The sequence below is a fragment of the Microbacterium luteolum genome (genome assembly GCF_039533965.1).
Taxonomy (GTDB): domain Bacteria; phylum Actinomycetota; class Actinomycetes; order Actinomycetales; family Microbacteriaceae; genus Microbacterium; species Microbacterium luteolum.
In genome coordinates this window covers 2,655,865-2,766,808 of sequence record NZ_BAAAUN010000001.1, presented here as the reverse complement: position 1 = coordinate 2,766,808, position 110,944 = coordinate 2,655,865, and the positions used below count along the sequence as shown (strand labels likewise).

The following is a 110,944-nucleotide window of genomic DNA, read 5'->3' as shown; positions in this document are numbered from 1 at the left end:
GCCCGATCTCCGACGAGACCAGGGCGAAGGTCCTCGCCGCGGCCGCGAAGCTCGACTGGGTGCCCAGCCAGAGCGCCAGGGCTCTCGCCACCCGCCGCGCCAACGCGATCGCCGTGGTGCTGGCCCGCGATCCCGAGGTCATCGCGAACGACTCCTTCTTCCCGGCATTCATCGCCGGCGTCGAATCCGTGCTCGCCGAGTCCGAGACCGCACTCCTGCTCCAGGTCGTGCCGGACCGCGACGCCGAGGAGCGCGCGTACCGCACCCTCAGCCACGGCCGCGCCGACGGCGCGCTCCTGCTCGACCTCCGCGCCGACGACTGGCGCGTCCCGCTGCTCGACGAGCTGAACCTGCCCACCGTGCTCGTCGGCGCCTACGAGCAGCCGACCGACTTCTCCTGCGTCCGCACCGACGACGCTGCTCCCGTGCGCGAGATCCTCGCCCACCTCCGTGCCGGCGGACACGAGCGCATCGCCCACGTCTCCGGTCCGCTCGACTACGTGCACTCCCGTGCGCGCGCCGACGCGTATCTCGCCGAGATCGGCAGCGACGAGCTGCTCCGCGAAGGCGACTTCACCGCAGCCAGCGGACGTGACCTGACCGAAGAGCTGCTCGCCCTGCCGGAGCGTCCGACGGCGATCCTGTACTCGAACGACACCATGGCGATAGCGGGGCTCTCGTACGCCCGCTCGCAGGGTCTCTCGATCCCCCGTGACCTCGCGATCTCGGGATTCGACGACGACCACCTGTCGGCTCACCTCTCTCCGGCGCTGACCAGCGTCTCGTCGGATCCCGCGGCGCGTGGTCGCGCCGCCGCCCGCATCCTGCGGGAGGTCATCCTCGGCGCGCAGCCGCGCACCGAGTTCGTCGACTGCAACGTCGTGCACTTCCGCGACAGCACCAGTTAGTCGGCATCCGCATCACCGCACCAGATCCACTCGTGTCGAGGAGGACACCATGAAGAAGATCCGCGCACTCGCGCTCATCGGCGCCACCGCACTCATCGCCACCGGATGCTCCGCCGGAGGCGGCGGCGGGGGCGAAGGCGGCGCTGACGCCACCGGGCCCATCGACGTCTGGCTCTCGAACAACGAGCAGGAGGTCGAGTGGGGCAAGGCGGTCGTCGAGGCCTGGAACGCCGAGCATCCGGATGAGAAGGTCACGGCGCAGGAGATTCCCGCCGGCTCTTCGTCGGAAGAGGCCATCACGGCCGCGATCACCGCCGGCACCGCGCCGTGCCTCGTCTACAACGTGGCGCCCGCGGCCGTATCCGGGTGGGTCAAGCAGGGCGGCCTCGTCGACCTGAGCACCATCGACGGCGGCAGCGACTACATCACCGAGCGGGGCGGCGACGTCGAGTCGTACTCCACCGACGGCAGCTACTACCAGCTGCCGTGGAAGTCGAACCCCGTCATGGTCATGTACAACAAGGCGCTGTTCACGGCTGCGGGCATCGATGCGGAGAACCCGCAGATGAACACGTACGACGCGTTCCTCGAGGGCGCACAGAAGATCGTCGACTCGGGCGTGCAGAGCGCGATCTGGCCCGCTCCGACCAGCGAGTTCTACCAGCCGTGGTTCGACTACTACCCGCTCTACCTCGCCGAGACCGACGGCACCATGCTCGTCGAAGACGGCAAGGCGACGATCGATTCGGATGCCGGACGCACCGTCGCCGAGTTCTGGGCGACGATCTACAAGGACAAGCTGGCGCCGAACGAGGCCGCGACCGATGACGCGATGTCGGCGGGAACGACCGCCATGCAGCTCGCCGGGCCCTGGGCGATCCCGTCCTACGCTGAGACCGTCGACGTCGGCTTCATGCCGGTGCCGACGAGCGACGGCCGCGAGAACCCGGTCACCTTCGCCGACTCGAAGAGCGTGTCGATGTTCACGGCCTGCGAGAACCAGGGCACCGCGTGGGAGTTCCTGAAGTTCTCCACCAGCGTCGAGAGCGACGGGCAGTTCCTCGAGGCCACCGGCCAGATGCCGATGCGCACCGACCTGACCGGGACCTTCGCGGACTACTTCGAGGCGAACCCGAACTACGTCGCATTCGCCGAGCAGGCCGAGGCCACGGCCGACGTGCCCAGCATCCCGAACTCGGTGGAGGCCTGGCAGGCGTTCCGCGACGCGTACTCCCCCGCGGTGATCTTCGGCAAGGACTCGATCGACGACTTCCTGAAGAACGCCTCGTCCAAGATCGACGAGCTCGTCGCCGAGTGATCCGATGACCGACAACCGGCGGTTGCGCACCCGATGGCTGGGTGCGCAACCGATCGGCGGCCTCTTCGCGCTGCCGTACTTCGTGTTCGTGATCGCGATCTTCGCGTATCCGCTCGCGTTCGCTGTCTACATCGCCTTCCACGACTACTTCTTCACCGCCCCGGGCACCGAGCCCGACCGCCCGTTCGTCGGGTTCGAGAACTTCGTCACCGTGCTCACCGATCCGCGTGTGCTCGGCTCGTTCCGCAACACGCTGGCCTTCCTGGTGATCAACGTGCCGCTGACCGCGGTGCTCTCGCTCGTGCTCGCCGCAGCGCTCAACACCGGCATCCGCTGGGTGGCCGCGTATCGGGTCGCGTTCTACGTGCCGTACCTAACGGCGAGCGTGTCGCTGGTCGGCGTGTGGATGCTGCTGTTCTCGGGCAACGGACTGATCAACTCGATCCTCGGCCCGCTCGCGCCCGATCCGTCGTGGCTCGTGAACAGCGGGCTCGCGATGCCGATGATCGCGCTCTACGTGACCTGGAAGCAGCTGGGCTTCTACATCCTGCTGTATCTCGCGGCGCTCCAGAACGTGCCGAAGGAGCTCTACGAATCGGCGGAGACCGACGGCGCCGGCGCCTTCAAGCGCTTCCTGCACGTCACGGTCCCCGGCGTCCGCAGCGCCACCACGCTCGTGCTGATCCTGTCGATCATCACCGGCGCCAACCTCTTCACCGAGCCGTATCTGCTCACCAACGGCGGAGGGCCGGACGGCGCCTCCTCCACCCCGGTGCTGCTCATCTACCAGCTGGGCATCCAGCAGCAGAACCCCGACACGGCCGCAGCGATCGGCATGATCCTCGTGATCCTCGTCGGGATGCTGTCGCTGGCGGCGAACCGCGCGACCAGGGAGCGATGATGAAACGCAGAAGCAAGGCCCCCCGCATCCTGAGCATCGTCCTGCTCACGGTGGCGGCGATCGGATTCGCCTTCCCGTTCTACTTCATGCTCGTCGGGGCGTTCCAGGAGAGTCCGACGAACGCGCCGAACGAGCTCTTCCCGACCAGCGGATGGACCGTCGACAACTTCGTCGCGATCGACTCGCGGATCGACCTCGCGGGCTCTCTGCTGAACTCGCTGATCTTCACGGCCGGCGTGCTGCTCGGCACCGTGGTGTTCGGGCTGCTCGCCGGGTATGCGATCGCCCGTCTCGACTTCCGCGGACGCGGCGTCGTCTGGGTGCTCATGCTGCTCGTGCAGATGGTGCCGTTCCAGCTGCTGATGATCCCGCTGTACGTGCAGATCACCCGCAGTTACGGACTCGGGGACTCGTACCTCGGCATGATCCTGCCGTTCCTCATCAACACGACCGCCGTGTTCATCTTCGTGCAGTTCTTCAAGGCGCTGCCCGTGGAGATCTTCGAGGCGGCGCGCATCGACGGGGCCGGCGAGATCCGCCTGCTGACCTCGGTCGCGATCCCGCTCATCCGGCCCGTGCTGGTGACCGTCGTGCTCGTCACGTTCATCGGTCCGTGGAACGAGTTCCTCTGGCCGTTCCTCATCACGAAGGATGCGACGCTGCAGCCGCTCGCCGTGTCTCTCGCGAACTACATCTCGAACGTGGCGCAGTCCACCGCGAACCCCAACGGGGCGATCCTCGCCGGCGCGACCGCGCTCGCCTTCCCCGTCGTCATCCTGTTCATCGTCTTCCAGCGGTTCTTCCGCGCCACCGACCTCGGCGCAGCCGTCAAGGGCTGATCACTCGCTGTCCAGCCAGAAAGGGCATCCATGTTCTCCGGAGCCTCCTTCCCCCTCGGTCCGTTCACCCCGTACGAGGGCAACCCGATCCTGCGCCCGCGCGGCGACAGCTGGGAGTCGGCGAACCTCTACAACCCGGCGGCGATCGTCGACGGCGACGAGGTCGTGCTGCTCTACCGGGCGCACGCCGACGACATCATCTCCCACATCGGCATCGCCCGCTCGAGCGACGGCGTGACCTTCACCCGCGAGGATGCGCCGATCCTGTCGCCGTCCGAGGACTACGAGACCTACGGCTGCGAGGACCCGCGCATCGCACTGATCGACGGCACCTACTACCTCACCTACACGGGGTGGGATCGCCGCAGCGCGCAGCTGTGCCTCGCGACCTCGACGGACCTCCGCACCTGGACCAAGCACGGCCCATTGTTCGACGACTTCGACACCTTCAAGACCATGGACCCCCGCGGGTTCAACTGGTCGAAGGCCGGGGTCATCGTGCCGCAGCGGATGCACGGTAAGTGGTGGATGTACTTCGGCGAGGGGGCGATCTACTGGGCGACCAGCGACGACCTCATCCACTGGACCCCCGGCACGGCCGACACCGATCCGATGTACTCGCCGACGCCCGGCACCTGGGACGAGGCGCTCGTCGAGATCGGCACCTCTCCGGTCGTGACCGACAACGGCCTGCTGCTGTTCCTGACGAACGGCGCCACCCGCGTCGTGAACGACGACGGCTCCGTCGACGTCGACTACCGCTGCGGTCAGATCGCGATCGACCCGGATGAGCCGACGAAGGTGATCGCGCGCCTGCAGGAGCCGTGGCTGCGTCCGCAGACCTTCGAGGACAGGCACGGGCTCGTCTCGAACGTGACCTTCGTCGAGGGCCTCGTGAAGTTCCAGGAGAAGTGGTTCGCGTACTACGGCCAGTCCGACACGACGCTCGCGGTCGCGATCCACGACCCGGCAGAGCCGTGGGGCCGTGCGCTGCGGGAGTGAGCCGGAGCTGACCGACACGTCACGCCGCCTGTTCCGGACGTCCGCGAACCGTGCGTCGCCACCAATACGCTGGCGGTGTGCCGACAGCCCAGAGAGCGATGAGCCTGCGATGATCACCGTCGGACGACGTACTCGCATCCGTCCGGGCCGAGAGGCGGACTACGCGCGCATACACGCGCAGATCCCGGATGCCGTCCACGCCGCGATCCGCCGCGCCGGAGTCGAACGATGGCACATCTGGATCGACGGTTCGACTCTGTTCCACAGCATCGACACGATCGTCGGCTACGCCCGTTTCCTGGAGGAGATCGGTGGGCTCGGACCGATCGACCCGGCATGGGATGACATCATCGCCGATCTCCTCGACGATGCTCCGGACGCGGACCGCATCCTCGACCTGGTGTGGGCGATGGACGAGTCGGGTCAGCACGGCGGCAGGTAGGCCCCGGGCTAAGCGACCCCGCTCTCGGCGAGCTCCGACCAGAACGCGTCGGGAATATCCGCCGATGCTCTGGCCGCGCTGCTCTGCACGTGTGCTGCTGTGCGGGTGCCGACGACCACCGAGGCCACCGCGGGATGCCGCAGCGGAAACTGCACCGCGGCGTCTGGAAGCCGGATGCCGTGAGCCTCCGCGAGGGCGGCGATCGCGCGAGCGCGCTCGATCAGCGGTCTCGGCGCCGGGGCGTAGTCGAAGTGAGCGTCGTCGGCGACGACCGCAGCACTCAGCAGTCCGGAGTTGTAGACGCCGGCCGCGACCACGTCGACCCCGCGTTCCTCCGCAAGAGGCAGCAGATCTTCCTGCGCCGAAAGGTCGAGCAGCGTGTAGCGACCAGCGACCATCACCACGTCGACGTCGGTGCGTCGTATGAACTCCGTGAGCATGGCCGACTGGTTCATCCCCGCGCCGATCGCGCCCACCACTCCCTGTTCACGCAGCTCGACGAGGGTATCCATCCCTGTCGTCGATGCCTCCTCCCAATGCGCATCCGGGTCGTGCAGGTACAGGATGTCGAGGCGGTCGAGTCCGAGCCGGTCGAGGCTGCCCTCGACCGAACGGAGGATGCCGTCGCGGCTGAAGTCCCAACGGCGCCGAACGTCGGCGTGCACCACGAAGCCCTCGGGGTCGAGTTGGTCTGCGGTCTCGGGGCTCGGCTCGAGGAGACGCCCGACCTTCGTCGAGACGGCGAAGTCGCCGCGGCCATAGGCCTGCAGCGCACGCCCCAGCCGCCGTTCGGAGAGGCCGAGTCCGTAATGGGGAGCGGTGTCGAAGTAGCGGATCCCCGCGTTCCACGCCGCGATGACGGCACCCTCGGACTCTTCGTCGGTCGTCACGCGGTGCATGTTGCCGAACTGCGCCGCTCCGAGGCCGATGCGCGTCACGGGCATCGCAGACGGAATCATGCGTCGCCCACCGGCGGTCTGCCATCCCGCTCCCACGCCTCGTATTCGGCGAGACCGACGTCGTCGAGCGGGTAGTACCGCCTCAGCGCTCCTCCCTGCGCGAGCTTCGCGCGGGAGAAGTCCTCCCAGGCCTCGTGCGTGCGACTGGACTCGACCACTTCCCAGGCCTTCGCGATCGGCACTACGACCGCACCGTCGTCGTCGGCGACGATCAGGTCTCCCGGAAGGACGAGCGCACCCCCGACGGCGACGGGCACGTGATAGCCCCACGGGAGCAGCGTGCCCTGCGAGGCGTAGTGCGGCGTGGCTCCGTTGGCCCAGATCGGCAGATCGATCTCTGCCAGGCGACCCGAGTCCCGGATGCCGCCGTCGACGACCAGGCCCACCCCACCGCGGTTGTGCAGGTGGTGGGCGAGCATCTCTCCCACGACACCGGAGCGGAGCGAACCGTACGCCTGCGCGACGAGCACATCACCGGGCTCGATGAAGTCGAGCACGGCCCACAGCGCGGTCGCGCGCTCGACGTACTCCTGCGTGACGCCGGCATCCGAATAGATGTCCTCGCGCATCGGCATGAACTGCAGAGTGACGGCGCGGCCCACCACGTGCCGGCCCGACTTCGTGGGCCTCGGCCCTTCGATGAAGGTTCGGGTGATGCCCATCTGGTGCAGCTTCGCCGAGGCGGTGGCGGAGGAGACCTCTCGGAACGCCTCCACGAGCTCCGGATCCACGGGGGCGATCGTCGGGCCCTTCACAGGAAGCGACCATGCCCCCTCGATGCGGTATTCGGGGATGCCGTCCGGCCCGATCGCGATGGGCGCGATGGCTCCCTCAGGCTGCGTGCTCACGGCGGAACACCTCCACGGCGTAGTGGCCCTCGATGTACGGGAAGCGCGTCTCGAGGTCGTTGATCAGTGCGACGCCGAACCCGGCCGCCTCACCGAGATCGATGCGCCCTGCGTCCACTCGCGAGCCGCCGACGAGCGAGCTCCACTTGAGCGGACCCTGCACCATGCATTCCTCGAGCATCGAGGCGTTCGGGAGGGCAGCGACCGCGTGAGCGTTCGCCATGGCCATCAGCCCGTTGTGCCAGGAATGCGGGACGAGCTCGAGCCCCGCGCGGTCCGCGAAGCGTCCAATCTTCAGCAGCTCCGTGATTCCGCAGACGCCCGCGTCGGGCTGCACGATGTCGAAGGCGCCGCGCTCGATCCAGGGCCGGAACTGCTCCAGGGTCGTGAACGATTCACCACCGGTGATCTTCAGCCCCACGCTGCGGTTGAGCTCGACGTAGCCGTCCAGGTCGTCCTTCGCGATCGGCTCCTCGAACCAGAGCGCGCCGCGCTCGTCGAGTCCACGGGCGACGGTCAGCGCCTCCGCGCGAGTCAGTCGACTGTTCCCATCGACGGCGATCCCGAGGTCCGGGCCGACCTCGCGGCGGACATCATCGAACAGCCGGAGGAATCGTTCCGGGGTGACCGCGTCCCACCCCCAATACGTGCCCAGGCGAATCTTGACCGCCGAGTAGCCAGCCGCAACATGGCCGACCACCTCATCGATGAGGGTGCGCGGGTCGGCGCGCCAGTCGTAGCGGACCCCACCGGAGGCGTAGACGTCGACCGACGAGTCTGCCGCAGCATCGATCAGCCGGCTGACGGAGACGCCGGACTGCTTGCCGCGGAGATCCCACAATGCGCAGTCGATGCCCGCGACCGCGAAGTCATGGGCGGAACCGACAGCGTGCACGATCGCGCTGCCTGTCGGCGAAGGAACGATTCCGAGGTCATCGACGTCGGCTCCGATGAGCGACGGCGCGTACCACTCGACCCAGTCGGCGATCTGCAGCGGGTTTCCGTACGCGCACGCCTCGCCGATGCCGGCGAGGCCCCCATCGGTCTCGATGATGACGACGGCGATGTCCGCTTTCACACTGCGGTAGCGGTCGGTGATCCACTGGTCCTCCCGCTCGTGCAGCCGGGTGCCGACGAGGGTCGTCGCCTTGGTGATCTTCACTGGGTTGTGCCTTTCGGTGGTGCGATCCTCAGCCCTTCTCGGCGCCGGCGGTCTGGCCGGCCACGAGGTGGCGCTGAGCGAAGAGGAAGATGAGGAGGATGGGCGAGACCGAGACGATCGCGGCGAGAGCGATCTCCGGTTCGCGGATCGGAATGCCGGTGAAGTTGGCTCCGCCGAGCGCGTTGGTGTTGCGCATCAGCAGTTGGAGTCCTGTCTGCAGATTCGCGAGGTCCGAGTCGGTGAGCATGATGTACGGCAGGAAGAACGCATTCCAGGCGTTCACGAACGCGAAGAACGCGACCATCACGATCACGGGGACTGCGAGCGGCAGGAAGATCCGCATCATGATCCCCCATTCGGACAGCCCGTCCAGCCGCGCGGCCTCGATCACCGAGTCGGGGATCGTCGTCGCGGCGAACAGGTACACCAGGTACACGCCGAAGGGGTAGAACGCCAACGGAAGGATCACCGACCACGGAGTGTTCGTGAGTCCGACCGCGGACATCTGCAGGTACAGCGGCAGGATCAACGCGGCCGATGGCACGACCATCGTGACCAGGGTGAGGAAGAGCACGACACCGCGTCCGCGGAAGCGGAACTTCGCCAGGCCGTAGCCGGCCGGGACGCAGGCGAGGAGCGCGATCACCATGCTGCCCAGCGTGTACAGAATCGAGTTCAGCGTCCAGGTGGCGATGATCCCGTCGTTGTAGCCGATCAGGTGCGACCAGGCGATCCCGATCTGCTCGAAGCTCCCGAATGACATCGGTGCATCGTTCCGCAGCTGATCGCTCGTCTTCGTCGTGGCGAGAAACAGCCAGAGCACCGGCACCCCGAAGAACAGCAGCGCGGACAGCAGGAGGATGTTGCGGCCCAGTCGACCGCTCAGTCGGGCGATCATGAGCGGCCGTCAATCGAGTAGAACTTGGTCTTGCGGATGATGATCACCGCAGCCGTCACGGTGATGATCAGCAGGAGAACCGAGAGCGCGGACGCTCGTCCGTAGTTGGACTCCCCGGATGCGTAGGAGTACACGAGTTGATTCACCGACCACGTTGAGCTCACCTGTCCGCGGGCGCCGGTGCCCAGCACCTGCGGTTCGACGAACACCTGGAATCCGGCGGCGAACGAGACGATCAGGATGAACGCGACGTAGCTGCGGATCAGCGGCAGCTTGATGTGCAGGGCCTGCTGCCAGACGTTCGCCCCGTCGATACGCGCCGCCTCGATCAGCTCGGGCGGAATCGCGGTGAGCGCACCGTAGAGCATCACGATCCAGCCACCGGCTCCGATCGCGACTCCCATGACGGCGAGGATCATCGGTAGCGAGCTGTCGGAGATGATGATGCCGTTCGCCCCGACGAGCGGAGCGAGGAGCGGACCGATCGGGCTGACCGCCGGCGAGAACATGAACAGCCACAGCAGCGCGGCAGCCGATCCGGTCACGGCGCCGGGCACGTAGGAGATGAACCGGGTCAGTGCGCCGAGCCGTGTGCGCTTCGCGTCGAGCACCAGCGCGATCACGAAGACCACGACCAGCAGCAGCGGCAGCCAGATCAGCAGATACATCGCGACGTTGACGGCGGCGACCGGGAGACGGTAGTCGGCGAGAACGGCGGCGAAATTGTCGAGGAGGCTGAAGTACGTGGGGCCGACCACCGGAGTGACGAAGAAGGCGGTGACGATGGCATAGATGACCGGAACGACACCGAACGCCACCAGCAGCACGACGTAGAGGGCGACGAAGCTCCAGCCGGTGGCACGGCGTCTCGGACGCCGTGCCACCATTTTCACTGAGGTCATGAGATCACTTGTTGACCGTGTATCCCGCGGCCTTGGCGGCGGCGAGCGCCTGCTCGCCGAACGTGGCCCATGCGGCATCGATGTCTCCGCCGGCATCGGCGATCACCGTGGCGTTGAAGTTGTCCAACAGCTGCGTGTTGTATCGGACATATCCCTGGGTGGGGCTGAGCTGCCCTGCGGCCTCGCTGAGCACCGCGCTGGGGTCTTCCGCGTACCACGGGTCGGCCGACACCTTCTCGAGCCACTTCTCCGCACTCGCCGTGTCGGCCGGGTAGGTCGGTGCCGCCGACTGGATCTCCGGGTCGGTGCTCAGCGCGGTGGCGAACTCGATCGCCGCCTTCTGATTCGCGGACTTCGCGGAAACGACCCAGACGCCGCCGCCGACCGCTCCGGAGACGTGCTCGTCTGTCCCGCCCCACGACGGGGTCAGGGCGACAGCCCACTGTCCTTCGGTCGGAGAATTCGGCTTGATGCCGTACTCCCCCATCCAGGACGGCGAGATCGTGGCCAGCATCTTGCCGTCGGTGACCAGCGGGACGAAGGCCGGGTCGAACGGGTCGAGGGTGGAAAGCGTGCCGTTGGCCAGAAGCGGTCCGACGACCGCGTTGACTCGCGTGCATTCCTCGGCCGTCGGGTCCAAGGTCACGGTGGTCGGATCGTCCGAGTCGGTCAGCTCGCACTGGCTGGAGGCGTAGTAGGCGTCCAGTCCGTAGCGGGCGTTCACCGTACCGAGCGAGTATCCGGGGTGCTCGACGGCGAGCTTCTCCCCCAGGGCAAGCCACTCGTCGAAGGTCGTCGGAACCGTGTAGCCGAACTGCTCGAAAAGCGGCTTGTTGTAGTAGACGACGGTCTGGGCGATGTCGTTGGGCAGGCAGTAGACAGTGCCGCCGAAGGTGCAAGCACCGGTCGATCCTTCCGCGAAACCGTCGAGCACACCCTGATCGATGTCCCCATCGAGCCCGAGCGGGAAGTTCACGGGATTCGCCAGGAGCGACGAGAGCTCGTCCGGCGTGGACAGGAAGACGACGTCGGGAAGGTCGTCTCCCGCCTTCGTCGCCAAGGCGATGCGCGAGGAGATCGCTCCCTGGGTGTTGTCGACAGGCTCGATCTTCACCTTCAGTTCGGGGTGCGCGGCAGCATACTCTTCGGCCGGCGCGGTGCGGGTGTCGTCGACCCAGACGGTGATCGAGGCATCGGCATCCTGCTCGGGAGCATCGGACGCCGCGCCGGAGCAACCGGCCAGCACGATGGCCCCCACGGCGGCGATGCCGAGCATCGCCAGGTTTCTGCTCTTCATTGAGGCTCTCTTCTTCGAGTTGCGCTCGGCGATCCACTACAGTTGGCGGACGGATTGCTCGAGTGATGGGATGAGTCGGAGTGAAGTTCTCCTACCTCTCCGACGATGCAATGATAGACACGCGCACCGCCGGTGGTCAAGGCGGCAAAGTTCTCGGATAACTTGACTGCCGTTCCGACAATGCGCCGGTACAGCGGCATCGCGCAGGCCGCTGAGTGAGAAAAGCCCGAGGAGGCAGAAGATGGCCGTGATCGACGATGCTGTCGACAGGATCCGCAGTCTGATCATCGACGGGCACCTCCAGCCTGGAGACCGCCTGCCACAGGAGGGACAACTCGCCGAGACGCTCGGCATCTCCCGCAACTCGCTGAGGGAAGCGATACGGGTCCTCGAGCAGATGCGCGTCCTGACCGTGCGTCACGGTTCCGGCACATACGTCTCGAGCCTCGAGCCGGCGCAGCTGCTCGAAGGCATCGCCTTCGCGGTCGAGATGATGCGAGACGACACGGTGCGCCAGGTGCTCGAGGTGCGTGAACTGCTCGAGCCCGCCGCCGTGCGCCTTGCCGTGCAACGGATGACTCCCGCCAAACTCGCAGACATCCGCGCAGCCTACGAGCGCAACAGCGCGCAGACCGAGATCGAGGATCTCGTCCGCACCGACCTGGAGTTCCATGCCGCGATCGTGCGCGCGGCCGAGAACGAATCGCTGAACAGCATCCTCGACGGTCTCACCAGCAAGACCGTGCGGATGCGGATCTGGGGAGGCATCGTCAGCGATGACGCCGTGCACCTCACCATCGACTTCCACCGGAAGATCCTCGAAGCCATCGAAGCGGGAGACGCACACCTGGCCGAGGCCACCGCGCTGCTCCACGTCGGCGCCGCCCGCGCATGGCTCGACGCCTACCTCGTCGAGCACGAGCGTCCACGAGCCGACCCACCGACGTCGCGGCGCGCCGCTTCCACAGTGTGACGCCGTCGGCTCGAATCCTCCGAGCCGACGGCGTCATCTGACCGTGGACTGAATCAGTCCCGCACGAGATCCCACCGCTGGTTGGCACTCGAGCTGCAGGAGTACTGGATGACAGCGGCGTTCTCCGCCTGGCTCGAGCCACCCACGTCGAGGCACTTCTGGCTGTGCTGGGCCACCAACTGGTAGCCGTCTCCTCCATCGCTCAGAGTGAAGCGCTGATTCGTCGCCGTCGAGCAGCCCCATTGCACCGCCGTCACGCTGTTGGTGGTGCTCGCTCCGGGGATGTCGACACAGCTGTTGCTGTGCTGAGCCACGAGCGTGAAGCTCCCGCCGCCGGCATCCGTCAGGGCGAACTTCTGGTTCCCTGCATCCGCGCAGGTGGCCTGTTGCACCTGGGCGCCGTTGGACGTGCCGGCTCCCGCGATCGTCATGCACTTGTCGCTGTGCTGAGCGACGAGCTCCACGGTCACCGGTTGCGCGGCAATCTGCTCCTTGGCGTTGAACTCTCCACAGGAGATCCACGGTCCCACGTGCGAGGACAGTCCTGTCATCCGCACGTATCGGGCCGGAGTGCCGTTGAGGCCCAACCACTGCGGTGCGGTCGAGTTGGCGAACGTTCCCTCGACGGACTGCGTCCAGTTGGCGCCGTCGAGACTGGTCTCGACGCGCACGTCCTTGATGCGTCCGTTCACGACGGTCCGCGCCGTGCAGCCCGCGGAGAGCAGCTTCCGCTCCTTTCCGAGGTCCACCACGACCCAGTGCGGCGGCGGCATCGAGTTCGAACTCCACTGACTCGTCCACCCCGGATCTGACGCGCAGTCGACGAGGTTGGACGCGGGCCGACTCTCAGCCGCGGTCTCCTGGGTACTGAACGCGGTCACCGTCATCTCCGTGCACGGGACCGATCCAGGATCGGTGACGGTGACAGTGCTGCCCACCGAGGCCGCAGTGCTGTTGCCGGTGGTCATTGCGGCCTCCAGGGTGCCTTGTCCGTCGAAGTTCATCGGCGCACGCACCTGGAAGACGGCGGTCGTCGAGCCACCGACACCCGTGGCCCCCACGGCGCGGGACGAGGGGAACACGACCCACCCCTGCGGTGCACTCAGCTGCAATGTTCCTGCGGGAACCGTCCCGCCTGCGGACGTGACGGCGACCGTCACATCGGTGGGCGTTCCGCCGACGATCGACGCGGGGGCGCTGATCGAGACGGATCCCGTGATCTCGAAGGAGTACTGTCCTCCTGCCACCACGGAGAGCGTGACGGTGCCGTCGTTGTTGACGGTATGGGGCGTCGATGCTCCTGCCGCGTCTGTGATTCGGAACTGGGAGTTGAAGAGCGTACTGCGCATCGTCACCGCACCGGATGTAGCGGCGGCGAGACTCGCCGACGTCACGGCACCGTTCGCCCACGTGAGGCGCATCTCGTGTCCGCCGCGCACCTTGACACCATCGATCGTGCCGGTGGTCCACGCCGAGGGGAGGGCCGGAAGCAGGTCGATCACTCCGGTGTGGCTCTGCACGAGCAGTTCGGGAGTCGAGGCACCCAGTGGACCCCACTGATTGACCCACTGTTGATTCGAGAAGACCGCCTGCGCCGCCACGGACTTATCGCCCGCACCGAGGCGTGCCCACATGAACGACTTGTCCGGGTGGTATCCACCCGAGCCTCGAAGGTCGAGAGACACCTTGTGCGCCTCGAAGAGCTCCGGAGTCGTCTGCTCCGAGATCACATCGCGGAGGCTCGCGCCCAACAGGTGCGAGACATGCCGGTGCGAAGGATCAGCCGGCGCGTAGTCGTTGTTGAACTCCTTCACCTCGCCCTGCGCTCCGATCGTGATGGGAAGCAGCTTGGCGTTCGCCGCCGTGACGCGATCTACGAAGTCCTGGTCTGCCGGACTGTCGAGCCCCAGGATCTCCGTGGCTTCGAGGACATCGTGGAAGAGCTGACGGATCAGTACCGTGTCTCCGGTAGCACCCCGGCCCACGGCGACGGTTGTGCCGTCAGACAGGCGGTAGCGATGCTCGGGAGAGGTCGACGGAGAGGTCACCAGATTGCCGTTCTTGTCGGCGACGAGCAGGTCGAGTGCGAACTCGGCAGCTCCCTTGAGCATCGGGTAGGCGTCGTTCTCAAGGAAGTCGGTGTCCCGGGTGAAGAGGTAGTGGTCGTAGACGACCGACATCATCCACACCCCGCCCATGGGCCACAGCGCCCACTCGTTGTTCGCGTTCGCAAGCTCGGTCGGCGCCCAGATGTCGGTGAAGTGCGACGCCGTCCAGCCATCGAATCCCCAGTCCTTGTCCGCGGTGAGAGCGCCACTCTGGGCAAGGTTCTTCAAGAACTTCCACAGCGGATCGCCGGATTCGGAGAGGTTGCCCGTCTCGATCAGTGCGTAGTACTTCTCGAGGTTCTCGTTCAGGAAGTGCGACGACTCGTTGACCGCTGTCCACTCCGGGTTCCACAGACCTTGCTGATTGTGGGGCCTGTCCGTGGTGTTCGCGCGGGAGGAGGAGATCATCTCGTAGCGCGTGTACTGGTAGGTCTTGACGTTCTCGATGCCCGCACCGGTGTTGCCGTTGACGTCCAACCACAGCCTGCGGAACAGGTTCCGGTAGTCAGCCAGATGGGCATCCTTCAACTGCGTATAGGTCTTGGACGCGGCCGCATCCATCGTCGCATCGACGATCGGTGCGGGATCGTTGCCACCCTGGCTGGGGTTCGGCGGTGTGAAGGGATCCTTGTAACTGGTCGCGCTGGAGTAGATCAAGACGATCTCACTCGCATTCGTGATCGCCAGGTTGCCGGAAGAGGGCACGACCGTTCCGCCCACGGTCTGCACGCGCAGGCGCGCGTCGAATGTCATCCCCTTGCCCGCAGCCCAGACTGATGCCGTTCCGGGCTTGTGCGGTGCCGTTCCCGTCATGATGATCTCGTTGCCGCTCGCCTGTACCGACGAGTGACCGGCCATCTCCGGCGGAGCTGCCAGCTTGGCCGTCACGCTCATCGGCTGATTCTTGTCGTTGGAGATCCGCATCACGATCACGTTGTCCGGGTGGTTCGCGAACACCTCGCGCGTGTACCGCGTCGAACCCACGGAGTAACTGGTGGTCACGGTGGCCTGATCCAGATCGAGCACACGGGAGTAACCCGTATAGCCGGATGTTCCCGACACGTCGAGCAGCAGCTTTCCCACCGGCAGGAAACGCGAACCGTTCGACGACCGGCCCCACATCCCCTGGGCCGCTGTCTCAGCCTGCTTCAGCAGCGTTTCTCGCTGCGCGACGGTCGTCGCCGCGTCGGCATCTGCCAGCAACTGTCGAGTCTGGGCCAGCGCCGTGCGCCGATTCGTGTTGTTGTCGTCTGTCGGTTCCCCCGACCAGAAGGTGGAGTCGTTCAGCTGGAGCGTGTCGGCAGCGACACCACCAGCGACCCTGGCTCCGACTCGGCCGTTGCCGACGATGGTGCCGGAGTAGTCGTTCCCGTTTGCCGGGGTTGTCCAGGAGTACTTCAGTTGCTCCCAATTCCCCGTCTTCTGTGCCGCCGTCGACTGCGTCGCGGTGTGTTCGACCGCCGAGGGGGAGGCAACTGCCGCCGGCTGCATGCCGGCACCGATCAGGGTTCCTGCCACGAGTGTGGCGAGGATCATCCTCGTCCGTTTGATCATCTGCTTCCGCTGCTTTCTCGCTCTTCATTGAGACCCCGGTCCAGGTCTGAACCGGATGGGCAGGGAGAACAAACAGCGAATTCGATCAGAGTTCTCCTATGAATCCCGGGTCATCATATGACTGGGCGTGCGAAAAGATCAACTATGGGCGCAAGTTGTAGGACCTCGTTTCGATCCGCGCGCGGGGTACGGTTGCGATGTGCCCACGAACGATCCCCTGCCTGACCGCCCCACTCCCGACAACCCCACCGGGAAGCTGGTGCTCCTGCGCCACGGCGAGACGGAGTGGTCGAAGGCGGGCCTGCACACCGGGCTGACCGACATCCCGCTCACCGCACGCGGGGAGGATCTCGCCCGCGGGGCCGGTGAGCTCGTCGCCGACTACGACTTCTCGCTCATCCTCACCTCGCCGCTGCAACGCGCACGGCGCACTGCTGAGCTCGCGGGACTGCACGCCGAGGTCGATCCGCTGCTCGTCGAGTGGGACTACGGCGGATACGAAGGTCGCACGACGAAGGACATCCGCGAAGAGCTCGGCTACAACTGGACCGCCTTCACGCACGGCGTCATCCGGGGCGACACTCCCGGCGAGACCGTCGAGGAGGTCGCCGCCCGCGCCTCGCGCGTGCTCACCCGCGTGCTCCCGGCGATGGCGCACGGCGATGTCGCCCTGGTCGCGCACGGGCACTTCCTGCGCATCCTGACCGCCGTCTACCTGCGTCAGGCCCCGCGCTTCGGCGCCCAGATCAGCCTGGATGCCGGATCGGTGTCGGTCCTGAGCTTCTATCGCGAGCAGCCGGCGATCCTGTCGTGGAACTACGGACGCGAACTGCCCCTGGCCCCCTCGGAGTCCTGACGTTCACCCGATGGACACCCGATATGCCGGCATCCTTCTTTTGAATGACTCAAAAGAACGTGTAGGGTCGAAGACATGGAGACAACGCTCGACTCGGCACTTCGCGGTGCCGGGCTGCGTGCGACCGCGGGCCGCGTCGCCGTCCTCGAGGCGCTGGACTCCATGGCCCATACGGATGCGGAGCGGGTCTACCGCGCCGTGTCCGACGTGCTCCCGACGACGTCGATCCAGTCGGTGCACAACATCCTCGCGGACCTGACGACGGCGGGCCTCGTCCGTCGGATCGAACCGGCAGGCTCCGCAGCCCTCTATGAGCGGCGCATCGGCGACAACCACCACCACATCGTCTGCACCGCCTGCGGTGCCGTCGGCGACGTGGACTGCGTCACCGGTGATGCGCCGTGCCTCACGCCGTCATCCGCGGGGGGATTCACCGTCCAGACAGCCGAAGTCACCTTCTGGGGCCTCTGTCCCAGCTGCCAGAACGTCGCGCAGTAGTCCGACGCGCCCGCCTGCCCGCCCGGGCAGGGGTACTCGTCGCGCCTGCGCGCAGAAGGAGAAGAAAATGACGAATCCGCACGACCCGGCGAAGCCCGCCACCACCACCCAGACCGGCACCCCGGCTCCGAGCGATGCTCACTCGCTGACCGTCGGCGCCGACGGACCCACGGTCCTGCACGATCGCTACCTCGTCGAGAAGCTCGCCTCCTTCAACCGCGAGCGCGTGCCGGAGCGCAACCCGCACGCCAAGGGCGGCGGCGCGTTCGGCGAGTTCGTCGTGACCGAAGACGTCTCGGCCTACACCCGCGCGGCAGCCTTCCAGCCCGGCGCGACCAGCGAGGCGCTGCTGCGTTTCTCCTCCGTCGCCGGCGAGCAGGGCTCCCCCGACACCTGGCGCGATGTGCGCGGCTTCGCGCTGCGCTTCTACACGACCGAGGGCAACCTCGACATCGTCGGCAACAACACCCCGACGTTCTTCCTGCGCGACGCCATGAAGTTCCCTGACTTCATCCACTCGCAGAAGCGCCTCGGCGACTCGGGTCTGCGCAACGCCGACATGCAGTGGGACTTCTGGACGCTCTCCCCCGAGACCGCCCACCAGGTCACCTACCTCATGGGCGACCGCGGACTCCCCCGGAGCTGGCGCCACATGAACGGCTACGGCTCGCACACCTACCAGTGGGTCAACGCCGCAGGCGAGCGCTTCTGGGTGCAGTACCACTTCCTGTCGAACCAGGGTGTCGAGGCCATGGGCGCCGCCGAGGCCCAGGAGCTCGCCGGATCGGATGCCGACTTCTACCGCCGCGACCTCTTCGACGCGATCAACACCGGCGAGTTCCCCTCGTGGGACGTCTACGTGCAGGTCATGCCCTACGAGGAGGCGAAGGAGTACCGCTTCAACCCGTTCGACCTCACCAAGACCTGGTCGAAGAAGGACTACCCGCGCATCAAGGTCGGCACGTTCACGCTGACCCGGAACCCGCAGAACTTCTTCGCCGAGATCGAGCAGGCCGCGTTCTCGCCGGGCAACCAGGTGCCCGGCACCGGCATCTCGCCCGACAAGATGCTCATGGCCCGCGTCTTCGCCTACTCCGACGCGCAGCGGTACCGCATCGGCGCGAACTACAACCAGCTGCCGGTCAACCAGCCGCACGCGGCCGAGGTGCGCAACTACATGCACGAGGGCCAGATGCAGTTCACGCCGAACCCGGCCGAGCACCGCACCTACACGCCGAACTCCTTCGGTGCGGCCGGTGGCCCCGAGGCCGACCCGCAGGCAGGCGTCGAGGCGAGCTGGGAGTCCGACGGCGAGCTGATGCGCACCGCCGCGACCCTGCACCTCGACGACGACGACTTCGGTCAGGCCGGCACCCTGTACCGCACCGTCTTCGACGACGAGCAGCGCGCCCGGTTCCTCGAGACCCTGACGGGTCAGGGCCAGGGCATCACGATCGACGAGATCCGCGAGCGCTTCTTCCAGTACTGGACGAACGTGGATGCCGCGCTCGGCGAGGCGCTGCGCCGCGCAGTCTGAGTCCACGGATGCTGCGCGGCAGGGTTCGGCCCTGCCGCGCAGCATCCGCATCTCTTCGCGCGCCGTGAAGGAGATCTCGCGTTCTGCAGGACCCCATCCCACGGATGCTCCTTCAGAACGTGAGATCTCCTTCGCTGCGTGTGGCTCGTGGATGCTCCGGATCAGCCCGTCACGGTCGCGAACAGCAGTTCACTCGAGGAGGCGAGCACCGCCGTCTCACCGCGCACGTCCACGAGCGCGAATCCGGCGGCTCCCCGGATCAGCGGGACCTCGTGGAGTGCGCCGTCGGCGAGCGAGAGCATCCGCTGCCGCCCCTTCCACTCGCCGGACGAGAAGACCGGCGACAGGATCACGGACGCCTGGTCTGACGTGAACCGCGCACGGATGCCGTGCTTGCCGGGCTGCTTCTTCCATCCGCTCTCCTCGAACACGCGGCGGGTCACACGTCCCACGCCGTCGAGCTCCGCGAGCGTGAAGAAGTCGGAGCCGTACTTGTTGACGCTCATCGTGTCGCTACCCTGCGCCGCCACGAAGCGGATGCCGTCGACGTCGAGCACATCGCCGACGATCGGTGCCTTCACGCCGCCAGGGGCGGAGCTCGTTCGACCGCCCGCCATCGGGTAGTCGGAGCCGTCGAGCAGGTCCATGCGCACCCAGGACACGGCATCGGCCTCTATGCGGAGGCGCGCGATCGTGCGGGCGTTCTGGAACGCGATCGGGTCGGTGAGCACGGCGAGCCAATCACCGTCCGCCGTCGCCCGGGCGATCCCGCCGGCGGGCAGGCGCGGTCCGCGGTCCGCGGCATCCGACCCATCGACGATCTCCCGGATCCTCGACGCACCAAGGTACGCGTCGAAGACCACGCAGGTGCGGTCGTCCACCAGCACGACGATGCCGTCGTCGCCGCGATCGACGATCACCGGCTGCGCTCCGAACTCCCCCTCGGGCAGCAGCACTCTCGCCCGTTCGCCGGAGGAGTCGGCGAGCACGACCTCGGTGCCCCAGCCGTCTTCCGCCCGCTGCGCGACCACCGCGAGCGCCGAGCCGTCGCCACGCAGGCACGCGGTGGGAGGATGCGGGAACGCCAGCGCTCCCTCACCGAGATCGACGCGGGAGACCGGGAGCAGCTTCACGCCCCGACCCTACCGGTCAGACGGAGACTGCACGCGTGTAGAGCGAGCGGTGGCCGAACACGACGACCGCGACGGTGAGTACCGCCGCGAGCATCAGCGGCACGGCCACGCCGAAGCGCAGGAGCAGCGCGCCGACGAGCGCCCCACCGAAGATGATCGCGATCGCGGCGAAACGACGGTTCCACACGCCCTTCACCCCGCCGGCGACCAGGGACTCGCTGGCGAGAGAGGTGAGGGTGGATGTCACGACGACGGTCGTCACATCGGCGACGGCGAGACTGCGCGCCACCGCCGCCTGCATGCCCATCGCGGCGGCCGTGGTCGAGGAGGCGATGAGCTCCAGCACGTCGGACTCCGCCCAATCGGGGAGGAGATACGCCACCCCGAGCAGGGCGAGGACCAGTGCCCCCGTGAGCAGCAGGAGCGACACCCCGCCGCTCCACTCCTTGCGACGCCGACGAAGGACCATCCCACCGATGTATGCCCCGATGGTGAAGGTCGCCAGCGCGATCGCGGGCCCGAGCACCGGCAGATCGTCCGCGCCGGCGACGGCCATGCCGAGGATCACGATGTTCCCGGTCATGTTGCCCACGAACACTCGATCGAGCCCGAGGAACCCGACCGCGTCGACGAGTCCGGTGACGAACGTCAGCACCATCATCATCCAGAGCGTGACAGTGGGCGCGCGCTCCCCCGATCGCGGGGCGATCACCGGTGTCGCCATCAACGGATCCTCTCGAGACTCGTCCGGGACTCGGCGCCGAGCCGCAGCACGGCTTCGGCGAGAGCACGGATGCCGTGTGCGACATCTCCCGCACTCACGCTCTCATGCGGTGATGGCTGACGCCATCCGGGTTACGGCGGAAGACCATCCCGACGCCGGTGGGGCCAGAATGGATGCCGTGGCCGTCCCTCTCTCCGACCTGACCAGCATGCCCGAACCGCAGCAGGTGTACGCGGCCGACGGCACGCGCCTCGCGACGTACACCTGGGGCGACCTGGATGCTCCGGTCGTCGTGGCCGTGCACGGCTTCGCGTCGAACGCGCGCGACAACTGGGTGCTCACCGGCTGGGTGCGCGAGCTGACGCGTGCCGGCTACCGGGTGCTCGCCCTCGACCAGCGCGGGCACGGGCACAGCGCCAAGCCGCATCAGCCGGAGGACTACGGCATCCGCACCCTCGCGACCGACGTCGAGTCCGTCATGGACGCGTATCTCGTCGACGACGCGTTCTACGTCGGGTACTCGCTGGGGGCGCGGGTGGGCTGGGAGGTCGTGCGCGATCTCCCGCAGCGCATCGAGCGCGCGGTGCTCGGCGGCGTGCCCGACGGCATCCCCCTCGCCCGGCTGGATCTGGACCAGGTGCGGGCGTACATCGCCGACGGCACGCCGGTCGCCGACCAGACGACGCAGAACTACATCGCCCTCACCGAGCGGGTGCCGGGCAACGACCTGCAGGCGCTCGTCGCGCTGGCGGAGGGCATGCGCGCATCCGGCACGATCGATCCGGATCCCGCGGATGCTCCGACCCGGCCGATCCTCTTCGCCACGGGCTCGAAGGACGCGATCATCGAGGGGTCCCGCGCCCTGGCATCCGCTGCGCACGACGGGCGCTTCTTCGAGATCCCGAACCGCAACCACTTCAACGCTCCGGGCTCGCGGGACTTCAAGGAAGCGGCGCTCGCCTTCCTCGCGGAGGGCTGAGGGGCCCGGCCCTTCGACAAGCTCAGGGACCCCAGACCTGGGTTGCTGAGCTTGTCGAAGCACCACCGAGGGTCAGACCGCGGCGTCGGCCCTCTTCGGCAGCACCCATCCCGCACGCGGGAAGTGGCAGGTGTAGCCGTTCGGGTACTTGATCAGGTAGTCCTGGTGCTCCTCCTCGGCCTGCCAGAACGGGCCCTCGGGCTCGATCGTGGTGACGGCCTTCGCGGGCCAGAGACCGGAGGCGTCGACGTCGGCGATCGTGTCGCGCGCGACGGTCTCCTGCTCGGGGCTGAGCGGGAAGATCGCCGAGCGGTAGCTCGATCCGATGTCGTTGCCCTGACGATCCTTGGTCGACGGGTCGTGGATCTGGAAGAAGAACGCGAGGATGTCGCGGTACGTCGTCTTCGACGGGTCGAACACGATCTCGACCGCCTCGGCGTGACCCGGGTGGTTGCGGTAGGTGGCGTGGTCGTTCGACCCGCCGGTGTAGCCGACGCGCGTGTCGAGCACGCCCGGCTGGCGTCGGATCAGGTCTTCCATGCCCCAGAAACAGCCGCCCGCGAGGACGGCGGTCTCGGTCCCGGGGGTGCGGGTGATGGTTCCGGTGTCGGTCATGACTGCTCCTCAGAAGTGTGTGCGGTGGTGGTGTCGAAGAGGCGGCTGTAGCGACCGTACCCCTCTTCCGCGAGCCTGTCAGCGGGGATGAACCGGAGAGCGGCGGAGTTCATGCAGTAACGCAATCCTCCCGCGTCGCGCGGTCCGTCGTCGAAGACGTGGCCCAGGTGGCTGTCGGCGCCGGCCGAGCGCGCCTCGGTGCGCTTCATGAACAGCTTCCGGTCGGTGCGCGTGGTCACGGCATCCGCGTCGATGGGCTTGGTGAAGCTCGGCCAGCCGGTGCCGCTGTCGAACTTGTCCGTCGACGAGAACAGGGGCTCGCCGGAGACGACGTCGACGTAGATCCCGTCGTCGTGGGTGTTCCAGTAGGCGTTGCGGAACGGCGGCTCCGTCGCATCCTGCTGAGTCACCTCGTACTGGAGATTCGTGAGGGCACTGACCGCCTCGGGGGTCCTGCCGTAGTCGTTCGACATGATCTGACTCCTTGTCCGACGTCGCTGGCTGCGCCGTCACTAGAGGAGAACGGATGCCGGTCCCGTTTTGGTCCCGCGGGACTGGGAGCGGGCTGTGAGTTTCGCGCGACTCGATAGAGTTGGCCCCCGGAACCACAGACCCTGGGGGAACACATGTCCGTTGGACTTCTCGCCGTCGTCGACGACATCCTGAGCGCCGCGATGAAGGCGTCGGCGAAGGCGGCGGGCGTCGTGATCGACGACGCCGCGGTCACGCCGCAGTACGTGCAGGGCATCACTCCTGCCCGCGAACTGCCTGTCGTCGGCAAGATCGCTCTCGGCTCGCTCGCCAACAAGTTCCTCATCATCATCCCGGCGGCTCTGCTGCTCACCGCCTTCGCACCATGGGTGCTGCCGTACCTGCTGATCCTCGGCGGCGCGTACCTGTGCTTCGAGGGTGCCGAGAAGGTGCTGGAGTGGTTCGGCGTGCAGCACGGCCACGCCGACGAGGGCGACCGCGACGAGAAGAAGCTCGTGCTCGGGGCCGTGCGCACCGACCTCATCCTCTCCACCGAGATCATGCTCATCTCGCTCGCGAACCTGGAGGCCGGCCTCGACATCTGGACGACGCTGGCGATCCTCGCCGTGATCGCCCTGCTGATGACCGGCGTCGTCTACGGCGCTGTCGCGCTGCTGGTGAAGATCGACGACATCGGCCTGAAGATGGCGAAGAACCCCGTACAGCGCGTGCGCCACACCGGCACTCGGATCGTGCGCTCGATGCCCGCGGTCTTCCGCTTCATCAGCATCCTCGGAACCGTCGCCATGCTGTGGGTCGGCGGTCACCTCGTGCTGGTGAACCTCGGCGAGGTCGGCTGGCACTTCCCGGTCGACATCCTGCACGCCGTCGAACACGCGCTCGAGTCCGCGGGCGCCGTCATCGTCTGGATCGTCGACACGATCATCTCGGCGATCGCCGGCCTCGCGCTCGGCCTGCTGATCGTGGGCATCGTGCTCGGCATCGGACGGATGCTGGGCAAGAAGCCGAGCTTCCACGAGGGCGAGGAATCTCCCGCCGACGTGCACGTCTGACCCGCGAGTAGTCTCGTCGCATGTCCGCATCCCCGAGCAGCCGGAACGCGAAGCGCGATGCCGATCGCTGGTTCCGCGAGCAGGGGCTTCCCACCTTCGTGCCGCTGCGGCGCTGGTTCACCGACCTCCCCCGCCGCGTCGCACCGCTGATCGCGGGAGTGGCGATCCTCGTCTACCTGGTCGGGGACGGGATCGAGCTGACCGTCGATCTCGCCGAGGACTCGACCGCCGGTGAAGCGGCGTGGCTGACTCTCGTGGTGGTCGGCGTCCTCGCGCTCGCCGTCGTCGCACCCTGGGGCGGCTACGTCGCGGTCCGCGCCATCCTGCGACGGCTCTCGGTCGGCATCGGGACGCTCGTCGCGCTCGCGCTCGTCATCGCGTGCCTCGCCGGGCTCGTCGTCTTCGGCTACCAGAACAATCCGCAGGCGACCGTCGGCCCGGTCTTCTGGGCTCTGCTCGTCCTGATCCTCTGCGTGCTCGTGACCGGGATGGGCGGTGGCGCGCTGATCTCCTGGGCCTCTCGCCTCGCCGTGCACAACGCCTCGGCGATCGGTCACATGGCGTCGATCGCGCTGCCCGTGATCCTGATGCTCGTCGTCTTCGCGTTCTTCTCGGCGGAGGTGTGGCAGATGGCGTCCGCGCTGAACTGGGGATCGATCGCCCTGGTCGGACTGGTCGTCGCGATCCTGGCGGGCATCGTCGTGCTCCGGGTCAGCGCCTCCGAGATCGACGACGACGCCCAAGCGCCGACCGAGGTGCAGCGGAGGGCGATGCTCGCCGACACCCCGGCCGAGCACCTTCCCGCACCGGCGGAGCACCAGCGGCTCCGTGCACCGCAGCGCTTCAACATCCTGATCGCGATGACCATCGCCCAGCTGCTGCAGGCGCTGTTCTTCGCCCTGCTGCTCGCCGCACTCCTCATCATCATCGGGAGCATCGCGATCCCGATCGGCGTGGTGGAGATCTGGCTCGGGCCGGGCAGCGAATCCCAGCCGCTGATCACCGAGCCGCTCATCGTGGCGGGGGTGGAGCTGCCGCTCACGGTGAACCTGTTGAAGGCCGCGATGCTGCTCTCGCTGATCGCCTCGCTGCCGTTCGTGTTCTCCGCCGTGAGCGAGGCCCGCTACCGCGAACGGTTCTTCGATCCGATCATGGTCGACATGCGCCGCGCGATCCTCGTGCGGGATGTGCTGCATGCGAAGGCGCCGCGCTCGCGCGACGTCTGACCCCCGGCATCCTGCTAGCGTCGGCGATGCGCACCCGAAGCGCAGAAGATGAGAGACCCCGATGACAGCCGTGCAGATCAGGGATGCCGATGACTCGGACCTCCCCGCGATCACAGAGATCCACAACCACGCCGTCGTGCACACCACCGCGATCTGGAACGAGGACGCGGTCGACGTCGCCGATCGCGCCGCCTGGCTCGCCGACCGGACGGCCCGCGGCTATCCGGTCATCGTCGCCGTCGACGACAGCGGCCTGGTCGGATACGCGTCCTACGCGCAGTGGCGACCGCACAGCGGCTACAAGCACACGGTCGAGCATTCGGTGTATGTCCGCGGCGATCAGCGCGGTCGCGGCATCGGCAAGACGCTGATGGCCGAGCTCATCGAGCGGGCGCGCGCCGCCGGCATCCACGTCATGATCGGCGGGATCGAGAGCGGGAACGTCGCCTCGATCGTGCTCCACGAGAGGCTCGGCTTCGCCGAGGTCGGGCGGATGCCGCAGGTCGGGGCCAAGTTCGGGCGATGGCTCGACCTCAGCATGCTCCAGCTCATGCTGGACGACAGGCCCGCGCCCGACGCGGCATCCTGACGCCGATGGACCTGCTGCGCTGGCTCGCCGAGGCCTTCAACTCGCAATGGGTGCTGCCCGGCGGGCAGACGCTGCTCATCCGCGAGGTCGTGGGCAACGCCTTCGGCCTCGCGAGCGCGATCGGCGGCATGCGGCGGAAGATCTGGGCCTGGCCGGTCGGGATCATCGGCAACGTGCTGCTGCTCACGGTGTTCCTCGGTTCGATTCTCAGCCCGGACCACTCGCTTCCGCATCTGCTCGGCCAGGCGGGCCGACAGGTCATGTTCATCGCGGTCGCGATCTACGGGTGGGTGCGCTGGCGGAACGCCGAGGGCGGGCGGGTGAGCCCGCGGTGGGCGCCGACGAGTGCGCGCATCGGGCTGGTGCTCGGAATGGTCATCGGCACGGTGGCGCTGACCCCGCTGTTCCGCGCGCTCGGGTCGTGGGAGCCGGTGTGGGCCGACGCCTGGACCTTCGTCGGCTCGCTGCTGGCGACGTACGGCATGGCCAAGGGCTGGACGGAGTTCTGGCTCATCTGGATCGCGGTCGACGTCGTGGGCGTGCCCCTGCTGTTCAGCTCGGGCTATTACGCGACCGGGCTCATGTACGTCTTCTACGGCGCCTTCACCGCCGTCGGGTTCGTGGTGTGGTGGCGAGCGCAGGTGAGGGCCGCGCATCCGATCGAGATCATCCCGCCCGACCCCAGTCCACGACGCGCGGACGAGTCGGCCTGACCCGGTCGCGCACGCCGTCCCTCGGGTACAGCTGTCGGACGACACGCCAGATGTCGGACCGATTCGGCGAATACGCCCGACAAGTGGCCCATCACCCGACATCTGTACCCGCGCCGAATGTTTCTGCGGATGTCGGGCACCCTGGCCACACGGCGACCTGTCCCGTTTCATGGTCTCCATGACTCGTCAGATCCGCTTCAACGCCTTCGACATGAACTGCGTCGCCCACCAGTCGTCCGGTCTGTGGCGGCATCCGGACGATCGTTCGCGGCAGTACAACACCATCAGCTACTGGACGGATCTCGCGAAGCTGCTCGAGAGCGCGACGTTCGACGGCATCTTCATCGCCGACGTGCTCGGCACCTACGACGTCTACGGCGGCACGAACGAGGCCGCGATCCGCAACGGCGCACAGGTTCCCGTGAATGACCCGATCCTGCTGGTGAGCGCGATGGCCGCGGTCACCGAGCACCTCGGCTTCGGCATCACGGCCGGCACCGCGTTCGAGCACCCCTACCCGTTCGCCCGTCGTCTGAGCACGCTCGACCACCTCACGCAGGGCCGCATCGGCTGGAACGTCGTGACCGGCTACCTGCCCAGCGCCGCGCGCAACATGGGCCAGGAGGACCAGCTCGCCCACGACGACCGCTACGACCACGCCGACGAGTACGTCGAGGTGCTCTACAAGCTCTGGGAGGGTTCCTGGGAGGACGACGCCGTCATCGAGGACCGCGAGCGCGGCATCTTCACGGACCACACGAAGGTGCATCCGATCAGGCATGAGGGCAAGCACTTCAGCGTTCCCGGCATCCACATCTCCGAGCCGTCGCCGCAGCGCACCCCGGTCATCTACCAGGCCGGCGCGAGCCCGCGCGGCGTGCGCTTCGCAGCCGAGAACGCGGAGGCGATCTTCGTCGCCGCCCCCTCGAAGGAGGTGCTCGCCGGAACCGTCAAGCGCATCCGCGACGCCCTCGAGGCCGCCGGTCGCGACCGGTACGACGCGCGCATCTACACGCTGCTCACCGTCATCACGGCGGCGACGAGCGAGGGGGCGACCGCGAAGCACGCCGAGTACCTCACTTACGCGAGCCCGGAGGGCGCCCTGACCTTCATGTCGGGCTGGATGGGCGTCGACCTGTCGCAGTACGAAGAGGACGAGCCGGTCGGCAACGTCGAGTCGAACGCCATCCAGTCGGTGCTGCAGCACCTGAAGGAAGAGGCGGATCTCGGCCGCGAGTGGACCGTGGGCGACTTCGGTCGGCACAACGCGATCGGCGGCCTCGGCCCCACGGTGGTCGGCTCGGGCGAGGAGATCGCCGACGAACTGCAGTCCTGGGTCGACGAGACCGACATCGACGGCTTCAACCTCGCGTATGCGGTCACGCCCGGCACCTGGCAGGACATCATCGAGCACGTCATCCCGGTGCTGCGCGCCCGCGGCGCCTACCCCGAGGAGTACACGCCGGGCACGCTCCGGCACAAGCTGCAGGGCAAGGGCGACCGCGTGCAGGACACGCACCGCGCGGCGAAGTACCGCATCGGGGCGAAGGCCCGGGTCTGAGGATCGCCGGTTCCGGTCGCAGTTCCTGCCGCCCGCCGGCGCTCCGGTCGCGATTCCTGCCGCCCCCGCGCTGGAGAAGCGGCAGAATGTGCGACCGGAGCGGCCGGGCTCAGGCAGCCAGCGGTTCGCGCTCGCGCCTTTCGGGGATCAGCAGCAGCACGCCGAGCAGCAGGCTCACCCCCAGCGCGACCATCTCGCCGATCGCCGACTCGAGAGTCATGTGCTCGAGGTGCAGCGCGTGGTACAGGAAGTGCAGCGTTCCGAACACCGTCCAGGCGATGCCGAGCACCCGGAACACGGCCTGATTTCGCAACAGCAGCCCGCCGATACTGGCTGCGGCGAGCGCGAGGTACATCGCACCGACGTCGCGGATCAGATGCTCGTTGAAGGGACCGTCGACCGAGACCCACGAGCCCAGCACCCCGGGGAATGAGTCGTAGAAGCTCTGCGGTGCGGAGTACGCCCATCCGCCGACGAAGAGGCCCAGCAAGGCGGAGAACGCGAGGGCGAAGATGTGGAGTCGTCTCATACCCCTACGACGACGCAGAGCGGGTGAGTGTGAGTTCAGTCGTCGGCGCGGCTGAAGACGCTCCGGATCACGACGAAGACCAGGACGGCGACCACCGCGACGATCGCCAGCTTGGCGATGAACCACAGCACGGAGAACAGCGCGCTCACGATCCACCAGGCGATCACGACGGCCAGGATCACGCCGAGGATGGTCCAGATGTTCTTGGTCATGGGTACAGCCTACGGATACACCTCACATCTCCGGACGCTGCGTCGTCGGATCTCTTGGGGCGCAGACGCGCCCGAACAGAAGGAGAGACCACGTGTCCCATGTGAACATCGGCAAGATCTACTCGGCTCCGTACCAGGCGATGCTGGAGTTCGCCGCGAAGGCCGCAGAGGCAGGAGCGGATGCCGGGCTGTCGCCGCTGCTCGTCGAACTCGTCAAGGTCCGCGCCTCGCAGCTCAACGGATGCGCGTTCTGCCTGAGGATGCACGCGGCCGACGCGGTCAAACAGGGCGAGACGGCCGACCGGCTCGCGGTTCTGGCGGGCTGGTGGGAGTCGCAGTATTTCACCCCCGAGGAGCAGGCCGCCCTGCAGATCGCCGAGCGCGTGACGCTCATCGGAGACCACGGTCGACTCCACGATCGCGGGATCGACGTCGACGGCATCCTCACCGAGAAGCAGATCGCCGCCGTGACCTGGCTGACCGTCGTGATCAACAGCTGGAACCGCATCGCGATCACCAGCCACTATCCCGTGGCGCCCTGAGCTCAGGGTTCGTCCCCCGGCGGGGCGTCGCGCAGAAGGTCGTGCAGGGCACCGGCGGCCCCGAGGAGCGCGACGCTCCGGCGGGTCAGGTCGGCGAGCCGGTCCGTGAGGATGCGCTGCGCGTCGGCGGTCAGCGCGTGCCCGCGCAGCTGCTCGAGGATGCGGGCGATCGGCGGGATGCCGTAGCCGCCCGCGCGGAGGGCCGCGACGACCCTCGCCTCGGTGATGGCTCTCGCCCCATAGGAGCGGGTGCCGGATGACGCGGTGCGGAGCGGGTGGATGAGGCCCTCCCGCTCCCAATGGCGCAGGGCCGAGCTGCGCACGTCGAGCGCTTGGGCGACCTCGCCGATCGTCATCACATCCTCATCGCCGAAGACCTCGGCGGATTCGGCGACGGCGACGTCCAGACCGCGGAGCGCCTCGCGGACGCGGGACCGTTCACCGGCCAGCGACGCATGGAGGTCGTCGATCCGCTCCGCCGCGCGCTCCACCGTGTCCTCGATCAGCACGGGCATCAGCTGCCGCGCCGGCACCGGGCCGATGGCGGCAGCGAGCGCGCGATACGCCCGGAGCGCCACGAGGTGCCGCTCCTGATAGCGGCGGTACCCGTTGGCGCCGCGGTCCGCTGCCGGGATGACGCCGAGGCGCTCGAGGTCGCGGACCTGCTGCGTCGAATAGCCGACCCGGCTCCCGATCTGTGCGGTCGTGAAGGATGCCTCTTGAGGGTTGGGCACGATGAACCCCTGTCTTCCGGCGCCGAAGTCCACATAAGCACGTCAACCTCATCATTGAAGCATGAAGATGCAGCAGATCATCGAGAAGGTCCGCGGTTTCGACGGCGCCCTGGTCGTCGCACCCGAAGCCGGCAGTGCATTCCCCGAGCTCTCGTGGGGCGACGCCTACTTCTATTACGCCCCCGACGGACGGATGCCGGAACGCACCCAGCCCTACGGGACGATCATCACGAAGGACTACCCCGACGACACGTCGTCCGGCCTCGACGCCCCTGGGCGCTTCCGCGTGAACATCCACGTCGGACAGGAACGCGCGGCAGGGCTCGTCTCGACGGAGGCCGAACCCGCGGAAGCCGACGTCTTCCGCCGGCATCCGCTCTACGGCGACGCCGGCTGGGTCTGCGTGATCGACCCGGCGGAGAAGACGACGGATGCCGTTCTCGCTCTGCTCCGCGAGGCTCACGAGGCGGCGCGCTCGCGTGCCGCGCGTCGGAAGAGGTGAGGGCGACATGGCCGGAACAGTGTCTCCCCAGGCGCTGAGCGACGCCGAGCGACGGATCGTCGCGCTCTGGGCGGCCGACTGCGCGGAGCGGGTGCTGCCGCTCTTCGAGGCGGAGGCGCCGGAGGACGACCGCGCCAGGGATGCGATCGCCCGTGCGCGGGCCTTCGCCCGCGGCGAGCTCGACGCGGCTGGTGAGATCCGGCGCCGCTTCGTCGCCGGTCGAGCTACGGCCAGCGCGCGTACGCCGGCAGGGGCGGCCTCAGCGCGGGCTGCCGCCCAAGCCGCCGGCGTCGCGCACATGGGCGCCCACGCGCTCGGAGCCGCGGCCTACGCGGCCAAGGCTGTGGAACTCGCGCACCCGGACGACCCCGACGCCCGCGACACCGAGGTGCGGTGGCAACTGGCTCACCTCTCCCCCGAGGCCGCCGCGGCGCTCCGGCTCCTGCCGCTCCTGGGCGAGGATCACGCCGGACCGCTCGGCCCGGGCCTCCTCGCGTCCGGCGTGCTCGGCGCCGTCATCCGCGAAATCCAGAGTCGCCTCAGACCTTCTCCATGAATTCGCGCACCAGGCCGCGCGCCGCGATTCCGAACAGCGGCCAGGTCTCACCGTCGACCTCGATCATGATGTGGGGCAGTCCCTCGAGCGTCCGCACGGCGAAGCCGTCTCCCAGCGCGGCCATCGCCTCGGAGAACTGGCGGACCGTGTAGGGCTCTCGCATCCGATAGCCGTACTCGCTCATCAGATAGGAGTAGTAGTCGGCGAACTTCTCGATGGAGTCCCGGTGCCGTTCGCGACTGGCCTCCGTCAGCTCGGGCCACGAATCGGCCGTGGTTCGCAGCGCGAGCGTCACCAGGAACAACCGCGACGCGAAGGTCTCGAGCCCGATGTGCCCGAGCGCTCCCTGTCGGAGCACCTCGTCGAGCGGCGCCTTCTCGTCGATCAACGACTGCAGGCGGGAACGGGCCTGGTCGGTGGGATGATCCGCACGGTGCCGCACGACCGCGACGGCGACGTCCTTCTGGTACTCGGTCTGATCCGCCCACAGCCGGTAGGCGGCACCCGTCGTCAGCCCTGCGTGACGCAGCACTTCCTGCAGACGGATGTGCTGAACCCCGGCGGCCACTCCCTTCGTGACCAGCATCTTCATTCCGATGCGGATGAGGAGTGCTCGTGTTTCGTCAGCAGCACGACGAGGCACGACACTCACCTTCCTCTCGAAGACGCGGGATCAGCGGAGCGATCCCCGAGCGTAGGGGGCCGTTGTTCACACAGGTCAGGACTTTGTGAACAGGAATCGGCGCACGCGGTGACCCCGAACGGGGGTGTTTACGATCCGCCGCGCTGCTGTGAACGACGCATTGCTAGCTTCATCGCTGTCGGCGGCTCGTCTGCCTGGCCGACCGTCGCTGCTCACTGGGGTGAGGGCAGCGCGAACGGGGAACCGAGCGATGAGATCGCCTGCTCCCTGGCGCCCGGGCCCCGAGCATCAGCCCGATATCGGAGAGAAAGCGGTACGAACAGTGATCAACGGATTCAAGGAATTCATCCTCAGAGGCAATGTCATCGACCTTGCCGTCGCGGTCGTCATCGGTGCCGCTTTCACCAGCATCGTGAATGTGCTGGTCGACGCGCTCATCAACCCGCTGATCGGGTTGTTCTTCCAGGCCGGCAGCCTCGATGACGCGCTGCAGGTGACGGTGGCGAACCTCGGCGGCGGAGAGTCGACGTTCTCGTTCGGTCTCATCATCGGCGCGGTGATCAACTTCCTCGCCGTCGCCGCGGTCGTGTACTTCGCCTTCGTGCTCCCGATGAACAAGCTCAAGGAGCGCTCGCAGCCCGTCGACGCCGGCGACGAGGCCGGCCCGAGCGAGCAGGAGCTCCTCGTCCAGATCCGCGACCTGCTGCAGGCGAAGAACGGCATCTGACCGCCGTCCTCGCCCACGGCGGCATCGAACTGCTCCTCGGCCGGGGTCTTCGGTCGAGGAGCATCTGCGGGAGATCTCCTGCCCCGTCGGGTCGGGGCAGGAGAGCCACAAGACTCCTGCGCGTGCAGGGGCGGGCTTCGGGGTTCCGCTCCTGCACACTTCCCGCCCCTCGCTTCAGCCCCGATTCAGCGTCGGACCGCCACACTTGAGGGATGCGGATCCTGGTGGTCGATGACGAGGTGCGCCTGGCCGACGGCGTGCGCCGCGGGCTCGAGGCCGAGGGCTTCGCCGTCGACGTCGCGCACAACGGAGTCGACGGGCTGTGGCGGGCGCGCGAGACACGGTACGACGCGATCGTGCTCGACCTGATGATGCCGGGGATGAGCGGCTGGAAGGTCTGCGAGGCGCTGCGCGCCGAGGAGAACTGGACGCCGGTGCTCATGCTGACCGCGAAGGACGGCGAGTGGGATCAGGTCGAGGCACTCGAGACGGGCGCCGACGACTACGTCACGAAGCCGTTCTCGTTCGCGATCCTCGTCGCCCGGATCCGGGCCCTCGTCCGTCGCGGCGCTGTCGCGCGTCCGGCGATCCTGGAGGCGGGCGATCTGCGACTCGACCCCGCCGCCCACCGCGTCTGGCGCGGCGAGACGCCGGTGACGCTCACCGCGCGCGAGTTCTCGGTGCTCGAGTATCTGATGCGCCACCGTGGAGAGGTCGTGTCCAAGCGGGTGCTGATCGACGGCGTCTGGGACGACGACTTCGACGGCGACCCGAACATCGTCGAGGTGTACGTCGGGCACCTGCGCCGCAAGCTCGACAAGCCGTTCGGTCGCGAGGCGATCGAGACCATCCGCGGTGCCGGCTACCGGTTGGCGGCCGACGGTGGCTAGCCGTTGGTGGCGCTCCGTGCGGGCCCGCACGACGCTCGGCGCGACCCTCATCGTCGCCGTGGCCCTCGTCATCGGCGCAGTCTCCTTCTACGCCGTGCTTAACAGCAGCGTCAGTGGCAGCACCGCGCAGGCCGCGCAGCAGCGCCTCGAGCAGCTCGGCGATCGCGAGGGCGGGCCCGACGTTCGCGGCATCGACGCGCTCGAGGACGAATTCGTGCAGCTCCTCGGCGCGGACGGCGCCGTGCGCGCAGCCAGCGAGGACGCCCGCGAGACGCTCGGATCGACACCGCTCCCTGTCGCCGACGACGCGGTGACGATGACGATCGACGGCGAGCCGATGCTCATCGTGTCGGACGATATCGACGATGACCAGACGATCGTGCTCGCGGTGTCCGTCGAGGACGACGCGGAGACGCTGGCGACCGTTGCGACGCTGCTGGCCGTCGCGGTCCCCCTGGTCCTTCTGCTCGTGGCCGGTACGACGTGGTTCGTGACCGGTCGCGCGCTCCGTCCCGTCACGCGCATCCGCCAGGAAGTCGACGGCATCACCGCCGAGCGGCTCCACCAGCGCGTCGCGGTACCCGACTCCGCCGACGAGGTCGCCGCGCTCGCGACGACCATGAACGGCATGCTCGACCGACTGGATGCCGCGGCGACGGCGCAGCGACGATTCGTGTCCGACGCCTCTCACGAGCTGCGCTCCCCTCTCGCCACGATCCGCCAGCATGCCGAACTGGCGCAGGCGCATCCGGCGGTGACGAGCATCGGCGAGCTGGCGGAGGTCGTCTCCGAGGAGGGCGTCCGGTTGCAAGGCATCGTGGAGTCGCTGCTGCTCCTCGCCCGCCTGGACGAGGGCGTCACCCTGCACGACGAACCGGTGGATCTCGACGATGTGGCGCTCGGCGAGGTGCGCCGGCTCCGCGCGGCGGGCCATGAGGTCGACGGCTCCGGCATCCGCGCCGCCCGCGTCTCGGGCGATCCGCGCCTGCTGGGTCAGCTCGTGCGCAACCTGGCCGACAACGCCGCACGCCACGCGCGCGGACGCATCGCCATCGGCGTGACGCCCTCCGACCAGCACGTGTTCGTCACGATCGAGGACGACGGCGACGGCGTGCCGATCGAGGAGCGCGAGCACATCTTCGAGCGCTTCGTCCGGCTCGACGAGGCGCGCAGTCGCGACGCGGGCGGCAGCGGCCTCGGCCTCGCGATCGCCCGGGGAATCGCCGCAGCCGAACGCGGAACAGTCGTCGTCGACGAGTCGCGCTGGGGCGGCGCGCGGTTCGTCATCACCCTTCCGCTGAGCTCCTGACGGTTCCTGAAGACGGCTTCAGGACGCTTCAGGAAGGCTTCAGTGCCGGCGCGGGACCATCGACACATGGACGACAAGAACCTCACTCCCGACCAGACTCCCGACCACAGCGCCGACCAGCCCACCGTGCCCGTCACGCCGGCAGCGGATGCCGCACCGCACGCTCCGGCAGCGGATCAGCACCCGGCGGCAGCGCCCGTCGCATCCGCTCCCGTCGAGGCCAAGCCGCGGCGCCGGCGTGCGCTCCTGATCGGCGGCGGGATCGCCGCGGCCGTCGTGCTGATCGGCGGCGGCGTCGCCGTCGGTGCCGCGATGGGCGATGAGCTCGGCGATGACGACGACCGGTCCTCAGTGTCGGACGGCGCCCGCCACGACGCCGACGACGCGGATGACGCGAATGACGACGGCAGCGACGGCGGAACGTCATCCGCCGGCCAGAGCTCCGCGACCGCGACCGGCACGGACTCCGCAGACGAACTCATCGAGATCGCGGAGGCCGCGCGCGCTGCCGCCGAGGGCGAGGTCACCTCGATCGACGCGAAGCGCGACGGCAGCTGGGAGGTGCAGCTGACCACCGCGTCCGGCGACGAGACCGAGGTGCGCGTCGACGAGAAGCGCGCGGCCACGGTCGTATCCACCGAGATCGCGGACGGCGACGACACCGGCCCCACGCTCGCACTGGATGACGAGGCGATCCGATCGCTCGTCTCCGCGGCTCTCGCCGAGTCCGACGGGATGATCACCGACCTCGATGTCGACGGCGACGACGTGAGCCCCTACGACGCCTCGGTCCTCACCTCCGACAAGCGCTCGATCGACATCGACTTCACCGCGGAGTTCGCGGTCGTCGGAACCGACATCGACGACTGATCCCCGATCGCACTTCGCCTGGGTGTTCACACCTGCATCCGGATACGTGGACGCGCGTCTGGTCGACTGGGAGAGCACTCGCCTCGGGAGGGGTCCCGGGGCGGAGGCGAATCGCCGTCTCCCTGACTGGACGGCCGGTGGGCGGGGTCCTCCACGCCCCGCCCACCGCATCCGAGACCGCGAATCGTCATCGCCTCCGTGAATCGACGGCCCATCGCGTGAGGGACAACCGCTCAGCGACGCGCACGGTCGGCGAGGTAGCGCTTCTCGACGTCGTTCGTCGCGAACTCCTCCGCCTCGGCGAAGCCACGCTGGGCACCCTCGTGGTCTCCCAGCTCGTCGAGCAGATGGGCCCGCACGATCCGCGCGCGGGAGGCCGTCAGCGGATCACCCGTGAGCGACCGATCCGCGTCGAGGTCGTCGAGCAGCGCGAGCCCTCGCTGCGGTCCGAAGGCGCGGGAGACGGCGACGACTCGACTGAGCCGGACGGGCGCGGTGGGTTCGAGACGCTCGAGCCAGAGGTAGAGCGCAGCGATCTGCGGCCAGTCGGTTTCTGCGGACTTCATCGTGTTCGCGTGCACGGCAGCGATCGCGGCCTGGATCTGGTAGATCCCGACGGCCCGCTCCTCCCACGCGGTCTCGATCAGACGGGTTCCCTCCCTGATCAGCTCGCTGTCCCACGCCGACCGATCCTGCTCCTCGAGGACCACGAGATCGTCACCGTTCTGGCGCGCCGAACGACGCGCCTCCATCAGCAGCATGAGGGCGAGCAGGCCCCGCGCTTCGGCGTCATCGGGCCGCGCCGACACCAGCATCCGTGTGAGACGGATGGCTTCAGCAGTGAGGTCGACGCGGGTCAGCTCAGGGCCGGTCGACGCCGCATAGCCCTCGTTGAAGATGAGATACAGAACACGCTCGACGTCCGTGACCCGCTCCGTGAGCTCTTCGGCGTCGGTGAGCTCGAACCGCGCATCCACCTTTCGCAGCGTCTGCTTCGCGCGACTGATGCGTGTGGCCATGGTCGCCTCGGGAACGCCGCAGGCATGCGCGATCTCGGCGGTGGTCAGCCCGCCGACCGCGCGCAGGGTGAGAGCGATGCGGGAGGTCTCCGTCAGCGCGGGATGACAGCACAGGACGAGAAGCTCGAGGCTGTCATCCCTCGCGGTGGGCGCGGGGGCACCGGCATCCGCTCTTCGCGGGTCCGAAGTGAGCCACTCCTGTTCGCGCCGCCGATCGGCGTCTTCGGAACGCAGGATGTCGACGAGCTTGCGATATCCGACCCGGATGAGCCAGCCCCGCGGCTCGTCCGGGACTCCGCCATCCATCCAGGTGCGGTGCGCGGCGAGCAGCGCCTCCTGCGTCGCGTCCTCGGCGAGGTCGAATCGTCCGAATCGCCGCACCAGCGCACCGAGGACCTGCGGAGCCTCCGTCCGCAGAATGCCCTCGATGCGCCGAGCGACGGACGCCGAGGTCACGCGAAGTCGTCGCCCATGATCGGCCGGATCTCCATCGGCTCTCCGAGCACCGCCACCATCTCGGCGACGATCTCCCGTGCCCGCTCGATGCCGCTGCACTCGATGATCGCGAAGCTCGCGAGCACCTCCTTCAACTCGGCGAACGGGCCGTCGGTTGCGACGACGCCCGTGCCGGTCCTGCGGACCGTGGTCGTCACCGCCGGATGGCCGAGGCCCTCGCTGAGGACGAACTCCCCCGACGCTCGAAGCTTCTCCTCGAACAGCTGGTAGGCGGCGAACGCTTCGAGCGCCTCCGGACTCGGCACGTCGGCGCTCGCGGCATCCCAGGCGTCGGCGGGCGTGTAGCTGAGCAGCAGGAACTTCACTGTTCTTCTCCATCGGTTCGGTGATTCGGGGTGCTCTCGTCCCACGCTAACGCTCATGCGGCCGCTCGCAAGCGGATCGCCATCACCGTCACCCAGGCGAAGGCCACGGCTCCGGTGAGCGCGATCTGCACACTCGATTCCGTCGGAGACATGGGCAGGAGGAGCACGAGGGCGACGGCGCCGTGGCCGAGCGATGGCGCGACCCGTCGCGCCCGGATCTCCCTGATGACGAGCATGATGCAGGCCGCCGCGAGCGCGACGAATGAGGCCGCCGCCGCGGAGGTGTGCACGATCGCGTGCCAGGACAGCGCGACCGCTCCGGAGGGTGCACCCGCGGGGAATCCGTTCTGGGGGTCCATCGGGAAGAGTCCGGCGATGACGAAAGCAACGCCGAAGAGGGCGACGAGAACGGGAACCGCGCGGCGCCCGACGCCCTCTGGGCGGACCCTGCGGTACCCCGCGGCGAGCGCGACGCCGCCAGCACCCGCGACGACGAAGGTGAGCACCTGCACCCAGCCGAGATCGCCGGTCGCAAGCTGACTGAGCGGGTGCACGCGGATGTCGAATCCGTCGCGGGCGAGCGCCTGAACGACGGACGAGAGATAGAAGAACGGGCCGGCGAGGGCTGCGAACAGCAGCAGGCCTCTCGTCGATGCGCGCGATCCGCTCGGGATGTCGCGGCTCGTGCCCCTCGCGCCGGGTGCGGTGTTCGTTGTCATGGTGGATCCTCTCCGACGCCCCGGACGGAGCATCTGAAGACACCACGGTGCGGATCCGCCGTTCTCGACATGTCGAGGCGGAAGATCTTCTCCGCAGGGATGTCAATCTGCGGAATCCCGCTCCGTGGTGTCTTCAGAGCGCGGCGACCGGCCGCCTTCACGAGAAGGAGAACATCATGAGCGACACCGCGCACGACAGTGCCGAGGCCTACGAGGGCACCGACCAGCCCGATCCCACTCCGCAGCTGCGCGCACTCGATCGGCTCGTCGGCGAATGGACCGTCGACGGCGGAGCTCCGGGTACCGTGCGGTACGAATGGATGCCGGGAGGCTACTTCCTCATCCAGCACGTCGACCTCGAGCAGTTCGGACAGAAGGTGACCGGCTTCGAGGTCATCGGCAACCTCCACCCGTTCGGCGAGCCGGTGAGCGACGACGTCGTCTCGCGCTTCTACGACTCGCTCGGGAACACACTCGACTACGTCTACGAGCTCGAGGGCGACACGCTCACGATCTGGGGCGGGGCGAAGGGCAGTCCGGCGTACTTCCGCGGCACCTTCTCCGCGGACGACCGCGTCATGGAGGGCGAGTGGGTCTACCCGGGTGGGGGCGGGTATCCGTCGACGATGACCCGCGTCTGACCGGTCGCACCGCCCCGCCACCGGACGATCATGCGTCCGGTGGCGAGGGTCGGTCAGCTCGCCGAAGCCGCGACCTCTGCCCGTCGGCGGCGGCGCTCGCTGACCAGGAACACGATCAGCAGGATGAAGCCCGTGACGATCACGATGTAGGTGCTCAGCGTGGGGAGGAGGATGAGCGGGTTGCCCGTCGTGTGGAACTCGCCGAAGAGGAAGATCGACGGGTCCGTGCTCGCGTGCACGAGCATCGGCGCGATCAGCGTGCGCGTCACCCGCAGGATCAGGTACATGCAGATGCCGAACGCGAAGGTGTAGACGATCTGCACGAGCGTGGTCCCCAACCCCTGGTCCGACGTGAAGAGGTTCGTGAAGTGCAGAGCCGCGAAGACCCCTGCCGAGGCGAGGGCGACGGCGATCTCGCCATGCCCGCCCTTGCGCATGAGGTTCACGACGAAGCCACGCGTGACGAGCTCCTCGACCAGGCCGATGAGCAGCCCCGCGAACAGCCACGTGCCGACGAGCGGGATTCCCGCCTTGCCGTAGTCGATGCTGAGGAGCGCGGCGACGTTGATGACGAGCACGACGATCAGGCCGATCCACATCCAGCGGCGGCCGCCGAGCGCCTGCCTCGAGAACAGCTCCTTCAGCCAGCCGACGGATGCCGCGAAGCCGAGCAGCAGCAGGCTGGTGATGATGAGGGGCAGGGCGGTGCCGAAGAACACGGATGCCGCGCTGTCGGTCCCGCCGTGCCGGCCGTCTTCGACCTGCACGACCAGACCGATCAGGAATCCGATCAGCTCGTAGACGCCGAGGTAGACCGCGGCGAGCAGCAGCGCCCGCCAGATGCCGCCCCGGTTCCAGAACCGCTTCCACGCTGACGACTGCTCGGCCATGATGCCCCTCTTCCGAACGCGACCGGCTGTCGCGCGCTCTCGGGCGAGAGGCACCCCGGCGTTCCTGGTTCGATGATGGCAGAACGGCTGTCGCATCACACGTCGGCGCCCTCGAACTCCGCCGCCCCTCGGTATACTGAAAGTATGACAACCACCATCAAGGTGAGCGATGAACTCCGCGATCGCCTCAAGGTGCAGGCGGCTCGCGCCGGTGTGACACTCGGATCGCACCTCGCCCACCTCGCGGACGCGGAAGATCGCAGATGGCGCTTGAGCCGACTGAACGAAGCGATCGAGCGGTCATCGGCCCCGGACCGCGAGTCGCATGCGAATGAGACGGCCGAGTGGGAACGCACTGAACTCTCCGCATCGTGACGGAGTCGGGTCTCGCACCCGGTGTCGTCGCGTGGGCTGCGCTCGAGCCCGTCCGCGGGAGGGAGCAAGGCGGGCACAGACCGGTTCTGGTCGTGGCATCGTCCGGATACTTGGACGCTGTGACCACTCTCGTCATCGCACTCCCGATCACCACGACCGACCGCGGCTGGCCCAATCACGTTCCTGTCGACGGCCCGAGTGGTCTTGATCGAGCATCCTGGATCATGACGGAACAACCGCGCACCCTCACGCGCGACCGGCTCACGGGCATCGGCGGCACCGTGTCACCGGAATGCCTGTCAGCCGTGAGAACGTGGCTGGGAGATTTCCTCGATCTCTAGCGGCCGGTGCCCGCGGTCCTGCGCTTCGCTCGCCCGTTCCTGATCGCGGCGCCTCACGGCGGCTAGCGGTCGGTGAGCGACGACGCCGACGACGGCGGGGCGCCGATCGCATCCACGGGGATGACGGAAGCGCGCTCCTTCGTGAGTCTCGCGCCGATGATGCGATCCGTGCGGAACCAGCGGATGCCGTCGGTCAGCCGGCAGTGGCCGACGAAGTACCAGTGCCCCCGGGTGAGCGCGAGGATGATCGGGTCGACCCTCCGCGTCGTGGCGGCACTCTTGTGGTCGACGTAGTCCAGGGTGATGACCCGCATCTCGTTCAACGCGTGCTCGAGGGAGCGCTCCACCTTCGCACTCGCCGGAGCGGCGGTCGCGTCGATCCAGATGCGGTCGGTGAGGGAGGATGCGCGCTCGCGGGCCCCGCTGTCCATCACGCTCAGGGCCTTGTTCAGTGCACCGCGCAGGTGCTCGGCGAACGGCTGGTCGCGATGAACCGCGGCGGCGGCGGCGAGGCCGGCAACCTCGGCCTCGGTGAAGTTCACCGGCGGCAGCGTGGCACCGGGGTCGACGACGTAGCCGCCGCCCGGCCCGGGTCTCGCCCAGGCCGGGAACCCGGAGTGCTGCAGCGTCGAGATGTCGCGCTTGATCGTGCGCGTGCTGACCTCGAAGGTCGCCGCCAGGCGCTCGGCCGTCCGTCCCGCCGGACCGGCACGCCGCAGCTCCTCACGGATGGCATAGAGCCGGTCGGTGCGATTCACAGATAAATAGTGACATAGGAGTGACATTCGCGCCCGGAATGATCGAAGGATGATCAACTCCTCCGAAACCATCCTGTTCCTCAGCGGCGCCGGGCTCAGCCCGTGGATCTGGGACGACGTGCGGCGCGAACTCCCCTTCGCGTCGGTGGTCGCGCCGCGGCCGACCGCAGACGCAGCGTCGTTGCGCGACTACGCCGAAGCGGCGATCGCGGCCGTCGACGACGACACGTTCACCGTCGTCGCCCACTCGATCGGCGGCGTGGTCGCCAGCGAGATCCTGCGACTCGCACCGGAGCGGGTGAACGGCGTGCTCGCCGTGTCGGCCGTCGTTCCGCGCTCGGGCGAGTCCTTCGTCTCCGCCATGCCCTTCCCGAACAGGGTGGTCCTGCCGCTGGCCCTTCGACTCGGCGGAACGCGTCCTCCGGAGTCGGCCATCCGTCGCGGGCTCGGCCACGGACTCGACGAGACGCTGGCCGACCGGATCGTCACCGACTTCACGACCGAACCTCGGGAGCTGTACCTCGACAGGACTCGCGGGCACTCCTGGACGGGGCGCGCGGGATACCTCGTGACGACGCAGGACCGCGAGCTGCCGGAATCGATGCAGCAGCGCTTCGCCGGGCGCCTCGCCGGAGATTGGCGCGAGAGCATCCCCACCGGTCACCTGCCGATGCTGCAGGACCCCTCGGAGACCGCGGCATCCATCGCGCGGTTCATCGCAGCCTGAGGTTCCGCCCCGACGGCTAGCATTCAAGGATGACGAACAAGGGCCCGATCGACGACGTCTCCATCGGCGGCGAGATGATCCGTCTCGGACAGTTCCTGAAGTTCTCGGGTCTGCTCGACTCCGGCGGCGACGCCAAGGAGGTCGTGATCGACGGCTACGTGACGGTCAACGGCGAGGTCGATCGCCGCCGCGGTCGCCAGCTCCACGACGGCGATCTGGTGACGTTCGAGGGCCGCACGGTTCGCGTCCGCCCCTGACGCAGGTCTTCGGCCCGCGGGATTCGTATGCTGCCATATTAGTACATACGTTCTAATCTGGAGGCATGGCACAGCGGCGGACTGATCTCGACCTCGATCTCGAGGGACGCCGTCGTGTGCTGGATGCGTGGGTCGAGAAGAAGCGTCAGATCGCGGTGCTCGAGGCAGAAGCCCTGGGGCTCATGGTCGAGCAGATCGCCTTCCATGATGCGGATGTGTCGGGCAACGGGTTTCACCGGGATGCGATGTACCGATCGATGGTCGCGGAGTTCTCCGCCGCCTCGCGCATCCCGACCGGATCCGTGGAGTATGCGTTCACCGATGCGCTGGTGGTGAGCACGGCGTTGCCGGAGGTGCGGGCGGCGTTCGATGCCGGACGGATCGGTGCGGGTCATGTGCGGGAGATCGTGCGGGCGAGTGCGATCGTGTCGGAGGCGATCCGCAACAAGCGTGTGGATGCCGAGGTGATGGGGTTGTACGAGACCGCGGTGCTGGTGTTCGCGGAACGGGAGACCGCTGCCCGTACCCGGGCGCACGCGGCACAGGTCGCCGCGGCGCTGGTCGGAGAGACGGTCACGGACCGGCACAAGCGGGCGGCGGGCGAGCGATGCGTGAAAGTCCGCTCGGTCGGTGACGGGCTCGCCCTGCTGACCGCCGTGCTGCCAGAGTGGGCCGCGAACGCGATCGCTGACCGGCTGGCGCAGATGGCCCGCCAGGTGATGAACACGCGCGATGACCGGGAACCCGTGATCGCCCATGGCGACACGTTCGCTCTCGACCCGGAGGACGACATCGAGCACATCCCTGCCGACACCCGCACATGGGATCGGGTGCAGGCGGATCTGTTCGCCGACCTGCTCCTCACCGCTGACCCGAGTGCCGTGCACGGTGACGGGCTGGACAACATCCAGGGGCGCATCCAGGTGACGGTCGCCGGGACCACGCTCACCGGTGCCGATGACCGTCCGGCGGAGCTCGACGGGTACGGGCCGATACATCCCGACATCGCGAGGGACCTCGCCGGACGGAACACCGGGTGGTCGCGCTTGTTCCTCGGCCCGGACGGGATGGTCGTTCAGACCGACACGTACTCCCCGACGGAGGGGATGCGACGGTTCCTGCGTGCCCGGGATCAGCACTGCCGGTTCCCCGGCTGCCGGATGCCCGTGCACCGGTGCGACATCGACCACAACCACGACCACGCCCGAGGCGGCAAGACCCGGATCGACAACCTCGCCCACCTCTGCCGCCGCCACCACACCCTCAAACACCCCGACATCCCGGACACGCACCGGTGGACGGCGCGACAAGAACGCGACGGCACCATCACCTGGCACAGCCCCCTCGGCCGCGACTACACCGATCGCACCCCACGACGCGTGATGTTCGTCTGACCGCGCATCACCAGCCGAGCAGCGCGAGCACGCCGGTGGCTGCCGCCGCGACGGCTCCGGTCCACAGGACGATCGCGACGACCTGCCAGAGGATGACCCATTCCTTGCGGACGCCCGACGCGACGAAGAACGCGGCCGTCAGCATGGTGGGCAGGGCGATCGGCGCGAGGATGCTCGCGCCCGGCACGCCGAAACGCACCAGCCAGCCGCGCAGCTTCGCCCGCCCCTTCGATCGGCGGTTCGGTTGCGCGTCGGCAGCCTCCGCGTCGGCATCCTTCTCAGCGACCGCGGTCGCGGCCGACGTCGCGAGGGCGCCCTGCGACGTGGCAACGGTCCCTGCTGCCGAACTCGACTTCGCCCGCGCGGTACGACGGGCGACGACGCCGCCGCGGATGCGCGAGCCGAGGAGCACCACCGCGATCACGCACAGGATGTTCCCGGCCGCGGCGGCGATGGCCGCGACGATCGGGTTGATGCCGGCGATGATGCCGAACGCGGCCGCGCCCTCCCCCTCGATGTACGGGATCGCTGCGACGAGCGCGACCATGAGCGGTTGGAGAAACTCGGGAACCTGGTTGATGAAGTCCTGCAGCCACGGGTAGGGATTGTCCATGACATGCAGTCAAGACCGTGTTCTCACCACAGGGTCAAGCACGGGCCGATTCGCCACGCCGACCTTGACCCTGTTCCGGGAACAGGGTCTTGAATGGACGCAGACCTGACGAGAGGTGTGGAGAGCAGATGGCATGGAGCACGCGCGAGCTCGCTGATCTCGCCGGGACGACCGTCAACACGGTCCGGCACTATCACCGCTCAGGCCTGCTCGAGCAGCCGGAGCGCATGTCGAACGGGTACAAGCAGTACCGTGCACGGCACCTCGTGCGCCTGCTGCAGATCCGACGGCTCCGTGATCTCGGCGTTCCGCTCGCGCAGATCGAGGCGGTCGGTGTCTCGAACGGTGCGAATGCTGCGCCGGCGCTGCTCGCGATCGACGCCGACCTCGCCGCGAGTATCGAGCGCCTGCAGCGGGCGCGTGCCGAGATCCGGGCCATCCTGGAGGGCGCGACCGCAACAGATGTTCCGGCCGGATTCGAGGGCGTCGCGGCGACCATGTCCGACGCGGATCGGTCGCTCATGCTCATCTACGAGCAGCTCTACGACGAGTCGGCGATGACCGACCTCCGGCAGATGGTCCAGGCCGAGCCCGACGATGCGAGCGCCGAGTTCGACGCTCTCCCACCCGATGCCGACGACGCCGTCCGCCAGCGTCTCGCCGAGGCGCTGGCACCGCAGCTCGCCCAGCACCTGTCCGACTTCCCTTGGCTGCTGCAGCCCGCCGAGCACCTGTCGAAGAGTGAGCGCGTGACGCAGGAGACGTTCGTCGAGACGTACACCGAGCTCTACAACGAGGCGCAGTTGAATGTGCTCGGCCGCGCGAGCGCGCTGGCCAGAGAGATCCTGGCTGCGGATGCCGCCGCGAACGACGAAGGAGAACCCCATGACGGATGACCTGGCACGCATGTCGGAGGACCCCCTACTGGTCGAGGACACGCTGCTTCTGCTCTTCCAGCCCGACTCCGGATCGATCGCCGGAGAGAACATCCTCTTCTACGTGCTCGGGGGTGCCGTTCTCGCCGACCTCGCTCTCGCCGGACGGACCGAGGCGCAGGAGCACCGCGGCTCGACGCGCGTCGCGGCGACCGGCGAGGGGCCCCTGCCGGATGCGCTGCTCGACCCGGCATGGGCGTACCTGTCGCCGAAGCCCCGGGACGTGCAGACGGCACTCGCCGCGATCGGCCCGGAGCTGCGTGGTCCTGTTCTGGATCGCCTGGTCGCCCGCCGCGACCTGAATCGAGCGAAGGGCAAGACGCTCGGCATCTTCCCATCGACGAAGCTCACCCTCGGAAGCGAGCGACGAGCGACCCTGATGAAGCGGGTACGTGCCGCACTGGTCGACGGCGAGACCCCCGATGCGCGCACTGGTGCGAGCATCGCGCTCCTCTCCGCGAGCGGCACGCTTCCGCAGTTCCACAAGGAGATTCCGTGGAGTGGCGACGTCTACACACGGGGCAAGGAGTTCGAGCGTGGTGACTGGGGCGCGTCCGCCGCCTCCTCCGCCGTGACCCGCACGATGAACGCGATCATCGTCAATGCGGTGATCGCCGCCGCAGTACTGCCTCGAACATGAGTGCCATGCGCGGAGCGGCGATCCGAGCGGCTACGATGAATCGATTCATTCCGCCTCGATCAGCACGAGCGACGCGCAAAGGACAGGACATGACCGAACGAATCGCCTTTCAGCTGCAGATCGCCCCGGCAATGGTCGACGAGTACGTCGCCCGCCACACGCCGGTCTGGCCCGAGATGCTCGCCGAGATCGCGGCTTCCGGCCGCCGCAACTACTCGCTCTTCCTGGGCGAAGGCGGTCGGCTCTTCGGCTATTACGAGACCGACGACGACGAGGCCGCCCGTACCTACCTTGCCGCCTCTCCTGTCGCGGCGAGGTGGGAGGCGGCGATGGCGGAGTTCTTCGTCGGGCTCGTGGGACGCGCCGACCATGCCGCCACGCCGCTCGTCGAGGTGTTCAACCTGCACGACCAGCTGACGGCATCCGGCGCCTGACCGATCAGCCGCGCTCTTCCACGAGCCCGATGATGACGCCGGCGGGACCGCGCACGTCACGACGCATAGACGCGCGGTGTCGGGCTTCCTAGCATGGGAGCACTCACCCGATGATCCAGGAGGAACTGTCGATGAATGTGCCCTTCTTCTGGGTCGACGTGTTCGCCACCGCTCCCCTCGCGGGAAACCCGCTCGCGCTCGTCCCGGATGCCGACGCGCTGACGACCGAGACGATGCAGGCCATCGCTCGCGAGTTCAACCAGTCGGAGACGACCTTCCTCGTGCGTCCGACGCTGCCCGGCGCGGATCATCGCCTGCGGTCCTTCACCCCCGGCGGCTTCGAAGTGCTCGGTGCGGGGCACAACGCGATGGGCGCGTGGCTGTGGCTGGCGGCATCCGGTCGACTCGACGAGGACGGCGGGCAGTACGTGCAGCAGATCGGCGAGGAGCTGCTCCCGGTCACCGCCACCCTCGATCGCGCGGGCCGAGCGGTCGTCACGATGCAGCAGTCGGAGCCGCGGTTCCTGACGGCGGTCGCCGGCGAGCGACGGGGCGCCCTCGCCGCGGTCCTCGGGCTCGATGCGACCGACCTCGGCGACGATCGCGCGGCGCAGGTCGTCTCCACGGGTGCCGAGCATCTGCTCGTTCCCGCGCGGAACCCGGATGCCGTCGACACGGCCCAGCCCGACACCGCGGGCTTGCGCGAGTTCCTGGCCGACGTCGGCGCCGAAGGCTGCTACCTCTACACGACCGCCGTCGAGCCGGGTTCAGGGATCGACGCGTACGCGCGGTTCTTCAATCCGACGGTCGGGATCGTCGAGGATCCCGCGACCGGCACGGCCGCGGGTCCGCTCGCCGCACTCCTCGTGCGCGACGGACTCGCACGCGAGGGCGCCCCGATCACGGTGGAGCAGGGAACGGCGCTCGGCCGCCCGAGCCGCATCGGGCTGCAGGTCGACGATGCCGTGGTGACGATCTCCGGAACGGGGATCATCGTGGGCGAGGGCGTTCTCCACCTCTGACCGTGGCCTCCGCGCTCGGCCTGCGCGGGCCTCCGAAGCGAGCACCATCCCGACGCCCAGGCCGCAGAGCAGGAAACCGAGCAGCGTCACGACGGTCAGCGTCTCTCCGAGGAGGACGGCTCCGGCCACCGCCGTGAACGGGGCGATGAGGAAGAGCAGGGCGTTGAGAGCCGTGATGCCGACCCTGCGCAGCAACCACCAGTAGAGCCCGTACGCCGCGAGCGTCGGGAACGCCGCGGCGAGCGCGGTCGCCACCCAGAAGGATGCCGACGCGGGCGGCAGGAGGGTGCCCGTCGCGGCGGCGAGCACCACGAGCGCGACCGCCGACACCGCGGCGTGGATCGCCAGGGTCGGGAGCACCGCGGTCCTCGGGTCGCGCCGACGTTGGATGATCGTGCCGGCGATCAGGCACGCCATCGCGACGGCGAGGAGGAGGTACACGAGCGGATGCGCGTCGGACTGGCCGAGCTGCGACTGCACGACGAACACGACGCCGACCGCCCCGAGGATCAGGCCGATCCACTGGACCCCGCGCACGCGCAGGCCGAGGAGAGGGCCGACGAGCAGGGCGATCACGAGCGGCTGCACGGCGTCGATCAGGGCGACCGTTCCCGTCGCGATGCCGGCGGCGAGAGCGGCATAGGTCGCCGTGCAGTAGCCGAACTGCGCGAACAGGCCGACGGCCCCCTGCCAGCGGAGGTCGGACACCGTGATGCCGCGGAAGGCCCCGGTGGCGAAGGCGACGATCAGCAGGACGCCCGCCAGCGGCACGAACCGCCAGACGAGCAGCGTCACCGGCGCGGCGTCGACGGTCGCGATCGCCGCGATGAGAAACCCGGAGCTCCAGGTGACCACGAACGCCGTGGCCGCTGCGACCGTGAGGAAGGCAGAGACTATACCGATCTGTTTACTCATCCCTCGACTATACAGGTTGGTATACTCAGCGCATGAAGCAGTCGATCCCCGAGCTCGCCCCCCTCACTCCCGGAGCCCGCCGGGTGCTCGATGCCGCCTCGCACCTCTTCTACGAACGCGGCATCCACGCGGTCGGGGTCGACACGATCGCGGAGGCCGCCGGCGTCACGAAGAAGACCCTCTACGACCGGTTCGGCTCGAAGGAGACGCTGGTCGTCGCGTATCTCCAGCACCGTGACGCGCGATGGCGCGACCACGTGGCGGCGAGTCTCGAGCGCTCCCCCGAGCCCGGCGTGGAGCGGATCCTGACCATCTTCGACGCCGCCGAGTCCTGGTCGGACGACAACAGCTCGAAGGGGTGCAGCGCCATCAACGCCCGCGCCGAGATCGGCGACGGGCACGACGGGCACCCGGTCTTCCCCGAGGTGGCGCGCCAGAAGGTGTGGCTGCTCGACGTCTTCGAAGACCTCTGCACAGAGGCGGGGGTGCCGGATGCTCGAGCGATGGCAGAAGCGCTGATGCTGCTCTACGAGGGCGCCATCGTCACCGTCGGGATGGAGACCTTCCCGAACCCGTTCCCCGCGGCCCGACGGGTGGCGAAGTCGCTGCTCGAGCAGGTCGGATAGCGCTACTCGGCCGGTGGCGCCGCGTCGATCACCCGGATCTCCCTCGTCGCCGCGTCTCCGAGGGTGCGCAGCGCCTGCTGATAGGCGTCCGAGTGATACGCCGCGACGGCGGCTTCGAGGTCGGGGAACTCGATGATGGTCGTGCGCAGCGCCGACTCGCCCTCGAGCACGGCGAGCGGTTCCCCGCGCGCGATGAAACGCCCTCCCCCGGCGAGCATCGCCGGACCGGCGAGATCGACGTACAGACGGAGACGCTCCGGATCACGGATGCTCGTGAAGGTGTTGACCCAGTAGACCGGCATCCGCTCAGTCTGCCACCGGCTCCACGGCGCGGGGCCGGATCGGTCGAAGTGGGGAAATCCGGCCAGAGCGAGGACCACGGAGCGACCGGGCGCGTAGGGTGGGACGTCTGCCGAGGAGAGGCTCCGCGATGATCGCACGGTATGAAGAGCTGGACTGGCAGAAGACGCGGATGGGCGAGCTCATGCTCCGCCGTCGCGCGGACCCGGCGACGGGCGAGATGATCTACGAGGTCAGGCTCGAGGACGAGTACCTGATGTCGAGCCTCTTCACCGTCGCCGAGGAAGAGCTCGCGACCCTGGGGCTCGCCGCCGCGACGGGTGACCGCCTGAACGTGCTCGTCGGCGGGCTGGGCCTCGGCTACACGGCGGTGACCGCGCTCGGCGATGCGCGCGTGGCGCGACTCGAGGTGATCGACGCGCTCCCCGCGGTGATCGGGTGGCACGAGCGGAAGCTGCTGCCGGTGTCGGCGAAGCTCGTGGACGACTCCCGGACGACGCTGACCCACGACGACTTCTTCGCCGTCATGCGCGGGGCACCCGGCCGGCGCCACGACGCGATCCTTCTCGACGTCGACCACTCGCCCCGGCACACGCTCGACCCGAGCCACGCCGACCTGTACACCGAGGCGGGACTCACCGCTCTCGCGCGGCACCTCGCCGACCGTGGCGTCTTCGCACTGTGGTCCGACGATCCGCCCGACGACGAGTTCCTGCAGACGCTCGGTGCGGTCTTCGACGACAGTCGCGCGCACGTCGTGGACTTCGACAACCGCCTCACCGGCGGGGTCTCGTCGAACACGGTCTACGTCGGCGTCAAGCGCTGACGACCGCCCGCCCGGAGGCGCCGCGGACTCAGTAGTGCTGCTGGATGCTGGCGGCGACCTCGCCCACGTCGTCGTTCGCCTGGAAGACCCCGTCGATCTCGGACGCGAACCCCTGGTTCATGATGATGATGAACGCCAGGTTCCGGCCGCTCTCGGTCTCCATGACACCGCCGAGCGCCTTGGTGTTCAGCCGGAAGCGGTCGTTGAGCTCGTCGCCGCCGACCAGTGTTCCCGTCTTGGCGAAGACGTGGCCTGCGGCAGGGCTGTCCGGCTGCACCTCTGCGAGCGAGCCGTCGACCCCGAGGATCGGCATGGTCGCCTTCCAGCGGTCGGCGTCGGATCGCTCGGCCATGATCGTCTGCAGAGCGACGGCGTTCTCCGGCGTGACGAAGTTCCCGTTGAGGCCGGAGCCGTCCACTAGTGCCGCCCCCTCGATGTCGAGCCCGGCCTCCGACCAGATCCGGCCGACCTCCTCCATCCCCGTGCTGCAGTCATCCTTGCCGGCCTCGACGGCCAGAAGGCAGACGTAGGTCTGCGCACCGCGGTTGTAGCTGATCTTCATGATGTACGTGGCCTGCTCGGCGAGCGGCAGCGATGCCAACTCGGCGACCGAGGGCAGCGCGTCCACGCTCTCCGTGTCCGCCAGCTTCGCCGTCGAGTTCACGGCGACCGGGTCGCTGCTCACCGTCACGCCGGCCCTGCCGAGCGCCTCGATGAATGCGGTGCGCGCGAAGGTGGCGGGATCCTCCAGCGCGAACACCTTCAGCACCGGTTCGCTGTCGGCGGCGATCGTGCCGCCGATCGTGATCTCGCCGTGCTGCGCGGACTCCGGGTCGGAGATCGACGCGTCGGCCCCGGCCGCCACGGTGTCGACCTGGCCGACGATGCGCCACGGCGCGACGGCGGGGGTCATCTCCACCGTCGCCGGCTGACCCGCCTCACCCGGGGTCACCAGGACATCGATCAGATTCTGGTTCACGACGATGGGCGTGATCGATTCTCCGGCCAGCTCGCCCTGGAAGAGGCGGTCGTCGACGACGACGTCGCCGGCCACGGTGTCGATTCCCGACGCCTTGACCTGACGCGCGAGGTCGTCGATGCCTGCCAGCGGGTCCTCGGTCGTGAGCGTCGCGCCCGGCAGAGGATTCGCGTCGTTGTGGTCGAGGTTCGTGTAGTCGACGGAGCCGTCGTCCTTCGTCCGCCCGCCCAACGTGATGTCGCCTTTGCCCACGAGGACGAGATCGCCCTGCAGCGTCGTCCCTACGACGTCGCCGGTGTGTTTGACCGGCGTCACGATCTGGTGGTCTGGTCCCCAGTTCAGCCAGGCGGCACCGACGCTGTAGCTCTTCACGAACGACGCCGGCTCCGCCATCTTGTCGCCGTCGAGGTCGATGAGCACCTCGCCCGTGTCGAGGTCGGACACCGAGATCATCCAGCGGGCGTTGGCGTACTGCGGCTCGTTCATGACCTTCCACGCCTCGTCCGGGAGACCGGGAACCGATCCGTCGGAGGTCAGGTCAGGGGCATCCGCCGTGCAGGCGGCCGCGGTCGCCGCGACGAGAGCCAGTGCGAGGGCGGCGGCGCCGATGCGGAGGACGCTACCGGTCATAGAACTGCTCCTGTCGTGAGGATCTCCACCGCGCGGCGGAACATCTGGTCGGCCGGGTGCACGTCATCCGGGACGTTCGACTCGTTCATGAACACCGCGACGGTCGCGCCCGACTCGGGGTCGTGGAACACGGCGGCCGTGAAACCGAGCCCCTCGCCGTTGTGCCCCCACCATCCGTCCGTCTCGCCCATGCCGAGCGCGTAGATGTCGTAGGGCGGTCCGGCATCCAAGGGCGCCCCCTCCTGGCGCTCCGTCTGCGTCGCGGGCTCCAGCAGGGCTCCCGTCGCAAGCGTCTGGCCCCACACACGGGCGTCGTCGAGTGTCGTGATCATGGAACCGGCTGGGCCGAAGATCGAGAGGTTCGAGGGTTGCGGCGCGAGGCCTCCCTCGCCCGGGGCGTAACCCACGGGGTGGGGCTCCGTCCAGGTCGCCGCATCGACGATGTACCGTGTACCGGTCTGCCCGAGCGGCTGGAGGATGCGCTCGTCGATCACATCGGCGAACTCCTGACCGGTCACCTCCTCGATGACGGCACCGAGCAGGTTGGTGTTGGCGTTCGTGTAGACCTTCTCGGTGCCGGGGTCGAACTGCGCCGGCTTGCCGAGCATGAAGCCGTTCAGCTGGTCGAGGGTGAAGATCGCATCGGGATCCTCGGTGAAGGCGGCGAGGAAGTCGTCGTTGGTGTAGTCCGCGTTTCCGCTGGACATCTCCGCGAGTTGCCGGAGGGTGATGACGTCGCCGTCGGTGACCCCGTCGACATACTGCCCGATGGTGTCGTCCAGGCTCACTTCGCCTTCGTCGACCAGCTGCAGCAGGAGCGTGACCGTGTACGACTTCGTGACGCTGCGCATCGGCCACATCATGTCGAGGTCGACGGGCTCGCCGGTCTCGATGTCCGCCAGGCCGGACGCGGTCGTCCAACTGCCCTCGTCCGGGATCCAGACGCCCATGGCCGCTCCGGGTACGCCGAACTCCGTCATCGTCTCCTCGAGCGACGTCTGCAGCTGCGACTGCAGCTGCTCGGAAAGCTCGCCCGTGGGAGCATCCGGTCGAACGACCGCCGACGACGCCGAAGGTTCAGGCTCCACGGGCGCGGGGCTGGCACATCCGGCAGCTCCGACGACGCCGGCGAGCGCGGCAGCGACGAGCAGAAGGCGCCGACCTCGCGGCGCTCGATCTCCGTGTCGGTTCACGACGTTCCTCCCGCTCGGTTCCCTCATGAGGCATGACGCACCGCTCACCTCGACGATCCCAGAAACGGGCGGCTTCCGCTATGGACATAGGTCGCCTATCGGTCCCGGACGGCCCACGGCGCGAGGACGACGCGCCACAATGGGAGACGTCGCCCGTCGGAAAGGCCCCGATGTCCGAAATCCCCCGCGTGCAACCGGCGCTTGCGCGGTCACTCAACCATGCGCTGCTCATCGTGGCGCTGTTCTCGGCGCTGCTGATGATCACGGTGATCGGTCTGATGCCGCTCGACGGACCGGCCGGTCTGCTGCTGGCTGTGCTGCCGATCATCTTCGGCATCTACGTCGTCGCCGGTCTGATCGCCTGGCTGCGCCGACCGAGCAACGGGATGGGACCCCTCATCGTCGTCGCGGGGTTCATGGTCCTGATCGGTGGCATCGCGAACACGGAGGTTCCGGTGCTCCTCGCCATCGGCGCGATCGGAGCGACGCTGGCACTTCCTGCGACCGTGCACCTGCTGCTCGCCTTCCCGACCGGACGGCTTCCCGACCGCCTCTCGCGCGCGCTCGTGATCGCGCTCTACACCACGTCGCTCGTCCTGCAGATGCCGGAGTACCTGCTGGACCCTGCGGGCTCGTACCCGCCGTTCGCGATCGCCGACGCTCCGGGTCTCGTCGCGATCATGGGAACGGTCCAGACGGTCGTGGCGACGGGGATCATGCTCGTCGTGGCCGCGGTGCTCTGGGGCCGGCTTCGCCGAGCGGATGCCGTGCACCGCCGTGTGCTGATCCCGCTGTTCTCCTACGGCATCATCACCGTGCTGTTCCTGCCTCTCATCGCGATTGCTCTCGACAGGCTGTTCCATGTCGAACCGGCCGTCCGAGGGTTGCTGCAGTTCGCGGCGGTCGCCGGCATCCCGATCGCGTTCACGCTGGGGCTGCTGCGCGGCGGGTTCGCGCGCACCGGGGAGCTGGAGGAGCTCGGGACATGGCTCGGCGCCGCCGACACGTCGAGGCAGCCCCTCGTGGTCGCGCTCGCCCGCACGCTCGGCGACCCGTCGCTGCGGCTGTACTTCTGGGCGGAGGATCGGGGGATGCTCCTCGATGCCGAAGGCAGGGCCGCGCCCGATGGGACCCGCACGGATCCTCGGCGCGGCTGGCAGGAGATCACGCTGGAGGGGCGCGCGATCGGCGCGATCGAGTACGACGCGGCACTGCTCACCGATCCCGAGCTCGTGCACACCGCGGGACGGATCGTGGCGATCGCGGTCGAGCGCGAGCGACTCACGGTCGATCTGCGGGCGAGTCGCCGGGCCCTCCTGCGTTCGCGGGAGCGCATCGTCCAGGCCGCCGACCTCGAACGCCGCCGCATCGCGCGCGATCTGCACGACGGGCTCCAGGTTCAGCTCGTCCTGCTGGCGCTCGAGGCCCAGCAGATCGCCTCCGCTCCCGCTCCGACCGTGGCGGAGCGCGCGACCCGACTGCGCGTCGACATCGACGCCGCTGCGACCGAGGTGCGCACGCTCGTGCGCGATCTCGTGCCGGCTGCCCTCGTCGAGCGCGGCCTGAGCGCCGCTGCCGAGGATCTCGCCGATCGCATGCCGATCTCGACCACGTTCGAATCGAATGTCAGCGACGCCGGCCTCGGTGATCTCGCCGAGGCCACGATCTACTTCGTGCTCGCCGAGGCCCTCGCGAACGTGGTCAAGCACGCTCGCGCCTCGAGTGTGCGCGTGCGACTCGTCCTCGAAGACGGACGACTGCGGCTCGGTGTGGAGGACGACGGGCGCGGCGGCGCATCGATGGATGCCGGCACCGGCCTTCGCGGACTGGCGGACCGTGTGGAGGCCATCGGCGGAACCATCTCCATCTCGAGCGCGCCCGGTCGGGGAACGACGGTGTGGACGGAGGTGCCGTGCGAGTAGTCATCGCCGAAGACGAGGCACTGATCCGACGAGGGCTCGAGCTGGTCCTGGAGGCGGGCGGACACGAGGTGGTCGCCGCCGTCGGCGACGCCGACGAGATGCTCGCCGCCGTCGCGCATCATCGACCCGACCTCGTGGTCACCGACATCCGGATGCCGCCGACCCATACGGACGAGGGGCTCGCCGCGGCGCTCCGCATCCGGCGCGACCACACAGGCACCGCCGTGGTCGTGCTCTCGCAGCATGTCCAGCGCCGCTATGCGAAGGACCTCCTCGAGCGGGGGACGGATCGCGTCGGCTACCTGCTCAAACAGCGGATCGCCGATGTCGACACGTTCCTGGCCGATCTGGAGCGCGTCGCGGGCGGCGGCACCGCGCTGGATCCGGACGTCATCGCGGTCATGGTCGGACGCGCTCGTCATTCCGAGGGCGCGGTGGGAAGCCTCACGGCTCGCCAGCAGGAAGTGCTGGCGCTCGTGGCCGAAGGGCGCAGCAACGCCAGCATCGCCGCCACGCTCTTCCTCACCGAGAAGGCCGTCGTGCAGCATGTGTCGCGCATCTACAGCGCGTTGGGCCTTCCTCCCGATGCCGACACGCATCGGCGCGTGCACGCGGTCATCCTGTTCCTGAACCGGGATTGACCGTCGCCGCAGCGGGGCCCGCACCTCGGGGCCCCGCCTCGGCGGTGGTCAGAGCGAACGTCGGGCAGAGCGGCGTCGCACGAACCTCGTGCTGAGCAGCCCGGCACCGGCCAGTACGGCCGCGATCGCCACCCAGATCGCCGCCACGTCGACGTCGGCACCTGTCGCTGCGAGCTTCCCGCTTCCGCCCCTGCCGGCCGATCCGGCCAGCGCCGGGTTGAGCGGTGCGGTCGTCGTCGGAGGCTCCGCACCCACTCCACCCCCGCCCGGAGACGACACGACGGGTCGCGTGAAGGACGACAGCTGCCCCGTCAGCCGATCATCCGGAACGGTGTAGCTGCCGCCGGTGACGCGATACCAGGTGCCATCCACCTCGAAGAGGAAGTCGCCGGAGATCTTCCGGTAGGCGGGCGCGAACTCGAACCAGCCCTCCTCGTGGGCCGGGACCTTCATGGTCGCCACCCACTTCTTGTCGGTCTCGTTCGTGTTCTCATATCCGTACGCCGCCTTGATCGACGCCTTGAAGACGTCGAACACGTTGACCTCGGCGGAGACCGTCAGGTCGAACGTGTGCGTCACCGAGCGGTTGGTGGCGTAGTAGAACGAGTAGTCGGCCTCCTCCGATCCGGTGTTCGCGTAGGGGGCGCCGAGCACCTTGCCGGGCTCGACGACGGCGTCGTCCGCCGTCGGCACGAAGTAGCACGCGTCGGTCGGGTCCCCGCAGCCGACGGCGATCAGGTCGCGGGCCTGAAGCGGACCGAGGGTCTCGATCGCGCCGACGCTCACCGTGAAGTCGACCCGGTAGTCGGCGTTGCCGTCGATCTTGGTCGTCGACATGTCGCAGCTGTACGGCGATGCGCTGACGGGGAGGGCTCCGGCGAGCGGGTCGCCGTCGTAGATCTTGCAGTCGTAATCCCAGTTGAACTCGACCCCGCGCCAGTTCGAGGCCATGCCCGACACCCAGAACCGGGTGGGCACGCCGCCGTCGTAGATCCGGTAGGAGAACAGGCCCTCCGCGTTGGCATCCGATTCTCCGTTGCGGCGGAAGGCCGCGAAGTTCAAGGTCGCACCCGACTCGATGGTGACGTACGGCCCCTGCTCGGCCGGGTCGCTCGGGTACCAGCGGCCATCGACGATGAAGCGGGTGCTCGGGGACTCGAGGTGTCCGTCGCCGAGCTTCAGGGTGCCCTGCGGCATGATGGCGCCGCGCGCCGTCGCCCAGTTCAGCGAGGTGATCGTGAAGGTCTCGGTGAACAGCCGCCGAGGATGCTCGCCCGAGGTGTTGCTGTGTCCATGCGACCAGCACTGGTACGGGGAGTTCTCCTCGGCCAGCGGTTCCGCACCCGCGGCGGCGGGGTCGCCGTGGAAGATCTGGCAGTCGCTGCCGTAGATCAGGCTGCTTTCCTGCACATAGGCGAACGCCTTGATCCAGTAGTCCGTCGTCCGGTCGAAGTCGACGATCCGGGCCACCATCTGCGAGTGCAGGGAGCCCGCCGTCGTGCCGAGAGACCACGTCGCCGATGAGGTCGTGCTGGAGGGGCCCGGTTCGACGTTGGGCCCGGGGGCGGCCGGCATGCCATCCTCCTGGAACTCGTAGCGGATCGACTGCAGCTGGAGGTCGCCGGCGATCTCCACGGTGGTGGTGGTGGCGAGGTCGCCGTCGACGGCGGCGAGCGCCGGAGAGGCCACGAGGATGCTCGTGGCGGCGAAGCCGAGTCCGATCGCAGCGGCCACGACACGGCTCAGACGGCGTCGGACGGCGATCGAGGTTTCAGTCATGAACCCGACGCTAGGAGCAGACCCGGACCGTTCGCGAGAGACCTGAGTCCCCAGCACGACGTGCTCGTGCGCACCCGTGGGGACCCAGGTCGCCAATGTCCTCCGCTGCGGTGACACGCACGCGCGCCGCGTCTAGCGTTCAGGCATGAGCGCGTCACCGGGAGCCCTGTTCAGCGATCCGTTCCATGAGGAGTTCGGCACATGGATGTGGGGCTACACGCCCTCCGGTGGAGGCGATCACGGGGAGGTCGCCGCCGTCGCCGCCGCCGTCGGGGACGGGGACGACGGCGCGTTCTTCGACGCGTGGGTCAGCGCGGGCGATCGCCTGCGGTCGGAGGCGGATGCCGCGGCGGCGCGGGGGCGGCAGAGCGCATCCGACCTCTACCTGCGGGCGAGCGCTTTCTACGCCAGCGCCTATCACCCGCTGTTCGGCGACCCCGTCGACCCGCGGCTGCTCGAGGGGTTCCGCCGGCAGATCTCGGCCTTCGATGCGGGGTTGGCTCTTCGCGGCGTCCAGCCGGCGTCCGTGGCGCTGGGAGACGCGCGGATTCCCGTCTATCTGATTCCCGCAGTCGGCCACGAGGACGAGGTGCGTCCGCTCCTCATCCTCGTGAACGGCTACGACGCGACGGTGACGGACTCCTATTTCGCCTCGGCGGTCGCCGCACTGCAGCGGGGGTACCACTGCCTCCTGTTCGACGGCCCAGGGCAGGGCGCCGTGCTCTTCGAGCAGGGCGTGCCGATGCGACCGGACTGGGAAGTGGTCGTGTCAGCCGTGATCGATCACGCTCTCACGTCGCCCCTCGTCGACCCCGACCGCATCGTGGTCAGCGGCTGGAGCCTCGGCGGCTACCTGGCACCGCGCGCGGCCTCGGGCGACTCGCGGATCGCCGCGTGCATCGCGGATCCGGGTCAGTGGGACCTCGGGGCCGGTCTCGCGGGATTCGCGCGCCAGCTCGGCGCGACCGAAGACGAGGCGGCGAACCTCCTGACCCTCGACGACAGCGTGCTCGACCGGCTGATGGGCGTCATCGAGAGCAACCGGAAGCTGCGCTGGTCGATCATCCAACGAGGATTCTGGGTCAACGGGGTGAGCGATCTGCGCAGCTTCCTCGCGAAGAGCGCCGAGTACCGCATCGACGATGTCGACGCCATCCGCTGCCCGGTTCTGTTGACGCAGGCCGAGGGCGACCCGATCGCCGCGGCCGTCCCGGCCTTCGCGGCGGCGCTGCATGACGCCACGGTGCTCGAGCTCACCGCCGCGGAAGGAGCCGGCGGGCACTGCTCGATGCGAAACCGCTCGTTGCTCAATCGCCGCGTGCTGGACTGGCTGGACGACACGCTCGCGCGGTGATCGACGGGCGGCTGCACGCGCTGTGCTCAGAGCGCGGGACCGACGCGGCCGTTGCTCCCATCCCTGACCGCTCGCGCAAGCGCATCCAGCACGTCCTGACCGTCGGGCTTGATACCTCGGTCGACGAAGTCGACGCTGAGCGAGTCGTTCAGCACGCGAACCGCGCCGGACACCGACGCCGCGATCTGCTGAACCTCCCGGCTCATCGCGTCCTGCCCGAGCCGTTCTCCGAAGATCCGCGCGCACTGGCGCTCGGCGTCATCGCACACCATCAACCACGCGCTGCGGAGGGCGGGTTCGTCGAACCCGAGCCGGATCATCCGCGACGCGTGCAGGTCGTCCTCGGTGTACGTCACCGGCCCCGGGATGCGAGCCGCCTCCAGGAAGTCCTCGATGCTCACATCGAGGGGCCAGGCGGCGAGGACTGACATGAACCGGCGCCCGGACTCCGCCAGGACCGGCTCGACGCACGCCTCCTTGGAGCGGAAGTATCGCCACAGGGTGCGCGTCGCGATCCCCGCCGCTGCGGCGATGTCGTCCCCGCGCGTGGCCGAAACCCCGTCTCGCCAGAAGAGTTCCGCGGCCAGACGAGACACCTGCAGGCGTGCATCCGGACGGCGGCGCAGATCGATGGGCACCCGAGTTTCTGTCACATAGTGACTATACGCCGTGGATGAGCTACGCTCTGTCATGAAGTGACAGTAGACACTTCATGACTATAGAGAAACGGGTCCACCGCCATGAACACCTCCACCTCACCGCGCCGGCTGCGCGTGTGGCATTACCTCGTCATCGTGGCGGTCTACATCGCCATCGTCCAGGCGACGGGCATCTTCCTCACCGCCGGTCAGGACGTCGGGTACGCGCAGCCCACGTCGGTGGACTACCTGATCAGGTCGTACGTCATCCCCGTCGGACTCGGCATCCTCTTCGCGATCGGAATCACGGGGTACCTGGGCCGATGGCAGGAGATCTTCGTGGAAGGCAGACGGTTCCGACGCTGGACCCTCGTCGTGCCCGCGATCGTGCTCGTCTGCGCGCTGATCATCACCAACTACAGCGGCCTCGGCGAGAAGGGCATCGTCTTCGCGCTGCTGCTGTTCATCTCGACCATGATGGTCGGCTTCGGCGAAGAGCTCGTGTTCCGCGGCATCGGAGTCTCCGCCTTCCGCGACGGCGGATTCAGCGAGTTCAAGGTCGGGCTGTGGACCACCGTGATCTTCGGGCTCGCGCACGGCACGAACATCTTCGTCGCCGGCCCGCAGGCGCTGGTCCAGGTCGTCGCCACCACCGCCACGGGGTTCGTGTTCTACCTCGTCCTCCGCAGTACCGGTGCTCTGGTGATCGCGATGGCCGCCCATGGGCTCTGGGACTTCTCCGTCATCAGCACCCAGGTGAACCCCGACTCACCGTCACCCCTGGCGAACATCGCCGGAGTCGCCCTCGCGGTCGTGCTCCTCATCGCGGTCCTCGCGCGCAAGCGGCTGAACCCCGCGGGTGCGAAGTCCGCCTGACCTCGCCGTCAGAGCCCTTCGCGACGCACCATCGGGACGGCGACCGCCCGCACCACCGTCTCCAGTAGACGCCATCCTGCTCGGTGCCGCCACGGAAGGTGGTGCGTGTACACCGCGGTGTACTCGAATTCCGGCTCGGCCCCTCGGTTGCGCTTGAACGCGGCCACCCCGCTCGAGTTGTGCAGCTGGACCCCGTTCTCGTTGGCGGTGCGGGCCACGAGATAGCTGAGCATCCGATAGAGGCCGAGCTCCTGCGGGAGCCGCGTGTCGTAGCCGAGAACAGGAGCGGCGAGGAAGCCGTTCGCCACGCGGAACCCGAAGACGCCGTCGATGCGAGCGTCACCCTCGTGTTCGAGCAGGACGAACTCCAGGAGCCCGCTCTGCTGCGCGACGCCGATGAACGCGGCGGTGTAGCGAGGGTTGAGCCGCGAGTACTTGTCGACGTACAGCTGCGTGTATAGCTGGGCGATCCGCTCGCGCATGACGAGGGGCGACATGCCGGTGACGGGGTCGAGCGGTGCGGGCCGCGCCCGATAGGCCGAGCCTTCGTACACGGCGCGATCGCGCACGGTGTCGCGCACCCGCGCCCATCCGGTGCCGCGCGTCTCGGTGAACAGGACGCTGCGCGCGGGAATGAGCCGATAGCCGCACCGGCGCAACGTCTCGGGCAGCAGGTTGCCGCGCCCGTGCACGCTGCGCCAGCCGATGGCGAGATGCGGATGCGACCGCTGCAGCGCTTCGGTGAGCCCGGCCACCTCCGCCTCGTCGAGCTGCGGATGCAGATTGGTGGAGATCAGGGAGTTGCCCACGAACGCGACATCGTCGATATGCGACACGGCGAACGCCATCCCGAGGACGTGCAGCAGACCCTCAGCCGCGAGGCGGGCCACCCGGGAACGCAGCTCCCCCACCTCCTCGCGGGCATAGTGCAGGTAGTGCGTCACTGGGGACACGACGTAGCTCTGCGGATCGGTCTCTTCACTCTGCACGCCCGGGCGCGGAGTGCGGGATGAGGGCGTGGTCAACGGCAGTCGCTCGCCGCCGACCGCCACGACCGAGAGGGTGACGTCGACGTTGGATGCGACGTCGCGGGTACCGCCCGCACGGGTGACGGCGGCCGCGAACGCATCGGCCCCGCCGTGCTGTACCGCTCGGGAGGGCAACCGGACCGGCTCCCCGTTCCACTCGATGTCATGCGTGGAGGCGGCGAGAGTCGACACGCGAGCGGCCCCCGCGGTGCGAAGCTGCACCAGAACGGATCGCGCGAGTGTCCCCAACGCCACGCGGTCGCCGGGTTCCCGGAGCACATCAGGCGCCCGCAACTGACGAACGAAGCGACCGGCGTCACTCACCGACCGCATGCCCCCGGGCCCGTACAGGAGATGCGGCACTCCGAGGCGCACCACCGTGCGGGATGCCGTGACGAGCTCGAGGGCCTCGCCCGAGCCGTCGGTGTCGGCGGAGAGAGCCGGCGCGAACGCATCGGCGAGCCGATCGCCAGGAGCGAAGAGGTGGATGCCGCTGGTCGCTCGAGGATTGCATTCGAGGATGGTGAGCCCCGAGTCGGTCTCCATCAGATCGAGGCCGAACTGACCGGAGAAGCTCAGGCCGGCCGCGAGGCTCGCGGCCAGAGATCGTGCGGCGACATGGACCCGGTCGCTCTCCTCGATGCGTTCGAACGCCACCCCGGCTCCACGACCGGCTCGCCAGACGGGCGCGTAGAGGACGAAAGCCGTGAGCCGTCCTGCGACCGCGACCGCGTAGGTGCACAGCTCCCGACCGGCCACCCGCTCCTGGATGATCCAGGGCTGATCAGCCGTGATCCGACCCACGTCGGGAAGCGGCTCCCCCGCGGGCACCATCATGGTGCGGCTGCCGAAGCGCGACAGCGCCGGCTTCACGACCCTCGCCCCCGAAAGCCACCCGGCGCGGGCCAGGCGTCGGCGTCGCCACTCGATCGCCGACGAGACGACCTCCGTGCGCGGGTGCGGCAAGCCGAGTTCGTCGAGCAGTGCGACGAATCGTCCCTTGTGATGCAGGCGCGCGAGCAGATCCGACTCCGAGGCGAACAGCCGGGCGCGGAGCAGGGCGAGATCGCTCTTCACGCAGCGATCGTCAATCGTCTGTCCTGGCGGTTCCGCGACATCATCCGCCGTGAGCACGGCGCTGAGCCAGTAAGTCTCCTCGCAGGTGGGGACGATGAGATCGGCCCGGTGGCGTCGCGCGATACCGGCGATCGCCCGCGCGAACTCGACCGGACGGAACCGCGCAGACGGCACCCGATAGGCGCGCTGCACTGCCCGCGAATTCGCCGTCAGGTTGGGTTCGCTGTCGGCGACGATCACACGCCAGTCGGCCTCGGCGAACCGCCGTGCGAGGTCGAGAGTCGCCGGGGCACGGGCGCCGGTGAGCACCACCGTGCGCGACCGGATCACGCCCGCGAGAACCACGCCGTGCACATTCGCTCCCTCTCGGTCCCTCCCGCCCTGCTGCCGTCAGACGACTCTACGACGCCTCAGCCCCGAGCCTCGCGGGGATCCCGCTCGCTGAGTACACCGGCATCGCGCTGCCGTGAGCCTAAACAGTAGCGTTCAGGATCAGTCACCTTTCGCGGGGCGTCTCCAGGTACATACTGGGCTGACCGTCACAGGGCAGTGATGGTCGCGGCACCAACTGAGGAGCATCTGATGAGTGCAAAAGATCCATCCCAGTCGATCATGCGGCGCAAGCCCATCGACGACATGGAGGCCGAGAGTAAGAACAGCGGGCTCTTCAAGTCGCTGGGTCTGTGGCAGCTCACGGCGATCGGCGTCGGCGGCATCATCGGCGTCGGCATCTTCTCCCTCGCCGGGTTGGTGGCGGCAGGGAGCCAAGGAACCCCGGGAGCGGGACCCGCCGTGCTCATCTCCTTCCTGATCGCCGGGCTCGCGTCGGCGGCTGCCGCTCTCTCCTATGCCGAGTTCGCCGGCATGATCCCCAGGGCAGGGTCCGCATACACGTACGGCTACGTCGCCCTTGGCGAGGTCATCGGCTGGTTCATCGGGTGGGACTTGCTGCTCGAATACATCGCCATCGTTGCCGTCGTCGCCATCGGCATCTCCGGCTACTTCGACGCCTTCCTTTCCGGGGTGGGCATCCACATGCCGACGTGGATGACCTCCACGGCCGACGAGGGCAAGGGCGGAATCGTCAACATTCCCGCCATCGCTGTCTGCCTGCTCGTGACGTGGATCCTCGCCCGCGGAACCAAGGCCTTCGGGCGCTTCGAGCTCGTCGCAGTCGCGATCAAAGTGCTCCTGATCCTGTTCATCATCGGCCTGGGCGTCTTCTACATCGATGCGAACAACTACAACCCGTTCATGCCCAGCGGCTTCGGTCCCGTGCTCGCCGGCGCCGCGACCGTGTTCTTCGCCGTGTTCGGCTACGACGCCATGAGCACCGCCGCTGAGGAGGCGAAGGACGGCAAGAAGCACATGCCGAAGGCCATCATCCTCTCGCTGATCATCGCGATGCTGCTCTACGTCGCCGCCACGCTCGTGCTGACGGGCATGCAGAACTGGAAGGAGATCGACCCCACGGCCGGGTTCGCGTCCGCGTTCACGAGCGTCGGGCTGCCCGTGATCGCCACCATCATCTCCGTCTTCGCCGTCCTGTCCATCCTCACCGTGATGCTCACCTTCCTCCTCGGCGTCACCCGCGTGTGGTTCTCGATGAGTCGCGATGGGCTCCTCCCGGGGTGGTTCGCCAAGACCGACCGAAATGGCACCCCACAGCGCGTCACCTGGATCGCCGGCGTCGCCTCGGCACTCCTCGCGGGCGTGTTCCCGATCAAGGCCGTCGCGGACCTCACCAACATCGGCATCCTGGCCGCGTTCGTCGTGGTCTGCTTGTCGGTCATCATCTTCCGATACAAGCGCCCGGATGCTCCCCGCACCTTCCGGCTCCCGCTCATGCCGCTGGTTCCCGCCTTCGGCATGCTCGCCTCCGGCTTCCTGATGCTCCAGCTGCACTGGGAGACCTGGCTCCGCTTCGGCGGCTGGCTCATCATCGGCCTCATCATCTACTTCGTCTACGGCCGCAGGCACTCCCTGATGAACCCGAACAGTCCACGACACGCGGAGAAGCCGGCAGCGAAGGCACCGGGCAGCGAATAGGGCGTGCTGAAGCGGGGAGGAAAGATGATCGATATCGACGAGGCCCTGGTGGCCCAGCTCATATCGGAGCAGTTTCCGCACTGGAGCACACTGCGCATTCGCGCGGTTCCGCAACAGGGGTGGGACAACCGGACGTTTCGCCTGGGAGATGACCTTTCCGTGCGGCTGCCCAGTGGCGAGGCCTATGCCGCGGCTGTCGAGAAGGAGAAGCGCGCGCTCGAGTTCCTCGACGGGAAGCTCCCGGTTCTCGTCCCCGGTGTCGTGGCAGTTGGAGCGCCGAGCCAGGACTACCCGCTTCCGTGGTCCGTGCGTCGATGGCTGCCCGGTGACACGCTGGACGAGAATTCGCTGATCGACCGGGTCTCTTTTGCCGTCGATCTGGGATCCGTGCTGCGCGCACTGAGATCCCTCCCGACAGGGGCGGGCACCGCAGCAGGACGACACTCCTTCTACCGCGGCTGTCACCCGAGCGTGTACAGCGATCAGGTGCAGATCGCCCTCGAACGCCTGGGAGACGACGTCGATGCGGAGCGGTGCCGAGAGATCTGGCTCGCCGCGACGACGTCTGCCTGGGAGTCCGAGCCTGTCTGGTTTCACGGAGACGTCGCCACCGGCAACCTCCTCACCGAGGAAGGGCGACTCTCGGCAGTCATCGATCTCGGCACATGCGGGAGCGGCGATCCCGCATGTGATCTCGTCATCGCGTGGACCTACTTCGATGGCGAGGCGCGCGCAGCGTTTCGCGAGTCGATAGGCCTCGATGATGCGACCTGGCAACGCGCGCGAGGATGGGCCCTCTGGAAAGCGCTTGTGACCATGTCGGACCAGTCCAGCCCGGATCCCGGGAGAACTCAGCAGCGAGTGCTGGCCGAAGTTCTCTCCGCGGCGCCCTAGGTCGCCGCCGACTCTGTCGTGTTGACCCGGAACCTACGACTCAGTTGAAGTCGCCGCCCGGGGCCATGTCCTTGAAGCGCGAGTAGTGACCCTGGAACGCGACCGTGATCGTGGCGGTCGGGCCGTTACGGTGCTTGGCGACGATGAGGTCTGCCTCGCCCGGACGCACGTCCTTGTCGTAGACGGAATCGCGGTGGAGCAGGATGACCATGTCGGCATCCTGCTCGATCGAGCCGGACTCACGCAGGTCACTGATCGCGGGCTTCTTGTCCTGCCGCTGCTCGGGACCACGGTTCAGTTGCGACAGGGCGATGACGGGGACCTGCAGCTCCTTGGCGATGAGCTTGAGGCTTCGCGAGAACTCGGAGACCTCCTGCTGACGCGACTCGACGCGCTTGCCCGACGTCATGAGCTGCAGATAGTCGATGATGACCATGCGCAGACCCTCGCGCTGCTTGAGTCGACGGCACTTGGCACGGATCTCGACGAGCGTCATGTTGGGGCTGTCGTCGATGTAGAGGGGCGCGTCGTTGATGCGACCTCGGGTCGCGGCGACGGTGGTCCAGTCGCGCGGGTCGAGCGTTCCCTTGCGCATGTTCTGCAGCGGGATCCCGCCCTCGGCGCTGAGCAGACGCATCGCGATCTCGCTCTTGCCCATCTCGAGCGAGAAGAAGATCGACGGGAAGTCATGACCGATGGATGCCGCGCGGGCGAAGTCGAGGGCGAGCGTCGACTTGCCCATCGCGGGTCGGGCCGCGACGACGATCATCTGGCCACCGTGGAGGCCGTTGGTGAGCTCGTCGAGCTCCTTGAACCCGGTCGGGATGCCGGTCATCGAGCCGTCGCGGCCGTTCGCGGCCTCGATCTCCTCGATCGCCGCGTCGACGGCCGTGGTCAACGGCACGTAGTCCTCGGCCGTCTCGGTGCCGGTGACCGAGTAGATCTCGGCCTGGGCGTTGTTGACGATGTCGGTCGCGTCGCCCTCGCCGGCATATCCGAGCTGCACGATGCGCGTGCCCGCATCGACCAGGCGACGAAGGATGGCTCGTTCGTTGACGATGCCCGCGTAGTACCCGGCGTTCGCTGCGGTCGGGACGATCGAGGTGAGGGTGTGCAGGTAGTCGGCGCCGCCGGCCCTGCCGAGCTCGCCGGTCTTGATGAGCTCGTCGGTGACCGCGACCACATCAGTCGGCTCGCCGTGCGAGTACAGCGACAGGATCGCCTCGAAGATCAACTCGTGCTTCGGGATGTAGAAGTCGGCGCCCTTGAGGGTCTCGATCACGTCGGCGACGGCGTCTTTCGACAGCAGCATGCCGCCCAGCGCGCTCTGCTCGGCGAGGAGGTCATGGGGAGGCGTGCGCTCGGGCGGGCGCTGCCCTCCCAGGCGCTCCTCTGAGATGTCCGCGATCGACACGCTTTTCCCTTCGATGCGACGTTTCCGAATGCGCCGCCCCGAGGGGCGGAGCCGTGTCCGTCCGGCCGTTCCGGCCGCTGTGCACAGCGAATCAGGAGCCCCCGACATTCGGTCGCTCGACCACGCTACGAGCGGCGTGAATCGGGTGCAACACAGCCTGTGGATAACTCTGTGGAGAGTTTGCGGACAAAGCCGGAGTGTCTGTGTAGAACGGTTGTGGATAACCCGGTGGACGGTCTTTCATATTGGTTTTCTTAATCGCGCTGACCTGGGCTTTCTCGATTCCCCAGCCTGTGGATGGGAACCGGGTTCAATGCGTGATTGAAGGTTTTCCCGTCATGGGACGACATGTGCAGAACCTGGGGAAAGTCAAGCCGAGATTCTGCCGGGCGCGTCATCGCGCGATGAGCTTCCGGACCTGCGCGAAATAGCCCTGGACAACGGCTGTAAGCGCGAGTATCGTCAGCCCATCGAGCACGTTCGTGCCGATGGTGCGTTGCCTTCAGAGGGGGAGGTTGACGTGAACGTTCGGGCCACCCGACGCGGCATCCCCACCGCCGTCAAATGGGGCGGTCTCGTCGCGCTCGCCTGGGCGACACTGACGGTCGTCGCCGGCGGAGGCTCCGCGCACGCCGACGAGTCGGACGGACCCCTCGACGGGCTCACCTCGATCGTGAGCGAGACGGTCTCCGCCGTCACGACACCGGTCGTCTCCGACGTCGTCGCACCCGTCGTGACGCAGGTGGTCGCCCCGGCCGTCACGGCCGTGATCGCGCCCGTGCAGCAAGAGGCGCCCGTCGTGGTCGACACTGTCGCCACCGCCGTCACGCAGGTGCCGATCGTCGGAGCCGTCGCCGCTCCGATCGTCGAGGCGGTATCGCAGACCGCCGAGGGCGTGGTCGCACCGGTGACCGACGCTCTCACGCACTCCCCCGTCGCACACGTCACCGACCCGATCCTCGATGCCGTCACCGGTCTCCCGATCCTCGGAGATCTCGTCGACGAACTCGGCGCCGCCGACCTGGTCCGCGACGTCATCGGAGTGGTCGACGGCGCGACCGGCGTGATCGGCGAGGTGGGCGGGGAGACGCTGCCGCCGATCCTGGAACCTCTCGACCCGACAGCATCGGTGCCGCTCGTGCCCGGCACACCCGGCACGAGTTCTGCTGCGCAGCTCGCCTCGGCGACGGCATCCGCACTCTTCCTCCAGGCCACGACCCCCGCGCTCGCCTCCGCTTCGCCCGTAGTCCCCGCTACCATCCCCAGGGGCACTGTGAGCGAGCGCGGGGCGTCGGACGCGCCCTCCGGGCCGTCCTCCGGCGCCCCGCCAGGGGGTCCTGGCACGCCTTCTTCCTTCGCCGGTTCCGGCGGAGGTTCTCACAGCGCCCACGCTCGCGTCAGCGACGTCGGTGCGTTTCCGCTCCGTGCCTGGGAGCGGGCTGCCGGTGCATCGGACGACGCCCTGCCGACGTCGCCGGTCTTCGCCACCGACGTCTCTCCTGACTGACTGACGGTCGCGCCGCCCTCACCCCGAGGACGGCAGATGCTGTGCTGCGCGCGCACTTCGCCCGCACCCATCAGACTCCCCCAGTCCAGTCAGGAGAATCATCATGCGTACTTATCTGAAGCGGGCCCTGTGGGGCACGCTCATCGCCGGGGGCATCACGCTCTTCGGCGCGACGGTCGCCAACGCGGCCGAGACATCCGGGGACGACAGCCTTCTCTCCGGCACTCAGGCGGTGGCCACGGTCACCGCGCCGATCACGATCGTCGACAACGCGATCTCGGTGCTCGGCACCTCCACCGCCGAGGCACCCGCTCCGGCACCCGTCGCCGAGACCCCGCCTCCAGCCCCTGCCCCCGCGCCCGTGGCGGAGACGAGCGGCGACTCGGGCGCGGCATCCGGCTCCCAGGCCGTGGTGACCGTCACCGTACCCGTCACCGTGACGGACAACGCGGTGAGCCTTCTCGGCACCTCCTCGACCAGCGCCCCGGCTCCGGCATCCCAGGATGAGGCTCCCCAGGCCTCGCCTCCCGCCGCCGGGGTGCCGTCCGTGACGACCAGCGGCATCGACGGCGTGCTCTCGGGTACGCAGGCGCTGCTGCAGGTCGACGCCCCGATCACCGTCTCGGGCAACGCCGTCTCGGTCCTCGGTGAAAGCGACGCGCAGTCGCAGGGAGCCGCAGCACCGGCCCCTGCCGCCGCCTCGCCGGCCTCCGCGGAGACGAACGGAACGGATGCCGTGGGCAGCGGCACCCAGGTCGTGGCCCCGGTGACGGCACCGATCACGGTCGGCGGCAACGCCGTGTCCGTGCTCGGCACCAGCTCGGCATCCGGCTCCCCGGCAGGCGCACCCGCGCCGGCCTCCGCACCCGGAACGCCGGCGACGACGTCGGGAGACGATTCGATCCTCGGCGGCACCCAGGTGGTGGCACCCGTCACGGCACCGGTCTCCGTGCTCGGCAACGCGATCTCGGTCCTCGGCACCAGCACGGTGACCGGCGGAACGGGCGCAGCACCGGCACCGGCATCCGGCGGTGACGTGTCGACGGGCGGGGATGACTCGCTAGCCGGCGGCAGCCAGGTCGTGGCACCCGTCACGGCACCGATCTCCGTGCTCGGCAACGCGATTTCGGTCCTCGGCACCAGCACGGTGACCGGCGGAGCGGGCGCAGCACCGGCACCGTCGGTTCCTGCCGTCGGCGGGATCGACACGTCGGGGTTGGGAGGACTCCTCGGCGGCAGCCAGGTCGTGCTCCCGGTGAGCATCCCGATCACGGTCGGCGGCAACGCCATCGCGGTGCTCGGCGAGAGCACCGTCACCGGGCCCGGGACGAACCCCGGAACGGACCCGGGGACTGATCCGGGAACCGACCCGGGAACGGATCCGGGAACGGATCCGGGAACAGACCCGGGCACCGATCCCGGTACCGGTCCGGGCACGACTCCGGGAACGGGTTCGGCCTCCGGAGCGGCCGCTGCCGCTTCGGCATCCGGCGCAGCGGAGGGCCTCGCCATGACCGGCGGCGCCGCCGCCTCCGGTCTGGTCGCACTCGCCGCACTCCTGCTCCTCATCGGAGGCGCAGGGCTGCTCCGCCGTCGCACGACGGCGTAGCCCAGACGCCGGCGGTGCGGCCGTCCTCGGGGAGGAGACCCGCACCGCCGGTGCGTCCTGCGTCGCGTGACGGGCGGATCTCGGTCCGACCGCGCGTGACGCGGACGCAAGGGGGTGCCCCGTGGGTTCGCGCCCACGGGGCATCCTGCGCGCCCGCGCTCCGCCGGCGCGCAGCCGAATCCGTGACGTCAGCCGACCGGAGCGATCTCGGCGCCGGAGACCCCGAGGAACGCGGCCAACCTCTCCCCCTCCTCGACGAGGGCGGATGCCGCGTCGCCGAGCTCCCCGTGGGGTCGGATGCACAGCGAGTCTCCCTCGAGGCTCCACGTGCCGCGGAAGTACCCGTCGCTCAGGAAATTGCCGGAACGCGCGCCCACCCCTGGGGGCAGCGGCACGCGGTGAGTCGAGTCGATGATGCGTCGGCGGTCGCGATGCGAGAAGAGGACGTTGTCGTACTCCGGCAGGAATCGCGGCGGAACCGGATGCTCCGCGTCGGGGCGCGGCGCCTCGGGCAGGTCGTAGAGCACCTGCCCCTTCTCCGAGGTGAAGATCGTCAACTGCGGCGCGAGCCGATCGAACACCTCACGCAGTCCCGTCAGACCCGACCAGGCCTGCGCGTCGTTCACGGTCGCCGGCCCGAACGCGGCCAGGTAGCGGAGCACGACGCCGTCGATCGACGGAGCATCGTCGAGGGGACGCCCGATCCAGGAGTCCAGCAGGGCGAGTCGCGCCTGCCCCTGCGGCATACCCCACAGCCCGCGCGGCGTCGGCTGGACGGTCGGCAGCAGGTAGCTGACCGCGTAGGCCATGGCATCCGCGTCGATCTCCGGCCAGCGGTCCCGGAACAGGCCCCGAAGCTCCACGCGGGTGCGCGGCCGCTCGGTCAGCAGCTCGCGCCCCCACGCTGTCACCTCCGCCTCCTGCTCCGCCGTGATCAGCCTGCGGAACCCGCCCCGGAAGCCTCGGACGATCGCCGGCTCCGTGAGCGGACGCAGCTGCAGTCCGTCGTCCCTCGTCACCAGGTGCACGGTTCCGCGCATGAGCGTCGCCCGCACGAGTGTCCGATCCTCGATCGCCGTCGAGAGTTCCGCCGGCGCGAAGTCCACGAGCCGGGACCACAGGCCGACGTACGGCGCCAGCGGTGCCTGGCCCTGCATGCCGACCAGGTGCCGCACGGTGTCGACAGGCGAGAGGGCGCCGCGCTCGAGGAGCAGCTGCCGCGCGAGCAGCGCCCTGTTCAGAGCGCGATCGCTGAGGATCGGGCCGGCCATGGTCAGCGGCGCCCGTCGAAGAACCGCCGGATGTCGGCCACGAGGATCTCGGGCACCTCCATCGCAGGGAAGTGCCCGCCCGAATCGTGCTCCGTCCAGGATTCGAACGCGGATGCCGGATCCACCACGCTCCGCACGGAGAGATCCGCGGCGAAGACCGATGCGGCAGCCGGGGGCGCCGGGGGTGCCTCCCACCCGCCGGAGGCCCCGGCGTCAGCATCCGCATATCCGGCGTCTTCCGTGTATCCGGCGTCGCCGCCACCCGCTGCGCCACCCGCCATCGCCGCGAACTGCCGGTACACCTGCATCCCCTCGTACAGGGCGTGCGCGGAAGACCATCCCGACTGCGTGAACCAGGTGATGCTCACGGTGGTCAGCAGTCGATCGATGTCGACGGCGTCCTCGGGGAGGTCGGCGGCCGGGTCGGTCCATTCGCGGAACTTCTCGACGATCCACGCGAGCTGGGCCACCGGGGAGTCGTTCAGACCGTACGACACGGTCTGCGGCCGCGTGGCCTGGATGTGCAGGTAGCCGGCGCCGTCATCGCGGAATGCGTTGAACCGTGCGGCCCTCTCGCGCTCCGCGTCCGGCAGGGCGTCGACGGAGAGGGCAGGCCCGAGCGGGAAGGGGCTGGGACCGTTGACGTGGGTGGCGATGACCCGTCCGGGCGTCACCATCGGCAGCATCCCGACGATTCCCGACCCGACGTCGGTGCCGTGCGCGAGGAAGCGGTCGTAGCCGAGTCGAGTCATCACCTCGGCCATCGCGCCGGCGATCCGGAAGAGGTCGCCCCATCCGGCACCTGTCAGCGGCGAGAACCCGTATCCGGGGAGCGACGGGATGACGATGTGCACGGCATCCTCCGCCCTTCCGCCGTGGGCGACCGGATCGGTGAGCGGTCCGATGACGTCGAGGAACTCGACGAAGGAGCTCGGCCACCCGTGCAGGAGGAGCAGCGGACGAGCCCCGGGCACCTCCGAGCGGACGTGCACGAAGTGGATCTGCTGACCATCCACATCGGTGACGTACTGCGGGAGCTCGTTGAGACGCGCCTCCTGTTCGCGCCAATCGAAGCGATCACGCCAGTACTCGGCGAGCGGGCGCAGATAGCTGGTCGGGACGCCGCGATCCCAGCCCATACCGTCGAGGTCCCGTGGCCAGCGGGCCTGCGAGATCCGACGGCGCAGATCGTCGAGCTCCTCGTCGGAGATGTCGATGCGGAAGGGGCGGATGCTGTCGCTGTTGTTCGTCATGCTCTGACAGTAGAATCCATTGCGGAACGTTTGCTTCCGCAATCAGGAAGACACTGAAGACATGTTGAAGACGTCCGAACGACTGCTCCAGATCCTGTCCCTCCTGCAGGTCCGCCCGTTCTGGCCGGGGCGCACCCTGGCGGCGCGGCTCGAGGTCTCGACCCGGACGATCCGCGCAGATGTCGAGAGGCTGCGCGCGCTCGGCTACCCGATCCAGAGCACCCCGGGAGTGGCCGGCGGATATCAGCTCGGCGCCGGCGCAGCCCTCCCTCCCCTTCTCCTGGAAGACGATGAGGCCATCGCCGTGGCCCTCGGGCTCAGCAACGCAGCAGCCGATGGGTCGATCGCCGACCTCGAAGAGGCCTCGTTGCGCGCCCTGGCCAAGATGTACCAGGTGCTGCCGTCGCACCTCCGGCACCGGATCACGACGCTGCAGTCGACGGTCGTACCCGTGCCTTCGCACGGGCCTGCGGTCGACCCCGACGTGCTCCTCACGCTGGCATCCGCCTGCCGTGACGCCGTGCAGCTGCGGTTCGACTACCGCACGCACTCCGACACGGAGTCACGGCGTATCGTCGAGCCTTACCGGCTGGCTCTGCGCGCCGGACGCTGGTACCTGCTCGCCTTCGACCTCGAACGCGACGACTGGCGCACGTTCCGGGTCGACCGCATCATCCCGCGCATCCCGATGGGGCGACGCTTCGCCCCTCGCGACCTGCCGGCGGAAGGCGCCGCCGACCACGTCGATCGCGGCGTGGCCTCCGCGCCCTGGGAGTTCCGGGCCACGGTCGTGATCCACGCGCCGGCGGACGTGGTCTCCGAACGGCTGCCGAGAGCGGCGGGCATAGTGACTCCGCGGGATGAGGAGTCCTGCGTGCTCGAGAGCGGGTCCGATGATCCGGCCGCGCTGCTGCGATACCTCAGCATGCTCGACCTGGACTTCTCGGTCTCCGAGACTCCCGCCCTCGCCACCGAAGCCCGACGACTGTCCGAGCGCTTCGCGCGCGCAGCCGAGGCGTGACCGGCGTCCGCTCCTCCGGGCCCGGAGACGCCGAACGCCCCCTGTCCCGGAGGACAGGGGGCGCACATCGACAGGCTCCCTTCGACAAGCTCAGGGACCCACCGAGGGGAATTACTTGGCGGCGACGACCTGCAGCGTGATGACCGCGGTCACGTCGTCGTGCAGACGAACGGTGGCCTCGTGGTCACCCGTCGACTTGATCGGCGAGGTGATGTGCACCTTGCGCTTGTCGATCGCACCGATACCGGCAGCCGCGACAGCGTCGGCGACGTGCTCGGTCTTGACCGAACCGAAGAGGCGACCGGACGCGCCCGCCTTGACGGCGAGACGGACCTTGGTGCCCTCGAGAGCGTTCTTCAGTGCAACAGCGTCGTCACGATCGTGGATCGCGCGTGCCTGACGCGCGGCCTGGATCGAAGCGACCTGCTTTTCGCCACCGCGGGTCCACGCCGTAGCGAAGCCCTGCGGGATGAGGAAGTTACGGGCGTACCCGTTCTTGACCTCGACGACGTCTCCCGCGCTACCCAGCCCGGCGACCTCGTTCGTGAGAATCAGCTTTGCCATCTCGATACCCCTTACCGGCCGGCGCCAGCGTAGGGCAGGAGCGCCATTTCGCGCGCGTTCTTGATCGCCGTGGCGATCAGACGCTGCTCCTGCACCGAGACACCGGTGATACGACGGGCGCGGATCTTGCCGCGCTCCGAGACGAACTTGCGGAGGGTGGCGACATCCTTGTAATCGATGACACCGACCCGGATGGACTTCGCGGGAGCGGTGGGCTTGCCACCCTTCCGCGGCTTGCGGCGGTCGCCGCTCGACTTTCCAGCCATTGGTTTTCCTTAATGATGAGCGGCCCTTCGACAAGCTCAGGGACCCAAGGGTCCCGGGCTCAGACCGCGGGAGTTGAGTTTAGAAGGGGGTGTCGTCGCCGAAGCTGCCCGGAGTGCTCCAGGCATCCGCGCTGGTCGACGAGCCGGGCGTGGACCACGGCTCCTCCGACACCTGCTGCTGCGCGGGACGGGACTGACCGCCGCCGGGACCACCGGCACCGCCGGCACCGCCGGTCGACGCCGCACGGGTGACCTGCGCGGTCGCGTACCGGAGCGAGGGGCCGATCTCGTCGACCTCCAGCTCGATCGCGGTGCGCTGGTTGCCCTCGCGGTCCTGGTAGGAGCGCTGACGCAGACGGCCCTGCGCGATGACGCGCATGCCCTTCGTCAGCGAACCCGCCACGTGCTCGGCGAACTCGCGCCACACGGACGCGCGGAGGAACAGCGCATCGCCGTCCTTCCACTCGTTCGCGGCACGGTCGAAGTTCCGAGGCGTCGACGCGATGGTGAAGTTCGCCACCGGCAGCCCGTTCTGCGTGTAGCGCAGCTCGGGGTCGGCCGTGAGGTTTCCCACCACGGTGATGACGGTTTCGCCGGCCATGGCGCTTAGGCCTTCGCAGCCTTGGCGGCCTTGCGGGCAGCCTTCTCTTCGGTGCGCTTGGCCTCGAATGCGACCATCGCCTGAGCCTCTTCCGAACGGAGGACCTTGGTGCGCATGATCTGCTCGTTCAGCTTCAGCTGACGGTCGAGCTCCTGCGTGGCCTCGCTGGTAGCGGTGAAGTTGACGACGGCGTAGATGCCCTCGTTCTTCTTCTGGATCTCGTAAGCCAGACGGCGCTTACCCCAGATGTCGACCTTGTCGATCGAGCCACCATCGTTGGTGATGACCTTCAGGAACTTGTCGAGCGTAGGTGCGACCTGGCGCTCGTCGATCTCGGGGGTCAGAATGACCATGAGTTCGTACTGGTGCGTCACTTACCCACCTCCTTCGGACTAGAACGGCTTCCGCGTATCTCGCGGAAGCAGGAGGGTGTGTGAACGTGTCCGCCAGAAGGCAGACAACCTCGTCAGTCTAGCGGAGTTCCGCGCAGGCCGCGAACGCGTGCCCCGGGTGGGAGAACCGAGCGACCTCAGAAGCGCTGTCGGGCCGTGCGCACCACCAGGAAGATCAGATACACGCCGCCGAGCACGAGCGTGACGACGCCGACCGGGAGCGCATGTCCGGGGATGGCGTTCTGCCCGATGATGTCGGCCGCCGACAGCAGCACGGCTCCCGTGAGCGCCGTGGCCACGAGATGGAGCGGACCGTTCTTCACGATGAGCTTCGCCAGGTGCGGTGCGGCGAGCGCGACGAAGGCGATGGGTCCGATCGCGGCCGTGACGACGGCGCAGAGTCCGACGGCGATGGCGACCAGTCCCGCCTTCGTCAGGTTGATCCGTCCGCCGAGACTCGTGCCGATGTCGTCGCCCAGCTCGATCAGCCAGAGGCCGCGTCGCGACAGGGCGAGGAGCACGATCAGCACCGAGACGATCACGATCGGGAGGAGCGCCTGCTGCCATCCGACGCCGTTGAGCGATCCCGCACCCCAGATGGACGCCGAGACGGCGACCTCGAGCCTGGCGCGCAGCAGCATCCACGCGTTCACGGCGGCGAGCACCGCGCTCACCCCGATGCCGACGATGACGATGCGGTAGCCGAGGGCGCCTCTGCCGGCGACGAGGGCGGCGACCAGTGCCGCCGTCGCGAAGCCGCCGAGGATCGCGGCGATCGACACGGCGACGCCGGACGAGCCGCCGGTCGTCATGACGATCAGGGCACCGGTGTAGGCGCCGGTGGTGAGCCCGATCACGTCGGGACTGCCCAGCGGGTTGCGGGTGATCGTCTGGAAAACCGTGCCCGACAGGGCGAGGGCGGCGCCGAAGAAGAGGGCGGCGAGGGCGCGCGGCAGTCGCCAGTCGACGACGACCATGCGCACACCGCCCTGAGTCTCGAACAGCGCCTCGACGACGCGGATCGGCGAGATCAGGCGGTCCCCGATCGACAGGCTCGCGAGGAACGCGGCCAGTACGGCGACCACGAGGATCCCCATCGCCCAGCGCGCTCGGCGATCGAGCGGGCGACGCAGGCGACGGATGCCGGACCGCGGCGCGGCGTTCACAGCTGCACCGGATTCCGGCGGCGGCCGATCCAGATCAGGAACGGCGCGGCGACGAAGGCCATGACGATACCCACCGGCACCTCCTGCGGCGCGATGACGACCCTGCCGACGACGTCGCCGAGCACCACGACGATCGCGCCGATCACGGCCGCGAGCGGCACGATCGCCTTCTGCGAGGAGCCGACGATCCCACGGGCGATGTGGGGTGCGGCGAGTCCGAGGAAGGCGACGGGGCCGGCCACGGCGGTCGCGGTTCCGGCCAGCAGTGTCACGGATGCCACCGCGCCGGTGCGCAGCGGTCCGATCCGCACCCCGAGTGCCGCGGCCGTATCGTCGCCGAGGGCGAGCACGTCGAGGCTCCGCGTGATCGCGAAGGCGAGCACCAGGCCCACGGCGATCGTCGGACCGGCGACCGTGAGGATCGACAGGTCGCGCCCCGCGAGTGCGCCCGATTCCCAGCTGCGCATCTGCAGGAAGGCGTGCGGGTTGAGGAGCACGAGCGCCGTGGTCAGGCCGCCGAGCACGGCCGCGAGGGCGACACCCGCCAGCACGAGCGTCACCGGGCTGCCGCCGCCTGCGGATCCCAGCAGCACGACCCCGATCGTGGCGACGAGCGCTCCGGTGAGCGCTGCGGCCATGAGGGCCGGGAAGTCGTGGATCCCGAGGGCCGCGACCGCGACGGCCACCGCCACCGAGGCGCCGGCGTTGACTCCGAGGATGCCGGGATCGGCGAGCGCGTTGCGGGTGAGGCCCTGCATCACGGCGCCCGCGGCCCCGAGAGAGAGGCCGACGAGGAGGCCGAAGACCGTGCGCGGGATACGCGACTCGCGCACCACGAGCTGCAGGTCGCTGCCGTCGAAGCGCACGATCGCGTCGATCACGCTGTCGATGCCGACGAGCTTCGTGCCGACGGTGAGGCCGATGCCTGCCGCCACGACGAGCGCGACGGCGGCGAGCACGACGACGAGCGCGACCCGCCCGGCGGATGACCGGGACGGATCGCGTCGTGTGCGTGCGAGGGAGGTCACTCCGCGGTGCGCGCGGGACCGTTCCCCGCGATGGCGTCTGCGAGCGCAGGGACGAGGGCGTCGATCACGTACGGGAGGCTCAGCGGCGAGGTGAAGTAGATCGCACCGGCCGTCACGCCGTCGGTGTAGACCACGGAACCGCGCTTCATCGCCTCGATGGCCGCGACGAAGGGCTCGCCCTCGAGGGCGGTGATGTCGTCGTCGGACTCGGTGCCCCAGATGAGGACGTCGGCCGCGTTCAGCACGTCGAGGTTCTCCACCGGGATGTACGCCTGGCCGCCGGACTCGTCCTCCGGCGCGTACGCGTCGATCTCCGAGGGGATCGAGAAGCCGAGGTCGGTGAGGAAGTCGGTGCTGAGCCCGTCCTGATAGGCGATCGCCGCGCCGTCGTAGATCGCGTTCTGCAGGAACACGACGGATGCGCCCGCGAACTCGGGGTGCGCTTCGGCGGCTTCGGCGAACTGCGCGTCGATGTCGTCGACGAGCTTCTGGGCGTCTTCCGTGCGGCCGACGGCCTTGCCGATCTGCAGCGTCTGCACGTCCCACGGCTCGAAGTACATCGAGTAGTCGCCCGAGTGGGCGATGGTCGGCGCGATGTCGGACAGACGGTCGAAGTCCTCTTCCGTCATGCCCGCGTTGGTGCCGATGATCAGGTCGGGGTCGAGCAGGGCGATCGCCTCGAAGTCGAGGCCGTCGCTCGTGCCGAGCACCTCGGGCTCGGAGTCGCCGCGGGCTTCGTCCGCCCACGGCCACGACGCGAAGTCGTAGCCGCCGTACCACTCGGTGACACCGACGGGCTCGATGCCCAGGGCCCAGAGCGTGTCCCGCTCCGTATAGCCGACCGTGACGACCCGCTGCGGCTGCTCGGAGATCTCGGTCTCGCCGTAGGCGTGCTCGACCGTGACGGGGAATGCACCGTCGTCGGCGGCGGGCGCTGCGCCCTCGCCGTTCTCGGTGGCGGGCGCGCAGGCGGTGAGGGCCGCCGCGGCGACGGCCAGGGCGAGGAAGGCGGTGAGGGCCTTCGAGCGTGGGAAGGACATGGCGAACCTGTTCGTCGAAGTAAGGGTTGGCTAAGCTTATCGACCCGACTCACCCTCTTGCATCCACATGACCGCCATGGGGAGCTGTGCCCGACCTCGGTGTGCGAGACGGCTCGAAAAATTTGGCATGCTGGAAGCCGTGCCTCGATGACCGTCATCGGGGCATACGACCGAAGGGGGGACGCCATGCGCGTCAACAAATTCGGGGTCGGCGTGATTCTCGCCGCCTCGGTCCTGCTCACCGGCTGCGCGGCCGGAGGCTCCGACAAGCCCGCCGACGCGAAGCCCAGCGCCGGCGCATCGCAGGAAGCCGAAGCCCCGGCCTCCGACTGCCCCGAGCTGAAGGAAGGCGCGACGATCGACGGCGCCACGCTCGGTGGATGCGTCAGCGTCGCTGCTGAGGACACGGCCGGCTACGCCGCGTCGATGTCGATCATGGACATGACGACGACCACGCGGCACAGCCCGGCTGACGAAGCCGTCGAGCTCACGACCCCCATGGGATCGGTCATCAAGATCGGCGACGAGAGCTGGGTCAAGACGGCGACGAGCGAGTGGCAGGTCGCCGACCCGAACTCCACCGACCCGATCATCGCCGGCCTCAGCACCGGCGCCGCATCGGCTACGGCCATGGACCCCACCGCGATGGCCACGGCGCTGACGGGTGACTACACCGTCACCGGCACCGGCACGCGTCTCGGCCAGAAGGTCTTCCTGCTCAGCGGAACCATCGAGCAGGAGGGGATCTCCATGGAGACCGTCTACGAGGTCACCGCGGACTACGTTCCTCTCGCGATGACCAGCACAGCCGACATGAACGGTCAGCCCCTGGAGTCGGTCTTCGAGGTCACCGAGTGGGACGTCAAGCAGGACATCGTCGCACCGCTCTGATCCAGAGCTGAAGAACACGGCGGGCCGGGGCTGATGCCTCGGCCCGCCGTCGTCTCCGGGCACGCGATGGGGCAGCGCACCCGTGCCCGGCCCGTCGCGCGGACCGGACACGGCGCAGCAGTCAGCCTTCGCTGTTGATCGCCGGCGGCGCGTCGACGATCTCGTGCGTGAAGCGTCGGATGGTCGTCGGTGCGCCGTCCTCGACGAGCGGGCTGGTGCCGACCGGCACGTCCTGGCCGGCGTCGTACGCCTCGGTCAGATGCTGAGAGACCTCCAGCAGCTGATCGGTCTCCGTGTCGAAGACGAGCCGACGCATCGCCCGGTCGTCATCGAGGCGAACAGTGGTGACGGTTCCCTCGACCGACTCGATGTGCAGGCCGTCCGCGAGGGCGATCACGCCGAGGAGCACCGCGCGGTACGCAGCGGAAGCGGTGGCGATGTCGCCGGTGACCAGGCTCTCGAAGACCACGGCGATGGCCTGCTCCTTCGTCGTCCCGGCGGGGAACTCGGCCAGGACGTCGTCGAGGAACTCCTGCGGCTCGGTCGCGAACGCGCCCCAGTCGTCGATTCGAGAGTCGTCCGGATCGTCGATCGGCCGCGTCTCCTCGAGATCCTTGCTCCACAGACGCGCGTGCGCGACACCATCCATCTGGAACACCACCGGCGGGCGCGGAGCTTCGATGACGTCATCCCAGTGCCCGTAGGTCGAGCCGTAGTAGGAGTTCCACGCGTCCTCGACGGCCTGCACGTCGCCGTTCGCCTCGACCGGCTGGTAGTCGCTCATCTCCAGGATCGGCGGGGCCTCGGCGTCGGATGAGAGAAACGTCGACGTGATCCACCTCGTCGTCAGAACGCCGGTCGCGTCCTGCAGCACATAGGAGAAGGGTTCTGCCTCCGTCGGCCCGTGGAACCCCATGACCTGCTCGAACGTCTCGGTCGTCTTCAGGTACTTGCCGGCCGGTATCTCGGACGCCTGGAGCTGTGCGGCGGCACTCAGGACGATCGTCTCGGCAGCCGAGGCCGGCGGCGCGACGACAGCGCCGACGGTGAACGTGCCCGCCACGACCGCGGCCACCGCGGAGACGCCGACGACACCACCTGCTGTGCCGAATGCGATTCCGAGACCGCGGCGACGTCGCCGTCGCCCCTCGCCGGCCATCGCCCGATGAAGCGAGTTCCGCGCACCGATGATGCCGGCGGAGGGGTCTTCCACTCCGAGTTCGCGAACGCTATCCAAGATGTCCATATTCGACCTCCGATGACTGCAATGCGTTGGTTGATGTCTTGTGACCAGCGTTCGCCGGCGCGAGCAGCCGGCGAACGCGGTTGAGGCGTGACTTCACGGTTCCCACCGGAACACCGAGAGCCTGCGCCGTCTCCTCATAGCTCAGATCCCCCCATGCGAAGAGGAAGAGCGTGTCGCGGTCCTTCTTCGCCAGTGCCGCGACCCGAGGAGCCAGCTCCCGGAGAGACGCACTCGCGTCGAGACGATCCGACAGGCCGTCGGAGTCGTCCGGGAGCGCTCGCTCCGGTTGCTGCGCGAGCAGGCTTCGCAGCTGCTTGGCCTCGCTCGCGCGGTGGCGGTGGATGACCCGGGTCGCGATGCCGAGCAGCCACGGGCGTGCGGAATCGACGCGGAGATCGAAGCTCGCGCGCCGGCGGAACGCCACGAGGAACGTCTCGCTCAGCACGTCTTCCGCGACATCCGCTCCGACCCGTCGAGAGGCGAAGCCCGCCACCGCGCGGGCGTGCCTCTCGAACAGCTCGCCGAACGCGGCCGCCTCGTGTCTCGATCGCCGGACGATCTCGCTATCAGTAGTCACGTTAGATATTCCTCGGCCCGCGCGATCGGGTTCACGCGCCGTCAGCCTAGGCCGACGTCGAGGCGAGGGCGGCACGCCGCCGTCGGCGCGCGGAATCAGGCAGACGCGCGGAATCAGGCCGATTCTCGAGATGTCGGCCTGATTTGACGTGATCGCCTGATGTGGCGTGCCGCCCCGCGCAGAATCAGACCGACGCGCGGCGCGGCGTCAGTTCAGGACGGGCGGGACCTCGGCCCAGACCGCGCGATCCTCGACCGAGGGTGCTGCCGGGATGCGTCCGGCGCCGTCGGGCTCCGGGATCGCGGCCAGCAGCGCGCGGGTGTACGGATGCTGCGGCGCCGACCACACCTGATCGGTCGGCCCCGACTCCAGCACCCGGCCGGCGAACATCACGAAGGTACGGTCCGCGATGCGCCGCACCACGGCGAGGTCGTGCGAGATGAACAGCATCCCCGCACCCGCCTCTGCCACCAGGTCGCGCATGAGGCCAGCGACACTCGTCTGCGTCGAGGCGTCGAGCGCGGAGATCGGCTCGTCGGCGACGAGCAGCGAGGGGCGCGCGGCGAGAGCACGGGCGATCGCGATGCGCTGCTTCTGCCCGCCGGAGAACTGATGCGGGAACCGGGATGCCACCTGCGCGGGAAGTCCGACGCGCTCGAGCCACTCGGCCACGGTCGATCCCTCGGCGCCGCGCGCGCGAGCGGTCGCGATGCCGTCGGCGATCTGGTCGCCGACGCGACGCCGCGGGTTCAGCGAGGTCGAGGGGTCCTGGAACACCATCTGGATGCCGGTCAGCGCCTTCGAGCGACGACGGATGCCGAGCGGCGACACGGGTGCGTCGCGGAAGAGCACCGTGCCGGCCGCGGTCTTCTCGATGCCGACGACGGCACGGGCGAGGCTCGACTTGCCGCTACCGGATTCGCCGACGAGCGCCACGGTCTCCCCGGGGGCGACGCTCAACGACACTCCGTTCACGGCGATCACGGGCGGGTTGCCCGGGTAGCGCACGACCACGTCCTGCGCGTCGAGGACGGCGATCTCACTCATCTGCATCCCCCTCGTCCGCGGCATCCGCCGGCGCAGCATCCGCGATCTTCGAGCCGGGAAGAGCCGCGAGCAGCGTGCGCGTGTACTCGTGCTGCGGATCGCGGAACAGCGTCTCGCGGTCGGCCCGCTCGACGATCAGTCCGTCCTTCATCACGGCGACTTCGTCGGCGATCGCGCTCATCACCCCGAGGTCGTGGGTGACCAGCAGCACCGCGAGATTCCGCTCGATCGCGAGGTCGCGCAGCAGCTGCAGGATGCCGGCCTGCACGGTGACGTCGAGCGCGGTGGTCGGCTCGTCCGCCAGCAGCACCTCGGGGTCGCACGCCAGGGCGCAGGCGATCGCGATGCGCTGGCGCTGGCCGCCGGAGAACTGGTGCGGGTACCGCTTGAGCGCCTCCGCAGGATTCGGCACCTGCACGGTCTGGAGCAGCTCGATCGCCCGTGCACGGGCTGCCGCCCCCTTGAGGCCGAGGTGCACGCGCATGTGATCCGTGAGCTGGCGACCGACCGGCAGCTGCGGGTGCAACGACGCCGAGGGGTCCTGGAAGATCATCGCGATCCGCTTTCCGCGCACCCGGTTGAGGGCGCGGCGGCCGAGGCCGATGAGCTCCTCTCCCGCCAGCGAGATCGATCCGCCGGTGCGGGCCTGTCGCGGCAGGAGCCCGAGCACGGCGAGCGAGGTCAGCGTCTTGCCCGATCCCGATTCTCCGGCGAGACCGTGGATGCGACCGGGAAGCAGTTCGAGCGAGACGCCGCGCACGAGCGGACGACCGATGTCGATCGTGAGATCGCGGATGCTGAGCGTCGCGTTCCGCGCCTCGACGGTGCGGGGCTCGGCGGTGCGGGCGTTCACGCGGTCACCCCCGCAGAGGCCTTGTGCTCGCCCTGCTTCTCGTGCACGACCTCGGCCGTCGGGTCGAGCACGTCGCGCATGGCGTCTCCGAGGAAGTTGAACGCCAGCACGACCGTGAGGATCGCGAGACCCGGGAAGACGCCGAGCCACCAGGCGTCGAAGTTCTGCATCGCCCCGGAGATCATCGAACCCCACTCGGCGGTCGGCGGCTGGGCGCCGAGACCGAGGAAGGAGAGTCCGGAGAGGAGGAGGATCGCCGCGCCGATGTCGAGCGTCGCGAGCACCAGGACGGGGCCGGCGATGTTCGGCAGGATGTCGACGAACAGGGTGCGCACGGGCGAATGGCCGAGAAGGCGTCCGGCGATCACGTAGTTCTGACCGCGCAGGCTCAGCACGATGCTGCGCGTGACGCGCGAGTACTGCGGCCATGACACGACGATCGCTGCGATCACCGCGTTGAACAGCGACGGGCCGAGCGATGCCGCGACCACCATCGCGAGGATGACGGTCGGGAACGCCATGAACAGGTCGGTGATGCGCATGAGGGTCTCGTCGAGCCATCCGCCGAAGTATCCGGCGAGCGCGCCGATCACGGTGCCGATGATCATGGCTGCGATCACGAGCATGAGGGCGAGCGGCAGGCTCACCGTCGCACCCGTCATCAGGCGGGAGAAGATGTCGCGGCCGTTGCCGTCGGTGCCGAGGAGGGTGTCGACGCCCGGCGGCTGCAGTCGTGGGAGCACCTGGGCGTTGGGACCGAAGGGCACCCACCACTGCGCCGTGAACGCGACGATGATCCAGGCGCCCGCGATGACCGTGCCGATGATGCCGAGCGGCGTGCGCCAGGCGCGCGGCCAGCGGAAGCGGAAGCGTCCGGCCGGGGTGGCTGCGGCGATGCGGCTCATGCGATCCTCACTCTCGGGTCGAGGACGCCGTAGAGCAGGTCGACGACGAAGTTGATGAGGAGGTAGATGACGCCGACCACGAGACCGACGCCCATGATGCCGGGAAGGTCGAGGTTGGCGGCCGAGTTGTAGGCGTAGGTGCCGAGGCCCGGCCAGGCGAACACCGACTCGACGAGCACGGTGCCGGAGAGCAGCGAGCCGAACGCGACGCCGACGATCGTGAGGATCGGCAGCGAGGCGCCGCGGAGCACGTAGTCCAGGATGACCCGCATGGCCGGAAGCCCCTTGGCCCGCGCCGCGCGCACGTAGTCGCTGCCCAGCACCTCGAGCACCGAGGTGCGGATGAAGCGGGTCAGCAGGCCGATCGTCACGAGCGACAGCACCAGCACCGGCAGGGCCAGGTGCGCGAGCGCGTCGAAGAAGCCGACGCCGTCGCCGTTCAGCAGGTAGTCGACCGTGTAGAGGCCCGTGATCCGCGGCGGCGGGGTGATCGAAGGCGAGATGCGCCCGGACCCCGGCGCGATGCGCAGCTCCAGGAAGAACACGTAGAAGCTGACGAGCGCCAGCCAGAAGGTCGGAACGCTCAGGCCGATCAGCGTCACGACGCGGATGACCTGATCGGTGACGAGGCCGCGGCGGTAGGCGGCGAGGGTGCCGAGCACGATGCTGACCGCGAGGCTGAGGATGATCGCGCCGATCGCGATCTCGATCGTCGCGGGCACCGCGGTGGCGAGGTCGCTGGTGACCGGGCGACCGGTCACCAGCGACGTGCCGAGGTCCCCGCGGAACAGGTTCCCCATATAGATGAAGTACTGCACGAACAGGGGCTGGTCGAGGCCGTTCGCGCGGATGAACGCCTCACGGGTCGCGGGGTTCTGCGACGCGCCCTCACCGAGGGCCGCCGAGACCGGATCTCCCGGCACCAGGTTGGTGAGCGCGAACGTGACGATCGTCACGCCCACCAACAGGAGCAGGGAGGTTCCGGCCCGCCGCAGCAGGTACCCGACCAGAGGCGATCTGCGCCGCTGCGCCTGCCTCTGCACCGCCACCGTCGTCATGGGGATTCCGCTCAGCCGGCCGGGGTGATCTCGGCGATGTCCATCTCCCAGACGGAGTTGTACACGGCGCCGGCCACGTCGCCCGCGGTCGCGATGTTGCGGCCAGGGACGATCAGCGGCACGAACGGGCCCTCGGCCTGCATGGCCTCGGCGAACGAGGTGAAGGCGTCGGCACGCACGGCCTCATCCGTCGCGCTGGCTGCACCAGCGGCGATCCCGGCGATCTCCGGGTTGGCGTCGGCGGACCAGCCGGCGCGCAGGCCGACCTTCAGGCCCGGGGCGAAGGGGAGGAAGTTCGCGGAGTCCGCGTAGTCCGGACCCCAGAACCAGAGACCGAAGCCCTCGGTGCCGTTGACGTAGGCGTCGAGCTCGGTGGCGAACGGTGCGGGAGCGAGTTCGACCGTGATGCCGGCCTCTTCGAGCTGCGCCTGGATGCGCTCAGCGAGCGGGGTGAACTCCACGCCGCCGACCGGGTAGTCGTTCGGGAACTGCAGCTTCAGGGTCTGACCCGTGTAGCCGGCCTCGGCGAGTGCCGCCTTGGCCTTCTCCGGATCCGGCTTCACACCGGAGTCGAGGGCGCCCTCGAACCCGGGCGGGATGACGCCGGTCGCCTGGACCGCGCCGGCACCCGCCAGCTCGAGCAGGGCGTCGTAGTCGAGCGAGTACCGGATCGCCTCGGCGATCTTCACGTTCGCGAGCTCGCCGGCGACGGCATCCGACTGGTTGAGCAGCAGGAAGATCGTCTGGCCCGACGGAACGGACTCGACCGTGAGGTCGTCGCCGAGACCGGCGACCTGGTCGCCGTTCAGGTCCATCGCGACCATCGAGTCGCCGCCCTTGAGGTTGGCGAGCTGCGTGGCGCTCTCCGAGACGTTGCGGACGACGACGCGCTTGTATGCGGACTCCTCGTCGCCGTTGTACTCGTCGTTCTTCGTCAGCACGACCTGCGAGCTGAGGTCGAGGGTGTCGAGCACGAACGGACCGGATCCGGCGGACTCGCCGTCGAGGAAGCCCTGCGCCGTGTCGGCGCCGTCGGTCGTACCGCCGTTCTCGATCACGACGTCGGAGTTGACGATGCCGAGCGCCGGGTTCGCGAGGATCGCCGGCAGCTGCAGGAGCGGGGTCTCGGAGACGAACGAGATCGTCTTGTCGTCGACCTCGGTGATGGTCAGGCCGCCGAGCAGGAAGTTCGGCTTGGCCTCGGTCATGCCCTGGATGCGCTGCAGCGTGAAGACGACGTCCTTCGCCTCGATCGGCGAACCGTCGGAGAAGACGCGGTCGCCTTCGAGCGTGAAGGTGAACTCGGTCGCGGCCTCGTTCTGCTCCCACGAGGCGAGACCGGGAACGGGGGTCGAGACGTCGGAGCCCTCGAAGTCGACGAGGGTCTCGTACAGGGCCTTCGCGATCATGTTGCCGGTCGGGTCGTAGGTGTGACCCGGGTCGGCCGTCTCGATCGAGAAAGCGGTGTCGATGACGAGCGAATCCGAGCCCGAGGACTGGTCGCCGTTGTTGGCGGAGTTGCCTCCGGAGCAACCGGCGAGCGCGAGGAGCGCGACGGCTCCGATCGCGATGACTGACGTGCTGCGACGTGACGACATGAGAGCCTCCAGAGGCGAGGAGTACATTCGGGTGTGGCCGACCCAGATGTGGACGACCGGTGATCAGATTCGCATCATATGCGACGATGTGTCCAGCAAGGGTGCGTCACATTGACACGCTCTGTCCAGAACGTCGTGCGTGAGGAGCAATATGTCCAGCAAGGATGCGGAACAGTCGAAGCATTCTGGACGAAGTGCCGCCCCATTGGACGAGACCGCGTACAGAATCCTCGATGTGCTCCGTGATAACGGTCGCGTCTCGATCGCCGCACTCGCCGACAAGGTGGGCATCTCGAGGGCGAATGCCTACACACGGGTCGAGTCGCTCGTGCACGACGGGGTCATCACGGGCTTCAGCGCCAGAGTCGATCAGGCCAAGGCCGGGCTCTCGATCGGCGCCCTCGTGTTCGTCACGGTGCTCCCGCAGGCCTGGGCATCGTTCCGCGACCGCGTGCTCGAGATGCCCGACGTGGAGTGGTGCGCCATCACGACAGGCGAGCACGACGCGATGCTGCTGATCCGGGCCGTCGACGTCAGCGGTGTGCACGAGTTCTCCACCGGGGTGATCGCGCAGCTGCCCGAGGTGCGGACGGTCGTCAGCGTCGTCGTGCTCGACGAGGTGATCCGGCGCCCGTATCTGCTGCCCGCCGACCTGCCGGAGCGCAGCGGGGTCAGCGCGCCGCTCGGCATGACGCGATGGACCCCGGCCTCACCCGGCCGCGACACCCTCCCGCCGCGCTGAGGCGCTTCGTCTCGCTCGCTGACGCTCCCTCACTCAACGACCGGTCGTTGAGCGAGCGCCAGCGAGACGAAACGTGTCAGGCGGGGATCTCCTCGACCACGCTGAGCTGCGGGAGCCCGTGCATCTCGTAGTGCTCGACCAGGCGGATGCGTCCGTCGTCGGTGAGTTCCAGCTCGCTCTCGCCGTCGCCCGTCACGACGCTGCCGTCCGCGACGAGGACGTGCACGAACGACACCCAGATCGTGTCGCCCGTGCGGGTGCCGACGAACTTGCCGAACGTGACCGTGTCGCCCTCGTACCCGCCCCAGATCGCTCCGTCGCGTTCGAAGTACTCGAACACGCTCGGCGCATCGGGGTCGACGGTCGAGGTCGTCGACGACACCATCCGGAATCGGCGGCCGTCGAGGGAAGGGAGCGTCGCAGTGGCAGTCACCCCTCGATTATGGGGGATGCCGTCAGGCCGAGGCCGCGCCGGTCCTCCCCCGCCACTCGTCCTCGAGCAGCGCGTACACCAGCATCGTGGTCCATTCGTCCTTGAACCACTCGCTCTCGACGAGCCGGGCCTCGCGTCGGAACCCGAGGCGCTCGACGACGCGGGCCGATGACGTGTTCCGGTCGTCGATCCGCGCCGCGATACGGTGCAGCCCCAGTCCGTCGAACCCCAGCTCGAGCAGCGCGCCGACCGCTTCGGTGGCGTATCCGCGTCCGGCGAACGCCGGGTCGAAGATGTAGCCGACCTCTCCCGCGCGATCCCTCTCGCTGTGCCAGAACAGCACGACGTCGCCGAGCAGGGCCCCGGTCTCCCGGTCCTCGACGGCCAGGCAGATACCGCCACCCGGTTCGTCGAAACGTGTGCGCGACCAGGTGGTTTCGATGCGCTCTTCGACCTCGGCGAGCGACAGTGGTGCGTACGGCACGTAGCGCACGGCATCCGGATCCGACTTGTACACGTGCATGGCCGGGGCATCGCGGGGCGCGATCGGTCGCAGCAGCAGCCGCTCGGTGCGAATCGGATACGCGGGCGCGAGTCCCCGTTCTGCCTTCGCCATCATTCGAGGTCCAGCGAGAGGAGGCCGGGGAGGTGCGCGGTCTGCGCCCGCACCGCGACGAGGAGGTCGGCGTAGTCGGGCGTGATCGCGACGCGCGACGATGCGAGCAGGTGCGTGGTGCGCGCGGCGCCCGCACGTTCGAAGCGGATCCGTCGGACGGGATACGCGGGCGGCGTCATCCAGATGCGGGCGAGCTGCGCGTACGGCTGATCGACGTCGTCGAGACGGATGCCGTGCGGACTCACCGTCACGTGCGCCGGGATCGCGCGCACGACGCGACGGCGCTGCCCCGCGCCGATCGCGAAGCCGATCGCTGCGACGGCAGCCATCGGCACGATCAGCACGAGCGCCGAGAACTCGCCTTCGAGGAAGCCGGGCACGGCGGCGAGGAGCCCGAAGCCGAGCGCGACGGCGAAGAACACGACCGCGCCGATCGTGAGCCGCGCAGCCAGTCGGCGCTCCCCGGCAGCGTCGATCGTGAACGTCGTGGGGAGATGGGCCCGCGCTCGCGCGGCCTCGACCGGGTCTGCAACGGGAGGCGGCGCGATCGGGTTGAGCTCGGCCATGAGCTCGCTGAACGTCGCTCTCGTGAACCCGGGCAGCTCGATCGTGATCTCGCGGTCGCCGCTGAACACGACGAGCGCGCGCGTGGTGCCGCTGGGCAGGCCGTTCGTGCGGTGCTCGGTGACCTTCGACCGGAAGACGGTCGAAGCCCGCGGGAACGTCTCACGGCTTCCCGCTCGTCCGATCTCGACGGTGTCGGGACGCACGACGACGCGGATGTTCCGGAACCAGAACGCCCCGACGAAGACCGCCACGGTCAGGGCGATCGCCACGACGAGAACGACCGTCCCCCTGGTCGAGATGTTCATCGTCCGCGGCAGGAACCGCGGAAGGAGGAAGAGCGCCGCGGTCGACAGCGCCGCCGCGAGCAGGACCGCGCCGAGGAGGATGCGCATCGGATGCCGGCGGAAGACCCGCTCGCTTGGAGCGACCTGAACCTGATTCACCATGCGGGATCTCCCCCGAGACCGTGGACTGTCAGCAGCACGCCTCTTACCGTAACGCCGGTAGCGTGGTCGCATGGAGTGGATCGCAGACACGAGCGCCGGAGCGTGGCTTCGCGAGCGCCTCGACGACGCCCACGCGACGATGCACGGAGTCGTCCCGCACGGCTTCCCCGCGTATGCGCGGGTCTTCCACCCGGCGATCGTGCGATCGCTGCCGGATCGCCCCGTGCCGACGCCCGCCGAGTGGGAGAGCATGCCCGAGGCGGAGCAGCAGCGCCTCCGCGAGCAGTTCGTCGACGAGCCCGCGACGTGGGCCGAGACCGCCGCGGCTTTCGGCACGACGATGCATCCCTTCGCGCAATGGCGACGGATCGTCCGCACCCCCGACGACGAGGACTGGCGTACCCGCATCTCCCCCGACGGGCGCGAGTTCAGCGCGCCGGTCGAGGGCGAGCTCGGCGCCGGGATGCTCTCGGCGATCGCGACGCACCTCCTCGCGCACACGAGCACCCCGGATGCCGGATTCGCGGCGGTCTGGGAGGGCTACGGCGGCCTGCTGGGCTTCTTCGGCGAGGCGCCGTCGCGGGCGTTCCTCACCTTCACCGACGATCCGAACCACCAGGCGATGCTGAACCGCAGCACGCACGATCCGTTCAACAACGTCTTCCGCAAGCCCACCTGGCAGGACGGCATCCTGTCGCGCGAGATCTCCGAGGGACCGCGTCTCGCGCTCCCCGACCGTGGCCACGTGCTGTTCTCCGCACCGCCGCGCACCTTCGCCGACCCCGGATGGGTGCTGCAGGTGCCCTGGCGGGACCGGCCGGCCGAGGAGCACGGCTTCCCGCCTGCGGCCCTGAGCCCCAGCCTCCTCTGGCCGGAGGATCGCTCGTGGGTGATGGTGTCCGAGATCGACTTCGACTCCACGATCGTGGCGGGTCCAGACGCCCTGATCCACGAGATCTGCGCCGACGACCGTCTCGAGGCGATGCAGATCCCGGAGGGCACCGACCTGACCTGGGACGCCGACCAGGTGAACCGATGACCGCGCCGCAGCCCCCGATCACGTTCGACGCCCGGCCGCTCACCGACCCGGTCGACTCCGCGGCCGTCCGGGCGTTCACCTCCGAGCTGCGAGCACGGCAGTCGACCAGCGCCTCGACATCGACGATCATCGGCATCGTGGCCGCGTCGGTCGCCGGCATCGTGGTGCTGCCGATCATCGTGACGGTGTTCCTCAGCCTGGCGTCGGCGAGCGGCTCGCCCGGGATCGCGGTGATCCCCCTGGTGCTCATCGGCCTGGTCCTGGTCGCGGTCGTCCTGATGATCTGGCTCGGCGTGCGGAACGCCCAGGCCACGCGCTACCGGCTGAGCCGCTTCGCCCAGGCGAACGGCATGTCGTACGAGGCGAGGATCGCCGACCCGCCACTGCCCGGCATGATCTTCAGCCTCGGCCGCTCCCGCCAGTCGACCGACCTCATCCGCGGCACCCGCCCGCGGTTCGTCGAGTTCGGCAACTACCAGTACACGGTGCAGTCGGGGAAGAACTCGACGACCTACCGCTGGGGGTACGTGGCGGTGAAGCTCGACGTGCCGCTCCCGAACATCGTGCTCGACGCGAACGGCAACAACAGCTTCGGATCGAACCTGCCTGCGTCGTTCGAGAAGGAGCAGCGCCTCTCGCTCGAGGGCGACTTCGACCGGTACTTCACGCTGTACTGCCCCGCGGGATACGAGCGCGACGCTCTCTATCTGTTCACGCCCGACATCATGGCGCGGTTCATCGACAACGCCGCCCAGCTCGACGTCGAGATCGTCGACGACTGGCTGTTCCTCTACACGCAGCGCAAGGTGTCGACGCTCGACCCCGCGACCTGGGCGTGGCTGTTCGGTGCGGTCGGTGCGCTGCTGACGAAGTTCGACCAGTGGGCGCGGTGGCGAGACGAGCGCCTGCTCGCCGAGAACGCGGATGCCGTCGCGACGGCATCCGTCCCCGCCCCCGCGATGAACGCGCAGCTGCCGTTCGCTCCACCGGTCGGCCTGCTCACGCCGCCGCCGGGGGTGGCACCGCAGGGCCGCCGGCTGAAGCGCAGCACCAGGTGGCTGCCGATCGTGTTCCTCATCGGCTTCGCGCTCTTCTGGTTCTGGAGCCGGCTGAATTGAGAGTCAGAGGCTGAGGGGGAGTGTGGGGGTGGGTGTCGGCTGGGGACCGAACTCCCACCCCATCCCCCCTCGGGATCGAAAGAAGATCGACTCTCCCTCCGCATGACGGCTGACGCCGTCCGCGCCCGCGGTCAGCTGGGGACTGACGCTGCTCGGCGCATACGTGAATGGTATACCGGCCGAGGTTGCAACGGGTTGCGTCCATGCGTCCGCATGCGGTCTGCGGATCACGCGCGGCGCTCCTGCTCACAGGAGATCGAACTCACGTGTCGCTGCGAAGGCCGAAGTACTCCAGCTCCGCGTCGTTCAGCATCCGCGATCGGATGAGGAAGCGCATGCCCGTCGGCCCCTCGACGCTGAAGCCGGCTCCCCGTCCGGGGACGACGTCGATGGTCAGGTGCGTGTACTTCCAGTACTCGAACTGCGACTCCGACATGAAGACCTCGACCGGTGCCTCGAGCCCCACGTCGAGGGCACCGAGGAGGACGTCGCCCGGTCCCGTGAGGAACATGCCGACGGGATAGCACATGGGCGATGAGCCGTCGCAGCATCCGCCGGACTGGTGGAACATCAGCGGGCCGTGCTGCACGGTGAGGTCTCGAACGAGGGATGCCGCGGCATCCGTCACGTCCACCCGCTGGTACGTGCCGATCTTCACCATCTCCGTGCCTTTCACGTCTTGCTCGTCGCACCCACCTCTGGGTCCCTGAGCCTGTCGAAGGGCCGAACGATCGGCGACGCTTCGACAGGCTCAGCACCCCATCGGATCGAGCTCAGAAGAAGCCCATCGGGCCTTCCGCGTACGAGACGAGGAGGTTCTTCGTCTGCTGGTAGTGGTCGAGCATCATCTTGTGGTTCTCGCGACCCACACCCGACTGCTTGTATCCGCCGAACGCGGCGTGCGCGGGGTACTGGTGGTAGGTGTTCGTCCAGACCCGACCCGCTTCGATCGCGCGACCGGCACGGTAAGCCGTGTCGCCGCTGCGGCTCCACACACCGGCACCGAGGCCGTACAGCGTGTCGTTGGCGATCGAGATCGCGTCGTCGAAGTCGTCGAACGAGGTGACCGACAGCACCGGCCCGAAGATCTCCTCCTGGAAGATGCGCATGTCGTTCGTGCCCTCGAACACGGTCGGCTCGACGTAGTAGCCCTCGCTGAGGTCGCCGCCGAGGTCGACCCGTCCGCCGCCCGTGAGCAGCCGGGCGCCGCCCTGCTTTCCGATGTCGATGTAGCTGAGGATCTTCTCCAGCTGGTCGTTCGACGCCTGCGCGCCGATCATCGTCGCCGGGTCGAGCGGGTTGCCCTGGACGACCTTCTTCACCCGCTCCAGACCGTCGGCGAGGAAGCCGTCGTAGATCGAGCGTTGGATGAGCGCCCGCGACGGGCAGGTGCAGACCTCGCCCTGGTTCAGCGCGAACATCGTGAAACCCTCGAGCGCCTTGTCGTAGTAGGGGTCGGCGGTCGAGCGCGCGACGTCCTCGAAGAACACGTTCGGGCTCTTGCCTCCGAGCTCGAGCGTCACCGGGATGAGGTTCTGCGACGCGTACTGCATGATCAGGCGACCGGTCGTGGTCTCACCGGTGAAGGCGACCTTGCGGATGCGCTTGTGCTGCGCGAGCGGAGCGCCGGCCTCGATCCCGAACCCGTTGACGATGTTCACGACGCCGGCCGGAAGCAGGTCGCCGATGATGTCGAACAGGAAGAGGAGGGATGCCGGGGTCTGCTCGGCCGGCTTGATCACGACGCAGTTGCCTGCGGCGAGCGCGGGTGCGAGCTTCCACACGGCCATGAGGATCGGGAAGTTCCAGGGGATGATCTGGCCGACCACGCCGAGCGGCTCGTGGAAGTGATACGCCACGGTGTTCTCGTCGAGCTGGCTGATGCCGCCCTCCTGCGCGCGCAGGACGCCGGCGAAGTAGCGGAAGTGGTCGACCGCGAGAGGGATGTCGGCGGCGAGGGTCTCGCGCACCGGCTTGCCGTTCTCCCAGGTCTCGGCGACGGCGATCTCCTCGAGGTGCTGCTCGATGCGGTCGGCGATCCGGTTCAGGATCACCGAGCGCTCGGCCGGGCTCGTCTTGCCCCAGCCCGCGAACGCCTTCCACGCGACGTCGACCGCCCGGTCGATGTCCTCGCTCGTGCCGCGGCCGACCTCGGTGAACGGCTTGCCGTTGACCGGACTGACGTTCTCGAAGTACTGCCCCTTGACGGGATCGACGAACTCGCCGCCGATGTAGTGGCCGTAGCGGGCACGGTAGTTCGCGAGGGCGCCCGGTCGTCCCGGGGCCGCGTAGGCGGTGGACACGTCTTCTTCGACGATGGTCATCGTGACTCCTTCGACGGGCCGCGCTTCGGTGCGGCGGCTGTTGTCACGACGGTAGGTCGCGCGAGGTTGCACCCGAGTGCGCAACGTTGCAGGGGGTTGCATCGCCCCCGGACCGATGGTGCTGGCGCGCACGGCCCCGGCGTCATAGCATCCTGGGAGATCGCCCGCGATGGAGGAGGCCCTCAATGACGCAGCACACGCTCGAGCTCCCGGATGTCGACCTGGTCTACGACGTGCACGGGCCCCTGCCGAGGGCCGATACCCATCCCCCGCTGCTGATGATCGGCCAGCCGATGGACGCGAGCGGCTTCCGCGACCAGGTGCGGCTGTTCGACGACCGGACGGTCATCACCTACGACCCTCGTGGTCTCGGCCGGAGCGTCCGCAAGGACGGCGGGGTGACGAACGAGCCCGAGACCCAGGCGGAGGACCTCCACGCGCTCATCGAGGCGCTCGGCGCCGGCCCCGTCGACCTGTTCGCGAGCAGCGGTGGGGCGGTGACGGCCCTCGCGCTGGTCACCGCGTATCCGCACGACGTGGTCACCCTGGTCGCCCACGAGCCGCCGATCGACAGCGTGCTGCCCGACGCCGAAGCCGTCCAGCGAGCACGCGCGGCGTACACGCAGGTGTATCAGGACAAGGGCTGGGGCGCCGGGATGGCGGCGTTCATCGCGATGACCGCCTGGGAGGGCGAGGTCACGGACGAGTACTTCGCCCAGCCGGTACCGGATCCGGCGGCGTTCGGGATGCCGACCGAGGACGACGGCACCAGGGAGGATCCGCTGCTGTCGGAGCGATCCTGGGCCGTGTGCCTGTACGAGCCGGATCTCGAGGCGCTGAAGTCGTCGCCGACGCGGATCGTCATCGCGGTGGGTGAGGAGTCGAAGAACGTCTACACCGGCCGGACGGCGCTCGCCCTGGCGGAGCAGCTCGGCCAGGAGGCGACGGTGTTCCCGAGCCACCACGGCGGCTTCCTGGGTGGCGAGTTCGGCTACGCCGGTCAGCCCGAGGCCTTCGCCGTCAAGCTCCGCGACGTGCTCGATCAGGAGTGATCCCGGTCGCCGACGCTAGCTGCGGTCGAGGCGCTCGATCCGGGCGACCAGCGCAGCGCGCTTCGGCGAGCGCGCGGGAAGCATCTCGAGCGCGAGCCGCAGCGCCTCGGCGTCACCTTGTCCCTCGGGGATCTCGGCGTAGGCCAGCAGCACGTCGAGGCTGGCCTCGGACAGCATGACCTCGCGGAGCGCGCCGCGCACGGATTCGCGGAACTCCTCCACGCCCGGCGACGTCGACTCGGGCAGCACGGGCCCGCGATACGCGGTGAGGGCCACCCGGTGCGCGCCGCGGTCGAGCAGCGAGAGCACGTCATGCGCATCCGTCTCGAGCGCCACCGGCAGGCGGTACGGCCGCGACTCCGGCACGAGGTCCGGTGCCGTCCGCTCGAGCACCTTGCGCAGGCGAACCATCTCGGGTCGCAGGGTGTCGGGAGAGACGCCAGGCCCGTAGACGAGCTCGCACAGCCGCTCGGCGGAGAGCCCCTGCCGGTGCACGGCGAGCATGAGCAGGATGGCCGCGTGCCGCGCGCTGAGCTCGATCATCGACTCGTCGTGCTCGGACTCGGTCTCCAGCCGTGCGCGGTCCCTGCCGAGCACGTGGAGCGTCGCCCGGGCGGTCTTCAGCGGTCGGGCCTTCGCCGGCGCCGGACGCTGGCGCGGTGCCTCGCTGCGCTCCCGGAGGCGCGTGACCATCAGCTCCGATTCGACGGCCCGCGCGGTGGCGTCGACGAGCAGCCGCGCCTGCGGGGACACGACCTCAGGACCGCCCGTGATGTCGATCACACCGAGCACGCGCTGCGTCTCGGGGTCGCGCACCGGAGCGGCCGTGCACGACCACGGGTGCACGAGGCGGTTGTAGTGCTCGGCGCCGCGGATCTGCACCGACTGCCCGAGCGCGAGCGCGGTTCCGGGGGCGCTCGTGCCGACGGCATCCTCCGACCAGTTCGCGCCGGCCACGAAGCCCATGTCGTCGGTGAGCGAGCGCAGCTGACGGTCGCCTTCGATCCAGAGCAGCCGACCCGCCTTGTCCCCGACGGCGATGATGACCCCGGAGTCCTCTTCGGTGTCGGGCAGCAGCAGGGCGCGGATCATGTCCATCGCCGAGGCGAGCGGGTGCGCGAGCCGGTAGTCCTCGAGCTCCTCCGTGTGGAGGTCGAGGGGCGGCGCGCCTTCCGGCCCCACTCTCCCCCGCCACGACCTCTCCCACGAGTCCCGCACGAGGGGACGCACCTCCTGCAGGCGCCGATCGTCGAGGTTGCCCGCCAGCATCTCCTCGTGGGCACGCTCGATGAGCAGCCGCGATGCGTGCGGAAGGGCTTCGCGCGAAACCTGCCACGGTGCAGACACAGCGTTCTCCGATCGTCGAAGATGGTGCGTTTTCCTCAGTGTAGGAGCCGGATGCCGTGGGCGAAACCGGTATATCGGTCAGTCCGTAGCGGTTTCCCGCCGCCCTGGCAATGCCGTTCCCGGATTCGCCGACCCCTTCTACCGTGAGGATCATCCCCGAGTCAGGAGGTCTCATGTCCGTCAGAACCCCCGCCCCCTCTGGCTCCGAAGTGCGCACCGCGCAGGAGCCGGACGTGTCGTCCGAGCCGCAGCATCCGGCGAAGCCGAGAGCCGAGCTCTTCGACTTCGACCGCTACGTCGTCAGTCAGGACGGCCCCATCGGCTATGTCGAGGTCGTCTCCCCCGTCTTCGTCTGCTACCTGGGGCACCCGTATGCCCTGGCCGAGGAGATCGCGCAGGTTCTCGACTTCGACCGCGCGGTGCAGATCGTCGCAGAGCGGGCCGCCACGTCGCGGCGGCCTAAGCTCGCCCCATGAGTCACGAGATCTGGCCTGGATCGGCATACCCCCTCGGAGCGACCTTCGACGGGCAGGGAACGAACTTCGCGCTGTTCAGCGAGGGCGCGGAGAAGGTGGAGCTCTGCCTCTTCGATGACGACGGCGGCGAGGAGCGCGTGATGCTCACCGAGGTGGACGCCTTCGTGTGGCACGGCTACCTCCCCTCGGTGCAGCCGGGGCAGCTCTACGGCTACCGCGTGCACGGTCCCTTCGCCCCCGAAGAGGGCAAGCGCTTCAACCCGAACAAGCTCCTCCTCGACCCGTATGCCAAGGCCGTCTCCGGCCGTATCGAATGGGGACAGGCCCCCTTCGGCTACGACTTCGGCGAGCCCGATTCCCGAAACGACGACGACTCCGCGGCATCCATGGTGAAGGGCGTCGTCATCAACCCGTTCTTCGAATGGGCCGGTGACCGCCTGCCGAAGACGCCCTATGCGCAGACCGTCATCTACGAGGCGCACGTCAAGGGACTCACCGTGCGTCACCCCGACGTCCCGGAGGAGCTGCGCGGCACCTACGCCGGCATCGCGCACCCCGCGGTCATCGAGCACCTCACCCGCCTCGGCGTGACCGCGCTCGAGCTGATGCCGGTGCACCAGTTCGTCGACGATTCCGTGCTCGAGGACAAGGGGCTGTCGAACTACTGGGGCTACAACACGCTCGGCTTCTTCGCACCGCACAGCGGGTACTCGTCCAGCGGCGAGCACGGCCAGCAGGTGCAGGAGTTCCGCGCCATGGTCCGCGCCCTGCATGCCGCCGGGATCGAGGTCATCCTCGACGTCGTCTACAACCACACGGCCGAGGGCAACCACCTGGGACCCACCCTCTCGATGCGCGGCATCGACAACGAGGCCTACTACCGCCTCGAGAAGGACAAGCGCTACTACACGGACTACACCGGCACCGGGAACAGCCTGAACGCCGGCAGCCCGCACGCGCTGCAGCTCCTGATGGACTCGCTCCGCTACTGGGTGACCGAGATGCACGTCGACGGCTTCCGCTTCGACCTGGCCTCGACGCTGGCGCGCGAGTTCTACGACGTCGACCGCCTGTCGACGTTCTTCGAGCTCGTGCAGCAGGATCCGGTGGTCTCGCAGGTGAAGCTCATCGCGGAGCCGTGGGATGTCGGCCCGGGCGGCTACCAGGTCGGCAACTTCCCGCCGCAGTGGACCGAGTGGAACGGCAAGTACCGCGACACGGTCCGCGACTTCTGGCGGGGCGAGCCGCAGGCCCTCGGCGAGTTCGCGTCGCGTCTGACCGGATCGGCCGACCTCTACGAGCACTCGGGCCGGCGTCCGGTGGCGTCGATCAACTTCGTCACCGCGCACGACGGCTTCACGCTGCGCGACCTCGTCTCGTACAGCGAGAAGCACAACGAGGCGAACGGCGAGGACAACAACGACGGCGAGAGCCACAACCGCTCCGACAACATGGGCGTCGAGGGACCGACCGACGACGAGGCCGTGAACCGTCGGCGCGCCCGTCAGCAGCGCAACTTCCTCGCGACACTGCTGCTGTCCCAGGGCGTGCCGATGATCTCGCACGGCGACGAGCTCGGACGCACCCAGCGCGGCAACAACAACGGCTACGCCCAGGACAACGAGACGACCTGGATCGACTGGGACTCCGCCGATCTGCCTCTCGTCGAGTTCACGGCGGCCGTCGCCCGGCTCCGCCGCCGGCATCCGACGTTCCGGCGCAGCCGGTTCTTCAACGGCCGCCCAGTGGAACTCGACGACGAGCGCATCGCCGACGTCGTCTGGCTCCGCCCCGACGGCAGCCCGATGGCGCCGGCGGACTGGGATTCCGGCTTCGGACTCCTGGTGGGCATGTTCCTCAACGGCCAGGGCATCCGCGAGAAGGATCTCCGCGGCCGGGCCGTCACCGACGTCAACTTCATCGTGTACTTCAACAGCGGCGACGAGCCCGTCGACATCGTGCTCCCGGATGAGCGCCACGGCGAGCACTGGCATGTGGCGGTCGACACCGCGGGCGAGATGGCCGACGGATCGGATCACCCCGCCGGCACGCAGCTGACGATCGAGGCGAAGGCTCTTCTCGTGCTGCAGGAGGTCGACGGGCCCGAGCCCTCGACCGACGACTCGGTGGATGCGTCCCTGCGGATGCAGAACGATCAGGCAGACGGCGTGGCACCCGCGCCGAGAGCGGAGCAGGCGACCTCATGACCCGACGGCCCCTCTCGACGTATCGGCTGCAGATCAGCGATCGGTTCCCGCTCGATGATGCGGCCGCCGTCACGGCGTACCTCGCGGATCTCGGGGCGGACTGGGCCTACCTGTCTCCGCTGCTGGCCGCGGTGCCGGGATCGAACCACGGATACGACGTGGTCGATCACTCCCGCGTCGACCCGGATCGCGGCGGGGCCGAAGGGCTCGAACGGTTCGCGGCCGCCGCACGCGCGGCGGGGCTCGGCATCCTGGTCGACATCGTCCCGAACCACGTCGGCGTCGCGGTGCCGCGGCTGAACCCCTGGTGGTGGGATGTGCTGCGGCTCGGGCGCGCATCGCGCCACGCGGTCGCCTTCGACATCGACTGGCCGGCTGGCGGCGGCAGGCTGCTCCTGCCGATCCTCGGCTCGGAGCCCGACGAGGTCATCGCGAACGGCGAGCTCGTGATCGACACCTCCCCCGCCGAGGACGCCCCCGACGGCACCCTCGCGTACTTCGACCACGTGCTGCCGCTGGCGCCGGGGTCGGGCGAGCACGCCGACGACCTCCGCGCACTCCTCGCCGCCCAGCACTACGAGCTGCGGTTCTGGCAGGACCAGAACACCGCGCTCAACTACCGCCGCTTCTTCGCGGTCGTCGAGCTCGCCGGCATCCGCGTCGAACTCCCCGACGTCTTCGCGGAGTCGCACCGCGAGATCGCGCGGTGGGTGCGCGACGGGCTCGCCGACGGCATCCGCGTGGATCACCCGGACGGGCTGGTCGACCCCGGTGGCTACCTCGAGCAGCTGGCGGATGCCACGGGCGGGGCGTACACGCTGGTGGAGAAGATCCTCGAGCCCGGCGAGCCGCTGCCGTCCTGGTGGCGCACCGATGGGACCACGGGGTACGACGCGCTCGCGGAGCTCGACCGTGTCCTGGTCGATCCCGCGGGCGTCGAGGCGCTGGATCGGCTCGACGCACGCCTGCGCGCGGAGACCGGGCTGCCCGAAGCGCAGCCGTGGCCGGAGCTCATCCACACCACCAAGCGCATGATCGCCGACGAGCTGCTCGCGTCGGAGGTCCATCGACTCGTGCGCACCCTTCCGCACGGGGTCGTGCGCGCGGAGGATGCCCTCGCCGAGCTGCTCGCGTGCTTCCCGGTCTACCGCTCGTACCTGCCCGAGGGCATCGCGCACCTGCAGCATGCCTTCGCCGACGCCCGGCGGCGGCGTCCGGACCTTGCCGAGGCGTTCGACGAGCTGGAGCCGCTGCTCGCAGATCCGGCGCTCGAGGTCGCGCAGCGCTTCCAGCAGACGAGCGGCGCGGTCATGGCGAAGGGCGTGGAGGACACGGCCTTCTACCGGTTCACGCGTCTGGGGACGCTGACCGAGGTCGGCGCTGATCCGTCGATCGCCGCGCTGTCCGTCGACGACTTTCACGAGGCGCAGGCGGCGCGCCTGGCGGCATGGCCGCATTCCATGACGACGCTCTCGACGCACGACACCAAGCGATCCGAGGATGTAAGGGCCCGGCTCACGGTGCTGTCCGAGATCCCCGAGCGCTGGGCCGAGGTGCTCGACGAGCTCCGCGCGGTCGCCGGCACAGGCCACGGCCCGCTCGACGCCCTGATCTGGCAGGCCGCCGTCGGCGCGTGGCCGCTGTCGTCGGAGCGGTTGCTGGCGTACGCGACGAAGGCCGCCCGCGAAGCATCCGAGTCGACCGCGTGGCAGCATCCGGATGCCGCGTTCGAGGAGGGCCTGGCCGCGATCGCCCGGTCGATCGAGGGTGACGCGCGCCCGATCCTCGACCGCTTCGTCGCCGAGATCGCGGATGCCGGACGCTCGAACTCGCTCTCGGCCAAGCTGCTGCAGCTCACCGGCCCCGGAGTCCCCGACGTCTACCAGGGCAGCGAGCTGTGGGATCTGTCGCTCGTCGATCCGGACAACCGTCGGCCGGTCGACTTCGCCGAGCGGGCCCGCCTGCTGACCGAGCTGGATGCCGACGCGGCGCGCGGCATCGTTCCGCCGGTCGACGACTCCGGCCGGGCGAAGCTGCTCGTCACGTCGCGCGCGCTGCGTCTGCGCCGCGACAACCCCGAGCTCTTCCGTGTCCATCGCTCCGCGGTGGTCGAGGGCGAGGCGGCACGACACGGCATCGCCGTCCATCGCGGAGGGGTGACCGCGGTGGCGACACGCCTCCCGGTGGGGCTGGCCCGACGCGGCGGTTGGGGCGACACCGTCCTGATGCGCGCCGACGTCCCTGGAACGGACGTGCTCACCGGACGACGGATCGCCGCGGGGCCGGTACGCCTCGCGGAACTGCTGACGACGTACCCCGTGGCGTTGATCGAGGACGCACGGTGATCGAGGTCTGGGCTCCGCGCGCGCGACGGATGCGGGTGCGGCGGCACGACTCCGGCGGCGCGACGATCGGCGAGCGGGAGCTGGAGGCCGGACCGGACGGCTGGTGGCATGCCGATCTCCCTCTCGCCGACGGCGAGCGCTATGGCTTCCTGATCGATGACCGCGAGGAACTGCGTCCCGATCCGCGTTCCCGCAGACAGCCCGAGGGCGTGCACGGCCCATCGGCGGCGTTCGACGCGAGCGCATTCGCCTGGAGCGACGATTCGTGGACCGGGCGGCAGCTCGCGGGCGGGCTGATCTACGAGCTGCACCTCGGCACGTTCACGCCCGAGGGTACGCTCGACGCCGCGATCGGCCGGCTCGACCACCTGGTCGCCCTCGGCGTCACGCACGTGGAGCTGCTGCCGGTCAACGCCTTCAACGGCCCGTGGAACTGGGGCTACGACGGCGTGCTCTGGTACGCCGTGCACGAGGGCTACGGCGGTCCGCCGGCGTATCAGCGGTTCGTCGATGCGGCGCACTCCCGCGGCCTCGCGGTGATCCAGGACGTGGTCTACAACCATCTGGGTCCGAGCGGCAACTACCTGCCCGAGTTCGGCCCCTACCTGCGCGAGGGCAGCAACACGGGTTGGGGCGACTCGGTCGATCTCGACGAGCGGGCAGTGCGCGACTTCATCCTCGAGAACGCCCTGATGTGGCTGCGGGACTTCCACGTCGACGGTCTCCGGCTGGATGCCGTGCACGCGCTGCACGACGAGCAGCCGGTGCATATCCTGCGCGAGCTCGCGCAGCGCGTCGACGCCCTCTCGGTGCAGCTCGAACGCCCGCTCAGCCTCATCGCGGAGTCGGACCTGAACGACCCGACGCTCATCCTGCCCCGCGAGGCGGGCGGCTACGGCCTCACGGCCCAGTGGTCCGACGACTGGCATCACGCCGTGCACGTCGCGCTCACCGGCGAGACCACGGGCTACTACGCCGACTTCGCAGCGGAGGATGCCGTCGCCAAGGTCTCTCAGGGCGGGTTCTTCCACGACGGCACCTTCTCGTCGTTCCGCGGTCGCCCGCACGGTTCGCCGATCCCGCCCGAGGTGCCCACCTGGCGCCTGGTCACGTTCGCACAGGACCACGACCAGATCGGCAATCGCGCGGCCGGGGACCGTCTCTCGGCCTCGCTGTCGCCAGACCGGCTCGCCGTGGCCGCGGTGCTCACGCTGACGGCACCGGGCACGCCCATGCTCTTCATGGGCGAGGAGTGGGGTGCCTCGACGCCCTGGCAGTTCTTCACCTCGCACCCGGAGCCCGAGCTCGGGCGCGCCGTCTCGGAGGGACGCAAGGCCGAATTCGCGCGGATGGACTGGGACACCGACGCGGTGCCCGACCCGCAGGATCCGGCGACGTTCGAGCGCTCGCACCTCGACTGGGCGGAGCTCGACGACGCGCCGCACGCGCGACTCCTGGCTCTGTACCGCGAACTCGCGGCGCTGCGGCGGGACCGCCCGGAGCTGACCGATCCCGACTCGACGTCGACGCGCGTGAGCGTGCGAGAGACCGACGGCACCCCGCAGCACCGCGTCTACCGGATCGACCGCGGTGCGCTGTCGGTGCTCGTGAACCTGTCGGCGGCGCCTGCGGAGTTCGAGATCGGGGCGCATGCCACGGTGCTGCTGTCGACCGCCGCGGCGGTGCCGGATGCCGGCATCCTGGTGCTGCCGCGCGACTCGGCCGCGGTGGTCGCCCCGGCCTAGCTGTCTGACTATCCCCAGAAGACGGGGAGGAACGATGCGACGAAGCCGACGACGGCGGCGCCGAGCATGACGAAAGAGATCGTCAGACACGCGCGCTCGACGGGCGATCGCGCCTCGACGCGCATCCGCTCGGGATCGCGTTCCGAGACGTAGCCGACCGGTTCTGGCAGCTCGGCGAGGTGACGCGCCTCCGACGCCGTCAGCGATCGCGAGCAGGTGCGGCCGCCCGCCGACCACAGCGCCATCGGCCGGTCTTCGAGGTCGTCGAGGACTGCGACCGAGGTGCGGGTGAACGGCCCCTGCACGCTCCGGGTCAGCAGGCCGATCCCGAGCAGCGGAAGGCCGACGATGAGACCGACCCAGGCGATGATCTCGCCCACCAGGCCGACGGCGTCGATGATCTCCACGGTCAGCCCCACGGCGGGGTCTGCGGCGGAGTGATCACGCAACCGAGCCTACCCGGGCAGGCCACGTGAGGGTTCGCAGGAAGGCCGCATGGGTTCCGTGCGGAGACGTTCCGCGTGCTCCGGCGCGGGCATAGGACAGAGACATGACCCTCACGGAGATCCTGCCCACGATGCGATTGAGCATCCCCTCCCCTCTCGCCGTCGACTCGTGGCCCGTCCACACGCAGCCGACCGTCTCCGATGTCATCGTCGCCGGTGTCTCGCTGATCAGGCTGGCCGAGATCAGCGGCACCCCGGCCGTGCTCACCGGAGACCTTCCTCGTCCGGGACGACCGCGCGAGCGCGCCCTCACCGGCGGGACCGACGTCACGGTCCTGGTCTTCCGGATCACGTTGCGCGTCGACACCCAGGAGGACAAGCGCATCGCGCTGACCGACTGCACGTTCGACGGCGTCACTGCGCAGTGGAGCGAATGCCGGCTCATCGGACGCGCCTGGGGCAGCAGGAGCGTGCGCATCGAGCTCATCCCCGGCGACGTCGGGGATGCGTCGTGGCCGCATCCGGTCGCGATGCTTCCGGGAGATCTGCGGGAAGGCGACCTGGTCGTCGTCCCCTGCCTCGGAGCGGCATCCCTCCACGACGTGCGGCCTCAGCGGCCGGGAGTCGCGGATGCCGGGAGCCCAGCCCTCGGCATCTGCGATCAGACGGCGAGGATCCGGCCGTTGATGACGCCCTCGACGGCGCGCACATAGGCGGTACCCACCTCGTCGTCCGTCACGGGGCGGTGCCCGGGGAAGGCCGAGTGGTAGCCGGGCGAGTTCGCGAGCACGTCGGGCGAGACGGCGTTGATGCGGATGCCGCGCGGCGCCTCGGCGGCCGCCGTGAGCACGAACGACTCGAGGGCCCCGTTCGCCATCGCGGCGGCTGCACCGGTGGCGAGGGGCTCGCGAGCCAGCACGCCGCTCGTCAGCGTGATCGACCCGCCGTCGCGCACGTGCGGAAGGGCCTGGGACAGCACCTCGATCTGTGCGAGGGTCTTCTTCGTGAACGCGGCGAGATAGTCGTCTCGAGTGAGTTCGGTGAGCGGCTTGAAGCCGACGGAACCGACAGCGACCACCACGGCGTCGAGGTCGTCGAGTCCGGCGAAGAGCTCACGGACGGATGCCGGGTCGGTGACATCGACCGAGGGTTCGGAGTTCCGCGATGCCCGGATGACCTCATGCCCACGGCTCTCGAGAGTGGTCGCGACCACGCCGCCGATGCTGCCTGTCGCGCCGATCACCAATGTGCGCATGTCCGGGTTCCCCTCCGTCGAGCTCCCCGCGCGACGACCGCGCGCGGAGTCTCCAACGTACCTCCCGGGGATGTGCGCACGGCTCAGCTCCCGTTGCGCAATCACTACATCCGTTGTAGTTTCAACTGCGACACCTGTTGTGAATGGAGAGATCATGCGAGAACTCGTGTACTACGTCGCCGTCAGCCTCGACGGTTTCATCGCCGGCCCGAACGGCGAGTTCGATGCGTTCCTGGTCGAGGGCGACCACATGGACGCGATCAACGATCGCTTCGCCGACACGATCCCGACCGACGCGGCCGCCGCGCTCGGCATCCGCCAGGAGCGCACGGAGTTCGACACCGTGCTGATGGGCTGGAACACCTATGCGATCGGCGGAACTCCGAGTCCGTACCGCCACCTCCGGCAGATCGTGTTCAGCCGCACCCGCACGGCAGAGGCCGAGAACCTCGAGGTGACGGCCGAGGATCCGCGGGCCGTCGTCCAACGGCTCAAGAACGAGGACGGCGCAGCGATCTGGCTCTGCGGCGGCGGGGAGCTCGCCGCGACGCTGGCCGACGAGATCGACCGGCTGGTCCTCAAGCGGCAGCCGCTGCTCTTCGGAGCCGGCATCCCGCTGTTCAGCGACCGCCCCTACCGACCCGAGCGGTTCGAGCCCGTGGACACGACCGCGTTCCGGACCGGTGTCGTCGTGTCGGAGCTCATCCGCCGCCGCGAAGGATGACCGCCACCTGCCGCTGAGCGCGTTCGAGTATGCCGGAATACGATTCCGCCGGCTGGGCTGAAGCCCTGTCTCCGCCTGAGGTTGATTGCTAGCATTGTGCTGTCAAGGAGGTGCAGCATGGCGACGGTGACGATCCGGAACCTGAGCGACGAGGTGGTGGCCGCACTCAAAGAGCGCGCACGACGCAACTCTCGCTCGATGGAGGCCGAGGCGCGCGACCTGCTCACGCGCATGGCGGAAGGAGAAGAGTTCGTGAGCGGGGTGGAGGCGCGCATCGCCGCACGAATCCGACCGCGCTGGTCCATGCCGACGAGCGAGTTGATGGCGCGAATCGCTCAGAGCCCGCCACCACCCGTCGACGCCGAAGCCTGGGTCGCGGACACTCGAGCAGACGACGATTCCGAAGACTTCCGCGATCCCTGGGACCAGCATGCTGCTTCTTGACACGTCGGTGCTCATCGATGTGGACAGAGTCCGCCTTCCCGACGAAGCGCTCACCTTCAGCGCAGTGACCTATTCGGAGCTGGTGTTCGGTATCGAGGCAGCGTCGACCGAGGCGCTTCGCCGTGAGCGCACGGCACGATTGGCATGGCTTCGAGACACCTTGGAAACGGAGTGGCTGCCTTTCGACACTTTTGCCGCCGAGAGCTATGCGCGGCTCGCGGCACGCGTCGCGCTCCAGAGGCCACGCCACGCGCGGAGCAAGGACATCATGCTCGCCGGGCACGCCGCCGCGCTCGGCGCCCGCATCGCCACTCTGAACCCCAAGGACTTCGAGCTCGTCAGCGACCTCGTCGAGATCGTCGTGCCGGAGCTGCGCTGAGCGCCGCTCGCGTCAGGGCCGCGCCGCCCACCACTCGCGCAGCCGCTGCTCCGCGACCTCGGGCCCGAGCACGCCCTCGTCGAGACGAAGGTCGAGCAGGAAGCGGTACGCCTCGCCGACCTCGCGGCCGGGCTTGATGCCCAGGACCTTCTGGATGCGGTTGCCGTCGAGTTCGGGGCGGATGGAGTCGAGCTCCTCCTGCTCGCGGAGCGCCGCGATCCGCGACTCGATGTCGTCGTAGGCGCTGGCGAGGCGTCCGGCCTTGCGCTTGTTGCGGGTGGTGACGTCGGCGCGGGTGAGGATGTGCAGCCGCTCGAGCCGCTCGCCCGCGTCGCGCACGTAGCGGCGCACCGCGGCATCCGTCCACGCTCCCTCGGCGTAGCCGAAGAACCGCAGGTGGAGCTCGATGAGGGTGGCGACGGCATCCGTCGTCTCGGTGTCGAAGCGCAGTGCCTGCAGGCGCTTGCGCGCCATGCGCGAGCCGACGATGTCGTGGTGGTGGAACGTCACCACGCCGCCGTCTTCGAGCTTGCGGGTGCGCGGCTTGCCGATGTCGTGCAGCAGGGCGGCGATGCGCAGGGGCACGTCGGGGGCGGCGCCGGGATGCCGGGAGTGCTCGAGTTCGATGGCCTGCGCGAGCACGGTGAGCGAATGCTCGTAGACGTCCTTGTGGTGATGGTGCTCGTCGACTTCGAGACGGAGAGCACTGACCTCGGGAAGGAACTCGTCGATCAGGTCGGTCTCGACCAGCACGCGGATGCCGCGCACCGGGTCGTCGGTCTGCATGAGGCGCACGAGCTCGGACTGGATGCGCTCCGGGCTGACGATCTCGATCGTCTTCCGCAGCTGCGCGATCGCGTCGAACGTGTCGTCGTCGACGCGGAAGCCGAGCTGGGCGCTGAAGCGCGCGGCGCGCAGCATCCGCAGCGGGTCGTCGCCGAACGAGACGTGCGGATCGGCGGGTGTGCGCAGGACGCCGGCGACGAGGTCTTCGACCCCGCCGGTCGGATCGACGAGCTTGACGGACGGGACCTGCAGGGCCATCGCGTTGACCGTGAAGTCGCGGCGCACGAGGTCGCCCTCGATCGAGTCGCCGAACTCGACGGTGGGCTTGCGGGTCACGCCGTCGTAGCTGTCGGCGCGGTAGGTCGTGATCTCGACCTGCTCGCCCTGCACGCGTGCGCCGATCGTGCCGAATGCGCGGCCGATGTCCCAGTGCGCCGTCGCGATCGGCTTGACGATCTTGAGGATCTCGTCGGGCGACGCGTTCGTCGTGAAGTCGAGGTCGTGCGTCTCGCGGCCGAGCAGCGCATCGCGCACGGGACCGCCGACGACCGCGAGGTCGAAGCCGGCATCGGCGAAGGCCGTGGCGAGGGTGCGGACGACCGGATCCTCGGCGAGCGCGCCGAGACGGAGGAGGCCGTCGGCCATGTTGAGCATGGGTTCCAGCGTACCGGGGCAGGTCAGAAGAGCGGGTTCTCGCCCTTGGCCTGCGCGATGGCCCGGGTGCGGGCCTGCATCAACCGCACCAGGAACATGCTGAGCAGGAACCCGCCGATCACCGCCACCGCCACGATGTACCAGATGCCGATCTCGGGGTCGATCAGCCCGAACCCGTAGATGACAGCGACGAGGACGGCGAGCACCGCGCCCTCGACGACCGCGAAGGTCAGGAAGAGACGGGTCTGGCGGCGCCCGTAGTCCGCGACGACCTCGCGGACGCGGGCATCGATCGAGGAGTCACCGGCGTAGGTCATGAGCCCAGGGTAGCGAGCACGCCGACCGGCCGGGGGCGGCGCGGGAGCTCGCGCGGATTTATGGATCCCCCGAAACGAACCGCTGGTTTCCCGCGTTCCGGCACACCGGCGCCTCTCCCTAGAGTCCTAGACGCGCGGGGTGCCCGCGGCCGTTCCCCACACGAACCGAGGTCAGCATGACTGCGTCTTCCCCACGCCCGCGAACGTCCCGATCGATCACCGCCGATGTCACCTGGTTCTTCGCGATCGCCATCCTGCTGTGCTTCGCGCTGTCCGTGCCGATGGTGTTCCGGCTGGTCCCCGAAGACGTCAACAACCTGATCACTCCGCTCCTGCAGCTGACCCCGTTGCTCGCCGCGATCATCATGTGGATCGCCCGGCGGCCGGGGACCTTCCGACAGACCTTCGCCACGGGCTGGCGCGGCACACCCCGGTGGATCGGGATCGGGATCGGCATCATCGCCGCGATCGCCGCGACCCAGACCGCGATCGCCCTGTCGACGGGGATCTGGCAGCTCAATCCGCTCGAACAGATCGCCGCCGCGACCATCTGGGTCATCCCCGTGCTGCTCATGCAGTCGATCTTCGCCATCGGCGAGGAGTTCGGCTGGCGCGGGTGGCTGGTGACGCGCGCGGCATCGTGGGGCTTCTGGCCCCTGGCGCTCGTCAGCGGCCTGGTCTGGATCGTCTGGCACCTGCCCGTGCTCGCCGTCATCGGCGACCGCCCCGTCTGGGACATCGTCATCTACTTCGCGGGCATGCTGCCCTGGGCGCCGCTGCTGCTCGCCCTCCGCTGGCGCTCGGGGAGCGTCTGGCCGGCGGTTCTGACACACGGCGCCATCAACAGCATCCGGGTGTACCTGCTGCAGTCCGTCCCGAACGCGACGGATCACCTGCTCATCGAGGTGATCGGCTGGGTGCTCACGCTCGCGGCCGCCGCGTGGCTGATGCGTCCGAGCAAGGCGCAGTTCGTCCAGGCGGGATAGAGCATAGCGGATGCCGCGGCATCCGCTATGCGCAGAGCTCGATCGGGAGATAGTCCGTGCCCACCCCGATGATGCCCACACGGCCGTCGGGGCCCGTGCCTGCGACGAACGAGACGCCGTTCTCCTGCCAGACGTAGTCGAAGTGGTCCAGCGCCCATGCCGACTGCTGCTTCTGGTAGCCGAGCTCCACGAGCACCGACTCGGGTGTGCCGATGGTGACGCCCTGCTCGGTCAGCGGGGCGACGGTGGATTCCTCGTCCGGGAGAGGGTATTGGGTGTTGGCGATGTAGATGGTGTCGGTCGCGTCCGCTCCCGCGAGATGGGCGGACCAGGGCTCCTCGGCGTACGGGATGCAGCCTCGGTTGCCGGCGGGGATGAGCGGTTCGAGCTCGTCGTAGCGCGTTCCGAGGGTCAACGGGCCGACACCGTCCGAGGAGATGAGCCAGCGATCTGTGCCGGTGATGGTGACCTTGTAGGGGTTCCCGACGTTGCTGAGCATGTCGCCGACGGCTTGCCCGGCGCCGCCGATGAGATTGGCGCCCTTGCCGATCCAGGCGATGCCCGTCGCGACGGTGATGAGGAGCGCGTCGGACGCGAAGACCTGCTTCATGACGTCGCCGACGCAGTCGAACGCCGCACCGATCCCGGTTTCGAGATAACCCATGACGGCGTCCGTGCTCTGCGGATCGGCGCCGGCCAGCTGCCCGAACCCACGGATACAGTCGCCGGCCTGGATGGCGTCCAGGATCCGGTCCTTCGCGACGCTCTTCCCGAGGAGCCCCGGGAACTGCAGCGCCGTGTCGATGGCGAAGCGGAGGATCTGCGCCACGTACGCGGAGGGGTTCGATGAGACGATGAGGCTCTGCGGACTCGCGTTCGCCACGAGGTAGCGCGCCATGTCCTTGGAGAGCAATGGATAGATGGACGCCCCGCTCTTCGACGGTCCCTCGCCGAGAACGGTGAACAGCTGGGCGACGAGCATCTCGAACGACTCATCGGCGTCCTGCTGTGCGAGACCGACGCTCGCCTCGACGAGCATGGGATATCCGCGCTCGTTCTTCACCTGCAGCTCCGGACGGCCGCCGGCCATGCCCGCACACCAGGTCGCGCGCTGGTCGTCTCCGCCCGGTCCCGTCGTCTTGTAGCCCGCCGCCTCCGCGGCCGCGCTGTCCACGCAGCCGAGCTTCGCGTCGTCGGATCCCCCGCTGAACGTCGCGTTCCAGATCTTCTTGACAGGGTCGATCAGGTCCTTCCACCACGTCACCATCCAGTTCGAGAAGTGGGTCGTCACGACCTGGGCACCCGCCTCGGTCATCACGACCGAATCCACCGGGGTGAGGTCGGCACCCGCCTCCGGGGAGGACATCACGATGGGCGCGGGCTCCCCTTCCTGCACGGTCCCGGCGAAGGTCAACGTCGCGGGCCCGGTGAGAGTCGCCCCCTCGGTGAGCTCGATGTTCCAGCCCTCGTGCCCCTCCTGGTCGACGGGCTCGACGACGAGAGTGCCGGTGCCGCTGATGGAGTCGCCGGGGATGTCGACGGTCACGCCTTCGACGGTGAGTGTCGCGGTCTCCCCCTCTCGGACATCGACGGAGCCCGGCGTCGGCGTCGGCGCGCAGCCGACGAGTGTCCCGAGCACCAGCGCCAGGCCGGCGGCGGTCGCAGTGATGGCGCGGAGAGCCTCCATGGACGTGTCCCTTTCCCCAGAGCGAGCGTTCCCGTGAAGAGTACCGCCGCCGCGGCATCCGCTCTGTTCATCTTCCCGACGCCTCGACGTCAGCCGGGAGTCATCCGTCTTCGATGGGCTGAGGGGGCCCCGTGCGGCTGAGCACGAACCCCCACCCCACAAAGGACTGACATGACCTCCCCCACCCCTGCGGTGCGGTGGCGGCGTCGCGGACTGACGTCCGTCGCGCTCCTCGCCCTGCTCGGCGGCGCCGTCGTCGCCCCCGCGGCGTTCGCCGCACCGAATGCCGCACCCGAGGTGCCGACCGGATCGCTGATCACCGGCGACACCGCCTGGCACTACCTCGACGACGGCTCCGACCCGTCCCCCGCCCCCGCGGCGCTGCGCGACTGGACGCTGCCCGCGTTCGACGACAGTGCTTGGAAGACGGCGCCCGGATCGTTCGGCGCGAAGAACGGCAAGCTCGCCGCGGTCGGTCCTGTCACACCGAAGACACTCCTGAACCACTACCTCGACGGAGCGCAGGCTCCGACGGTTCCCACCTACTTCTTCCGCGGCACGTTCGAGCTCGAGGCGGGCGTCGCTGAGC

114 protein-coding genes and 1 pseudogene (2 of these 115 running past the window's edge) are annotated in these 110,944 nt (G+C 68.7%); 59 read left to right on the top strand and 56 right to left on the bottom strand.

The features are described from left to right. From ABD648_RS13365 to ABD648_RS13340, 6 genes are all read left to right on the top strand, one after another. Window positions 1-908 carry the 3' portion of a LacI family DNA-binding transcriptional regulator gene (locus tag ABD648_RS13365; protein WP_282215446.1) on the top strand. Its footprint begins 82 nt before the window's first position, so only the last 908 of its 990 coding nucleotides appear in the window; the start codon falls outside the window, past its left edge; the stop codon is at window positions 906-908. A 49-nt stretch (window positions 909-957) separates the two neighbouring features. Then, window positions 958-2,226 carry an extracellular solute-binding protein gene (locus ABD648_RS13360; protein ID WP_282215445.1) on the top strand — a complete coding sequence of 423 codons (1,269 nt, stop codon included), beginning with the start codon at window positions 958-960 and terminating at the stop codon, window positions 2,224-2,226. Window positions 2,227-2,230: 4 nt separating this feature from the next. After that, the gene (locus ABD648_RS13355) at window positions 2,231-3,127 is read left to right on the top strand and encodes a carbohydrate ABC transporter permease (protein WP_282215444.1); all 897 of its coding nucleotides are present in this window, start codon (window positions 2,231-2,233) and stop codon (window positions 3,125-3,127) included. Beyond that, the gene (locus tag ABD648_RS13350) at window positions 3,124-3,966 is read left to right on the top strand and encodes a carbohydrate ABC transporter permease (RefSeq protein WP_282215443.1); all 843 of its coding nucleotides are present in this window, start codon (window positions 3,124-3,126) and stop codon (window positions 3,964-3,966) included. The genes ABD648_RS13355 and ABD648_RS13350 overlap by 4 nt, the downstream gene beginning before the upstream one ends. Before the next feature lie 30 nt (window positions 3,967-3,996). After that, complete coding sequence (locus ABD648_RS13345; RefSeq protein WP_282215442.1) at window positions 3,997-4,968, top strand: glycoside hydrolase family 130 protein; 972 nt, start codon at window positions 3,997-3,999, stop codon at window positions 4,966-4,968. A gap of 109 nt (window positions 4,969-5,077) precedes the next feature. After that, window positions 5,078-5,410 carry an L-rhamnose mutarotase gene (locus ABD648_RS13340; protein ID WP_282215441.1) on the top strand — a complete coding sequence of 111 codons (333 nt, stop codon included), beginning with the start codon at window positions 5,078-5,080 and terminating at the stop codon, window positions 5,408-5,410. A gap of 8 nt (window positions 5,411-5,418) precedes the next feature. On the opposite strand, the gene ABD648_RS13335 is transcribed toward ABD648_RS13340, so the two are convergent. Genes ABD648_RS13335 through ABD648_RS13310 form a run of 6 tightly spaced genes read right to left on the bottom strand, consistent with a single transcriptional unit; the run spans window position 5,419 to window position 11,476 of the window. Then, on the bottom strand, window positions 5,419-6,354 hold the full coding sequence (locus ABD648_RS13335) for an aldo/keto reductase (RefSeq protein WP_282215440.1): 936 nt from the start codon (window positions 6,352-6,354) through the stop codon (window positions 5,419-5,421). Window positions 6,355-6,365: 11 nt separating this feature from the next. Beyond that, entirely contained in the window at window positions 6,366-7,217 is an 852-nt protein-coding gene (locus ABD648_RS13330; protein ID WP_282215439.1) for an RraA family protein, read from the bottom strand. Then, the gene (locus ABD648_RS13325; RefSeq protein ID WP_282215438.1) at window positions 7,201-8,379 is read right to left on the bottom strand and encodes a mandelate racemase/muconate lactonizing enzyme family protein; all 1,179 of its coding nucleotides are present in this window, start codon (window positions 8,377-8,379) and stop codon (window positions 7,201-7,203) included. Before ABD648_RS13325 ends, ABD648_RS13330 begins: the two co-directional genes overlap by 17 nt. Before the next feature lie 28 nt (window positions 8,380-8,407). After that, window positions 8,408-9,277 carry a carbohydrate ABC transporter permease gene (locus ABD648_RS13320; protein ID WP_282215437.1) on the bottom strand — a complete coding sequence of 290 codons (870 nt, stop codon included), beginning with the start codon at window positions 9,275-9,277 and terminating at the stop codon, window positions 8,408-8,410. Then, the gene (locus ABD648_RS13315; RefSeq protein ID WP_282215436.1) at window positions 9,274-10,179 is read right to left on the bottom strand and encodes a carbohydrate ABC transporter permease; all 906 of its coding nucleotides are present in this window, start codon (window positions 10,177-10,179) and stop codon (window positions 9,274-9,276) included. Before ABD648_RS13315 ends, ABD648_RS13320 begins: the two co-directional genes overlap by 4 nt. Before the next feature lie 4 nt (window positions 10,180-10,183). After that, on the bottom strand, window positions 10,184-11,476 hold the full coding sequence (locus ABD648_RS13310; protein ID WP_282215435.1) for an ABC transporter substrate-binding protein: 1,293 nt from the start codon (window positions 11,474-11,476) through the stop codon (window positions 10,184-10,186). Window positions 11,477-11,717: 241 nt separating this feature from the next. Here ABD648_RS13310 and ABD648_RS13305 point away from each other — a divergent pair, with 241 nt between their 5' ends. Beyond that, window positions 11,718-12,449, top strand: a complete 732-nt coding sequence (locus ABD648_RS13305) for a FadR/GntR family transcriptional regulator (protein ID WP_282215434.1) — start codon at window positions 11,718-11,720, stop codon at window positions 12,447-12,449. A gap of 53 nt (window positions 12,450-12,502) precedes the next feature. On the opposite strand, the gene ABD648_RS13300 is transcribed toward ABD648_RS13305, so the two are convergent. After that, window positions 12,503-16,093: a glycosyl hydrolase family 95 catalytic domain-containing protein gene (locus ABD648_RS13300; protein ID WP_282215433.1), complete on the bottom strand. Its 3,591-nt coding sequence runs from the start codon at window positions 16,091-16,093 to the stop codon at window positions 12,503-12,505. Window positions 16,094-16,310: 217 nt separating this feature from the next. On the opposite strand from ABD648_RS13300, the gene ABD648_RS13295 reads away from it, so the two are divergent. The 3 genes from ABD648_RS13295 (at window position 16,311) to ABD648_RS13285 (ending at window position 19,002) form a co-directional block, all read left to right on the top strand. Then, window positions 16,311-16,967 carry a histidine phosphatase family protein gene (locus tag ABD648_RS13295; RefSeq protein ID WP_282215432.1) on the top strand — a complete coding sequence of 219 codons (657 nt, stop codon included), beginning with the start codon at window positions 16,311-16,313 and terminating at the stop codon, window positions 16,965-16,967. Between the two features lie 75 nt (window positions 16,968-17,042). Beyond that, a complete protein-coding gene (locus tag ABD648_RS13290) occupies window positions 17,043-17,465 on the top strand; it encodes a Fur family transcriptional regulator (protein ID WP_282215431.1) in 423 nt (140 codons plus the stop codon). A 67-nt stretch (window positions 17,466-17,532) separates the two neighbouring features. Further along, window positions 17,533-19,002: a catalase gene (locus ABD648_RS13285; protein WP_282215430.1), complete on the top strand. Its 1,470-nt coding sequence runs from the start codon at window positions 17,533-17,535 to the stop codon at window positions 19,000-19,002. Between the two features lie 161 nt (window positions 19,003-19,163). On the opposite strand, the gene ABD648_RS13280 is transcribed toward ABD648_RS13285, so the two are convergent. Together ABD648_RS13280 and ABD648_RS13275 are read right to left on the bottom strand one after the other, a co-directional pair. Beyond that, window positions 19,164-20,135, bottom strand: coding sequence for a hypothetical protein (locus ABD648_RS13280; RefSeq protein WP_282215429.1), 972 nt, complete (start codon window positions 20,133-20,135; stop codon window positions 19,164-19,166). 16 nt (window positions 20,136-20,151) lie between these two features. Continuing rightward, window positions 20,152-20,859 (bottom strand): YoaK family protein, encoded by a 708-nt coding sequence (locus ABD648_RS13275; RefSeq protein ID WP_282215428.1) that lies wholly within the window; start codon window positions 20,857-20,859, stop codon window positions 20,152-20,154. A 169-nt stretch (window positions 20,860-21,028) separates the two neighbouring features. On the opposite strand from ABD648_RS13275, the gene ABD648_RS13270 reads away from it, so the two are divergent. Further along, window positions 21,029-21,838, top strand: a complete 810-nt coding sequence (locus ABD648_RS13270) for an alpha/beta fold hydrolase (RefSeq protein WP_425561730.1) — start codon at window positions 21,029-21,031, stop codon at window positions 21,836-21,838. 72 nt (window positions 21,839-21,910) lie between these two features. On the opposite strand, the gene msrA is transcribed toward ABD648_RS13270, so the two are convergent. Beyond that, a complete protein-coding gene (gene msrA, locus ABD648_RS13265; protein ID WP_282215426.1) occupies window positions 21,911-22,453 on the bottom strand; it encodes a peptide-methionine (S)-S-oxide reductase MsrA in 543 nt (180 codons plus the stop codon). After that, a complete protein-coding gene (gene msrB, locus ABD648_RS13260) occupies window positions 22,450-22,926 on the bottom strand; it encodes a peptide-methionine (R)-S-oxide reductase MsrB (protein WP_282215425.1) in 477 nt (158 codons plus the stop codon). Before msrB ends, msrA begins: the two co-directional genes overlap by 4 nt. A 153-nt stretch (window positions 22,927-23,079) precedes the next feature. On the opposite strand from msrB, the gene ABD648_RS13255 reads away from it, so the two are divergent. The 5 genes from ABD648_RS13255 (at window position 23,080) to ABD648_RS13235 (ending at window position 28,086) form a co-directional block, all read left to right on the top strand. Beyond that, window positions 23,080-23,997: a DUF808 domain-containing protein gene (locus tag ABD648_RS13255; protein ID WP_282215424.1), complete on the top strand. Its 918-nt coding sequence runs from the start codon at window positions 23,080-23,082 to the stop codon at window positions 23,995-23,997. Between the two features lie 20 nt (window positions 23,998-24,017). Next, on the top strand, window positions 24,018-25,223 hold the full coding sequence (locus ABD648_RS13250) for a hypothetical protein (RefSeq protein WP_282215423.1): 1,206 nt from the start codon (window positions 24,018-24,020) through the stop codon (window positions 25,221-25,223). Window positions 25,224-25,284: 61 nt separating this feature from the next. Continuing rightward, window positions 25,285-25,812 (top strand): GNAT family N-acetyltransferase, encoded by a 528-nt coding sequence (locus tag ABD648_RS13245; RefSeq protein ID WP_282215422.1) that lies wholly within the window; start codon window positions 25,285-25,287, stop codon window positions 25,810-25,812. A gap of 5 nt (window positions 25,813-25,817) precedes the next feature. Further along, entirely contained in the window at window positions 25,818-26,525 is a 708-nt protein-coding gene (gene pnuC, locus ABD648_RS13240; RefSeq protein WP_282215421.1) for a nicotinamide riboside transporter PnuC, read from the top strand. Window positions 26,526-26,703: 178 nt separating this feature from the next. Further along, entirely contained in the window at window positions 26,704-28,086 is a 1,383-nt protein-coding gene (locus ABD648_RS13235; RefSeq protein WP_282215420.1) for an LLM class flavin-dependent oxidoreductase, read from the top strand. A 109-nt stretch (window positions 28,087-28,195) separates the two neighbouring features. On the opposite strand, the gene ABD648_RS13230 is transcribed toward ABD648_RS13235, so the two are convergent. Together ABD648_RS13230 and ABD648_RS13225 are read right to left on the bottom strand one after the other, a co-directional pair. Continuing rightward, complete coding sequence (locus ABD648_RS13230; protein WP_282215419.1) at window positions 28,196-28,615, bottom strand: hypothetical protein; 420 nt, start codon at window positions 28,613-28,615, stop codon at window positions 28,196-28,198. Between the two features lie 35 nt (window positions 28,616-28,650). After that, entirely contained in the window at window positions 28,651-28,827 is a 177-nt protein-coding gene (locus tag ABD648_RS13225) for a hypothetical protein (RefSeq protein WP_282215418.1), read from the bottom strand. A gap of 92 nt (window positions 28,828-28,919) precedes the next feature. Between ABD648_RS13225 and ABD648_RS13220 the strand changes: the two genes are divergently transcribed. Beyond that, window positions 28,920-29,369 carry a carboxymuconolactone decarboxylase family protein gene (locus tag ABD648_RS13220; RefSeq protein ID WP_282215417.1) on the top strand — a complete coding sequence of 150 codons (450 nt, stop codon included), beginning with the start codon at window positions 28,920-28,922 and terminating at the stop codon, window positions 29,367-29,369. 2 nt (window positions 29,370-29,371) lie between these two features. Here ABD648_RS13220 and ABD648_RS13215 read toward each other — a convergent pair whose 3' ends face one another. After that, entirely contained in the window at window positions 29,372-30,103 is a 732-nt protein-coding gene (locus tag ABD648_RS13215; protein WP_282215416.1) for a MerR family transcriptional regulator, read from the bottom strand. 61 nt (window positions 30,104-30,164) lie between these two features. Between ABD648_RS13215 and ABD648_RS13210 the strand changes: the two genes are divergently transcribed. Beyond that, the gene (locus tag ABD648_RS13210; protein ID WP_282215415.1) at window positions 30,165-30,605 is read left to right on the top strand and encodes a DUF6194 family protein; all 441 of its coding nucleotides are present in this window, start codon (window positions 30,165-30,167) and stop codon (window positions 30,603-30,605) included. Between the two features lie 7 nt (window positions 30,606-30,612). Further along, window positions 30,613-31,161 (top strand): putative immunity protein, encoded by a 549-nt coding sequence (locus ABD648_RS13205; RefSeq protein WP_282215414.1) that lies wholly within the window; start codon window positions 30,613-30,615, stop codon window positions 31,159-31,161. Here ABD648_RS13205 and ABD648_RS13200 read toward each other — a convergent pair. Continuing rightward, the gene (locus ABD648_RS13200; protein ID WP_344709256.1) at window positions 31,145-31,747 is read right to left on the bottom strand and encodes a hypothetical protein; all 603 of its coding nucleotides are present in this window, start codon (window positions 31,745-31,747) and stop codon (window positions 31,145-31,147) included. The genes ABD648_RS13205 and ABD648_RS13200 overlap by 17 nt on opposite strands. Before the next feature lie 379 nt (window positions 31,748-32,126). Between ABD648_RS13200 and mscL the strand changes: the two genes are divergently transcribed. The 4 genes from mscL to ABD648_RS13180 all read left to right on the top strand — a co-directional run bounded on the left by mscL (window position 32,127) and on the right by ABD648_RS13180 (window position 35,600). Further along, entirely contained in the window at window positions 32,127-32,531 is a 405-nt protein-coding gene (gene mscL / locus ABD648_RS13195; RefSeq protein ID WP_282215412.1) for a large conductance mechanosensitive channel protein MscL, read from the top strand. Window positions 32,532-32,743: 212 nt separating this feature from the next. Continuing rightward, window positions 32,744-33,421 (top strand): response regulator transcription factor, encoded by a 678-nt coding sequence (locus ABD648_RS13190; protein ID WP_282215411.1) that lies wholly within the window; start codon window positions 32,744-32,746, stop codon window positions 33,419-33,421. Next, window positions 33,414-34,730: a HAMP domain-containing sensor histidine kinase gene (locus tag ABD648_RS13185; RefSeq protein WP_282215410.1), complete on the top strand. Its 1,317-nt coding sequence runs from the start codon at window positions 33,414-33,416 to the stop codon at window positions 34,728-34,730. The genes ABD648_RS13190 and ABD648_RS13185 overlap by 8 nt, the downstream gene beginning before the upstream one ends. Window positions 34,731-34,796: 66 nt before the next feature. Beyond that, on the top strand, window positions 34,797-35,600 hold the full coding sequence (locus ABD648_RS13180) for a hypothetical protein (protein WP_282215409.1): 804 nt from the start codon (window positions 34,797-34,799) through the stop codon (window positions 35,598-35,600). Window positions 35,601-35,833: 233 nt separating this feature from the next. On the opposite strand, the gene ABD648_RS13175 is transcribed toward ABD648_RS13180, so the two are convergent. From ABD648_RS13175 to ABD648_RS13165, 3 genes are read right to left on the bottom strand one after another with little or no spacing between them, the layout of a single operon-like run. Further along, window positions 35,834-37,075: an RNA polymerase sigma factor gene (locus ABD648_RS13175; RefSeq protein ID WP_282215408.1), complete on the bottom strand. Its 1,242-nt coding sequence runs from the start codon at window positions 37,073-37,075 to the stop codon at window positions 35,834-35,836. Further along, a complete protein-coding gene (locus tag ABD648_RS13170) occupies window positions 37,072-37,440 on the bottom strand; it encodes a YciI family protein (RefSeq protein WP_282215407.1) in 369 nt (122 codons plus the stop codon). The genes ABD648_RS13175 and ABD648_RS13170 overlap by 4 nt, the downstream gene beginning before the upstream one ends. Before the next feature lie 53 nt (window positions 37,441-37,493). Next, complete coding sequence (locus ABD648_RS13165; RefSeq protein ID WP_282215406.1) at window positions 37,494-38,159, bottom strand: DUF998 domain-containing protein; 666 nt, start codon at window positions 38,157-38,159, stop codon at window positions 37,494-37,496. A gap of 176 nt (window positions 38,160-38,335) precedes the next feature. Between ABD648_RS13165 and ABD648_RS13160 the strand changes: the two genes are divergently transcribed. Then, window positions 38,336-38,800: a hypothetical protein gene (locus ABD648_RS13160; protein WP_282215405.1), complete on the top strand. Its 465-nt coding sequence runs from the start codon at window positions 38,336-38,338 to the stop codon at window positions 38,798-38,800. 53 nt (window positions 38,801-38,853) lie between these two features. Here the strand turns inward: ABD648_RS13160 and ABD648_RS13155 are convergent, their stop codons facing one another. Further along, a complete protein-coding gene (locus ABD648_RS13155; protein WP_282215404.1) occupies window positions 38,854-39,690 on the bottom strand; it encodes a CPBP family intramembrane glutamic endopeptidase in 837 nt (278 codons plus the stop codon). Window positions 39,691-39,762: 72 nt separating this feature from the next. Here ABD648_RS13155 and ABD648_RS13150 point away from each other — a divergent pair, with 72 nt between their 5' ends. Further along, on the top strand, window positions 39,763-40,065 hold the full coding sequence (locus ABD648_RS13150; protein ID WP_425561709.1) for a ribbon-helix-helix protein: 303 nt from the start codon (window positions 39,763-39,765) through the stop codon (window positions 40,063-40,065). Then, entirely contained in the window at window positions 40,062-40,406 is a 345-nt protein-coding gene (locus ABD648_RS13145) for a type II toxin-antitoxin system PemK/MazF family toxin (RefSeq protein WP_282215402.1), read from the top strand. The genes ABD648_RS13150 and ABD648_RS13145 overlap by 4 nt, the downstream gene beginning before the upstream one ends. A gap of 62 nt (window positions 40,407-40,468) precedes the next feature. On the opposite strand, the gene ABD648_RS13140 is transcribed toward ABD648_RS13145, so the two are convergent. Further along, a complete protein-coding gene (locus tag ABD648_RS13140; protein WP_282215401.1) occupies window positions 40,469-41,164 on the bottom strand; it encodes a helix-turn-helix transcriptional regulator in 696 nt (231 codons plus the stop codon). Between the two features lie 49 nt (window positions 41,165-41,213). Here ABD648_RS13140 and ABD648_RS13135 point away from each other — a divergent pair, with 49 nt between their 5' ends. From ABD648_RS13135 to ABD648_RS13125, 3 genes are all read left to right on the top strand, one after another. Continuing rightward, window positions 41,214-41,891 carry an alpha/beta fold hydrolase gene (locus ABD648_RS13135; RefSeq protein ID WP_282215400.1) on the top strand — a complete coding sequence of 226 codons (678 nt, stop codon included), beginning with the start codon at window positions 41,214-41,216 and terminating at the stop codon, window positions 41,889-41,891. Window positions 41,892-41,920: 29 nt separating this feature from the next. Further along, window positions 41,921-42,148, top strand: a complete 228-nt coding sequence (locus ABD648_RS13130; protein WP_282215399.1) for an RNA-binding S4 domain-containing protein — start codon at window positions 41,921-41,923, stop codon at window positions 42,146-42,148. 65 nt (window positions 42,149-42,213) lie between these two features. Then, window positions 42,214-43,542: an HNH endonuclease signature motif containing protein gene (locus tag ABD648_RS13125; RefSeq protein ID WP_282215398.1), complete on the top strand. Its 1,329-nt coding sequence runs from the start codon at window positions 42,214-42,216 to the stop codon at window positions 43,540-43,542. A 7-nt stretch (window positions 43,543-43,549) separates the two neighbouring features. On the opposite strand, the gene ABD648_RS13120 is transcribed toward ABD648_RS13125, so the two are convergent. Beyond that, window positions 43,550-44,155: a small multidrug efflux protein gene (locus ABD648_RS13120; RefSeq protein WP_282215397.1), complete on the bottom strand. Its 606-nt coding sequence runs from the start codon at window positions 44,153-44,155 to the stop codon at window positions 43,550-43,552. A gap of 128 nt (window positions 44,156-44,283) precedes the next feature. Between ABD648_RS13120 and ABD648_RS13115 the strand changes: the two genes are divergently transcribed. The 4 genes from ABD648_RS13115 (at window position 44,284) to ABD648_RS13100 (ending at window position 47,186) form a co-directional block, all read left to right on the top strand. Continuing rightward, a complete protein-coding gene (locus tag ABD648_RS13115; RefSeq protein ID WP_282215396.1) occupies window positions 44,284-45,051 on the top strand; it encodes a MerR family transcriptional regulator in 768 nt (255 codons plus the stop codon). Further along, the gene (locus ABD648_RS13110; protein ID WP_282215395.1) at window positions 45,041-45,730 is read left to right on the top strand and encodes a GOLPH3/VPS74 family protein; all 690 of its coding nucleotides are present in this window, start codon (window positions 45,041-45,043) and stop codon (window positions 45,728-45,730) included. The genes ABD648_RS13115 and ABD648_RS13110 overlap by 11 nt, the downstream gene beginning before the upstream one ends. Before the next feature lie 89 nt (window positions 45,731-45,819). Continuing rightward, window positions 45,820-46,164 carry an L-rhamnose mutarotase gene (locus tag ABD648_RS13105; protein WP_282215394.1) on the top strand — a complete coding sequence of 115 codons (345 nt, stop codon included), beginning with the start codon at window positions 45,820-45,822 and terminating at the stop codon, window positions 46,162-46,164. A gap of 131 nt (window positions 46,165-46,295) precedes the next feature. Further along, a complete protein-coding gene (locus ABD648_RS13100; RefSeq protein ID WP_282215393.1) occupies window positions 46,296-47,186 on the top strand; it encodes a PhzF family phenazine biosynthesis protein in 891 nt (296 codons plus the stop codon). Between the two features lie 51 nt (window positions 47,187-47,237). On the opposite strand, the pseudogene ABD648_RS13095 reads toward ABD648_RS13100, so the two are convergent. Next, window positions 47,238-48,101: pseudogene (locus ABD648_RS13095) on the bottom strand (DMT family transporter); the annotation flags it as partial. 32 nt (window positions 48,102-48,133) lie between these two features. Between ABD648_RS13095 and ABD648_RS13090 the strand changes: the two are divergent. Then, window positions 48,134-48,727 carry a TetR/AcrR family transcriptional regulator gene (locus ABD648_RS13090; RefSeq protein WP_282215392.1) on the top strand — a complete coding sequence of 198 codons (594 nt, stop codon included), beginning with the start codon at window positions 48,134-48,136 and terminating at the stop codon, window positions 48,725-48,727. A gap of 2 nt (window positions 48,728-48,729) precedes the next feature. On the opposite strand, the gene ABD648_RS13085 is transcribed toward ABD648_RS13090, so the two are convergent. After that, complete coding sequence (locus ABD648_RS13085) at window positions 48,730-49,029, bottom strand: DUF1330 domain-containing protein (protein WP_116633418.1); 300 nt, start codon at window positions 49,027-49,029, stop codon at window positions 48,730-48,732. A 128-nt stretch (window positions 49,030-49,157) separates the two neighbouring features. Between ABD648_RS13085 and ABD648_RS13080 the strand changes: the two genes are divergently transcribed. Beyond that, entirely contained in the window at window positions 49,158-49,853 is a 696-nt protein-coding gene (locus ABD648_RS13080; protein ID WP_282215391.1) for a polyamine aminopropyltransferase, read from the top strand. Between the two features lie 28 nt (window positions 49,854-49,881). Here ABD648_RS13080 and dacB read toward each other — a convergent pair whose 3' ends face one another. Both dacB and ABD648_RS13070 read right to left on the bottom strand, forming a co-directional pair. Beyond that, on the bottom strand, window positions 49,882-51,462 hold the full coding sequence (gene dacB / locus ABD648_RS13075; RefSeq protein WP_282215390.1) for a D-alanyl-D-alanine carboxypeptidase/D-alanyl-D-alanine endopeptidase: 1,581 nt from the start codon (window positions 51,460-51,462) through the stop codon (window positions 49,882-49,884). Further along, window positions 51,459-52,550, bottom strand: a complete 1,092-nt coding sequence (locus ABD648_RS13070; protein WP_282215389.1) for a serine hydrolase domain-containing protein — start codon at window positions 52,548-52,550, stop codon at window positions 51,459-51,461. The genes dacB and ABD648_RS13070 overlap by 4 nt, the downstream gene beginning before the upstream one ends. A 275-nt stretch (window positions 52,551-52,825) precedes the next feature. Here ABD648_RS13070 and ABD648_RS13065 point away from each other — a divergent pair, with 275 nt between their 5' ends. Then, on the top strand, window positions 52,826-54,577 hold the full coding sequence (locus ABD648_RS13065; protein ID WP_282215388.1) for a sensor histidine kinase: 1,752 nt from the start codon (window positions 52,826-52,828) through the stop codon (window positions 54,575-54,577). Then, a complete protein-coding gene (locus ABD648_RS13060; protein WP_282215387.1) occupies window positions 54,568-55,218 on the top strand; it encodes a response regulator transcription factor in 651 nt (216 codons plus the stop codon). Before ABD648_RS13065 ends, ABD648_RS13060 begins: the two co-directional genes overlap by 10 nt. A gap of 48 nt (window positions 55,219-55,266) precedes the next feature. Here ABD648_RS13060 and ABD648_RS13055 read toward each other — a convergent pair whose 3' ends face one another. After that, the gene (locus ABD648_RS13055; RefSeq protein ID WP_282215386.1) at window positions 55,267-56,997 is read right to left on the bottom strand and encodes a hypothetical protein; all 1,731 of its coding nucleotides are present in this window, start codon (window positions 56,995-56,997) and stop codon (window positions 55,267-55,269) included. Window positions 56,998-57,142: 145 nt separating this feature from the next. On the opposite strand from ABD648_RS13055, the gene ABD648_RS13050 reads away from it, so the two are divergent. Continuing rightward, window positions 57,143-58,351: an alpha/beta hydrolase family protein gene (locus ABD648_RS13050; protein WP_282215385.1), complete on the top strand. Its 1,209-nt coding sequence runs from the start codon at window positions 57,143-57,145 to the stop codon at window positions 58,349-58,351. 26 nt (window positions 58,352-58,377) lie between these two features. On the opposite strand, the gene ABD648_RS13045 is transcribed toward ABD648_RS13050, so the two are convergent. Then, window positions 58,378-59,004: a TetR/AcrR family transcriptional regulator gene (locus ABD648_RS13045; protein WP_282215384.1), complete on the bottom strand. Its 627-nt coding sequence runs from the start codon at window positions 59,002-59,004 to the stop codon at window positions 58,378-58,380. An 87-nt stretch (window positions 59,005-59,091) separates the two neighbouring features. Between ABD648_RS13045 and ABD648_RS13040 the strand changes: the two genes are divergently transcribed. Further along, window positions 59,092-59,865 carry a CPBP family intramembrane glutamic endopeptidase gene (locus tag ABD648_RS13040; RefSeq protein ID WP_282215383.1) on the top strand — a complete coding sequence of 258 codons (774 nt, stop codon included), beginning with the start codon at window positions 59,092-59,094 and terminating at the stop codon, window positions 59,863-59,865. A gap of 8 nt (window positions 59,866-59,873) precedes the next feature. Here the strand turns inward: ABD648_RS13040 and ABD648_RS13035 are convergent, their stop codons facing one another. Next, on the bottom strand, window positions 59,874-62,315 hold the full coding sequence (locus tag ABD648_RS13035; protein ID WP_282215382.1) for an ATP-grasp domain-containing protein: 2,442 nt from the start codon (window positions 62,313-62,315) through the stop codon (window positions 59,874-59,876). 237 nt (window positions 62,316-62,552) lie between these two features. Between ABD648_RS13035 and ABD648_RS13030 the strand changes: the two genes are divergently transcribed. Together ABD648_RS13030 and ABD648_RS13025 are read left to right on the top strand one after the other, a co-directional pair. After that, on the top strand, window positions 62,553-64,019 hold the full coding sequence (locus ABD648_RS13030; RefSeq protein WP_282215381.1) for an amino acid permease: 1,467 nt from the start codon (window positions 62,553-62,555) through the stop codon (window positions 64,017-64,019). Window positions 64,020-64,043: 24 nt separating this feature from the next. Next, a complete protein-coding gene (locus ABD648_RS13025) occupies window positions 64,044-64,913 on the top strand; it encodes an aminoglycoside phosphotransferase family protein (RefSeq protein WP_282215380.1) in 870 nt (289 codons plus the stop codon). Window positions 64,914-64,953: 40 nt separating this feature from the next. Here the strand turns inward: ABD648_RS13025 and dnaB are convergent, their stop codons facing one another. Beyond that, a complete protein-coding gene (gene dnaB, locus ABD648_RS13020; protein WP_282215379.1) occupies window positions 64,954-66,327 on the bottom strand; it encodes a replicative DNA helicase in 1,374 nt (457 codons plus the stop codon). Window positions 66,328-66,847: 520 nt separating this feature from the next. On the opposite strand from dnaB, the gene ABD648_RS13015 reads away from it, so the two are divergent. Together ABD648_RS13015 and ABD648_RS13010 are read left to right on the top strand one after the other, a co-directional pair. Then, window positions 66,848-67,834: a hypothetical protein gene (locus ABD648_RS13015; protein WP_282215378.1), complete on the top strand. Its 987-nt coding sequence runs from the start codon at window positions 66,848-66,850 to the stop codon at window positions 67,832-67,834. Between the two features lie 103 nt (window positions 67,835-67,937). Then, complete coding sequence (locus ABD648_RS13010; protein ID WP_282215377.1) at window positions 67,938-69,443, top strand: hypothetical protein; 1,506 nt, start codon at window positions 67,938-67,940, stop codon at window positions 69,441-69,443. Window positions 69,444-69,631: 188 nt separating this feature from the next. Here ABD648_RS13010 and ABD648_RS13005 read toward each other — a convergent pair whose 3' ends face one another. Continuing rightward, entirely contained in the window at window positions 69,632-70,714 is a 1,083-nt protein-coding gene (locus tag ABD648_RS13005) for a winged helix DNA-binding domain-containing protein (RefSeq protein WP_282215376.1), read from the bottom strand. Window positions 70,715-70,716: 2 nt separating this feature from the next. Further along, window positions 70,717-71,967: an epoxide hydrolase family protein gene (locus ABD648_RS13000; RefSeq protein WP_282215375.1), complete on the bottom strand. Its 1,251-nt coding sequence runs from the start codon at window positions 71,965-71,967 to the stop codon at window positions 70,717-70,719. A gap of 61 nt (window positions 71,968-72,028) precedes the next feature. On the opposite strand from ABD648_RS13000, the gene ABD648_RS12995 reads away from it, so the two are divergent. Continuing rightward, window positions 72,029-72,988, top strand: a complete 960-nt coding sequence (locus ABD648_RS12995) for a helix-turn-helix transcriptional regulator (protein WP_282215374.1) — start codon at window positions 72,029-72,031, stop codon at window positions 72,986-72,988. A gap of 111 nt (window positions 72,989-73,099) precedes the next feature. Here ABD648_RS12995 and rplI read toward each other — a convergent pair whose 3' ends face one another. The 7 genes from rplI to ABD648_RS12960 form a co-directional block, all read right to left on the bottom strand. Continuing rightward, the gene (gene rplI / locus ABD648_RS12990) at window positions 73,100-73,552 is read right to left on the bottom strand and encodes a 50S ribosomal protein L9 (protein WP_282215373.1); all 453 of its coding nucleotides are present in this window, start codon (window positions 73,550-73,552) and stop codon (window positions 73,100-73,102) included. Between the two features lie 11 nt (window positions 73,553-73,563). Further along, window positions 73,564-73,818 carry a 30S ribosomal protein S18 gene (rpsR, locus tag ABD648_RS12985; RefSeq protein WP_017829850.1) on the bottom strand — a complete coding sequence of 85 codons (255 nt, stop codon included), beginning with the start codon at window positions 73,816-73,818 and terminating at the stop codon, window positions 73,564-73,566. Window positions 73,819-73,897: 79 nt separating this feature from the next. Further along, window positions 73,898-74,419, bottom strand: a complete 522-nt coding sequence (locus ABD648_RS12980; RefSeq protein ID WP_282215372.1) for a single-stranded DNA-binding protein — start codon at window positions 74,417-74,419, stop codon at window positions 73,898-73,900. Between the two features lie 5 nt (window positions 74,420-74,424). Beyond that, window positions 74,425-74,793, bottom strand: coding sequence for a 30S ribosomal protein S6 (rpsF, locus tag ABD648_RS12975; RefSeq protein WP_042541520.1), 369 nt, complete (start codon window positions 74,791-74,793; stop codon window positions 74,425-74,427). A 155-nt stretch (window positions 74,794-74,948) separates the two neighbouring features. Continuing rightward, window positions 74,949-75,977 carry a FecCD family ABC transporter permease gene (locus ABD648_RS12970; protein WP_282215371.1) on the bottom strand — a complete coding sequence of 343 codons (1,029 nt, stop codon included), beginning with the start codon at window positions 75,975-75,977 and terminating at the stop codon, window positions 74,949-74,951. After that, window positions 75,974-77,005: a FecCD family ABC transporter permease gene (locus ABD648_RS12965; RefSeq protein ID WP_282215370.1), complete on the bottom strand. Its 1,032-nt coding sequence runs from the start codon at window positions 77,003-77,005 to the stop codon at window positions 75,974-75,976. Before ABD648_RS12965 ends, ABD648_RS12970 begins: the two co-directional genes overlap by 4 nt. Next, window positions 77,002-78,045, bottom strand: coding sequence for an iron-siderophore ABC transporter substrate-binding protein (locus ABD648_RS12960; protein WP_282215369.1), 1,044 nt, complete (start codon window positions 78,043-78,045; stop codon window positions 77,002-77,004). Before ABD648_RS12960 ends, ABD648_RS12965 begins: the two co-directional genes overlap by 4 nt. 186 nt (window positions 78,046-78,231) lie before the next feature. On the opposite strand from ABD648_RS12960, the gene ABD648_RS12955 reads away from it, so the two are divergent. Further along, window positions 78,232-78,936 carry a hypothetical protein gene (locus tag ABD648_RS12955; protein WP_282215368.1) on the top strand — a complete coding sequence of 235 codons (705 nt, stop codon included), beginning with the start codon at window positions 78,232-78,234 and terminating at the stop codon, window positions 78,934-78,936. A gap of 121 nt (window positions 78,937-79,057) precedes the next feature. Here the strand turns inward: ABD648_RS12955 and ABD648_RS12950 are convergent, their stop codons facing one another. The 7 genes from ABD648_RS12950 to ABD648_RS12920 form a co-directional block, all read right to left on the bottom strand. Then, window positions 79,058-80,182 (bottom strand): hypothetical protein, encoded by a 1,125-nt coding sequence (locus ABD648_RS12950; protein WP_282215367.1) that lies wholly within the window; start codon window positions 80,180-80,182, stop codon window positions 79,058-79,060. Then, complete coding sequence (locus tag ABD648_RS12945; protein ID WP_282215366.1) at window positions 80,166-80,759, bottom strand: RNA polymerase sigma factor; 594 nt, start codon at window positions 80,757-80,759, stop codon at window positions 80,166-80,168. The genes ABD648_RS12950 and ABD648_RS12945 overlap by 17 nt, the downstream gene beginning before the upstream one ends. A gap of 207 nt (window positions 80,760-80,966) precedes the next feature. Next, the gene (locus ABD648_RS12940) at window positions 80,967-81,806 is read right to left on the bottom strand and encodes an ABC transporter ATP-binding protein (protein WP_282215365.1); all 840 of its coding nucleotides are present in this window, start codon (window positions 81,804-81,806) and stop codon (window positions 80,967-80,969) included. Further along, a complete protein-coding gene (locus ABD648_RS12935; RefSeq protein WP_282215364.1) occupies window positions 81,799-82,659 on the bottom strand; it encodes an ABC transporter ATP-binding protein in 861 nt (286 codons plus the stop codon). Before ABD648_RS12935 ends, ABD648_RS12940 begins: the two co-directional genes overlap by 8 nt. Next, window positions 82,656-83,564 (bottom strand): ABC transporter permease, encoded by a 909-nt coding sequence (locus ABD648_RS12930; RefSeq protein ID WP_282215363.1) that lies wholly within the window; start codon window positions 83,562-83,564, stop codon window positions 82,656-82,658. The genes ABD648_RS12935 and ABD648_RS12930 overlap by 4 nt, the downstream gene beginning before the upstream one ends. Next, window positions 83,561-84,622: an ABC transporter permease gene (locus ABD648_RS12925; RefSeq protein WP_282215362.1), complete on the bottom strand. Its 1,062-nt coding sequence runs from the start codon at window positions 84,620-84,622 to the stop codon at window positions 83,561-83,563. Before ABD648_RS12925 ends, ABD648_RS12930 begins: the two co-directional genes overlap by 4 nt. Before the next feature lie 11 nt (window positions 84,623-84,633). Further along, window positions 84,634-86,220: an ABC transporter substrate-binding protein gene (locus tag ABD648_RS12920; RefSeq protein ID WP_282215361.1), complete on the bottom strand. Its 1,587-nt coding sequence runs from the start codon at window positions 86,218-86,220 to the stop codon at window positions 84,634-84,636. Between the two features lie 151 nt (window positions 86,221-86,371). Between ABD648_RS12920 and ABD648_RS12915 the strand changes: the two genes are divergently transcribed. Then, the gene (locus ABD648_RS12915) at window positions 86,372-86,962 is read left to right on the top strand and encodes an Lrp/AsnC family transcriptional regulator (RefSeq protein ID WP_282215360.1); all 591 of its coding nucleotides are present in this window, start codon (window positions 86,372-86,374) and stop codon (window positions 86,960-86,962) included. A gap of 76 nt (window positions 86,963-87,038) precedes the next feature. On the opposite strand, the gene ABD648_RS12910 is transcribed toward ABD648_RS12915, so the two are convergent. The 3 genes from ABD648_RS12910 to ABD648_RS12900 are packed head-to-tail and all read right to left on the bottom strand — an operon-like array spanning window position 87,039 to window position 89,024. Beyond that, complete coding sequence (locus ABD648_RS12910) at window positions 87,039-87,395, bottom strand: avidin-fold protein (RefSeq protein ID WP_282215359.1); 357 nt, start codon at window positions 87,393-87,395, stop codon at window positions 87,039-87,041. Between the two features lie 22 nt (window positions 87,396-87,417). After that, window positions 87,418-88,011 carry a GNAT family N-acetyltransferase gene (locus ABD648_RS12905; protein ID WP_282215358.1) on the bottom strand — a complete coding sequence of 198 codons (594 nt, stop codon included), beginning with the start codon at window positions 88,009-88,011 and terminating at the stop codon, window positions 87,418-87,420. Next, window positions 88,011-89,024 (bottom strand): hypothetical protein, encoded by a 1,014-nt coding sequence (locus ABD648_RS12900; RefSeq protein WP_282215357.1) that lies wholly within the window; start codon window positions 89,022-89,024, stop codon window positions 88,011-88,013. Before ABD648_RS12900 ends, ABD648_RS12905 begins: the two co-directional genes overlap by 1 nt. Before the next feature lie 70 nt (window positions 89,025-89,094). On the opposite strand from ABD648_RS12900, the gene ABD648_RS12895 reads away from it, so the two are divergent. Both ABD648_RS12895 and ABD648_RS12890 read left to right on the top strand, forming a co-directional pair. Further along, window positions 89,095-90,063 carry a hypothetical protein gene (locus tag ABD648_RS12895; RefSeq protein ID WP_282215356.1) on the top strand — a complete coding sequence of 323 codons (969 nt, stop codon included), beginning with the start codon at window positions 89,095-89,097 and terminating at the stop codon, window positions 90,061-90,063. Continuing rightward, window positions 90,060-91,181 (top strand): hypothetical protein, encoded by a 1,122-nt coding sequence (locus ABD648_RS12890; protein ID WP_282215355.1) that lies wholly within the window; start codon window positions 90,060-90,062, stop codon window positions 91,179-91,181. Before ABD648_RS12895 ends, ABD648_RS12890 begins: the two co-directional genes overlap by 4 nt. Window positions 91,182-91,443: 262 nt before the next feature. Here the strand turns inward: ABD648_RS12890 and ABD648_RS12885 are convergent, their stop codons facing one another. Together ABD648_RS12885 and exaC are read right to left on the bottom strand one after the other, a co-directional pair. Then, window positions 91,444-91,842, bottom strand: coding sequence for a DUF779 domain-containing protein (locus ABD648_RS12885; protein WP_282217546.1), 399 nt, complete (start codon window positions 91,840-91,842; stop codon window positions 91,444-91,446). 112 nt (window positions 91,843-91,954) lie between these two features. After that, on the bottom strand, window positions 91,955-93,505 hold the full coding sequence (gene exaC / locus ABD648_RS12880; protein ID WP_282215354.1) for an acetaldehyde dehydrogenase ExaC: 1,551 nt from the start codon (window positions 93,503-93,505) through the stop codon (window positions 91,955-91,957). 185 nt (window positions 93,506-93,690) lie between these two features. Here exaC and ABD648_RS12875 point away from each other — a divergent pair, with 185 nt between their 5' ends. Continuing rightward, window positions 93,691-94,557: an alpha/beta fold hydrolase gene (locus ABD648_RS12875; RefSeq protein WP_282215353.1), complete on the top strand. Its 867-nt coding sequence runs from the start codon at window positions 93,691-93,693 to the stop codon at window positions 94,555-94,557. A gap of 15 nt (window positions 94,558-94,572) precedes the next feature. Here the strand turns inward: ABD648_RS12875 and ABD648_RS12870 are convergent, their stop codons facing one another. Further along, on the bottom strand, window positions 94,573-95,904 hold the full coding sequence (locus tag ABD648_RS12870; RefSeq protein WP_282215352.1) for a GAF domain-containing protein: 1,332 nt from the start codon (window positions 95,902-95,904) through the stop codon (window positions 94,573-94,575). Between the two features lie 173 nt (window positions 95,905-96,077). On the opposite strand from ABD648_RS12870, the gene ABD648_RS12865 reads away from it, so the two are divergent. The 4 genes from ABD648_RS12865 to treZ are packed head-to-tail and all read left to right on the top strand — an operon-like array spanning window position 96,078 to window position 102,677. Further along, window positions 96,078-96,380: a hypothetical protein gene (locus ABD648_RS12865; RefSeq protein ID WP_282215351.1), complete on the top strand. Its 303-nt coding sequence runs from the start codon at window positions 96,078-96,080 to the stop codon at window positions 96,378-96,380. Continuing rightward, entirely contained in the window at window positions 96,377-98,587 is a 2,211-nt protein-coding gene (gene glgX / locus ABD648_RS12860) for a glycogen debranching protein GlgX (RefSeq protein ID WP_282215350.1), read from the top strand. The genes ABD648_RS12865 and glgX overlap by 4 nt, the downstream gene beginning before the upstream one ends. Next, a complete protein-coding gene (treY, locus tag ABD648_RS12855) occupies window positions 98,584-100,932 on the top strand; it encodes a malto-oligosyltrehalose synthase (RefSeq protein ID WP_282215349.1) in 2,349 nt (782 codons plus the stop codon). Before glgX ends, treY begins: the two co-directional genes overlap by 4 nt. After that, window positions 100,929-102,677: a malto-oligosyltrehalose trehalohydrolase gene (treZ, locus tag ABD648_RS12850; RefSeq protein WP_282215348.1), complete on the top strand. Its 1,749-nt coding sequence runs from the start codon at window positions 100,929-100,931 to the stop codon at window positions 102,675-102,677. The genes treY and treZ overlap by 4 nt, the downstream gene beginning before the upstream one ends. 8 nt (window positions 102,678-102,685) lie before the next feature. Here the strand turns inward: treZ and ABD648_RS12845 are convergent, their stop codons facing one another. After that, window positions 102,686-103,126, bottom strand: a complete 441-nt coding sequence (locus tag ABD648_RS12845) for a hypothetical protein (RefSeq protein WP_282215347.1) — start codon at window positions 103,124-103,126, stop codon at window positions 102,686-102,688. A 101-nt stretch (window positions 103,127-103,227) separates the two neighbouring features. Between ABD648_RS12845 and ABD648_RS12840 the strand changes: the two genes are divergently transcribed. Beyond that, window positions 103,228-103,836, top strand: a complete 609-nt coding sequence (locus tag ABD648_RS12840; RefSeq protein ID WP_282215346.1) for a hypothetical protein — start codon at window positions 103,228-103,230, stop codon at window positions 103,834-103,836. Here ABD648_RS12840 and ABD648_RS12835 read toward each other — a convergent pair. Beyond that, complete coding sequence (locus tag ABD648_RS12835; RefSeq protein WP_282215345.1) at window positions 103,785-104,378, bottom strand: short chain dehydrogenase; 594 nt, start codon at window positions 104,376-104,378, stop codon at window positions 103,785-103,787. The two genes, ABD648_RS12840 and ABD648_RS12835, sit on opposite strands and share 52 nt — an antisense overlap. 154 nt (window positions 104,379-104,532) lie before the next feature. On the opposite strand from ABD648_RS12835, the gene ABD648_RS12830 reads away from it, so the two are divergent. From ABD648_RS12830 to ABD648_RS12820, 3 genes are all read left to right on the top strand, one after another. Beyond that, window positions 104,533-105,102 carry a dihydrofolate reductase family protein gene (locus tag ABD648_RS12830; RefSeq protein WP_282215344.1) on the top strand — a complete coding sequence of 190 codons (570 nt, stop codon included), beginning with the start codon at window positions 104,533-104,535 and terminating at the stop codon, window positions 105,100-105,102. Window positions 105,103-105,219: 117 nt separating this feature from the next. Then, on the top strand, window positions 105,220-105,546 hold the full coding sequence (locus ABD648_RS12825; protein ID WP_282215343.1) for a FitA-like ribbon-helix-helix domain-containing protein: 327 nt from the start codon (window positions 105,220-105,222) through the stop codon (window positions 105,544-105,546). Then, window positions 105,533-105,925: a PIN domain-containing protein gene (locus tag ABD648_RS12820; RefSeq protein WP_282215342.1), complete on the top strand. Its 393-nt coding sequence runs from the start codon at window positions 105,533-105,535 to the stop codon at window positions 105,923-105,925. Before ABD648_RS12825 ends, ABD648_RS12820 begins: the two co-directional genes overlap by 14 nt. Before the next feature lie 12 nt (window positions 105,926-105,937). On the opposite strand, the gene ABD648_RS12815 is transcribed toward ABD648_RS12820, so the two are convergent. Together ABD648_RS12815 and ABD648_RS12810 are read right to left on the bottom strand one after the other, a co-directional pair. Then, window positions 105,938-107,365, bottom strand: coding sequence for a CCA tRNA nucleotidyltransferase (locus tag ABD648_RS12815; protein ID WP_282215341.1), 1,428 nt, complete (start codon window positions 107,363-107,365; stop codon window positions 105,938-105,940). Between the two features lie 23 nt (window positions 107,366-107,388). After that, a complete protein-coding gene (locus tag ABD648_RS12810; protein WP_282215340.1) occupies window positions 107,389-107,682 on the bottom strand; it encodes a hypothetical protein in 294 nt (97 codons plus the stop codon). A 176-nt stretch (window positions 107,683-107,858) separates the two neighbouring features. Here ABD648_RS12810 and ABD648_RS12805 point away from each other — a divergent pair, with 176 nt between their 5' ends. After that, entirely contained in the window at window positions 107,859-108,668 is an 810-nt protein-coding gene (locus ABD648_RS12805) for a CPBP family intramembrane glutamic endopeptidase (RefSeq protein ID WP_282215339.1), read from the top strand. 25 nt (window positions 108,669-108,693) lie between these two features. Here ABD648_RS12805 and ABD648_RS12800 read toward each other — a convergent pair whose 3' ends face one another. Further along, entirely contained in the window at window positions 108,694-110,355 is a 1,662-nt protein-coding gene (locus ABD648_RS12800; RefSeq protein WP_282215338.1) for a hypothetical protein, read from the bottom strand. Window positions 110,356-110,526: 171 nt separating this feature from the next. Between ABD648_RS12800 and ABD648_RS12795 the strand changes: the two genes are divergently transcribed. Continuing rightward, window positions 110,527-110,944 carry the beginning of a purple acid phosphatase family protein gene (locus tag ABD648_RS12795; RefSeq protein ID WP_282215337.1) on the top strand. The gene runs 2,114 nt beyond the window's last position, so only the first 418 of its 2,532 coding nucleotides appear in the window; it begins with the start codon at window positions 110,527-110,529; the stop codon falls past the right edge of the window.

What these genes read in the sequence shown, in the direction of transcription:
- ABD648_RS13360 (WP_282215445.1), top strand. Translation starts at nt 958, where the DNA reads ATGAAGAAGATCCGCGCACTCGCGCTCATCGGCGCCACCGCACTCATC.
- ABD648_RS13355 (WP_282215444.1), top strand. Translation starts at nt 2,231, where the DNA reads ATGACCGACAACCGGCGGTTGCGCACCCGATGGCTGGGTGCGCAACCG.
- ABD648_RS13350 (WP_282215443.1), top strand. Translation starts at nt 3,124, where the DNA reads ATGATGAAACGCAGAAGCAAGGCCCCCCGCATCCTGAGCATCGTCCTG.
- ABD648_RS13345 (WP_282215442.1), top strand. Translation starts at nt 3,997, where the DNA reads ATGTTCTCCGGAGCCTCCTTCCCCCTCGGTCCGTTCACCCCGTACGAG.
- ABD648_RS13340 (WP_282215441.1), top strand. Translation starts at nt 5,078, where the DNA reads ATGATCACCGTCGGACGACGTACTCGCATCCGTCCGGGCCGAGAGGCG.
- ABD648_RS13335 (WP_282215440.1), bottom strand. Translation starts at nt 6,354, where the DNA reads ATGCCCGTGACGCGCATCGGCCTCGGAGCGGCGCAGTTCGGCAACATG.
- ABD648_RS13320 (WP_282215437.1), bottom strand. Translation starts at nt 9,277, where the DNA reads ATGATCGCCCGACTGAGCGGTCGACTGGGCCGCAACATCCTCCTGCTG.
- ABD648_RS13315 (WP_282215436.1), bottom strand. Translation starts at nt 10,179, where the DNA reads ATGACCTCAGTGAAAATGGTGGCACGGCGTCCGAGACGCCGTGCCACC.
- ABD648_RS13310 (WP_282215435.1), bottom strand. Translation starts at nt 11,476, where the DNA reads ATGAAGAGCAGAAACCTGGCGATGCTCGGCATCGCCGCCGTGGGGGCC.
- ABD648_RS13305 (WP_282215434.1), top strand. Translation starts at nt 11,718, where the DNA reads ATGGCCGTGATCGACGATGCTGTCGACAGGATCCGCAGTCTGATCATC.
- ABD648_RS13300 (WP_282215433.1), bottom strand. Translation starts at nt 16,093, where the DNA reads ATGATCCTCGCCACACTCGTGGCAGGAACCCTGATCGGTGCCGGCATG.
- ABD648_RS13290 (WP_282215431.1), top strand. Translation starts at nt 17,043, where the DNA reads ATGGAGACAACGCTCGACTCGGCACTTCGCGGTGCCGGGCTGCGTGCG.
- ABD648_RS13285 (WP_282215430.1), top strand. Translation starts at nt 17,533, where the DNA reads ATGACGAATCCGCACGACCCGGCGAAGCCCGCCACCACCACCCAGACC.
- ABD648_RS13275 (WP_282215428.1), bottom strand. Translation starts at nt 20,859, where the DNA reads ATGGCGACACCGGTGATCGCCCCGCGATCGGGGGAGCGCGCGCCCACT.
- ABD648_RS13270 (WP_425561730.1), top strand. Translation starts at nt 21,029, where the DNA reads ATGGATGCCGTGGCCGTCCCTCTCTCCGACCTGACCAGCATGCCCGAA.
- msrA (WP_282215426.1), bottom strand. Translation starts at nt 22,453, where the DNA reads ATGACCGACACCGGAACCATCACCCGCACCCCCGGGACCGAGACCGCC.
- msrB (WP_282215425.1), bottom strand. Translation starts at nt 22,926, where the DNA reads ATGTCGAACGACTACGGCAGGACCCCCGAGGCGGTCAGTGCCCTCACG.
- ABD648_RS13255 (WP_282215424.1), top strand. Translation starts at nt 23,080, where the DNA reads ATGTCCGTTGGACTTCTCGCCGTCGTCGACGACATCCTGAGCGCCGCG.
- ABD648_RS13250 (WP_282215423.1), top strand. Translation starts at nt 24,018, where the DNA reads ATGTCCGCATCCCCGAGCAGCCGGAACGCGAAGCGCGATGCCGATCGC.
- ABD648_RS13245 (WP_282215422.1), top strand. Translation starts at nt 25,285, where the DNA reads ATGACAGCCGTGCAGATCAGGGATGCCGATGACTCGGACCTCCCCGCG.
- pnuC (WP_282215421.1), top strand. Translation starts at nt 25,818, where the DNA reads ATGGACCTGCTGCGCTGGCTCGCCGAGGCCTTCAACTCGCAATGGGTG.
- ABD648_RS13235 (WP_282215420.1), top strand. Translation starts at nt 26,704, where the DNA reads ATGACTCGTCAGATCCGCTTCAACGCCTTCGACATGAACTGCGTCGCC.
- ABD648_RS13230 (WP_282215419.1), bottom strand. Translation starts at nt 28,615, where the DNA reads ATGAGACGACTCCACATCTTCGCCCTCGCGTTCTCCGCCTTGCTGGGC.
- ABD648_RS13225 (WP_282215418.1), bottom strand. Translation starts at nt 28,827, where the DNA reads ATGACCAAGAACATCTGGACCATCCTCGGCGTGATCCTGGCCGTCGTG.
- ABD648_RS13210 (WP_282215415.1), top strand. Translation starts at nt 30,165, where the DNA reads ATGAAGATGCAGCAGATCATCGAGAAGGTCCGCGGTTTCGACGGCGCC.
- ABD648_RS13205 (WP_282215414.1), top strand. Translation starts at nt 30,613, where the DNA reads ATGGCCGGAACAGTGTCTCCCCAGGCGCTGAGCGACGCCGAGCGACGG.
- ABD648_RS13200 (WP_344709256.1), bottom strand. Translation starts at nt 31,747, where the DNA reads ATGCTGGTCACGAAGGGAGTGGCCGCCGGGGTTCAGCACATCCGTCTG.
- ABD648_RS13190 (WP_282215411.1), top strand. Translation starts at nt 32,744, where the DNA reads ATGCGGATCCTGGTGGTCGATGACGAGGTGCGCCTGGCCGACGGCGTG.
- ABD648_RS13180 (WP_282215409.1), top strand. Translation starts at nt 34,797, where the DNA reads ATGGACGACAAGAACCTCACTCCCGACCAGACTCCCGACCACAGCGCC.
- ABD648_RS13165 (WP_282215406.1), bottom strand. Translation starts at nt 38,159, where the DNA reads ATGACAACGAACACCGCACCCGGCGCGAGGGGCACGAGCCGCGACATC.
- ABD648_RS13160 (WP_282215405.1), top strand. Translation starts at nt 38,336, where the DNA reads ATGAGCGACACCGCGCACGACAGTGCCGAGGCCTACGAGGGCACCGAC.
- ABD648_RS13155 (WP_282215404.1), bottom strand. Translation starts at nt 39,690, where the DNA reads ATGGCCGAGCAGTCGTCAGCGTGGAAGCGGTTCTGGAACCGGGGCGGC.
- ABD648_RS13150 (WP_425561709.1), top strand. Translation starts at nt 39,763, where the DNA reads ATGATGGCAGAACGGCTGTCGCATCACACGTCGGCGCCCTCGAACTCC.
- ABD648_RS13135 (WP_282215400.1), top strand. Translation starts at nt 41,214, where the DNA reads ATGATCAACTCCTCCGAAACCATCCTGTTCCTCAGCGGCGCCGGGCTC.
- ABD648_RS13130 (WP_282215399.1), top strand. Translation starts at nt 41,921, where the DNA reads ATGACGAACAAGGGCCCGATCGACGACGTCTCCATCGGCGGCGAGATG.
- ABD648_RS13125 (WP_282215398.1), top strand. Translation starts at nt 42,214, where the DNA reads ATGGCACAGCGGCGGACTGATCTCGACCTCGATCTCGAGGGACGCCGT.
- ABD648_RS13120 (WP_282215397.1), bottom strand. Translation starts at nt 44,155, where the DNA reads ATGGACAATCCCTACCCGTGGCTGCAGGACTTCATCAACCAGGTTCCC.
- ABD648_RS13115 (WP_282215396.1), top strand. Translation starts at nt 44,284, where the DNA reads ATGGCATGGAGCACGCGCGAGCTCGCTGATCTCGCCGGGACGACCGTC.
- ABD648_RS13110 (WP_282215395.1), top strand. Translation starts at nt 45,041, where the DNA reads ATGACGGATGACCTGGCACGCATGTCGGAGGACCCCCTACTGGTCGAG.
- ABD648_RS13105 (WP_282215394.1), top strand. Translation starts at nt 45,820, where the DNA reads ATGACCGAACGAATCGCCTTTCAGCTGCAGATCGCCCCGGCAATGGTC.
- ABD648_RS13100 (WP_282215393.1), top strand. Translation starts at nt 46,296, where the DNA reads ATGAATGTGCCCTTCTTCTGGGTCGACGTGTTCGCCACCGCTCCCCTC.
- ABD648_RS13090 (WP_282215392.1), top strand. Translation starts at nt 48,134, where the DNA reads ATGAAGCAGTCGATCCCCGAGCTCGCCCCCCTCACTCCCGGAGCCCGC.
- ABD648_RS13085 (WP_116633418.1), bottom strand. Translation starts at nt 49,029, where the DNA reads ATGCCGGTCTACTGGGTCAACACCTTCACGAGCATCCGTGATCCGGAG.
- ABD648_RS13080 (WP_282215391.1), top strand. Translation starts at nt 49,158, where the DNA reads ATGATCGCACGGTATGAAGAGCTGGACTGGCAGAAGACGCGGATGGGC.
- dacB (WP_282215390.1), bottom strand. Translation starts at nt 51,462, where the DNA reads ATGACCGGTAGCGTCCTCCGCATCGGCGCCGCCGCCCTCGCACTGGCT.
- ABD648_RS13065 (WP_282215388.1), top strand. Translation starts at nt 52,826, where the DNA reads ATGTCCGAAATCCCCCGCGTGCAACCGGCGCTTGCGCGGTCACTCAAC.
- ABD648_RS13055 (WP_282215386.1), bottom strand. Translation starts at nt 56,997, where the DNA reads ATGACTGAAACCTCGATCGCCGTCCGACGCCGTCTGAGCCGTGTCGTG.
- ABD648_RS13050 (WP_282215385.1), top strand. Translation starts at nt 57,143, where the DNA reads ATGAGCGCGTCACCGGGAGCCCTGTTCAGCGATCCGTTCCATGAGGAG.
- ABD648_RS13040 (WP_282215383.1), top strand. Translation starts at nt 59,092, where the DNA reads ATGAACACCTCCACCTCACCGCGCCGGCTGCGCGTGTGGCATTACCTC.
- ABD648_RS13030 (WP_282215381.1), top strand. Translation starts at nt 62,553, where the DNA reads ATGAGTGCAAAAGATCCATCCCAGTCGATCATGCGGCGCAAGCCCATC.
- ABD648_RS13025 (WP_282215380.1), top strand. Translation starts at nt 64,044, where the DNA reads ATGATCGATATCGACGAGGCCCTGGTGGCCCAGCTCATATCGGAGCAG.
- ABD648_RS13010 (WP_282215377.1), top strand. Translation starts at nt 67,938, where the DNA reads ATGCGTACTTATCTGAAGCGGGCCCTGTGGGGCACGCTCATCGCCGGG.
- ABD648_RS13005 (WP_282215376.1), bottom strand. Translation starts at nt 70,714, where the DNA reads ATGGCCGGCCCGATCCTCAGCGATCGCGCTCTGAACAGGGCGCTGCTC.
- ABD648_RS13000 (WP_282215375.1), bottom strand. Translation starts at nt 71,967, where the DNA reads ATGACGAACAACAGCGACAGCATCCGCCCCTTCCGCATCGACATCTCC.
- ABD648_RS12995 (WP_282215374.1), top strand. Translation starts at nt 72,029, where the DNA reads ATGTTGAAGACGTCCGAACGACTGCTCCAGATCCTGTCCCTCCTGCAG.
- rplI (WP_282215373.1), bottom strand. Translation starts at nt 73,552, where the DNA reads ATGGCAAAGCTGATTCTCACGAACGAGGTCGCCGGGCTGGGTAGCGCG.
- rpsR (WP_017829850.1), bottom strand. Translation starts at nt 73,818, where the DNA reads ATGGCTGGAAAGTCGAGCGGCGACCGCCGCAAGCCGCGGAAGGGTGGC.
- ABD648_RS12980 (WP_282215372.1), bottom strand. Translation starts at nt 74,419, where the DNA reads ATGGCCGGCGAAACCGTCATCACCGTGGTGGGAAACCTCACGGCCGAC.
- ABD648_RS12960 (WP_282215369.1), bottom strand. Translation starts at nt 78,045, where the DNA reads ATGTCCTTCCCACGCTCGAAGGCCCTCACCGCCTTCCTCGCCCTGGCC.
- ABD648_RS12955 (WP_282215368.1), top strand. Translation starts at nt 78,232, where the DNA reads ATGCGCGTCAACAAATTCGGGGTCGGCGTGATTCTCGCCGCCTCGGTC.
- ABD648_RS12950 (WP_282215367.1), bottom strand. Translation starts at nt 80,182, where the DNA reads ATGGACATCTTGGATAGCGTTCGCGAACTCGGAGTGGAAGACCCCTCC.
- ABD648_RS12940 (WP_282215365.1), bottom strand. Translation starts at nt 81,806, where the DNA reads ATGAGTGAGATCGCCGTCCTCGACGCGCAGGACGTGGTCGTGCGCTAC.
- ABD648_RS12930 (WP_282215363.1), bottom strand. Translation starts at nt 83,564, where the DNA reads ATGAGCCGCATCGCCGCAGCCACCCCGGCCGGACGCTTCCGCTTCCGC.
- ABD648_RS12925 (WP_282215362.1), bottom strand. Translation starts at nt 84,622, where the DNA reads ATGACGACGGTGGCGGTGCAGAGGCAGGCGCAGCGGCGCAGATCGCCT.
- ABD648_RS12920 (WP_282215361.1), bottom strand. Translation starts at nt 86,220, where the DNA reads ATGTCGTCACGTCGCAGCACGTCAGTCATCGCGATCGGAGCCGTCGCG.
- ABD648_RS12915 (WP_282215360.1), top strand. Translation starts at nt 86,372, where the DNA reads ATGTCCAGCAAGGATGCGGAACAGTCGAAGCATTCTGGACGAAGTGCC.
- ABD648_RS12905 (WP_282215358.1), bottom strand. Translation starts at nt 88,011, where the DNA reads ATGGCGAAGGCAGAACGGGGACTCGCGCCCGCGTATCCGATTCGCACC.
- ABD648_RS12900 (WP_282215357.1), bottom strand. Translation starts at nt 89,024, where the DNA reads ATGGTGAATCAGGTTCAGGTCGCTCCAAGCGAGCGGGTCTTCCGCCGG.
- ABD648_RS12895 (WP_282215356.1), top strand. Translation starts at nt 89,095, where the DNA reads ATGGAGTGGATCGCAGACACGAGCGCCGGAGCGTGGCTTCGCGAGCGC.
- ABD648_RS12890 (WP_282215355.1), top strand. Translation starts at nt 90,060, where the DNA reads ATGACCGCGCCGCAGCCCCCGATCACGTTCGACGCCCGGCCGCTCACC.
- ABD648_RS12885 (WP_282217546.1), bottom strand. Translation starts at nt 91,842, where the DNA reads ATGGTGAAGATCGGCACGTACCAGCGGGTGGACGTGACGGATGCCGCG.
- exaC (WP_282215354.1), bottom strand. Translation starts at nt 93,505, where the DNA reads ATGACCATCGTCGAAGAAGACGTGTCCACCGCCTACGCGGCCCCGGGA.
- ABD648_RS12875 (WP_282215353.1), top strand. Translation starts at nt 93,691, where the DNA reads ATGACGCAGCACACGCTCGAGCTCCCGGATGTCGACCTGGTCTACGAC.
- ABD648_RS12865 (WP_282215351.1), top strand. Translation starts at nt 96,078, where the DNA reads ATGTCCGTCAGAACCCCCGCCCCCTCTGGCTCCGAAGTGCGCACCGCG.
- glgX (WP_282215350.1), top strand. Translation starts at nt 96,377, where the DNA reads ATGAGTCACGAGATCTGGCCTGGATCGGCATACCCCCTCGGAGCGACC.
- treY (WP_282215349.1), top strand. Translation starts at nt 98,584, where the DNA reads ATGACCCGACGGCCCCTCTCGACGTATCGGCTGCAGATCAGCGATCGG.
- ABD648_RS12840 (WP_282215346.1), top strand. Translation starts at nt 103,228, where the DNA reads ATGACCCTCACGGAGATCCTGCCCACGATGCGATTGAGCATCCCCTCC.
- ABD648_RS12835 (WP_282215345.1), bottom strand. Translation starts at nt 104,378, where the DNA reads ATGCGCACATTGGTGATCGGCGCGACAGGCAGCATCGGCGGCGTGGTC.
- ABD648_RS12830 (WP_282215344.1), top strand. Translation starts at nt 104,533, where the DNA reads ATGCGAGAACTCGTGTACTACGTCGCCGTCAGCCTCGACGGTTTCATC.
- ABD648_RS12825 (WP_282215343.1), top strand. Translation starts at nt 105,220, where the DNA reads ATGGCGACGGTGACGATCCGGAACCTGAGCGACGAGGTGGTGGCCGCA.
- ABD648_RS12820 (WP_282215342.1), top strand. Translation starts at nt 105,533, where the DNA reads ATGCTGCTTCTTGACACGTCGGTGCTCATCGATGTGGACAGAGTCCGC.
- ABD648_RS12815 (WP_282215341.1), bottom strand. Translation starts at nt 107,365, where the DNA reads ATGCTCAACATGGCCGACGGCCTCCTCCGTCTCGGCGCGCTCGCCGAG.
- ABD648_RS12810 (WP_282215340.1), bottom strand. Translation starts at nt 107,682, where the DNA reads ATGACCTACGCCGGTGACTCCTCGATCGATGCCCGCGTCCGCGAGGTC.
- ABD648_RS12805 (WP_282215339.1), top strand. Translation starts at nt 107,859, where the DNA reads ATGACTGCGTCTTCCCCACGCCCGCGAACGTCCCGATCGATCACCGCC.
- ABD648_RS12800 (WP_282215338.1), bottom strand. Translation starts at nt 110,355, where the DNA reads ATGGAGGCTCTCCGCGCCATCACTGCGACCGCCGCCGGCCTGGCGCTG.